Origin of the sequence: Halorubrum rubrum (genome assembly GCF_024494685.1) — an archaeon.
GTDB lineage: Archaea > Halobacteriota > Halobacteria > Halobacteriales > Haloferacaceae > Halorubrum > Halorubrum rubrum.
The window spans coordinates 109,608-204,396 of the sequence record NZ_JANHDM010000005.1; the positions used below are offsets into that span (position 1 = coordinate 109,608).

The window sequence follows — 94,789 nt, forward strand, 5'->3', positions numbered from 1 at the left end:
TTTTTGCGGGAGTAGCCGCAACATTTGGGCATGGCCAGGGGAGAGTCCCGGCGGATCGTACACGGGCTGATGAGCGAGCCCCATATCCGGGGGCGTCGAATCAGCGTCCGCCAGGTGTACGCCCTCGTCGAAGAACGCGGTGAAGATCCCGAAGCTGTTGCCGACCGGTACGATCTCGACATGGCTGACGTGTACCACGCGCTGGCATACTATCACGACCACCCACGGGAGATGCGTGCGGCCGAACGAGAGCGCGAAGACGCGATAGTGGACTTCCACGACTCGATCGATCGCCCCGAAGGTGTCGATCCCGACGCTTCCTGAAATGGATGGATGGATGGCGTTTCCTTCTCGACGAGAACATCGATCCAAAGACGGCGACGTATCTGGAGAAAGAAGGAATCCACGCCGAGCACGTCCGCGATGCGCTCTGGCAGGGAGCCGATGACGAGGCGGATGTCCTACCGTACGCGCGGGAACACCAACTGATCACCGTAACGAGTGACGTGAAAGACTTCGGTGGACTACCGCCAGATGCCCACGCAGGCATCGTTCTCCTCTACGACGATACGATACCGGCGTATCAGGTTGCGGCTGGTCTTATTACGATGGTCGATACGTATCCGACCCGAGATGCGTTCGGTGGACGAGAAGAACTCGATCCATGGGTTTGAGCAGGTTATCTGTTTCACGGGTTTGAGGCCTTCAAAACAGGTACTACACTTTCACCGAGCCTACTAGTAGATATTCGTCCGGTAGTGTTTCGGGCGTACATTTTCTGCATACTATTAGAATTATTTGTGAATAATATTAATTACTTCTACTGAAATTTACTGTTGGGACAGATCATCCCACTACGAGCTTTTTCTCGTTGTATTTTCCGAAAATAGCCGATGATGACGAGCGTGGAATGATGTCTGCCGGGAACACTGTATATTCGACCAGATGGTTAAGTATCACAGGCCGTGTTTAGACACCTCTGAGTGACCTGCAGGTGACATCCTCTCCGCCGTAAACGGCGGAGCTTCCCACAAGCGAAAGCTTGCTAGTTTGGGAGATTTACGGTTTAACATTCCCGAGGGAATGCTGGCAGTGCCACGCTACCGTTACCCCTATCCTCGGCGGTGAGGCGGGGATTCGGGGGTATCTTGGGCTTCTTACACCCTGTTCGTCTGATGGAAGGGTGCCTTCCACGACGAAAGGGCGAATCCCGATACTGTCTCATTGGGATAGGGCGAGTAGACCGCCTCGGTTAGCATTCAACACGTCGTAGAATCCCTTAAAACCACATGCGGGCGCTGTATCCCCGCGCTGAAGCGCGAGGTTTTAGCGCCCTATCCCGCTAGATAACTGTCAGCTCCGGTCACGACAATGTGCGATCCGAACGATTGAGAAGATAATTCTCAAACAGTCGGTTCGATGTTCTGGTTCATCCGAAACAGGTTCTCCGGGTCCCACTCGCTTTTGAGCTGAACCAATTCGTCGTGGTTTCCGCGGTACGCGAGTTGCTCCTCGCCCGTTTCCTCTGTGATGAAGTTTACATAGGTACCACCTGTTGCGTACTGAGTCATCTCGTCGTAGAGATTGCGAGCCCACGCGATACACTCCTCGTCGAGTTCGGGATCCTCCCACCGTGTGTGGAGATTCATCAGGAACTCGGCGTCCCGATGCGGATAGGCCGTCCCGTCGGTCGGCACCTCGTTTATAACTCCACCCAACTGGGCGATGGCGATTTCGCTGTGATTCGTCGGCATTCGCTCCATGTACTCGACGAATTTCTCGATCATGCCGTCGGTGATCGTCTCGAAATTGTGGGACTTCCAGTAGTTGCGGGCACCGGGCTCAAGCAATCCATCGAAGGCCTGCTGCCAGCCGACGTACGTGTGTGGTGAGATGACGTCCACGATGGGCTCGCCGATCGCACGGAGCGGTTGCAGAGCTTCTTCGCCTTCGTCTATGTCTCCCGCGTAGAACGCCGCGAGGATGAGTACCTTCTTCCCATGCCACTCCTCGGGAAGGAACGGGAGCGGTGGTGCGTGCCGAAGTACCGCCCAGACCGTCACGTCGTCAGCGACGTCGGACACGAACTCCCGATACGCGTGGAGAATTTCGCTCGCGTCTTCGAACGGATAGACCAGCAAGCCGGAGAGAACCTCTGGACCGACCTCGTGGAGTTGGAATTCGAACGAGGTTACGATTCCGAAGTTTCCACCACCGCCGCGGATGCCCCAGAAGAGGTCCTCGTTTTCGTTCTCACTAGCGTGAACGAGGTCGCCGTCGGTGGTAACGACGTCGGCCGACAGGAGGTTGTCGGCAGTCAGACCGTACTTGCGTGAGAGCCACCCGAATCCACCACCCAGAGTGAGCCCGGCAATACCGGTCGTCGAGTTGTAACCGACGGGCGTGGCCAGTCCGAATGTCTGCGCCTCGTGATCGAACTCGGCCAGGGTCGCGCCGGGTCCGACGCGCGCGGTCTTCGCGTCGGGATCGACGCGGACCGAGTTCATCGGCGAGCAGTCGATCACGATGCCGTCGTCACAGACGGCGTTGCCCGCGACGTTGTGGCCACCCCCCTTTACCGAGACGAGCAGGTCGTGTTCCCGGGCGAAGTTCACGGCCGAGATCACGTCAGCGGCTCCCTCACATCGAGCGATAACTGCCGGCTCCCGGTCGATCATCGCGTTCCATATCGTCCTGGCATCCTCGTAGCCCGACTGGCCCGGACGGAGGACCGTCCCGCGGAATCCTTCTCCAAGCGCTTCGACCGCTGCTTTGTCTAAGAGGTCTGAGTCACCCATGAGTAGAACCAGGGGACGAAGTGACGTCATGATTCCTTGAGAAATTTTTTCACGCCGTGAAATTGAACCCGACGGTGGGCGGTATCGTCCTATACCACCCTTCCACGAGTCATCTAGGCTATCAGAAGGGCGTCGTGGAACGATTCACGATGGCCTGATTTCACAGCGTTTGCCGGTGAATTGGATGGTACCTTGCGATGCGTCAGTATCAAAGGCAGTAAATACTCAGCGAGTATTGAAATAACTCTGATCTGTGTAAGAGACCACGGATACATGGAGACTGCCGCGGTCAAATTCTTTGTATGTTGGTAACGATAGTCACATCCATGATCAAAGACACCCATCCTCCCCGCGACCTGCTCATCGAGGTCGTCAGAAGGGCGCCGATGATCGGGGTCTTACGAGAGGAGCCATTGGATCGGCGTGATCTCGAACGGCGCCTGGAGATTTCGAAGTCGACCGCTCATCGAAACACCACCTCACTCGCCGAGCGTGGTCTCGTCGAACGAACGGAGGGGAGGTACACCCTCACCGAACTCGGTGCGGCGGTCGCAGACGTCGTCGCAACGTTCGAGGCGGACATGCGAACGGTCATGCGACTCGCCCCGTTGTTCGACGCTGTCGCCGGTCTCCGACCTCGGTGCCCGATCAACGCCTTCTCGGACGCGACCGTCACGACGGCGGATCAGGGCGATCCGTTCGGTCCGCTGGCTCGGTTCGTTTCTCTCGTTACGGAAACGGACACGCTGCGGATGTTCGATTCCTACGCTGTCGCCCCGACCTACATCGACGAGGTCCACGGTCGGGTGCTCGACGGTCTGGAGACGAAGGTCATCGAACGCCCGGAGGTTGCCGAAGACATCATCGAGAACTATCCACAGAAGTGTGTCGAGCTCTGCGCGAGCGAGTTTCTCACGATGCGGTTACACGACGAACTTCCCTTCGGACTCGTTATCCTGGACGCCCGAATCGGCGTCGGTGTCCGCGACCCGGATACGGGAACCCCTCGTGCATTCGTCGATACCGAGGACCCGGAAGCCCGTGCGTGGGCAGAGACGCTCTTCGAATCCTACTGGTCCGATGCGACGCGACTGCGGCGTTTCAATCCGAAGGCACTCCGGGAAGCGATCGAGCCCGGCGCGTAAAAATTGACTAACGCGAAACGGGTCCCTACCGATCCGGGCCTTCGACGGGCTCCCCCCGGTGGAAGATGCGCGACACCGGAAGACCGGCACAGTCGGCGTGCTCGTAAAGCGTCTCCTCCGACTCGGCCCTGAAGTGACAGAGAGTTGCCGTCACCATGTCCTCCTCGTTCGTCATGATCTGTGATTCGACCCAGTCGATACCCTCGCCCTGGTCCCGCACCGTCTCCACCGCGGCGATCGACCGTTCGCTGGCTCGTTCGCGCTCGGCGTGTGTCACTGGCGGGTCGATCTCGCGGAGGATGAGATAATCCTCCAGCTCCTTGTCGCTCATCAGTCGTCCCTCCGCTGGCGTCTTCGGGTCGATTCGTTACGGTTCGTCGGCGTTGGCATGTCTCGATGAGACATAGCAGACGGTACGGGGCGTCGGATTTTGTAGTTAATCGGTGGAATTTTCCCCCCATACGGGACGCTCCAATGAAGTGGAACGACTCAGTCTTGCCGGATGAACGAGTGGTGCGACTCGGGACGGTATCGTTGCGAGGTACTGCATCTCGCCTCCCGACGATACGATTCGAATGTGGATTCGGCCCGGTTTCGGGTGCGTCGGTGTCCACGTACACCTGTACGACACCGCTATCGGCGTCTTAGCCACCGATTCACGCGTGGTCGTCGAATATGAATGCGCCGTAGAGATTCACAGGTCCTGAACGACCCCGAGTTGCTGAAGTATCCCCAGCATATCGACGTTGATCCACGCTTCCGTGATCACCCCGTCGTCGAGGCGGTACATCTCCATGGCCGTCGTCTCCATCTGTTCGCCCGTCGGCTGGATCCCCAGGAACTCTCCCTCGTGCGTTCCGACCCCCACCAAACGAGCGACCACCGTGTCACCGTCGCCGACGAGGTGAATTTCGGGATGTCTCAGGTCCGGAAACCCCGTCCGGAACGCACGGACGACCCCTTCGAAGCCCTCCGGACCGTGCAGCTCTCCCGGGACGGGTGGAACGTGGCCGACGAAGTCTTCAGCGAACAATTCGTCCACCAGACCGACGTCCCCGTCGTCGAAGATTTCAGTCGGAATTCGACGGACGATCGCTTGGTTCGTTTCGACCGTGCTGTCGTATACTGTCATGGTTTGTCAGCATTCGAAGACACGCTCGCAGGAAACGTCATGATCCCGGACGAAAGAATTTCGATCGGTGAAACCGGTTCGCTGCTGGATCGCTGTTCGGAAGAGAGCGTCAGCCGAGATGGGCCTCAGGCGGTCGCGTCGTCGGGAAGCAGGTCCGTGTTCTCCGCCGGGGAGAACTGACGGGCGTCGGCCCGGTGACGGTCGAATACCGAGATGGCCCATTCTCGGGCGTTTGGATCGTCAGTATCGATGACGGCTTCGAGCAACCCCGTTTCTTGGTTGTGACAGCAGATCCCGATGCGGTCGTCGAAGATACCCAGGCCACACCGTTCCTTGTCGGGGATGGCATCGTGCAGGAGTATGGTGCAGTTGTCGCACGACGCAGCTTGAGCGACCCGTTCCGGGTCCCATTCGATGGTCGCACGCAAGACTTCCGGCGGGTAGATGTACTCGTAGTCCATCCCATCCATCACGCACCGGCAGATGGTCTCGTTGTTGACTGATTTGAAGATGGTGGTTCCGAATCCGCGGAGCTTCGTGGTTCCTTCGACCAGTTGGCTGACGCGCTCGACCGGCTCGTATGGGTATCCCGGGCCTGGATACGAGACGACCGCATCGGCAAACAGATCGACTGAGAACCCCTCCATTTCTCGCGGAATATACTCCCACACGTCGCGGAGTTCCCGTTCCGTTTCCATCGCACGCTGCAGGTCCTGGAAGCGTTCTACCACGTACTCACCGAGCGGTGTCAACTCGTACGTCGAGCCGTCCCTGACGATCCATCGTCTGTCGTCGAAATCACCAAGGATTCGACCGATGGTCGGTGACGATGCGCCGGTCGACGAGCACAGCTCGTGACGTTTCTTGGGCTCCTCGGCCAACGTAGCGAGTACTCCTATTCGGTGCCCCGACCGCGCGAGATACGCGATGTCATCGATTGGTGACTCTGTCTCCTGGCGTGGTATGTCATCCCGGCCCATGACTGGATTACGTAATCCAACGTGAAAGCGATTGGCTCTCTGATGCGACGCTTAGTGGCTGATCAGTCGTATCGTCCGCAATCAGCGCCTGAGCAACGAATTCTGGAATTTGCGATGTGAATTCAACATTTCGCCAAGAAGATATCTAAAGCTTCCTACATTCCGTCTCCCATTCGATTCCCTGGCTAAACGGCACGAGACGCGCGATTTCACTTCCACTGAGCCTACTATAGATTCTCGGTCGGTAGTGTTGCGGGCGTACATTTTGAGTATGCTAGTAAAATTATCTGGGTATAATATACACGAATCAACATCAGTCGATTAGAGGGATCGATTATCCCGTAAGGAGCCCTTATCCAGTCGTATTCTCGGGAAACGCTTGATGATGGGAGCTTGGAATGAGGACCACCGGGAGTACTATTTCTTTCTCATCACCTGATGTCGGTGCTGAATAGAGGCCGTGAATTCGGCAAGAGTGGGGACAGGGATTCACTACGCACCCACACCGTCACTATTGGATTCAACGGTATTCGTCCGAGGAATGCCCCGTTCGGAGAGATCCAATCGTCGGTTGCGGGCTTCGGCTGGCAAGAGTCCCCCGACGGCACCAGGTTCGATGGGCTACATATTCCGATAGAACGTCTCGTAGTTGCCGTCCGTAACGACGTACAGTTCCGCCCAAAATCCGACTCCACCGCCAGCGTCGACTTTCTCGTTGTACCACTTCCACGCTGGAACGTGAAGGTCGTCAGTATTGTGCGCGAAGCGTTTCAGATCCTCAAGCGATCGCTAGTACTGAATGGCCGCACCCGAGCGGAGTCTTATGAATGCAGGTTGGTACCCCAGGAATCCGCTGTCGGGATCAGCCTCAAGACGATCGAACATTTTGTGAGCTTCCTGAGGGCTATGATCTACCTGAGGATCGCACGAAGTTTGTTGAGCCGCATTCCGTTGATGTAAATCACGATCTTCCCTCAACATCCGTAATTAGACGCTCGCCTTCAGCGTGTGCCATAAGTGAACACAGGTCACGAACTCGTCTTCCGCTTGAGGGGGCCGGTTACCCATTTAATCAAAAAGGCTCATCGTACTCAAAAGGTGTGGAGTAAAAGAGCGTCGGGCCCGATTCGCTTATATGAGTATCGAACACGAAGAGAGCCAGAACAAAAAATCTGAGACCGCTAATAATGGTCGTTGGCACCAAGTAAGCATTCTCGGTGAACTTGTCGGCGGAGCGCTCGTAGCAGTGTCGGGTCTTGCGCTGTTCACCGTACTGAACGAACGAGAATTTGAAATCGTCTCACCGTTTGCTGTCGCCGGGTTTTTTCTCCTCGTTGTTGGGTTGTGGGCGTACTATAGGTCTGAACGCACCTGGTTTGGTCGGCTTGGAAAGCTGAGTTACTGGACCATGTCCGGCGGCACTGTCGTAACTGCTATTTCGCTCCCGATCGCCGAATACGGCCCAGGGGTTGCCTTCATCGGGTTTTTGTTTGGGCTTCTCGTCACAATGATCGGTGCAATCGGCTTTGGGATTGCGATGCTCCGCGCCGACGTTACTCCACGGGTTGCCGCATGGCTCTTGATTTTGGCGCTCCCGATTGGCGTTCCACTCACTATCGCCTTTACCACGTATGTAATGGGAGAAGGTGCTGATCCGTGGGGCGGACCAATGGTATTCTACGGACTTGCTTGGGTAGTGTTAGGGCATCATCTTCGGACCGGTGAACAGAATGACTAATATGTTACCCAGACGTGCTGTGCTCACCGTTCTGCTGATTACACTCTTGTCAGACTACTAGGTTGAGGACGCCAATGCCAACTACTCAAACGAACGGAATCGAGACGTACTACGAACGACGGGGTGACGGACGCCCGGTCGTCTTCATTCACGGCGCGATCATGGACAACCGTATGTGGGCGACTCAGATGGACGTCCTCGACGACGAGTTCACGACAGTCGCCCATGATGTCCGGGGGCACGGTCGAACCGGTGGGTCGGACGTGCCGACCTACACGGTTGACCTCTACGTTGAGGATCTAGACGCGCTGCTCACGGCGCTCGACCTCGAACGGCCCGTGCTGTGTGGTCTCTCGCTGGGGGGATGCGTCGCGCAGGCGTACGCGGCAACGTATCCCGAGAAGGTCGCCGGCCTCGTGTTGGCCGACACGTTCACCCAGGCACCGCTCGGCCTCACTGGGCGGCTCCTCTTTACAAATCTCCGGGTCTTCGCCGCCCTCGACCGCGTCATCCGGTACAAGTCGCTCAACCGCTTCCAGATGCGCGTCGGCAATCTCATCAAACCCGGAGTTGTAGGCGAAGGGGGGACCGTCCAGGAACTAATCGACACAGGCCCGACGATTTCCCACGTGGAGTTCGTCAAGATCGTCAACTCGCTCGTTGCCTTCCCTCGTGGTGGCAACGTCGACCTCTCGCAAATCGACGTACCGGCGCTCATCCTCTACGGCGAGGACGAGCCGTCACTCATGCGCTACCATGCGGTACTGATGGGCGAGCTCATCCCGAATACGGCAGGAGTCACCGAAATCCCCGACGCTGGGCACGCCTCGAATATCGACAACCCGGCGTTCTTCACGGAAGCGTTACAGAAGTTCCTCAATGGGCGGGTCTACAACGACTAGTCCGGGGAACCTGCAAACTAGAGGGCAAGGCGAAATTAGATAGGTTGATACAGCTTCTGCCTATCCATTCTCTGTCGGAAACGGTATGCTGATCTCCGAGGGTAAGTCTCTCGCACCGTCAACTACGGACAACAGGTTCACCGGTAGAGGCTGCGGTATTTGACGAGTTCGGCGCTAATCTCCCGACTTTCCAGGAGCGCGAATCCAGCGATGATGATCCCGAAGCCGACGAGGGTCAGGGGCTGGATGCGCTCGCCCAGTAGTACCCACCCGATCGCCAATGCGACGATGGGGTGAGATACGTCGTCAGGTTTGCCTTCAACGGACCTACCTCACCCATCAACACGAGGTATATTACGAGTCCAAACACCCCGATGAAGATGCTGAGATAGACAACCATCGCCACTGCCAGCGGCGTCGGTTGGATGTGCGCAATCGATTCGCCGACTGCGAGTGCGAATACGACATGGACGGTCACCCCGACCACCATCGCCCAACCGGTGAGCGCTGGGATTGGCATGGAAGTCCGGCTTCGTCGGACCAATACGGCCCCAAGTTCAACAATGACCACACCGACGACGAAGAGCAATTTCCCGATGAGTTCCGGGTTGAGAAAGCCCGCCGGATCGGACGGATGACGACGGCGATTCCGACGAAGCCCAGGAAAACACCGACGTAGTCGCGGCCAGCGAGCCGCTCGGCCGGAAGGAGCGGCCACGCGAGCACCGCAGTGATTATGGGGGCGAGACTGAAGATGATCGCAGCGACGCCGGCGGTGATGAACTGCTGGGCGACGAAGCCGATCCCCGTTCCGCCGACCAGAAACAGCCCTCCGGCGAGCACCGCTGTCACGTCCGGTCGAGACCGGGGATACCAGTACTCCGTCGTTGCGCCGACGTAGACTAGCAGTAGAGCAGCGGCCAGGTAGCTCCGGGTCGCTGCAAAAAGCAGTGGTGGAATGAACGACAAGCCGGTCTTCACTGCCGGGAAGGCTGTCCCGAACAGGAGTGTGACGAGAAGGAACAAGCCGATAGTCCGGTTGCGAGACAAGGTGAGAGCTTATTTTTTTGCGGACGCACAAAATAAGACGGCCCGCTCTCTTCCGTTATGAGTGTCTCAGATCAGCCAATTCATTTCCTCCCGGCCTACTAGTAGAAATTCGTCCGGTAGTGTCGCGGGCGACATTTCAGGTACGCTCCCCGGACGACGCTCGTACGACCCGTTTGAGGACGAGGAGCCGAATGTTCACCCAGACACTGTCGGTGCGATCGTGCGGGAGTAGCAGCGACGCATCGACACGGCGGGGAGAGACGGCCGCGGCCGGCGGATCGGACGCGATCTGTCGAGCGAACATCATACTCGTGGCCGTCGAATCAGATCGGAAATTCTGAGAGAAAGAACCACACACGACCGCCCGAATGCGGTCGTATGGACGGAAACGGACCGGCGGATCCGCCTTCGTCGACGAACGCCGAACCGCAGGTCTCGCTTGAGGTCCTCCCGTTACACTCGACGACCCTCCTGACCGTCCTCGACGAAAACGGGACCGTTCGGTACGAGAGTCCCGCGATCGAACGGATCTACGGGTTCGACCAGGACGAACTGGTGGGCGAACAGGTCGCCGACTACGTCCATTCGGAGGATCGCGACGTGGTCGTCGCCGCGTTCCGGGCCGTCGTCACCGGCGACGACCACGTCGAGGCGGTCGAGTACCGACACGAACGGGCCGACGGAACGTACACGTGGGTCGAATCCGTCGCCTCGGCGAACCCCACGCCCGACGGGAACTACGTCATCAACACCCGCGACGTCTCCGCACAGAAGGAACGTGAACGGCAGCTGGAGGCCACGAACGAGCGCCTCGACGAGTTCGCGAGCGTCGTGAGCCACGACCTGCGCAACCCGCTGAACATCGCACAGGGCCGAGCGGCGTTCCTCGCCGACGACTGTGAGAGCGACCATCTCGAGGCGGTAGAGCGGGCACACGACCGAATAGACGCGCTGATAGACGACCTCCTGACGCTGTCTCGCGTGGGCGAACGGGCGTCGCAGACGGAGTCGATCGCGCTCGCAGCGCTCGCCGAGACCTGTTGGCGAACGGTCCCGACGGCCGACGCGACCCTCGTGACCGAGACCGACCGGAACCTCCCGGCCGACCGGCGTCGCCTGCGACAGCTCCTTGAGAACCTCTTTCGGAACAGTGTCGAGCACAGCTCGACTAGCAGCCGGGATCCGACGGAGCCCGGCGAGAGCGTGGAACGCGGTTCCACGAGTAGTCGGACTTCGCCCGACGACAGCGTCGAGCACGGCGGACGGAGCGTTACCGTGACGGTCGGCGGACTCGACGGCGGGTTCTACGTCGAGGACGACGGCTCCGGCATTCCGGAAGCCGACCGGGAGAACGTGTTCACCGTCGGCTACTCCACCGCCGATGAGGGCACCGGGTTCGGACTCCGTATCGTCAAGCAAGTGGCGGAAGCCCACGGCTGGGACGTCCGTGTGACCGACGGTACCGAGGGAGGAGCACGGTTCGAGTTCACCGGGGTTCCGACGACCGACGGATAGCATCGGCGCGCTCGACGATCGGCTTCAAACGAGACGTCGATAGGGAGTCGGCCCCTTCGGCTCGAATCCGCGCGGCCATCTCGATGTAACGGACTGTCGATCGTCGTTTCGAGGTAACAGCGATCGGTCGGGCCGAATTCGAACCGCGAGGTCTTCGTGCCGCTCGACCTCTGGGCTCGAACCGTCTGCTCCGCGTTCGCGTTTTGCTCCACTCCGTTCCGCAAAACTCTCATGGGTCGGGGCGGATTCGAACCGCCGACCTGCTCCGTGTGAAGGAGCCGTCATAACCGGACTAGACCACCGACCCGTGCGGTCAATCGTTCCCGACGTCGGGACTTAAGGGTTGCTTTGTCGCTCACGTTCGGGGCCCGCCGGACACGTACCTTCTTGCCCGCGCGGGCCCACGATCCTCTCATGTCCGTCCGACTGTACGCTCTCGAGGGATGTCCGTGGTGTGAGAAGGTTCACGACGCGCTCGCCGACGCCGGGATCGAGTACGAGACGACGTGGGTCGACGCGTTACACTCCGATCGAGACGAGGTCAAGCGGGTGAGCGGCCAGCGTGGGGTTCCCGTCCTCGTCGACGACGAGCGCGGCGTGACGATGGCCGAGAGCGCGAACGTTCTGGAGTACGTCGAGCGAACGCTCGCATGACGATCTACACCGGCCGCGGCGACGACGGCGAGACGGATCTGCGCGACATGAGCCGGGTGTCGAAGTCCAGCCACCGGATCGAGGCGTACGGCACCGTCGACGAGGCGAACGCGCTGGTCGGGACGATCCGCCCCACCGGCCACGACGACCTCGACGAGGTGCTCGAAGCGGTCCAGAACCACCTTCACGTGGTCCAAGCCGACCTCGCGAACCCCGATCCGGACCCCGACGACCCGTCGGTCGAACCGGACCACGTCGAGCGGCTGGAGGGGTGGATCGACGAGTTCGACGGGGAGTTGGATCCGCTGCGGTCGTTCGTGTTGCCCGGTGGCGGTCCCGCTGGCGCGGCGCTCCACCACGCCAGAACGGTGGTCCGCCGAGCCGAGCGGCGGACCGTCGAACTCGCGGCGTCAGAGCCGATAAACGAGACGACCGTCACCTACCTCAACCGGCTCTCGGACCTGTGTTTCACCCTCGGGCGGGTGGCGAACGCGCGCGACGGCGAATCCGAGGAGTCGCCGTCGTACTGAGCGAGCAGCGCCCAACGCGTTCCGATCGTCGGCTCGGGTCCCTAACGTGTGATTCCCTCGCACGCGATCTCCACAAAGCATATATCCGTCCTCGGACAAAGGACAGATATGAGCAAGCACTTCGAGGACGCGCGGTACTACCTGGGTCGAGCGGCAGAACACGCGAAGGCTGGCGTCAAAGAGGAGCTCGAACCGCTCCAGGATCGGGTTTCGAAGCTCGTCGGCGACGAGCCCGAGGAGGAGCCGGAGCCGTCGCGGCTGGAGAAGCTCCAGGCGGACCTCAAATCGCTCGAGGAGCGCGCCGAGGGTGAGGCCCGCGAGGCCGTGAAGTCGGCGCGCGAGCGCGTCGAGGCCTACCGCAAGCGCGACGAGCAGCCGTCCGAATAATCCGGAGCGGACGACCCCTCGTTTTCGATCGGTTGACCTCCTCTCTCAGCGTGGGCCCGTCCTCGTTTCGCTCAGTACAGGTGAAGAAGCGAGAGATTCGCGGTGCGGTGGCGCGCCGGTGAGCGCCCGACGGGCGCGAACCGCGCGCGAGGGATGCCGCGAGCGCTGAAAGCGCGAGCGGCGAGGCTGGGGAGGCGTGAGGTGCGGGTGCGTTCCCGCGAGTGGAACGAGCGGGAGCATGGAAGTCGCAGCCCGCGCAGCGAACGAAGTGAGCGCAGGACCGTCTTCCGGTGGTGCGGTCGGGCGGGGCTCAAAGGGGCAGTCGCGAGGGCGAAGTCCGACGAAGCACGCACTGAGGGAGCGAGCACCGCGAGCGACCGGAGCGCACAGCGAGTCGCACGAGTCCTCGCGACTAGGGCTTTAGAGATGTTCATCATCCCAATACCGATCCCATTCTCATCACCCCGATCTCTACTGAAACACCCGTACTACAAGCACGTCGACGCGCCCGATCGTTCCATCACGAACGTAAGATATCTCCCGTGAGCGATCCGGTGTCACCCCGGATCGGAACGGCCGTCTACAGGTCGTGATACGCCTCGATCGCCTCCCGGTACGCCGCCGGAATCGGACGGGAAGACCCGTCGTCGTCGACGGCGACCTGGACCGACTCCGCCTCGGCGACCACGTCCCCTTCCGCTCGGACCTCGTAGGTCATCGGCACGCTCGACTCGCCGAGTTCGGGCACGTCGACCTCGACGGCGACCGCACCGCTCTCCAGTTCGACCGGCCGCCGGAACTGGATGGACACCGACGCGAGGACGGTCGCGACGGCCGAGAGGTCCGCGTCGAGGACGTCCCGGAAGTAGTCCGTCCGCGCCTGTTCGAGGTACGTCGCGTACACGGCGTTGTTCACGTGTCCCATCGCGTCGATGTCGCGAAAGCGGACGGGAACGTCGGTGATGTACGTGCTCATGTCCACATCTCACCGGGCCGTAATATGTACGCGTCGGAAGCGCGACGAGCGGCCGGGAAGCGTCAGTACAGCAGTTCGTCGTCGTTCTCGATCATGTACAGCGCGCGGGCGGCGATGTTGACCGCGTGGTCGCCCACGCGCTCGAGGTCGCGGATCGTCAACAGCAGCCGGGAGACGTTCGCCATCGTCGCCTCCACGTCAGCGTCCTCGTCGAGGTGGTCCTGCTCTATCAGGTCGCGAACGACGAGGTCGCTCGCCGCCTCGCACGCCGCGTCGAGGTCGTCGTCCATCTCGGCGACCTCGTGACACCGGCTCGGGTCGGACTCGGCGTAGGCGGCCATCGCGACGTCGAGCATCTCCAGGGTGTCGTCGCCGATCCGCTGGACGTCGACGTCCGGGAACACCTCGCGTTCGGCCTCGTCGGCGTACTCGCCGAGGTTGGTCGCGAGATCGGCGATCCGCTCGAGGTCGGTGATGATCTTGAACGAGGCCGCGATGAAGCGAAGGTCGCCGGCGACCGGCTGTTGAAGCGCGATGAGGTCCGTACACTGCTGTTCCAGCTCCAAGTAGAGCTCGTTGACCTCGGCGTCGCCCGTGATCACGCGTTCGCCGAGTTCGGCGTCCTGCCGTTCGAGGGCGTCGAGGCCCATCCGGAGCCGGTCGGCGACGAGTTCGCTCATGTAGAGCACGTCGTCGCGAAGGTTCTCCAGTTTCGTCTGATACTGTTCCCGTGGCATCGTCTCGGTCGTAGACCACGCCGGACGGTTAAAAACACGTCGCCGATCGCCCGACGGCGATCACGCGGTCACCGCAGCGTCGGACCCAACGGGCGGTACCTCGCGCCCTCGGCGACGCTCGTAGTAACGTTTTGCCGAGAGCCCGAGGGAGACGCGATCGTCCGCCCGCCGTCGCCGGGCAGTCGGCGATCCGTCAGACCGATCGTGAAACACTTACTACCGGTGTTGTAACAGGCACCATTAATTATAAATAGTCACAAATAACACGATCTGCCATGGAGGACAGTCGTTCACACGACGCGAGTCGGATCGGATCGGGCGTCTCTCGCCGTAAGTTCATCAAGGCCACGGGGGCCGGAGGGGCGGCAGCGAGCCTCTCGGGATGTATCTACGGCGGCGACGGCGGCGGGGGCGGCGGCACGTCCGTGACGATCGCCATGGGATCGACCACCATCGAGGACATCAGAGAGGACATGCCGGGCCTCCTCCACGAGAACGGTCTCAGCGAGGAGATCGAGATCGAGTTCAGCGAACAGTCCAACGACACCGGCGAGCAGCGGGACCAGTACGTCTCGCTGCTCCAGGCCGAGGAGACCAGCCCGGACCTGTTCATGATGGACACCGGGTGGGCGAACGTCTTCATCCAGCGCGGCTACCTCGCGAACCTCACCGAGGAGTTGGACGACGAGACGCTCTCGACGATCAACGAGGACTACTTCCAGGCGTTCACCGACACCGTCCGAGACACGGAGAGCGGCGACCTCTTCGGCGTCCCGCTGTTCCCGGACTACGCGGTGATGCTGTACAACAAGAACTACGCCCGCGAGGCGGGCTACACCGACGAGGACTTCGCTCAATGGGAGAGCGAGCCCATGACGTGGCAGGAGTGGGGCGAGATGGCCCAGGAGATCGTCGAGGTCTCCGACGCCGAGTTCGGCTTCTCGACGCAGATGGACATCTACGAGGGAACCGCCTGCTGTAGCTTCAACGAGGTCATGACCTCCTTCGGCGGCGCGTACTTCGGCGGCGACGAGAACCTCCAGGGTCCCGTCGGCGACCGCCCGGTCACGATCGACGAGCCGGAGTTCATCGAGGCGCTACGCATGATGTACACGCTCGCGGCGTCCGAGGACGACGAGAACACCCTCGACGCGTACCCGACCGGCCTCGCCTCTTCGGACATCACGTCCTGGACGGAGAACCCCTCGCTCGCACCGTTCACCGAGGGACAGGCCGCCTTCCACCGGAACTGGCCGTACGCGATCGTCGAGGCGCTCACCGGCGACTACGAGAGCTTCGACGACGAGAGCGACCTCGGCACGATGCCCATGCCGTACGCGGTCGAGGACGGCGAGGGGGCGTATCCGGGCACCGGCGGCTCGACCTCCGCACAGGGTGGCTGGCACCTCACGATGAATCCGAACTCCGAGAACAAGGAGGCGGCACTGGAGGTGCTGCGGGCCACCACGCAGGACGACTTCAACATCGGCATGCTCGAGACCATCGCGTGGCTCCCGCCGAAACCCGCGCTCTTCGAGGCGGACACCGTGACCGACCCCGAAAGCGTCGGCGTGGTCGCGAACTACATGAGCACGCTCCAGGTGGCGGGGCAGGGCGCGATGCCGCGGCCGGTCACGACCGAGTGGCCGTCCCAGTCGACGACGATCGCAGAACAGGTCAACGCCGCCGTGGCCGGCGACACCAGTCCCGGTGACGCCGCATCGGCGCTTCAAGACGCGATAGAGGCCAGCGAGGAAAGCTGATCTAACGATGAGCACCGAAGCAGAGAGCGTCGGACGCGAACACGAGTCCAAGTGGCCGGGGCCGGTAGTCTCGCTCAGCCGGTGGCTCGAGAACCTCGGCGAGACCGCGTTCGCCTACCTGCTCTTGACCCCCGTCTTCGTCCTGCTCGGGGCGATCGCCTTCTACCCGCTGTTGCGGACGCTCGAGCTGTCGCTTTTCACGGGAGTGTTGGGCAGCGGAGAGCCGACGTTCGTCGGGCTCCAGAACTACGTCGACCTGTTCACCGGCGCGGCGAACCCGAGCCTCCCCGGATCGGTCACGTTCCTTCCCGACGTGACGACGTCTGGAGGCTTCCCGTTCGTCCACCTCGAGGGGTGGGTTCGCAGCACCCTGATCGTGACCCTGCTTTTCACGCTGGTGAGCGTCTCCTTCGAGACGATCATCGGCTTCGGGCAGGCGCTCATCCTCGACAAGGACTTCCGCGGACGGCGCTGGGTTCGCGCGGCGATCATCATTCCGTGGGCGATCCCGCTCGTCATCCAGGGGATGATCTTCTACCTGATGTTCCACCCGAGTACCGGCTTTCTGACCAGCTACCTCGCGCCGCTCGGGCTCGTGGCGGAGACGAACACGCTCAACGATCCGGCGAGCACGTTCCTGATCATCACGGTGGCCGACATCTGGAAGACGTCGGCGTTCATGGCGCTTCTCATCCTCGCGGGACTCCAGAGCATCGACCGCAACCTCTACGACGTGGCCAAGGTCGCCGGCGCGAGCCCCTGGCAGCAGTTCAAACTGATCACGTTCCCGCTCGTGTTACCCACGCTCATCATCGCCGTCCTCTTCCGGACGATCAATGCGATGCGGATCTACGGGCTGATCGACACGGTCTCGAGCTGTACGACCGTCCCGTCGCTGTCGTGTATGGTCGTCGAGACGTTCTACTCGAGCCGGGGGCTCTCCTCCGCGATCGCGTTCGTCACCGCGGGGATCGTCGGGATGATCGCCTCGGTCGTCATCTACCAGCGGTACAAGGAGGGGTTCTGAGATGGCAACCATCGACGGATCGAACGACTCGACGGAATCGGAGGGCGGACCGCTCGCGCGGTGGACGAAGAGCGTGATCGAAGACCAGGAGAAACGCGACCGGCTCTACCGGGCGCTGTTCATCGTCGCCGCCGGGTTCTTCCTGGTCACGACGCTGTTCCCGTTCTACTGGCTTCTCGTGTTGGCGCTGACGCCGACGAGCCAGATCCTCACGGGCGACTGGTCCCTCCCGATCATCGGGGTGGAGTTCCCGCACCCGCAGGGATTCAACGTGTACGCGTTCGTGGAGATGTTCGAGCAGGTCCCGTTCCACCTGTTCATGTTCAACAGCTTCGTGCTCGCGATCTCGACGACGGTGATCGTCCTCGCCGTCGCCACCCTCGCCGGGTACGTCTTCGGTCGGCTCGAGTTTCCGGGACGGGGCGTCCTCATGCTCGTCGTGTTGATGATCTCGTATTTCCCTCCGGCGGCGTTCCTCGTGCCACTTTTCGACGCGTTCCTCGGAAACGCCGTCGTGATCCCGTTCCTCGGGATCGAGCTCTTCGAGTCGCCGCGGCTGGTGAACACTCCCGCGAGCATGGTGTTGCCGTTCAGCGCGCTGTTCTTGCCGCTCGCGATCTTCATTCTCACGACCTTCTACGCACAGATCCCGGACGGGCTGGAGGACGCCGCGAGAGTCGAGGGAACGACCCGGCTCGGCGCGCTCGTCAGGGTCATCATGCCGCTTTCGGCGCCGGGGCTCGCGACCGCGGCCGTGTTGACGTTCATCACGGTCTACAACGAGTACTTCTTCAGTTCGATCATGGCGCTGGAGAACAGCCCCGAGAACTGGTCGCCGCTTCTCGGCGGTATCCTGAGCTACCAGACGCAGTACACGACGGAGTTCAACCTCATGGCGGCCGCGAGCATCGTCGGAGTGTTGCCGATCGTGATCATCGTCATCGTCGCACAGGAACGGATCGTCAGCGGACTGACTGCGGGCGGATTAAAGGAGTAAATCCATGGCCAACTTAACACTCGAACACGTCACGAAACGCTACGAGGACGTCACGGCGGTCGACGACATGAACCTCGACATCGACGACGGGGAGTTCATCTGTCTCGTCGGCCCGTCGGGGTGCGGGAAGTCGACCACGATGGAGACGATCGCCGGACTCACGAAGCCGACCGAGGGGACGATCACCATCGGAGACCGGGACGTCACGTCCCTGCCGCCGAAGGACCGCGGGGTCGCGATGGTGTTTCAAAACATCGCGCTGTTCCCGCACATGGACGTCTACGAGAACATCTCGTTCGGGCTCCGGCTCCGCGACTACGACCAGGAGGAGATCGACCGGCGCGTCGAACACGCCACCGACGTCGTCCAGCTCGAGGGGATGCTCGACCGGATGCCCGAGGAGATGTCGGGCGGCCAGCGCCAGCGGGTCGCGATCGCGCGGGCGATCGTCCGCGAGCCGGACGTCTTCCTCATGGACGAGCCGCTCGCGAACCTCGACGCCAAGCTGCGCGTCCACATGCGCACGGAGCTCCAGCGGCTCCACAAGGAGCTCGACACCACCATCATCTACGTCACCCACGACCAGGCGGAGGCGATGACGATGTCCGACCGGATCGCCGTGATCGACGGCGGCGAGCTCCAGCAGATCGATCCGCCGCTCGTCTGTTACAACGAGCCGGCGAACCTCTTCGTCGCCGGCTTCATCGGCTCGCCGTCGATGAACCTGCTTCGGGGGAAGCTGACCGCGAACGGGGTGGAGACCGACGACTTCTCGCTCGATATCGACGTCGACGGCGTTCCCGGCGCGTCCGCCGGCGACGACGTGACGGTCGGGATCCGCCCCGAGGACGTCTATCCCACCGACACGCAGGGGGCCATCTCGACGCCGTCGGACCCCATCGAGGTGACCACGGACGTGCTCGAGCCGATGGGCGATCAGATCTTCGTCTACCTCACCTTCGACGAGACGAGCTCACAGACGATGACGGGCGACGCGACCGGCTCCGACCAGCTGTTGATGAGCGTCGATCCGGACCGCGACATCGCGGAGGACGAGCAGATGGAGGTCGTCTTCGACCGAACGAAGGTCCACCTCTTCGATAACGCCTCGGGCGACGCGTTGGTCCACGGCGTCGAGGACCTCACGAGCTCGGGGTTCGAGACGCGGGTTCCGGAGAGCCACTCGGGTGAGGGCGATGAGTAACGTCGTCGCCTTAGTCTACTACGGCGGGATGACCGTCCTGTTCTTCTTTTGGGCCTACGGGATCGTCTCGTTCCTGCTCGACGTCAAGAACAAGCTGATTCCGGGGATCCGCGACTACCGGGCGGGCCGGAAACGGCTGAAGGAGGAGGCCGAAAAGGAGGAGGAGCGGGAGTCGCGGGAGCGACAGCTGTACTGACTCGGCTCCTCGATCCCCCCTTTTCACCCGTCCTCTCCCTTCACCCATCTCCTCTTTTCCCCGGCAACCGACTCGGGAAGTCGCCAGAGGGAAGTGCCGTCCGACGCTGTATCTAGCATGCCGATCCCTCGCGACCCGGTCGACGCCATCGGACGGTACCTCGATCGCTGGGGGATCATCGACGCCGAGCGGTTCCGCCCCACGCTCGATCTCGCCTGGCCGCGCGTGGTGACGGGGTTCGCGATCATGTCCAAACAGACCGCCGACCTGGCGATGGTCGGGATCGCCATCGGCACCGCCGGGACGGCCGGGCTGGCGTTCGCGCTCGGCTACTGGAGCATCGTCGTCCTGTTGGGGCTCGGGCTGGCCGGCGGGACGGTGAGCCTCGTCTCGCAGAACTACGGCGGCGGTCGGACGGAGCGCGCCTCGCGCGTGGTCACGCAGAGCGCGCTGCTCGCGGCGGCGATGTCGCTGCCGATCATGGGGATATTCGCGGCGTTCGCGCCCGAGCTGATCGGCGTCCTCGGTGCCGAGCCCGACTCGCTCCGGTACGGCACGGTGTACCTGCTGTACGTCACGCCGGCCGTGCTCTTCGAGACCCTGAACCTCATCGCCAGCCGGACGTACACCGGCGTGGGCGACACCTTCACCGAGATGGTCGCCCGGACGGGCGGCGCGGTGCTCAACGTCGTGCTCAGCGCGCTGTTCATCTTCGGGCTCGACATGGGCGTCGCCGGCGTCGCGCTGGGGACGACGCTCTCGACCGGCGCGGTGACGGTCGTCCTCGGGTGGGGGATGTTCGGACGCTCGTACGGGAGCCTGGGGATGGAGCCGAGCCCGGTCCCGATCGCCGTCACCGGCTCGGTCGTGGACGCGGCGATCGTCAGACAGCTGCTCGAGGTCTCCGCCCCGGAGATCGGCCGGCGGCTCGCACAGGGACTCGTGGTCTTCCCGCTTCTGTGGGTCGCCTCCTCGTTCGGGCCCGTCGTCGTCACGGCCTTCGAGGTCGCACGGCGGGTTCGCGCGATGATAAACAGCGTCAACTGGGGGATGTCGCTGGCGTCGAGCTCGCTCGTCGGCCAGCGGCTCGGGGCCGACGAGGAGGAAGAAGCCGGGGCCTACGGCGCGGAGATCATCCGGCTCGCGATGGTGATCTACGTGGCCCTCGCCGGCGTCGTGATCCTGCTCGCGTCGCCGCTCGCGGAGCTGTTCGTCTCCGGCCCCGAGGAGGTCGCCGCGACCGCGGCGTTCATCGGCGTCGCCGCCGTGAGCGCCGTGGGACTCGGCCTCGACGGGACCGCCTCGGGCGCGCTCGTGGGGGCGGGCGACACCCGGTGGCCCTTCGTCGCCTCGCTGCTCGGGCGGTACGCCTTCGCGCTCCCCGCGGCGCTCGTCGGGCTCGTCACGCCGCTCGGCGTCGTCGGACTCTACCTGGCGCTGATCTTGGAGCCGTTCGTTCCGGGACTGATCAACTACGGGCTGTTCCGGTCCGGCCGCTGGAAGGTCGTCAGCCGGCGCTACCGGTCGGGCGCGGGCGGCGACTGAGGAGCGGCGGCCGCGCGGTCCGACACGCTTCGACGGGAACGATCCCTACGACGAGAACGACGCCGCGACGGTCGAGACGTCGGCGAACGCCGTGTCGTCGAGGTCGGTCACGTCTTCCACGAACGCCTCGAGTTCGGCGACGAACGGGGCGCGACCGGCACACTGCGGGTGTAACAGCAGCGTCAGAACGCCCTCCTCGACGTGGTCGCGCATCCAGTCCAGCTCCGTCCGCCAGCGGTGGAACACGTCGGGTTCGTGGCCGTAGGAGACGAACTGCGGGTCGGACGCCACGGGAAAGAGCTGGAGCCAGTCGTCGCGGTGCCACGGGACCGGGACCGTCACGACGTCGGTCCGCTCGCCGCGCCGGTACGGCCGGTCGGGCTCGACGGTCCCCCGTTCGCGGAGATAGTACGGCCGGAGGTCGCGCTCGGTGCCGCTCGAGTCCCACTCGAAGCCGAACTCCCGGAGCAGGTCGACGGTGTGTTCCGAGAACCCCCCGGCGGGGTTGCGAAACCCGGTCGGCGTCTCGCCGGTCAACTCCTCTATCGCCTCGATCCCGCGGACGAAGTCGCGTCGCTCGGCCTCCCTGGAGCCGAAGGAGGGGAGGGGGTCGTGGCTCCAGCCGTGGTGTTGGATCTCGTGGCCGCGGTCATGGATCGCGCCGGCGGCCTCGGGAAAGCTCTCTATCGTGTGTCCCGGAACGAACCACGTCGAGGGGACGCCGGTCCGGTCGTGGAGGTCGAGTAGCCGCGGGACGCAGGTCTCGGCCCCGTAGACGCCCCACGAGCGGTACTCCGGCATCCCGGCGCTCGTCCAGCCGGCGACGGCGTCGAAGTCGTACGTGAGACAGACGCTGTGTGACATACCGCCTGGTCCTCGGCGGAGAGCATAAACCTTCGAGGATCGGTCGGCGGGGATCGGTGGGAGCGTCGGGTCGGCGGGGATCGGTGGGAGCGTCGGGTCGGCGGGTTCTCCGGGATGGGGGCTCGACCGGTCAGTTCACTCCTGTGCGTCGACGACCGCGACGCCGGCCAGGTTGACGATGTCTTTCACCTCGTCGCCGCGCTGGAGGACGTGGACCGGCTCGTCCATGCCGACCAGCATGGGGCCGATGGCCTCCGCACCGCCGAGCCGCTGGAGCAGCTTGTACCCGATGTTGCCGGCCTCGAGGTTCGGGAACACGAGCACGTTCGCGGCCTCGTCGAGCTCGGAGAACTCGTAGGTCCCGTTGAGGATCTCGTCGACGACGGCGGTGTCCGCCTGCATCTCCCCGTCGACCGGGAAGTCGACCTCGGGGTCGTCGTGGAGGAGTTCGACCGCCTCCCGAGGCTTTCGGGTGCCCTCGTTGTCGACGCTCCCGAAGTTCGAGTACGAGAGGACCGCCGCGCGCGGCTCGACGTTGAATCGCCGGGCGAGGTCGGCGGTGTGGCGGGTGATCTCCGCGAGCGTCTCCCGGTCCGGGTCCTGGTTGACGGTCGTGTCCGCGCAGAACACCACCCGGTTCTTGAACGTCAGCATGTAGACGCCGGCGACCGTGTCGGTGTCGGCGGCGGAGCCGATCACCTGAAGCGGCGGCCGGAGCGCCGACGGGTAGTGGTGGGTGAGCCCGGTCAGCATCGCGTCGGCGTCGCCCGCCTTCACCATGACGCTCCCGAGGTAGTTCGTGTCCCGCCGGACGAGCTCGTTCGCCTCGCGCCGGGTGATCCCCTTTCGCTTCCGGAGCTCGTGGAGCCGGTCGCCGTACGCCGTGACGTCCCGCTCGTCGGGGTCCACGATCTCCGGCCGGAACGAGAGCCCGAGCTCGTCGGCCGTGCGGGCGATCTCGTCGGCGTCGCCGAGCAACACCGGCTCGGCGATCCCCTGCTCGGAGAGCTGGTAGGCCGCGCGGATCATCTTCTCGTCGGTGCCCTCGGCGAGCGCGATCCGCTTCGGGTCGCTTTTCGCCTTGTTCAACACGACCCGCATCATCTCGCGGGACTTGCCGAGCCGCGCCTCGAGCCGCTCGCGGTACCGCTCGAGGTCGATCTCGGTCCGCGCGGAGCCGGAAACCATGGCCGCCTGCGCGACCGCGGGCGCGACCTCGAAGAGCACGCGCGGGTCGAGCGGCTTCGGGATGACGTAGTCGGGGCCGAACTGGAGCGGGTCGTCGCCGTACGCCTTCACGACCGCGTCGGGGACGTCCTTCCGGGCCAGCTCCGCGAGCGCCTCGGCGGCGGCGCGTTTCATCTCCTCGTTGATCTCCGTCGCGCGCACGTCGAGCGCGCCGCGGAACAGGAACGGGAACCCGAGCACGTTGTTCACCATGTTCGGGTAGTCGGACCGGCCCGTCGCCATGATCACGGTGTCGTCGCGGGCGGCCTTGGCGTCCTCGTAGGTGATCTCCGGGTCCGGGTTCGCCATCGCGAAGAGGATCGGGTCCGACGCCATCGACCGGACCATCTCCTGGGAGACGATCCCGCCGACCGAGAGGCCGACGAACACGTCCGCGCCCGCCATCGCGTCCGCGAGGTCGCCGCCCGCCGCGTCGCTAGCGAACTCCCGTTTGTACTCGTTTACCTCCCCCGCGTCCGCCCGCGCCTCCGTGATGATCCCCGAGGAGTCACACATCGTGATGTTCTCGCGTTTCGCGCCGAGCGAGACGTAAAAACGCGCGGTCGCGATGGCGGACGCGCCGGCACCCGAGAAGACGATCTCGAGGTCGGCGAGGTCCTTGTCGACGATGTCGGTCGCGTTCATCAACGCCGCGCCGGAGATGATCGCGGTCCCGTGCTGGTCGTCGTGGAAGACGGGAACGTCCATCTCCTCGCGGAGGCGCTCCTCGATCTCGAAGCACTCGGGCGCCTTGATGTCCTCGAGGTTGATCCCGCCGAAGGTCGGCTCCATCGCGGAGACGGCGGTACAGAACGGGTCGACCGCCTCGATGTCCAGCTCGATGTCGAAGACGTCGATGTCGGCGAACCGCTTGAACAGGACGCCTTTCCCCTCCATGACCGGCTTCGACGCGGCCGCGCCGATGTCGCCGAGCCCGAGCACGGCCGACCCGTTCGAGACGACCGCCACCATGTTCCCCTTCGCCGTGTACTCGAAGACCGACTCCGGGTCGGCCGCGATGTCCCGACACGGCGCGGCGACTCCCGGAGAGTACGCCAGCGAGAGGTCTCGCTGGGTGTTCGTGGGCTTCGTCGTCGAGATCTCGATCTTCCCCGGCGGGTCCCGCCGGTGGTACTCGCGTGCGTCGTCGTCCAATCCCATGGGTACCTCCTTTCGGGAACGGAGTAAAAAGCTATCCGTACCCGTCGAGAGTTACTTTCGACACGCGTCTAACCCCTCTCACGCCACCAGGCGACCGGATCCGCGAGATCGGGCCCGGATCGATGTCGGCCGTGTGTGCCGATCCGCTCGCGCCCCGCGTGCTCACCGATCCGATCCGAAGGGGTCGTCGGATCGGTCCTCGGGATCGCGGCCCTCGTCGGCGGACTCCCACGGGTCCGACTCGTCCCAACCCTCGGATCCCTCGGGGCTCCCGCCTCCGTCGGGACCACCCGAATCGACGGCGTCGTCGGATCGACTCGACCCGCCGTCACCGCCGCCATCGTCGCCGCCCGAACCGTCCGAATCGCCCGAACCGCCCGGCGCGTTCGGGTCGATCTCCCGGTCCAGCATCGCGAGGTCCGGGTCGATGCCGCCGAGCGTCGAGACCTCGTAGGCGATCAGGTAGGTCCGGGTGAGGAGCCGGACGGGGAGAAGCAGGATCAAGAGCGCGAGCAGCGCGACGACGACGACGACCGCGAGCACCGCGAGCCCGGCGGTCGTTCCGGTCACCGCCGGCAAGCCGCCCAGCAGCCCGCCGGCGATCAGCACGGCGACGCCGGCGAACACCGCGACGAGACCGCCGACGAAGAGGAAGACGAAGCTCTCCGCCACGGAGATGCCGACGCCCAGGAAGAAGTGGACGACGAGATACAGGAGGAACTCGACCCACGACCCGCGAAGCGTCGGGCGGAACCGCCCCCACCCCGCGAGGACGCCCTCGTCGCGGAGGACCATCACCGGAACGACGAACTCGTAGGTGAACCGGAGCACGAAGAGCACGACGACCGCGAGCAGGACCGCGAGCGCCACGAGCACCCCGATCCCCCAGGTCGGAAGGCCCGCCACGGCCGACCCCAGCGCGTCGGCGGGTCTCCAGCCGACGTCCACCTCGGTCAGCACGGCGACGACGACTGGGATCGCCAGCAGTAGACTGATCAGCGTCGAGAAGACGAACAACCCGAGCGCCTGTCGCAGGCGGTCGACGAACGGCCGCCAGAGCCGGACCTCGTTCGTGCGAAGCGCGTCGTAAAACACCAGCCGCAGCGAGAGCGACGCGATCGAGACCGCGACCGCGACGACGACGATGACCGCCGCGATCGCGACGAGGAGCGTCACGTCGACCGCCTCAAGTCCGACGTCGCCCCGGAGTCCGTTCGGGCCGAGGAGCGGTTCGCCGCTCGGTCCCGCCGTCGGCCCCCCGACCGGATCTCCGGGACCGGTCGTGAACTCGGAGTCCGGGAAGAACGGGACCGAGACGTTCGTCTGTACGCCACCTCCCATCAGGAGGACGAGGAGGGCGAGCTTCGCCCAGCGAACGGGGCTGAACGGGAACAGGAACCGGCGGGTGGCCTCGACCGCGTCGTCCACGGCGTCGACGGCGCTCCAACTCATGTCCGGCCGTTTCACGGGCCTGCCATATATATCATCTTCACGCGAGCCCGTCCGTGTCTCCGGGTCGCATCCCCGCGCCGATGGTCTCGGGCCACGCCGACGGGACCGATCCGCGGCCGAGACCCGCAGTACTTTACCCCGGAGGTGACCAAGGCCCGCGCATGAAGGTCCGCGGCGAACGCGAGTGTCGCGACTGCGGGAGCCGCTGGTCGTACTACGAGACCGGGAGCGTCGAGTGCCCCGACTGCGGGAGCCTCAGGAGCGTCGGGACCGCGGACCGCGCGCTCCACACCGACGCGCCCGTCTCCCTCGATCTGAGCGCCCACCGTGCCCGGTTCGGCGAGGCGCGGGGGACGCTCCCGGCGGAGGGCGTCGACGAGTTGAAACGTGACCTCCGCGAGTACGTCCGCAAGCGGGGATTCGTCCGCGGCGGCGACCTCCGGCGACTGGACGACACGTACCTCGCGGCGCGCGAACTGCTCGAGGCGGTCGACGTCCACGACCGCCTGCGCGACCCGACGGACGCGGACCGGGAGTACCTCCTCGCGCTGCTCGCCGGCGCGGCGGAGGGCGACCGGCCGGCGACGACCGACGTTCCGGAGACCGCGCGCGAGGCCCGAGGGATGGCCGCCGCTCGCGCCGTCGAGGAGTACCGCGAGGACCTCTCGACGTTCCTCGACGCGCTGGTGCGTGACGGGGCGGGCGACGACGAGCGGTCGGTGACGGTCTCCGACGCGAGCGGCGACCCGACGGGGCGCGTCGCGCCGGCGCGCGACGTCCTCGAACGCCTCCGCGATCGAACGAAACGCGTCGAGGCGCTCGGCGGCGACGTCGCGCCGGCAACCGCCGACGCCCTCGTCGAGGCGGCCAACGCCCTCGGCGACTACGTCCGGACCGGCGACGGCGCGTCCCTCGACCGCGCCCGCGATCGGATCGACGAGATCGGATCGTAGGGCCGGATCGGAGCCGGTCCGACGAGATCGGATCGTAGAGACGGAGCGGAGTCGGTCGGACCGGAGTCCGCCGCCGATCCGCTCCGCCGGCCGCCCTCTCAGGCCTGATACTCTCGGGCGTACGTTCAAGCGTCCGGACCCGAACCGCCGACCATGCCCGAGTTCGACGTCCACGAGCACCGACACGCGCTGAAACAGCTCCGTGATGCCGGCGACACGAGCCTCTGGGAGAACCGGAAGGCCGTGGCGTGTCCGGCCTGTGGGGAGCCGTTCGACCGGCTCTTCACGACTCGCCAGTCCGCGACGCGGTTCCCCGAGAACGACGGGGCGCGCTTCTGTCTCGTGCGCGAGGCGGACGCGATCCACGTGTTCCGGCACTGAGTTCGATCCGTGCCGGCACCGAGTTCGATCAGTCCTCGGCGACGGGATCGACATCCGGCGCTGGTTCCTCGATGTATCGGTTCGCCCACGTGCCGCGGGAGAACCACGCGACCCCGACGATCGCGCCGAGCACGTTTCCGAGCGCCATTCCGACCCAGACGCCGGTGGCGCCCCAGCCCGCGACGAACACGAGGTAGCCCACGCTGGCGACGCGGCCGACCCAGAGGGTGAGCACCGAGATCACCATCGCGGTCTTCGTGTTCCCCGCTCCGCGGAACGCCCCGAGGATCACCTGCGAGACGCCGATGAAGGCGAACTCCACGGACCGGATCCGGACGTACTCGACGGCGTTCGAGACGGTCGCCGGCGCGTCGGGCACGTCGCCCAAGAAGACGGAGACGATCGGCTCGGTGAACGCCACCGCGACCACGGCGACGAGGAACATCACGCCGGCCCCGGTCGTCGCGGCAACTCGCACGGCGCGGCCCGCGCGGTCGGCGCGGTCCGCGCCGAGGTTCTGTCCGACCATCGTGTCGATGGCGCGGCCGAGCCCCATCGCCGGGAGGAACACGAGCGAGATGAGCCGGTTTCCGAGCCCGTAGGCGGCGACGACTGGCGGCGAGAAGGTGACCACCATCGCGGTGAGCGTGATCATCGCCAGTGCGCTCGTCGTCTGCTCGACGCTGGAGGGCAACCCCAGTCGGAAGACGTCCTCGATGACGCCGAGGTCCGGCCGCAGGTCCGCGATCCCCACGTCGGGGCCGAGGTCGGTCGCGAACAGCGCCCAGATCCCGATCCCGGTGGCGACCCCGCGGGCGGCGATCGTCGCCAGCGCGGCACCCGCGACGCCGTACCCGGTGAACCCGGTCGCCGCGAGCAGCGACGTTTCGAGCCCGACCGGATCGAGCGCCGCGACCCCCGGCAGCGACGCGAGCCAATCGAAGAGCGGGTTGTTCGCGAACCCGAAGATCAGGAACGGGTCGAGGAGGACGTTCAGGAGCACGGAGACGAACATCACCGCCATCGGGGTCCGGGTGTCGCCGTACCCCCGCATCAGCGCCGAGAAGACGAAGAAGCCGAACATCAGCGGGATCCCGAGGAAGACGACCTCCATGTAGTCGGCCGCGAGCGGGATCACCGTCGCCGCGGTCTCGGCGTCGCTCGGAAGCAGCGCCAGCGCCGGGCGGGTGTAGAAGTAGCCGCCGATCCCGATGAACGCGGAGAGGACCGCCACCGTGAGGATCGTCTGTCCGGCGACGAGTCCCGCCGATTCGTCCCCCTCCGCGCCCGTGTACTGCGCGACGAGGATCGCGCCCGCGGTGGTGAACCCGCCCGCGACCGCGATGAGCAGGAATATCAGGGGGAATGCGAGGCTGATCGCGCCGACGGCCTCCGCCGAGAGTCGGCCGAGGTACAGCGTGTCGACGACGTTGTACGTCACCTGGAGCAGCTGGATGACGACGACGGGCCACGCGAGCCGGAACAGCGGCCGGAGCAGGCCGCCCTCGGTGATCGAGTCCTCGCCGGACCCGTCGCCGTCAGGGACGTCTCCGGAGGGGGTGGAGGGCTCGTCGGTCACTGTGTGATAACCGCTCAGTCGACGTATCAGGCTTCCGATCGCGGAACTCGGGGCCTGACGGGACTCCTCACGACCGTTCGTCCTCGTCGATCGATCCGGACTCGGGGGACGATTCGGACGCGGGCGTCACGTCGGAGTCGTCGGGCGGGTCGGGCTCGGTCGCGGACGCGGGGGAGCCGTCGGGATCGACAGCCGCGTCGGAGTCGTCGGCCGCGTCGGGCTCGCCGGCCGTCTCGCGGACGCCGACCTCGGCGACGCCGGAGGTGTCGTCGAAGACGAGGTGGCGGTGCGGGTACGCCATCTCCACGTCGGCGTCGGCGAGGCGCTCGCGGATGTTGATGTTCACGTCCGACTGGACCTTCCCGAGCTTGTACGGCTTCTTGACCCAGTAGCGGAGCCGCAACGACACGCCGTCGTCGCCGAACTCGTGGATCCGGCAGTCCGGGCTCGCCGTGTAGCGGGCTACCCCGATCCGGATGTCCGGGCCGCCGTCGATGACCGCCTCGCAGTCGCGGGCGGCGCGCTCGATGAGCCGACGCGCCTCCGTCACGTCGCACTCGTAGGTGACGAGCACGTCGATGCTGCGCCGGGTGCGCTCGTCCTCCGCGGAGTAGTTGGTCACGTCGCGCTCGCGCATCGCACCGTTCGGGACGACCCGGAACGTGTTGTCGAGGGTGAACACCTTCGTGTACCGGATGGTGATGTCCTCGACGAACCCCTGTGTTCCGTCGTCCAGTTCGATCATGTCGCCGATCTCGAACGGCTGGTCGGCGAGCACGAACACGCCGTTGATGAAGTTCCCGACCAGCGGCGCGAGGATGATACCCACCACCGCCGAGAGGACGGCGGTCCCGATCAGCAGGTCGGTGAACTGGAACCCCACCACCCAGAGCCCGGTGAGGAACGCGGCCACGATCGTGCCGACACGGACGCCGCGGACGACGGTCTGTGCGACGCTCTGCCGCGAGAACCGTCGCGCCACCGGCCGACCGATGACCCGAACGATGATCCGTGCGAGCGCCGCGCCTGCGACGACCGAGAGGACGACGACGAGCAGCCGCACCCCAGGGATCGCGGCGAGCCACGAGGACCACTCGACGATCGGGGCGGTGCCCGCCGATTGTGCCATACCTCCACCGCGTCGTCCACCCGAAAAAGCGTTTCCTCCGGGAGGCGGACGCCGGCGCTCGGCGGGCGTCGTTCGGTCCACCGATATCCACGCCGGCCGACGACGACGCTACCCGATCCACCGGTCTGAGGCGTACACTCCGCCGCCGACGACCACCAGGACGACCCCGACCGACGCGACGCCCAGGCCGACGACGAAGCCGGCGAATCCGGGACCGAAGTCGTCGACGTGGCCGGTGACGTACACGCTGTAGAGCGTGTCGCCCCGCCAGATCGGGGTCGGGAACCGGTCCACGTACGGATCGTTCACGCCGGGTCGATAGCCCGGATCCGCCTCCGTTGACCCGTTCACCACCTCGTCGACCGTCCGCCGCTCGGCCGCGGAGAGGTCCGCGTATCGGGGGGCCTCCTCGGCGACCGCGTCCGCGACCGGGACGAGCGAGACGGACTCGGCGCGGACGGTCGAGCCGTCCGCCGCGACGGTCAGTCGGTAGTATCCCTCGGTTCCGGCGTCGCTGTCGCGGACGAAGGCGTACTCGGCGTCGATCGCCTCGAGATCGGCGCGAGCGCCGGGGTCCGACACCGTCGCCGACCCGGTCGCCATCGCCGACTCCAGCGCCCGGCGGGTGGCGTTGACCGACCGGTACTCGTCGCCGTGACGGGCGGTGAGCCGGTAGTCGGCGAGCGCGACCGCGTCGCCGTGGCGGTCGACGAGCCGCTCCCGGTCCGACTCGTTTCCGAGGTCGATCGGTTCGGCCGCGTATACTTGGGAGGACTGTGCGGGCGGGGACGTGGCCTCCGCCGCCAGGCCGAGGTACTGCGGTGCCGGGAGACACAACAGCCCGACGGCGACGAGCAGGAGGGCTACTCGGCGGCGATCCATCGGTGGCGGAGTTCACGCCTCCGTTTCAAGTGTCTTGTGGGGACCGGACGTCCCGACGGGACCCTCGACGATCCCGCGGTGGGCGACCGGCGTCGGGGCACCTCATGGGAAACCATAACATCGGTCCGGTCGAAGTCGGACGCATGCCCGACCCGCACGACCGCGACGACGACACCGCCCTCGATGCGATCGACACCCCGCGCGACCGCGACGACGACGACGACGACACCCCGATCGGCCGCGGCCCGCCCGCCCCGAGCCGCGAGACCTTCGGTCGTCGGGCGACGTTCAGCGTCACTCACGAGTCGACGCCGAGCGAGACGCTCATCGCGGGCTTCTCCTCGTACGGTCTCGCCGGACTCACCGCCGTCGATTACCTGATCGAACACCTCGAATTGGAGGTCAAAGGCCACGTCACCGCCGAGGGGCTCCCCTCGATCACGCCCTTCAAGAAGGGCCGACCGCGCCACCCGACCCGGCTGTACTCCGCGGACGACGTCGACGTGACCGTCCTCGTCGCCGAGCAGTTCGTCCCCCCCTATCTGGGCGAGTCGCTCGCGGAATCGGTCCTCGAGTGGACGGCCGCGAACGACGTCGACGAGGTCGCCGTCCTCGCGGGCGTTCCGATCCCGCACGGCCCCGACGCCCACCGGACGTTCTACGTCGCAACGGACGACTACCGGGAGTCCCGACTTGCGGACGCGACGGTGCCGCCGATGGAGTCGGGCTTCCTCGACGGCGTGAACGCCGCGCTGCTCGAGCGAGGGATGGACTCCCCGCTCGGCGTCGGCCTGTTCGTCACGCCCGTCCACGCACAGGCCCCCGACGTTGAGGCGGCGGTCAGGCTCGTCGAGACGGCGACCGACCTCTACGACCTCGACGTCGACGCCGGCCCCCTCGAAGCGTTCGCGGCCGAGATCCGCCGCCACTACGAGGACCTCGCCGAGCGGATCGAGGAGCGCGAGCCGGAGGGTACCTACGACCGGATGTACATGTAAGCCGGCGTCCGCGCGGTCGTCGACGTATCCGTCTCCAGAATCGCGTACAACTCATCTCATAGTAAAAAGCTATACCGGATGCGGCCGACGGACCGAACATGGCAGACGACCTCCGGGCGACGCTCGATCACGTCGGGGACCGGTTCAACCTGGGAGAGTACGAGATCGACGCGTACCTCGCGGTGTTGGAACACGGCGAGTTGACCGCGAGCGACATCGCCGACCGGACCGACATCCCGCAGCCGCGGGTGTACGACACGGTGCGAAGCCTCGCGGACCGCGGATTCGTCGAGCTCCGCGAGTCACGTCCGATGAAGATCGTGGCGGTCGATCCGGACGACGCGTTCGACGAACTTCGTTCGTCGTTCACGGAGATGGTCGACGAGCTCGAGGCGCGCTACACCGCGCCGACCCGCGAGACGGAGGCGGTGTCGCTCGTGAAGTCCCGCTCGACCATCCTGCGTTACCTCGAGGAGGTGATACGCGGCGCGGAGTACGAACTCGCCGTCTCGCTCACGCCCGACCTCCTCCGTCGGTTCCGCGAGGAGCTGAAACTGAAGGTCGAAAACGGCATCAGCGTCGAGCTCCTCGTGACGCCGGCCTCCCGCGCGCCGGACCCCGAGGACTTCGACTACCTCGACGTCGCGACCATCGCTCGCGCACGCAGGGGGATCACCACGCCGGTCCTCGCGGTCGGCGACGGGGAGTACTCCGTGTACGCGACCCAGGACGCCCTCCGCGACGACCGCGAGCGGTACGGCGTCATCTTCAACCGCTCCGCGCTCGGCTTCCTCGTCTCCGGCTTCTTCGGGACGGTCCTGTGGACGACCGCGGAGACGCTCGCGGCCGACGGGAAGGCCCGACCCTTCCCGCGCCGATACGCCTCGATCCGGCGAGCGGTCAAGGACGTCCGGGAGTTCGACGGCGACGACTTCTACGCGACCGTCGAGGGTCGCGACATCGAGACGGGAAGGTCCGTCACGGTACGGGGCCGGGTCGTCGACGTCGCGTTCGAGGACACGGAGGAGGTCGCCTCGCTCGTGGTCGAGACCGACGACGGCCGCGTCGAGATCGGCGGCCGCGTCGCCGCGCTGGAGGACGTCGAGGGACAGGTGATCGTCATCGGCCGCGAGGAGCCCCCGGCGATCTGATCGGCGACGGTTCCGGATGCGCCGTAGTGGTCTCAGATCGAAAAGAGCCCGACCAGCACCGCCGAGAGCGCCTCGTCCGCGAGGTACACGGCCGCGTACCCCACTAGCGCCGCCGTGATCCCGGCGAGCGCGGAGAACGTCCCCCCGAACGCCGACGGCGCGGCGGCGGATAGACGGCGACGCGACGCGCTCGGCCGCGGAATCGGGCGGGCGGACCCGGTCGTCAGCGACGCCCCGCCGCAGACGACGCCGACCGCGAGGATCGAGAACACGAAGTGGTACGACACCTCGAGCGTCGGCGGCACCATGAGGACGGCGGCGACGCCGTAGGCCAGCCCGGCCGCGGCGCGCGGATCGATCGCGTCCCGCCACGACCGGCCGGTCACGGTCGCGACCGCGACCGCCGCGAGCCAGACGACGGCCAGCTCGAGCGCGAACGCGCCGAGGAGGTGGACGGTCGGGTCGCCGTGGAGCAGCACGCGACCGTCGAGGACACGGACGTCGAACGGGTACAACAGTCGCGGGGGCTCGCCCGTGACGAGGTCGCCCCACGGGTGCGAGCACAGCCCGAGGACGGCCGCGGCGGCGACGGCCCGCCCGGAGAGGTCGGTCCGCAGCCGACCGAGCGTCGTGACGACGAGCCCGCCGACCGCGAACGTCCCGAGGACGACCAGCCCGAGCGTGCCGTTCTGTGCCGACCCGACGCCGACGATCGCGGCTAAGACGCCGACCGCGAGGAGGGAGCCGGCCGCCCGGACGGCCGGTCGACGGTCCCACGCGACCGCCCAGAGGCCGAACGCGCCCCCGGCGAGCACCGACACGACGAGCGAGTGGGTCACCGCGCGGTGGACCTCGCGGGTGGCGTCCCAGAGCGTGCTGGGTCGCGTCAGCGACTCCGCGGTGAGGCTCCCGAAGTCGATGGCGATCGCCGCGTACGCCATGTCGACGTCGGGGAGCGCGGCGAACGCCCCGGCGACCGCGCCGAGCGCCAGCGCGCGCTCCGCGGGCCAGCCCAGCCGGTCCGCGAGGAGGGCCGCGAGGGCGAACGCGAGCAGCGCGTGGCCGACGAACACGTCGGCGCGTACGACCGCGAGAGAGATAAGCGCCTCGCAGGTGCCGTGCGATCGTGCCTCGACTTGGACGTGAGCACGTCGCATCCGGTATTCACTTACCGACGCGCGCGACATGGGGCGGTATGGACGTTCACGTCACTCGGTCCGCGGTCGGAGGGACGGCGCGCGCGCCGCCCTCGAAGAGCTACACGCACCGCGCGCTGCTCGCGGCGGGGTACAGCGACGGCGCGACGGTGGCCTCGCCGCTCGTCTCCGCGGACACGCGCGCGACCGCCCGTGCCGTGATCGCGTTCGGCGGCTCCGTCGATCCGGTCCCCGCGGAGTGGGACGCGGAGACCGACGCGGTCGACGTGGAGGGGTTCGACGGCCGACCCGCGGTCCCGGACGACGTCATCGACTGCGGGAACTCGGGGACGACGACCCGGCTCGTGACCGGCACCGCCGCGCTCGGCGACGGCGGGACCGTCCTCACCGGTGACGCCTCGCTCCGGTCGCGTCCGCAGGGGCCGCTGCTCGACGCCCTCACCGACCTCGGCGTCCGCGCCGAGTCGACCCGCGGGAACGGGCAGGCCCCGCTCGTCGTCTTCGGGCCGCTCTCGGGCGGCGAGGTGGCGATCCCCGGCGACGTCTCCTCGCAGTACGTCACCGCCCTGCTCATGGCCGGCGCGGTCACCGACGACGGGGTCGAGGTGTCGCTGACGACGGAGCTCAAGTCCGCGCCGTACGTCGACATCACGCTCGAACTCCTCGCCGACTTCGGGGTGACCGCCGACCCGGTCGGCAGCGAGACCGCCGACGGCGCGGCGGGCTTCGTCGTCCCCGGCGGCCAGACGTACGCCCCCGAGGGCGGCCGGTACGCGGTCCCCGGCGACTTCTCGTCGATCTCCTATCTCGTCGCCGCGGGCGCGGTCGCGGCCGCTCCCGACGGTGCCGTCCGGATCGAGGGGGCCCGCCCGAGCGCGCAGGGCGACGCCGCCATCGTCGACGTCGCGGACCGGATGGGCGCGTCGATCGAGTGGGACCGAGAGGCTGGCGTGATCACGGTCGAGCGGTCCGCGCTCTCGGGCGTCGAGGTCGACGTCGGCGACACGCCGGACCTGCTCCCGACGATCGCGGCGCTCGGCGCGGTCGCCGACGGCGACACGCGGATCACCAACTGCGAGCACGTCCGCTACAAGGAGACCGACCGGGTGGCCGCGATGGCCGAGGAGCTGGAGCGGCTCGGCGCGGCGACGACCGAGGAGCCCGACGTGCTCACGGTCCACGGCTCCGAGAGCGACCTCCGCGGCGCGACCGTCGACGGTCGGGCGGACCACCGGATCGTGATGGCGCTCGCGGTCGCCGCGCTCGCGGCGGAGGGCACGACGACGATCCGCGGCGGCGAACACGTCGACGTCTCGTTCCCGACGTTCTTCGAGACGATGGCCGACCTCGGCGCGACGGTCGACCGCGGGGCGTGAACGCGGTCAAACGGGTCTCGGAGGGGTCGTCGAGGTCGCCGGACGGTCGGAGCCGCCCTCGGGCGACGAGCCGATGACGACCACACCGGCGTGACGGTGCCGTCCCCGTTCCACGTCGCGCGTGATACGCGCGGGGCAACGGTCCGTGCGATCGAGGGGGAACCGAACGGTTCGGAGCCCCGGAACGGTCCCGAAAACGGGCCCTAGATCACGCGCTTGCCGAACGCGCTGGCGGCCAGCTCCGTCGCGAGCTCCGCCGTCTCGTTGTGCTGGTCGAGCGTCGGGTTCACCTCGACGAGCTCCATCGACCGGAGGCAGCCCGCGTCGTCGACGATCTCCATCGCGCTGTGGGCCTCCCGGTAGGTGACCCCGCCGCGGACCGGGGTCCCCACGCCCGGCGCCTCCTTGGGATCGAGCCAGTCGAGGTCGAGGCTGACGTGGACGCCGTCGACGCCGGCCGAGGCGGCCGCGAGGGCGTCCTCCGTCACGTCCGTGATCCCCCGCTCGTCGATGTCGGACATCGTGTAGGCGGAGAACCCGTGCTCGCGCAACAGCTCCACTTCCGGGTCGTCGACCGATCGGAGCCCGACGAGCGCGACGTTCTCCGGCTCGAGCCCCGTCGCGTTCGCCCACTCGGTGTCCGCGAACTCGCCGATCCCGAGCGCCGCGGCGAGGGGCATCCCGTGGACGTTACCTGAGGGCGTCGTCGACGGGGTGTTGAGGTCGGCGTGGGCGTCGAACCACACCGCGCCGACGTCGGTGTCGCGGGCGGTCCCCACGAGCGAGCCGATCGCGATCGAGTGGTCGCCGCCGAGCGCCAGCGGGACCGCCCCGTCGGCGAGCGTCCCGTCGACCTCGTCGGCGAGCCGACGACAGACGTCGGCGACCTCGTGGAGGAACTTCGCGTCGCCCGCCTTCGGGGCGTCGGTGTCCGGATCCCGTTCCTCGGCGCGCGGGACCGGGAGGTCACCCGCGTCGACGACCTCGGCGCCCGCGCACGACAGCTGGTCTGCGAGTCCGCCGTAGCGGATCGCCGACGGGCCCATGTCGACCCCGCGTCGGTTGGCTCCGTAGTCGGTCGGTGCGCCGATGATTCTGACTCTCGTCATATCGGTAGGGAGACCCCCCGCCGCTTGAAAGGAGTGGGTTCACGGAGAATCAAAGCCGTGGAGAACCGGCTCCGCGACCGGTCGGATTCGCCACCGTCGGATCCGCGGGAGGCCGGATCCGCCACGGTTTCCTCGTCGCCGCCGAACGAACGCGCATGGCCGGGGACGATGCGGACGGGAACGCTGTAGACGGGACCGACGCGAAGGGGAACGCCGTAGACGGGACCGACGCGAAGGGGACCGACGCGACCGGGAGCGACCGCGAGCCGGGACCGGTCGGTCCGGAGGAGATCGGCCCGGCCGGGGCGGTGATCACCGTCGCGTTCACGGGGTCGGTGATCGCGTTCGCCGGATTCGGGCTGTGGGTCCTCCTCGGCGAGGTCGGGGTAGTTCTCGCCGCGATCGGGCTCCTCGTCGTGTTCGCGAGCCCCGCGGCGTACCTCCGATACCGCCGGCTCTACGGGTGAACGCCGGCGGGGGGCGAACGGGTCGGTCCGCCACGGTCGATCAATTTATAAGTGACTTCCATCGCCTTTATGCGGGGTCGCCATCTACTCGAACCCATGTCATCGATCGAACTCACGTCGAGCCAGAAGAGCATCCTCTCGGCGCTCATCAACCTCTACGGGGAGGAGGAGGACGCCGTCAAGGGCGAAGCGATCGCGGAGGAGGTCGACCGCAATCCGGGGACCATCCGGAACCAGATGCAGAGCCTGAAGGCGCTCCAGCTCGTCGAGGGCGTCCCCGGCCCGAAGGGCGGCTACAAACCCACGTCGAACGCCTACGAGGCGCTCGACATCCAGCGGATGGACGAGCCCGCACACGTCCCGATCAAACACGAGGGCGAGACCGTCGCGGGCGTGAACGTCGACGGGATCGACCTCTCGAGCGTCCACCACCCCGAACTCTGTCGGGCGGAGATCCACGTCCAAGGGTCGGTACGCGACTTCCACGAGGGAGACTCGGTGACCGTCGGCCCCACGCCGCTCTCGAAGCTGCTCATCGAGGGCACCGTCGACGGCAAGGACGACACCGCGAACGTGCTCATCCTCCGCATCGACGACATGCACGCGCCCGCCGGCGACGCCGCACACTGACGCAGCGAGCGGAGCCACCGCGGAGCGCGACCGACACGGGTAGTCGTGGACTCGTTTCCGTACCCGCGATCCGAGAGCGACGCGGCTCGGCGTAGCGGAAGGGTTATGGGTCCGGTTCCGTCGAGATATGCTTTTCAGACAGGGTAAGGAGTGAATTTTACTGGTCGCTGAAGAGTGCTTGTAGAACGGGTGTTTCGGGGGAGCGTTGGATGGATAGGAGGGGATCGTTGCTGGGGCGGTGATGACCACCAAAGCCCCAGTCGCGAGGACTCGTGCGACTCGCTGTGCGCTTCGGTCGCTCGCGGTGCTCGCTCCCTCAGTGCGTGCTTCGTCGGACTTCGCCCTCGCGACTGCCCCTTTGAGTCCCACCCACACAGTCCCGCACCTCACGCCTCCCCAGCCTCGCTGCTCGCGGCTCGCGGCTTCGCCGCTCGCGTATCGAGGGACTCACTCCGTTCGTCCCTCGCACCGCTCGCAGCGTCCCTCGCGGTCGGGTTCGCGGGCCTTCGGCCCGCTCACCGGCGCAGCGAGGCGCTCCGCGCCTCTGGCAGCCGGCGGCTCCGCCGCCGGCGACGCCGCCGCGATCGCTCGTTGCTTCGCCTGTAGTGAGCATCCGCGAGCGAAGCGAGCGGTTCACCGACGGAGCCGTCGGAGACGGCGGAGTCGGCTTTTTCCCTCCAGGTTTTTCGAGGAGTGGTTCCCGAAGCGAACGCAGTGAGCGAGGGAACCCGACGAGAAAAAGGTGGTCTTACATGTCGCCGAACGCGCTCACGCCGCGTCCGGTCGAGGAGACCTTCGCGATCCACCGCGAGGCGATGGCCTTCTTCAACAGCTTCGCGGGGGTGCCGCCGAACGTCTTGATCGGCATGCCGACCACGTCGTGGGCGACCGCCTCCTCGCCGACGGAGATCACGGTCCCCTTGTCCTCGTGTTGCCACGACTGGAGCGGCGCGCCGCGGGCGGCCCGTGCGAGGTTCTCGCCGGCGACCGCCGCGGCCTGCCAGGCGGCCTGGGCCGTCGGCGGCGCCACGTCGTCGCCGCCCTGGTCGATCAGGGCGGTGTCGCCGATGGCGAAGACGCGGTCGTCGCTCGTGGTGAAGTCGGACTCCGCGAACACCCGGTTCGAGCGGTCGTCCTTCTCGATCTCGACCGCGTCGAGTTCCTCCTGGCCGGTGATGCCCCCGGTCCAGATCAACACGTCGTAGCCCAGCTCCTCCGGCTCCTCGTCGTCGCCGCCGCCGAGGTACACCGCGTCCTCGTCGGCCTTCGAGATGAAGTCGCCGGTGAGTATCTCCACGCCCGCGTCCTCGAGCCGCTGGCGGAGCGCCCCCTGGATCTGCGGGTCGTTGCCGGGGAACACCTCGTCCAACCCCTCGACGAGCGTGATGTCTATCGGGGCGCGGTGTTTGTCGCGGTACTCCGCGATCTCGCCGGCGGTCTGGATCCCCGAGAGGCCCGCGCCGCCGACGACGACGGTGGCGGGCTCGGAGCGGGTCGCGTTGCCGGCCGCCTCGCGGACGTCCTCGTGGATCGCGCGGGCGTCCTCGAGACTCTTGAGCTGGTGGGCGTGCTCCTTCAGGCCGTCGATGCCGAAGAAGGCGGTGGTGGAGCCGATCGCCAGAAGCAGGTAGTCGTACTCGATCGTCTCCTCGCCGTCGGTCTCGACGGTCCGCTCGTCGGTGTCGACGTCGACGACGCGACCCTGAACGAACTGGCTTTCGTCGGACATGATCTCGCCGACGGGGATGGTGATGCTGTCCTCGACGGCGGGGTTCCGGATCGCGCGGTGGACCTCGTGGAGGACGAGGTGGTAGTCGTGTTCGGAGATCCAGGTGAGCTCCGCTTCGCCCGCGCCGACCTCGTCTTCGAACGCCTTCACCGCCCCGGAACCGGCGTAGCCGGAGCCGACGACGACGACCTGAGTAGTCATGGATATCGATCCGCGGTCCGCGGGTAAAGACGCTTTGGAACCGCTCTCGCGGGGCGACCACGTGATCGCGACCGCCCCAGCCGCCCGCTCAGATCGACAGCCCGGCGTGCCAGCGGTCGGCGCCGGCCTCGCGTTTCACCTCGTCCATGCGCGCGAGCAGCTTCACGGCGAGGCTCGCGGTCTCCGCCGCTCGCGACTCTCCCTCGGTCCGGAACTCGCCGGTGACGCGGTTGGCGTACACCGAACAGACCGCGCCCGCTCGGAGGCCGTACACGTTCGCGATCGTCAGTATCGCCGACGCCTCCATCTCGATGTTCTTCACGTTCGCGTCCCGGAGCGCCGCGACCAGCTCGTCGGAGCCGGCCGCCTCGAACCCCTCGAATCCCGGCCGACCCTGTCCGGCGTAGAAGGAGTCGGCGCTCATCGTGATCCCGGCGTGGTAGTCGTAGCCGAGCCGCTCGGCGGCCGCGACGAGCGCGGAGACGACCTCGCCGTCGGCGGTCGCCGGGTAGTCCTCGCGGACGTACTCGTCGCTCGTTCCCTCCTGGCGGACCGCGCCGGTCGTGATCACCAGGTCGCCGACGTCCATGCCCGGCTGGATCGCGCCGCAGGAGCCGACCCGGACGAACGTGTCGACGCCGACGCGCGCGAGTTCCTCGACGGCGATGGCGGCCGACGGCGAGCCGATCCCGGTGGAAGTGACCGAGATCGGCACGCCCTCGTAGCGTCCGGTCGCGGTGCGGTACTCGCGGTGGGCGGCGACCGCCTCGTGGTCGTCCCACAGGGCGGTGATCTTGTCGACCCGCTCCGGGTTGCCGGGGAGGAGGACGGCGTCGGCGACGTCGCCCTCGCCGACCTCAAGGTGGTACTGGACCTCGTCGTTCGGGTCCTCGCTGTCGCCGGCGGCCGGCGCGTCGTACTCGTCGGTCATGTCCCCGACTTTCGGCGAGGCGTTTAAAAGGAGTTCCGGCTCGAGAGGACCGGTCCTCGTCTCAGAGGGCCCGTGCGTCGTCGAGCGTCCCCTGGTTTATCGTGTTCGGGAGCAGCTCGCCGAGGGTGTACGCGCTCGTCTCGCCGTCCCCCTCGTCACAGACCACGGTGAGGTCGTCGTCCGCGAACTCGGCGAGGCTCTGGCGGCACATCCCGCAGGGCGTGACGCCGTCGCGGACGCCGGAGGAGACGGCGAGGCGGTCGAACTCTCGGTGGCCGTTCTTCACCGCCTCGGCGAGCGCGACCTCCTCGGCGTGGAGGCTGTTGGAGTAGTTGGCGTTCTCGATGTTACAGCCGGTGTAGACGGTGCCGTCGGCGGTTCGGAGCGCCGCGCCGACGCGGTACTCGGAGTACGGGACGTGAGCGTCGGCGAGGGCGTCGCGCGCGGCCTCGATCAGGTCCATGTCCGACCCTCGGCCGGCGACCCGATAAGCGGTCGGGTCGACGGCGGAGCGGCGACGTCAGCGGCCGGTGTCGTACTTGTAGGTCGCCGTCTCCGGGTCGATCCCGAAGTCCTCGGCGGATTCGGTGGGCTCCTCCGGCCCTCCCTCGTCGTCGCCGTCGGATCCGTCGGCGTCGGCGTTCTTGAACGCCTCGCGGAGCCGGTCGGGCATCTCGAAGTCGTCGACGCCGACGCGGAGGCCGACCACACTGCCGCCGAGGAACTCGCGTTTCTCCTCGAGCCGGTCGGAGAGCGCCGCCGGGAGGTCGTCGGTGTCGACCGCCTCGAAGCCGAACTGCGTCAGGTAGTCGGGCTGGTCGGTGAGGACGTACACCGTCTCGAACCCCTCTGCGGCCGCGGTGTCGACGAGCCGCTCCACGACGTGCGCCCCGACGCCCCGTCCCCGCCACTCCGGGAGGACGCCGATCCCGGTGAGCTCGATCCGTTCCACGTCGTCCCCCCGGTGGAGCCGGAGCCGACCGAAGCCGGCCCGGTCGCCGGTCTCCTCGTCGACCGCGATCACGTAGTCCCGTGACCGGAAGGCGACGTCGTCGAGCCCAAGTCGCTCGATCGCGTCCAGTAACCACGCCTCGTCACGGTTCTTGGCGTCGCGGACGTACATACGCCGACCTACGAGGCCGAGGATAAAAACGGTTCGCCGACCCCGGCCTCACTGCCGTACGGAGCGCTCGTCGAGCGCGACCGGGATCGATCGGGAGGCGACGTCGCCGGCGAACGCCTCCCCGTCAGCCTCCAGGTCGTCGAAGGTGTCGTAGTGGATCGGCACGACGAGGTCGGGAGCCATGCGTTCGGCCATATCGGCGGCGGCGTGGCGGTCGGAGACGATCCCGCCGCCGCCGATGTTCGCGAGGAGGACGCCCACGTCGAGTTCGGCGAGCCCGTCGAGCGCGTCGCCGTCGCCGGGCCAGAGCACGGTCCGGTCCCCGACGGAGAACAGGAAGCCGCAGCCGAACCCCTCCGGGTGCGGGACCGTCCCGTCGTCGTTCGCGCAGGGGCCGTCCGGCTCGTTGTGCGCGGCCACCGTCCAGACGGGGACCGTCCCGTCGGCGGTCTCGACGTCGACGCGGGTCTCGTCGTCGACGCGGACCACGTCGTAGTCGGCGGCGAGCGCCTCGACCGACTCCACGTCGCGGCCGATCCGGTCGGGCTCGACGCCCTCGTAGATCACGAGCGTCGCGTCCGCGTCGGCGACCGAGCGGATCCCTGCGGGGTCGTAGTGGTGATCGTGGGTGACGACGACGACGTCGCCGTCGCGGGCCCAGTAGTCGTCGAGGACGCCGTATCGACCGGGATCCGTGTACACCACCGGCCCCCCGTCGGCGGAGACGCGGGCGGTCGCGTAGCCGAGCCACTCGACGGCGAGGTCGTCGTACCTGACGGTCATGTCGCGTGATCCGTTCGGTTTCCCCTTGAGCGTGGCTATCCGTCCACGTCCGAGTCCCGGACGACGACGAGGTCCCACGCGTCGTCGACGTCGACCCCCGAACCGAGGACGTGCTCCGGGACGAGCGGCATCGGGACCGGGACGAACCCGGCGGCGCGCATCGCCGCGAAGCCGCTCGCGGTCTCGACGACCGTCCCGTCGTCGCCACGACGCACGCGGAACCGCTTGTCCGTCGGGTCGCGTCGGTAGACGTACGGGAACGCCCCGGCGGATGGCGTTCGGAGGCCGTCGACGCCGCCGAGGACCGCCACCACCCGATCGTCGACCTCACAGACCAACCGCGGGGTCGTGGGGCGGCCGTCCGGTCCGGTCGCGGCCGCGTCGACGCCGTCGGCGGACGGAACCGGACCCGCCGGCGTGTCCGTCTCGCGCCAGCGGAAGGTCGGATCGGCGTCCGTTCCTCGCGAGACGCCGGCGAGATCGTCGACGCGGACGCAGGCGTAGCCGCCGGCGTTTCCGGGGTGTGACGCGGTGTCGACCGGGACCCGGTCGGGGCCCTCGTGGAACGTCCGGCGGCCGTTCGCCTCGTCGACGAGGAGCGGCGGGTCCGTGAGGAGCGACCGAACCGCGGACGCGACGCCGTCGTCCGCGACGACGAACAGGGCGCGACGGTCGCGTTCGAGCGCGTGTCCGATCCGGGAGACGACCGTCGTCGGCGTCGCGTCCGCCTCGGTGAGGGGCTCGATCCCGAGCGCCTTCCCGTCCCGCGCGGCGACCGCCGGCGGCTCCGCTCGGGTCTCCGGACGGGTCACGTCGTACCCGCGCGCCGCGAGCCGGCTCGTCGCCGCCTCCGCGAGTCGCCGTCGCGCAGCGTCGCCGAGAGGGTCGGGCATGGAGACCGGTACGGGGCCGAGCGGGAAGCGACTTTCGCGCGTGTCACGCTCAACGCGAGTCGAGGGACGCGTCGTCGGCCGGGCCGGCTCCGTTCTCGGCGAGCCTCGCGACCCGTTCGAGGGCGTCGACGTCCTCGGCCGACTTGTCCTCGCGGACGCCGACGAACCGGGGGAACCGGAGGGCGTACCCGGAGCCGTACGTCGGGGACGTCTGGATCTCCTCGTAGCCGACCTCGAGGACGACCTCGGGCCGGATACGGAGCTCCGTCCCCGACTCGGCGACGACGTGCGGCTCCAGTCGCTCCGTGAGGTCCGCGAGCTCCTCGTCGGTCAGCCCGGTCGCGACCTTCCCGATCGGCTCGTAGCCGTCGCCGTCGCGGACCGCGAGCAGGAACGTCCCGAACAGCTCCGCGCGGCGACCTTCCCCCCACTCCGCGCCGACGACGACCGCGTCGAGCGTCTCGACGTCAGGCTTCCGTTTCAGCCAGTCGCGACCGCGGTCGCCGGGCGTGTACGCCGACGTCGGGTCTTTCAACATGACGCCCTCGTGGCCCTCCTCGAGGGCCGCCGACTCGATCCTCTCGACCGCCTCCACGTCGTCGACGACTCGAAGGTCAGCCGCCGCCTCCGGGAGGACGTCGACGAGCCGGTCGTGGCGGGCGCGGAGGGGCTCCCGGAGGAGGTCGTCGGGGGCGCCGTCGCCGTCCTCCCCTCCTCCGTCGCTGTCACCGCCCGCGAGCAGGCAGTCGAACGCGTGGATCCGACAGGTCACCGCCTCGCGCATCCGGTCCACGTCGTGTTTCCGTCGGAAGCGTCGGAGTACCTCCTGAAACGGGAGCGGCGAGCCGTCGTCGTCGACGGCGACGATCTCCCCGTCGAGGACGACCGGGACGTCCACGCGGTCCGCCACGAACTCGACGATCTCCGGGAGCGCGTCGGTCACGTCGTCCATGTTCCGGGAGTAGAGCCGCGGTCCGAACCCGTCGGGACCCGGCGCGTAGTGGACCTGGACGCGCGCGCCGTCGAACTTCGCCTCGACGGCGACCTCCCCGAACGACTCGACCGCGTCGGCGGCGCTCCCCGCCTGCGCCAGCATCGCCTGGACCGGCCTGCCGATCCGGATCCGCTCGGCGTCCAGTCCCTCCATTCCCTCCTCGCGGGCGAGGCGCGCGACCCGGCCGTAATCGTTCGTCACCTGGAGGGCGCGCTCGACGGCCGCGTACGCCCCATCGCTCGCGCGGTTCGCGTCCCCGTTCTCGTCGCTCTCGTCGTCGACCGCCGCCTCCTCGCTGCCGTCGCTCTCGTCGTCGACCGCCGCCTCCTCGCTGCCGTCGCTCTCGTCGTCGACCGCCGCCTCCTCGCTGCCGTCGCTCTCGTCGTCGACCGCCGCGAGGAACGCCTCGGCGACCGCGTCCCGGACGGTTCCCTCGCCGACGCCGATCCGCATCTCGCCGAGCACCAGCCGCGCGAGCGTCCTCGCCTCCGCCGGGTCACACCGGTTGAACAGCCCGAACAGCGCGTCGACCTTCCGGGACTCGCTCCCCTCGCCCGCCGCGGCCGCGAGCTCCCGGAGCGTGTCGTCCACCTCGGCTATCGAGAGGGGGTCGCTCCCGTCGCCGAACGCCGAGAGCCCTCGCTGGCCGCCGAAGTCGAAGTCGGCGGCGACCGCGCCGATCTCCCCGCGCTCGGCGAGCCGCGCCTCCACGTCGTCGGCGGTGACGTTCGGACCGGCGGCGCGGGCGATCGCCTCCCGGCACGACGCGGGGCCGACGTCGAGGGTCCGGTCGTCGTGTGCGGGGTACGTCCGGCCGAGCAGGAAGCGGGTCGCCGTCTCGAGGTCGTCGCCGGCGGCGACGAGCAGGTCCGCGACGATCGCCGTCGTCTCGAGGTCGGCCGGCTCGGCCTCCAGTCGCTCCACCCGCTCGGCGAACGCGGCGAACTCCATGTCCCGACTCGGCGATCGCCGGGCAAAAACGCGCCGATACGGGACGGAGAGCGTGCGGTCCGGGTCCGGATCGCTTCCGATCCCGGATCGATCCGGGTCGGGGCTCTTTTATAACCGGGGTCCCTCGGGCCATCGCATGAGCACCGAGTCGGCCCTCGCCGACGGCGTCCGGGAGGCGCTCGCCGTCGACGCGGAGGAGTTCGCCGCGCGCGCCGAGGAGGAGGCGGAGGTCGTCAAACAGGGGCTACGTGACGGAGCGTTCGACAACCACCAGTCGATCGTCGGCTTCGAGTACGAGTTCTACGCGGTCGCCGACGGCCGCTGGAGCGAGGAGTCCCGCGCGGGCGAGTACGCCCTGATGCGCGTGCCCCGTAGACTCCTGGAACTGATGGGATTCGAGAAGGAACTCGGACTCCACAACGCGGAGATGTCGACGAGCCCGCAACCCCTCTCCGACCACGGCCTTCGCGCGCAGCTCGCGGAGGTCCGCGCCCGGCTGGAGGCCGCGGAGAACACCGCCGGGGTCGAGGGGATGCGGCTCGTCTCGGACGGCGTCTGGACGATCCCGCCGGCGGGCGAGACGGCCCGCGGCTATCTCACCGACAGCGTCGACCTCGACGGCGTGACCGTCGCCGCGAACATGAGCGACGCCGTCCGCTACCACGCGATGGCGAACGCCGGCGACGACGCCGGGGTCACGCTGGAGGCACCGGGCGTCACGCTGGAGGCCGACACGGTGATGCCGGAGAGCCTCATCACCTCGATCCAGCCGCACTACCAGGTCGCACAGGCCGACACGCTGCCGGTCCACTTCCGGTACGCGCTCCGGATCGCGGGACCGCTTTTAGCGCTCGGCGTGAACTCGCCGCTGCTCCCGCCGGACCTCTACGACGACGACTGGGACGCGGAGCGGGTCCTCGAGGAGGGCGCGACGGAGAACCGGGTCCACGTGTTCGAGTCCGTGCTCAACGCCCGGACCGACGCGGAGAAGGTGCGATTCCCCCGCGACGTGTCCGACGTCGAGACCGCCGTCGACCGGATCGCGGGCGACGAGACGCTGGTCCCCATGCCCGAACCGACCGGCATCGACCGGTTCGACGACGACTTCGCCACGTTCCGGACGAAACACGGCACCTACTGGCGGTGGGTCCGTCCGGTGTTCGAGGGAGCGAGCCGCTCGAGCGCGAACGCCCGGATCGAGTTCCGTCCGGTGCCCGCACAGCCCACCGTCCGGGACTCGATCGCGTTCCAGGCCGCGTTCGCGGGGCTGATGGGCGCGCTGCCGCGGCGTGAACACCCCGTCATCGGGCTCGGGTGGGAGACGGCGCGGGACAACTTCTACGCCGCGGTCGCCGACGGTCTCGACGCCGACATGGAGTGGATCGGCTACGACGGCGAGCACACGACGGACGCCGAAACGATGTACGACGATCTCCTCGACCACGCGGCCGCCGGCCTCCGGACTGCCGGCTGTTCGGAGGCGGAGGCGGAGTCGTGGCTCGCCCCCCTCAGGTATCGAGTCGATCACGGCGTCACCCCGGCCGACTGGAAGCGCGCCGGCGTCCGGGAGCGGCTCGAGAGTGGCGCGTCGTTCGCCGACGCGGTCCACGACACCCAGCGAGCGTACATCGACCGCCAGACCGAGACCCTCATCGACGGTGGGTTCTCCGAGTGGTGACCGGACGCGGGCGGGCTCGAGGACGCGGTTGGCGGCGACGCGGCCGCGCGGTCGACCTTTTTTAAGTGTTGACGACTGAGGATACGAACACATGCCGTGGCAGTCGACCCCGTACGTTCTCCTGCTCTTTCTGTCGGCACTCGTGACGTCGTTGTGGGCGGGGTACGCGATCGCCACGGTTCCCGCGGAGCGACGGGACTACACGGTCGCCGCGTTCGTCGTTCTCTGTCTCTCGGTGACGGTGTGGGCCGCGACGTACGCGATCCAGGTCGCGAGCACCACGCTCGAAGCGAAGCTGCTCGCCTACCGGCTGTTACACGTCGGTGGGGGCGCGACGCCGTTCGCGTGGCTGGCGTTCGCGTTGGCGTACACCGGTCGGGACGACTGGCTCACGCCGCCCGTCGTCGCGACGCTGGCGACGATCCCCGCCGCGCTGCTCGCGTTGCTGGTCACGAACCCGTACTCGCTGGTCCTGATCGACGCCCGGCTCGTCTCGACGGGATCGCTGGCGCGGCTGGAGACGACGCTCGGCCCGGCGTACCACCTCCATCTCGCGGTCTCCTACGTCGCCGTCGTCGCCGGGGCGTCGCTCATCGTGTCGCACGCGCTCCGCTCCGGTGGACTGATCAGACGGCAGGCGGTGCTGCTCATCGGCGGGGCGCTGATCCCGCTCGCGTTGAACGTGTTCGAGATCCTCTCGCTGCCGCCGTTCGGGACGGCCGCCGTGAACCTGACTCCCGTCTCGCTGTCGCTCTCGACGGCGTGTTTCGGGGTGGCCGTATTCCGCTACCGGCTCTTCGATCTGACGCCCATCGCGTCGCGGGTCGTCCTCGCGGAGATGGACGACGGCGTGGTCGTCCTCGACGCCGACGGGACGATAGTCGACGTCAACCCGGCGGCGGAGACCGTCGTCGGCGACCGAGAGGCGGCGGTCGGCGCGCCGATCTCGACGCGGCTCCCGGAGTACGACCGGCTCGAGACCGCCGCGGACGACGCCGTCCTCGTGACCCGCGAGGGTCCGGGCGGGGAGCGGTTCCTCCGGTTGAGCCGGTCGCCGCTGGAGCGGGGCGGCGAGACGTACGGCCGGGTCGTCCTGATCGGCGACGTGACCACGATCGAGGAGCAGCGGCGAGCCCTCGAGGAGCGGAACGAGCGGCTGGACGCCTTCGCGGGGATCGTCTCACACGACCTCCGGAACCCGCTTTCGGTCATCTCCGGGTACGCGGAGCTCGCGAGCGAGACGGGCGAACGGGAGCACTTCGAGCGGATCCACGACACCGTCGACCGCATGAACGAGTTCCTCGAGGACCTGTTACGGCTCTCGAGACGGGGCGAGACCGTGACCGAGTTCGAGCCGGTCCCGCTACGGACGCTCCTCGAGTCGGTCGAAGCCGACGTCGCGGACGACGACCTCGCGGTGGCCGTCGAGGACGCGGTCGCCGACGCGGTCGTGCTCGCCGACCGCGCCCGGCTTCGACAGGTCCTCGACAACCTCCTCCGGAACGCCCGCGACCACGCCAGCGGGCCGGTGACCGTGACCGTCGGCGGGCTGCCGGACGGGTTCTTTCTCGCCGACGACGGCCCCGGAATCCCCGAGGACGAGCGCGAGAGCGTCTTCGACGCCGGGTTCACGACGCGCGAGTCGGGGACGGGATTCGGGTTGACGATCGTCCGCGACGTCGTCGAGGCCCACGGCTGGTCGATCGAGGCGACGGAGAGCGAGGACGGCGGCGCGCGGTTCGAGATCACCGGCGTCGAGTTCGCCGAATCCGGAGAACGCGACGAAGCGCCCGAGGCGGCTCCCGAACCGTCCTGACCGTCGGTTCGGACGGGCGAGAGCGGTCGCCCCGCTATCCGCGGAACGTCAGTCCGTCGCGAAGCTCCCGCGCCCGCGACAACAGCGCGTCGCGGGCGGTCGACTCGGGATCCGCCGTCCCGTCGGTCAGCGTCAGGTGACCCATCTTCCGGAGCGGACGCGCCTCGTCCTTGCCGTACCAGTGGAGGTCGGCGTCGGGCGCGTCGAGGACCGCCTCGACGCCGCGGAGGGTCGCCGGCCGGCTCCCCTCGGTGTCCCCGAGGACGTTCGCGGCCACCGCGGGTGCGACGAGGTCGGTCGGGCCGAGCGGCCAGCCGAGGACGGCGCGAACGTGGTTCTCGAACTGCGAGGTCCGCGTCCCCTCGATCGTCCAGTGGCCGGAGTTGTGCGGGCGCGGCGCGATCTCGTTGACGAGCACGTCGCCCGCGCGGGTCTCGAACAGCTCGATCCCGTAGACGCCGCGGCCGTCGAGGAACTCGAGGACGTCCTCGGCGACCGCCTCGGCGCGGGCGATAACGTCGTCGTCCGCGCGGGCGGGGGCGACGCTCTCGCGGAGGATCTCCTCCCGGTGGACCGTCTCCGTCACGGGATACGTCCGGGTCACGCCGTCGGCTCCCTTCAGTCCCATCACGGCGATCTCGCGCTCGAAGTCGACGAACCGCTCGGCCATCGCGTCGCCGCCGACCGCCGCGAGCGCGTCGGCCGCCTCCTCGGGCTCGCGGACCGGGACGTTCCCGCGGCCGTCGTAGCCGCCGCGACGGGCCTTGAGCATGACGCCGTCGAACTCCTCGACGACGCGCTCGAGCCCCTCGGCGGTCGCGACCGCGGCGAACTCCGGCACGGGGATCCCGGCGTCCGCGAGCGCCTCCGTCTGGACCAGCTTGTCCTGGATCGTCTCGAGGGTCTCCGGATCCGGCTGGACGGGCACGTCGTGTTCCGCGCCCGCCGCCGCCAGCACGTCGGGGTCGGCGAGTTCGATCTCGAAGGTGAGCGCGTCGACGCGCGCGGCGAGTTCGCGGATCCCGTCGGAGTCGTCGAAGTCGGCGACGATCTGGTCGCGGGCGACGCCCGAGGCGGGACACTCCGGCGTGGGGTCCAAGACGACCACGTCGACGCCGAGCGGCGAGGCCGCCTCCGCGAGCATCCGTCCGAGCTGTCCGCCGCCGACGACGCCCAGGGTCGGGCCGGGCAGGGTGATCGACATCTACCCGGAATATCGCACGTCGACGAATAAATATTCCTGAATCCGCCGATCGATGCCCACGTTCGTGGATCCTACTCGGCGACCGTCAGTCGGGGCCGTCGACTCGCGCCTGCTCGCCCGCCAGCATCTCGAGGACCTGCATCACGCCCGAGTTGTCGTCGCGGCCCATGTCGTTCTGGACCATGGACTTGTACAGCTCGTGGGCGAGTTCGGTCTGGGGCATCGGCGAGCCGAACGCCTCGCCGGCGTCCGTCGCGATCCGGAGGTCCTTGTACTGGTACTCGGCGAAGAAGCCCGGATCGAACTCGCCGCGGATCATCGACTCGGCGCGGTTGTCGAGCGTCCAACAGCCCGCCGCGCCGCCGCTGATCGCGTCCACGACCGCCTCGAGGTCCGCGCCGGCGTTGTGCGCGAACACCAGCGCCTCGCTCACCGCGACCATCTGGGCGGAGACGACGATCTGGTTACACGCCTTCGTCGTCTGTCCGGCCCCGCTCGGCCCGCAGTGTGTCACCGTCTCGCCCATGACCTCGAGGGCGTCCACGTGCTCCGCGAGGACGTCCTCGTCGCCGCCGACCATGATCGAGAGGGTGCCCTCGATCGCGCCCGACTCGCCGCCCGAGATCGGCGCGTCGAGCGCGTCCACGCCCTCGTCGGCGAGCCGCTCGGCGACCGCCTCCGCGACCGTCGGCGAGATGGTCGAGTGGTCGACGAGGGTCATCCCGTCGCTCACGCCGTCGATCACCGGGTCGGGCTCGCCGCCCTCGCCGAGCACCACGTCCTCGACCGCGGGCGAATCGGGCAGACAGAGGAAGACGACGTCGCTTCGCTCGGCGACGCCGGCGGGCGACCCGCCGTCCTCGCCGCCGTGTGCCACGAGTTCCTCGACCGGCTCGGCCGAGCGGTTGTGTCCGACGACGTCGTACCCCGCGTCGAGGAGGTTCTTCGCCATCGGCAGGCCCATGATCCCGAGTCCGACGAATCCGGCGGTCGCTGTCGACATACTCCCTGTGTCGGAGAGGAGGGCATAAACCTGATCCCGGCGGTCGCGGTCGCCGGAAGTGTCCATTGCGGTTGCGTCGACCGTTCGCGGCTCGGCCGCCGGTCGCGGCTACACCGAGACGGTCGCGAGGTCGCTCTCCAGCCCCTCGACGAACTCGTTGTACGCCTCGACGAACCCCGCGAACGGCTCGGCGTACTCGCGAACGTCGGCCGCGGAGGGAGCCTCGTACTGCGAGAGGAGGTAGAGCCCGCCGGAGCCGCCGACGCGGAGGTACGACACCGACCCCTCCTCCCACTTGAGCTCCCACCGGTCCCCGCCGACGCGGGCGGTGAACGTCCCGTACTCGTCGCCCTCGTACCGGTACACCTCGCCCGCGATGACGCCGCAGGTCTCGCGGACCGAGTCGAGCACCCGATCGCGCTCGGCGACGACGCCGTCCGTCGAGGCGGGTTCCGGGAACTCCGCTGAGACCCCGTCGAGCACGCCCGACAGCGAGTCGACGTAGGCGTTCCAGGCGGCGACCATGTCCGGATAGTCCTCGAGGGCGGTCGAAAGCCCCGAGGGGTCCGGTGGCTGTTTCGTCGAGACGACGTAGGTGTCCGACCCGCGCTTGGGCGAGAACAACAGGAACTCCAGCTCGCCGGCCTCGTGTTTGACGGTCCACTCGCCGGCGTCGGTCTCCAGCGTCGTTCGGCCGTAGTCGCCGCCCTGGAGCTTCGCGAGCCGGTAGGCGATCCCGCCGGCGTGGTCGCGGACGGCGGCGACCAGCTCGTCGCGCCGGTCGGCTACCGCCTCCGCGTCGCGCACGTCGAGGTCGATGCCGAGCCCGGCGGTCTCGGAAGGGGAACTCACGACCGGAACGGGGCAACGAACGGGGTTAACCGGTTCGGTCGGAGACTACTCGGTCCGGTCCGGGATCGACGCGCGGATCTCGCGGACCCGCTCCGGCTCGTCGATCCCCGACCGCAACACGATCGCGAACACCGCCTCGCCGTCGGGGACCGGGGCGTCCCCGCTCAGGATCGCCCCGGAACCGGTCTCCTCGGCGAGCCACCGCCGCCCCTCCGCGATCGCCTCCCGGTTGAGCCAGGCGGGCGGCCCGCCGACGACGAGCAGGGTTCGGTCGGCGCGACCCTCGGGAACCTCGATCGTGTTCTTCCCGCGGGTCGCCTTCCGGATGGCCGTCTCGACGGCCGACACCGCGGCGCTCGTGTCCACCTTCTCCGGCTCCGAGGAGCCGAACAGCCCGAGCCCGAACCGCGACTCCGCCTTCGGGGGCTCGACCTCCTGGCTCGCATAGCCCAGCGCCGCGATCTCCCCGTCGTCGCCGACCGCGCGGGCGACGTCGCTGGCGTCGAGCACCTGCTGGGGGGTGACGGTACTCTCGTCGGTCTCGCCGGCACCGAACAGCGCCGCGATCCGGTCGGCGACGATCCCGTTCACCCGGTCTCGGGCGTCGGCGATCGTCTCGCCACGGCGCAGCCACGCGTCCGTGTCGAACGGGAGGACGGCGGCCGTCCGCTCCGAGAGCGCCCCCAGCGTCCGGGCCGCGTTGCGCTCCGCGAGGGGTCGTCGCGGGCCTGACCCGTCGTCGGCTTCACCCGGCGGAGACGCGTCCGCCTCCGCGTCCGGATCGCTCTCGGCGGACGTCGGGAGGACGGCGAAAGAGTACACCGGCGCGTCGTAGAGGGTCTCGAGCTCCGCGGCGAGCGCCGGGGCGACCCCGCCGCCGGCCGCGCCGCCGACGCCGACGACGAGGACGAACGCCTCCGCGAGCGACGGGCGCTGGTCGTCGAGCGCGCGACCGAGCTCGCTCGCGTGGACCTCGCCGAGCTCCCGACCGGCGTGGAGGTCGCCGTCGAGCCCGTCGCCGCCCGCGGCGTCCCCGAACCGGTACCGCCGCTCCTCGCCGAGCGCCCCGAGCGAGTCGAGCGCCGCCATGTCCGTGTCGAACGCGGAGACGCCGTGAAGGAAGGGCTCCCCGTCGTGGTCGGCCGCGAGCCGGTCCGCGATCCGGCCGCCCGCGCCGCCGAGGCCGATGACGTGTACGCGCATACCTTGCGGTCGGCGAACGGGGATTTATGACCTTCGGCCGCCCGCGGGGCGGTCGCGGTCGCCGGGGACGCCCGGCCAGTCGTCGTCGTCCCGGCGGGGACCCGACCCGCCGGAGGCCGCGGACGCGTCGCTGCCGGAGACCGTCCACTCGAACTCGTCGAGGCGGCGCTGGCCGTCCGGGAGCCGCTCCGCGGGGTCCTCCGGCTCCACGCCGAGCAGGCGAGGCAGCGCGGTGTCCCCGAACGTCAACACGAGCACCAACACGATCGGCGCGAGAAAGAGGCCGTGGAAGCCGAACACGACCGGGCCGAAGATGTACGCGAGCATCAACAGTCCGACGTGGGTCGTCTTCCCGCTGAAGTACGGCCGCAACACGATGTCCGGGATCGTGTCCACGACGACCACCACCACGACGAGGAACCCGACGACGTACGCCAACAGTCCGGTGTCGTTCCCCATGATCGCCGGAACCGCGGTCGCCGCGGCCAACGGCAGGTAGACGATCTTCATGCCGATGACCGGGATCAGGCTCGCGATGCCCGTGAGCGCCCCCGCCAGCGTCGGGTACGGAACGGCGACGGGCTCGGGGGCGACGACGTTGTAGCCGGTGTACGTCGCGATCGCGATGATCGATATCGCGATGACGTTGAGCAGGTTCCCGTACAACACCGCCTCCAGCTCCGCGTCGGCCGCCTCGAAGTACTCTCGGACGATCGCGTCGTCGTCGAACCGGAGCACCCACTCGTGGAACTTCGAGCCGTCGAGGAGCAGGTAGTAGGTGACCACGACGGTGATGAGCAGGTTTAACAGCAGCCCCGAGACCGTGTTCGTCAACAGCGTGGCGTTGTCGAGGAGGAAGTCGATCAGCGGGTCGAACTGGCCGGACCGATACGCCTCGACGACGTTTCCGAGCGAGAGGTTCGACAGCTCCGTCAGCCGCTGTACCCACTGGTTGCCCGACCCGAGCGTCTCGGCGAGCGGGAACTCCTCGAGGAACCGCCGCGTCTCCACGACCAACAACACCACCGCGGCGCTCAAAAGCAGGATGAGCGGGACGGCGATCACCGAGAGCGCCGTCACCGCCCGGACCCGCGGAGGGAGCCGGAGCCGCTCGAGGTCGTGATAGAACCGGCGGGTGGAGTAGTAGAGGAAGACGGCGACCGTGAGGGCGGCGACGAAGCGGTAGGCGATGTAGCCGGCGATGAGCGCGACCGTGAGACCGAAGAGGGCGACGACGAAACGCTTCTCGTCCATGCGTGGACGTGTTCGACCCGGAACATAAACGATGTGGACGGTTCGAGATCCGCTTCAGTTTCCCGGAGGCTCCGTCGCGAGGCCGTCGGTCGTCCCGTCCGGCCGATCGCCGGTCGCTCCGTCGGGTCGGTCGTTTTTCGCTCCGTCGGGTCGGTCGTTTTTCGCTCCGTCGGGTCGGTCGTCGGCCGTCGATCCGGGGGCCGCTCCTCGCGCGCCCCTGCCGCCGTGTGACGCCAGTCGCTCCTCGACGACGCGGTCCTGTCTGTCCAGCTGCTCGCGGTGGAGGGAGAGGATCATGTCGGCGAGCACGCCGAACACGAGCAGCTGCATCCCGAGGATGATCGCGCCGGTCGCGGCCACCGCGATTATCTCGTGGCCGACCTCGAAGACGATCCAGCGGTAGAGGACGAACGCGGCCATGAGCACCCCGGCGGCGGTCGAGACCGTTCCGACGCTCCCGAAGTAGAAGAGCGGGTTGTTGGTCTTCGCCTTCCGGTACAACTCGAGGAAGATCACGCCGCCGTCGCGGACCGGGTGGAGGTTCGTCGAGGAGCCGTCGGGACGCGGCCGGTAGGTGACGGGGACGACCGCCACGGTCACCCGCTGTTTCACGCACTCGACGGCCATCTCGGTCTCTACGCCGAACCCGTCGGCGGTGAGGTTGAGCCGGCCGAACGACTCGCGGGTGAACGCCCGATACCCCGAGAGGATGTCCCGGTAGTCCTCGCCGTGGATCGCGCGGAACGCCCCGTTGATGATGCGGTTTCCGAGCCGATTCAGCCGCGTCATCGCGCCGGGACGCATGTCGGCGAAGCGGTTCCCGATGACGTGGTCGGCCTCCCCCTCGAAGAGCGGCGTCAACATCGCCTCGGCGTCCGCCGCGTCGTAGGTGTCGTCGGCGTCGGCCATCAGGACGTAGGGCGCGTCGACGTGGTCGCGGACGGCCTCGCGTATCGCCTGACCCTTGCCCTCGGCGGACTGGACGACGACGCGTGCGCCGGCCTCGCGGGCGAGCTCGCGGGTGCCGTCCGTCGACCCGCCGTCGATAACGAGGACCTCCCGGAGTCCCGCCTCCCGGAACGAGGAGACCACGGTGCCGACCGTCTCGGCCTCCTCGAAGGTGGGCAACAGGACGCAGACGTCGTCGAAGTCGCTCATCGTCCGGGCGATGTCGGCCGAGTCGCTAAACTCTGTCCCTCCGATCGCGAACCCCGGACGGGTCCGCGGTCGCAAAACGCGGGGTGACCCATACGCTCATGTATCCCTTGTACATACGTGGTAGCATGCCACAGGCGCTCGAAGAACACACCGAGGAACTGCTCAGCGCGGCCCGGACGGCGACGGGGGACGAGCTCCGGAGCCTCACGTACTTCACCGAGGAGGACGTCGAGCAGCTCTACCTGCGGAGCGATCTGAGCCGGACCGCCGACCTCGTCGGGTTCGCCGAGAGCGAGCGACACGGCTTCCACGCCCAATCGCTGTACGCCAACACGCAGCTCGGCGACTACTTCTTCACCGTCCGGGTGTTCGAGAACGGCTACCTCACCCGCGTCATCGCCAACGACCACGGGGTCTGGGTGACGACCGACTCGATGGAGATCGACCGCTTCGAGGAACTCGCCAGCGCGCTCGCGGAGATCCTGCGCTCGTTCGACCCGGTTTGAGTTTTCCGCTCGTTCGACCCGGTTTGAGTTTTCCGCTCGTTCGACCCGGTTTGAGTTTTCCGCTCGTTCGACCCGGTTTGAGTTTTCCGCTCGTTCGACCCGGTTTGAGTTTTCCGCTCGTTCGACCCGGTTCGATCGGCTTTCGGACGCGACGACTCAAAGCACCGTGAAGAGCCCGCCGACGAACGCGACGGTGACGACGAGCCGGCCGAGGCTCCCGAGGAACGTCGCCACGGCGAACCGGGTGTAGTCGCGCTCGAGGACCGCGAACGCGTAGATGGAGATGGTGTCGGGGAAGAACGGAACCGACAGCGCCATCGCGAGGCCGCCGTAACCGTACCGCTGGGCGATCTCGACCGACCGCTTCTCCGACCACTCCATGACGTTCCACCGCGAACGCCGGAGCCACCGGACGACCGGACCGGACCGTTTGACCTCCTGGCCGATGTGGAACGCGAACAGGCTGCCGACCGCCTTCCCGGTCGCGCTGACGAGCATGATGCTCCCGAGGTGCGCCCACGGCGGAAGCCCGAGGTCGATCGGCGCGACGAGGACGACCTCGCTCGGGCCGGGGAGCGCGAACGCGATCAGAAACGAGTACACGAAGATGACGCCCATGCCGGGCCAGCCCGTCGCCGACTCGACGAGCGACTCGAAGCCCCCAGCGAAAGCCGAGAGTACGCCGTCGACGGCGAGCGGGACGAGCGAGACGAGCGGGACGAGCGGCGTCACGGAGCTCACGTGTCACCCCACGTCCAGCGAGCGTCAAGGACGTATCGGTAGAGCCCGCTGAGGAAGATCGCGACCGCGTTCGCGACGAGGTACATGACCTCCCCCCACTCGACGAGCGCGAAGAGGATGGCGAGCTGGATCGGGATCGCGGTGCCGCGAACCAGGTTGGTCTTGAGCAGCCCCGAGAGGTACCCGATCCAGCCCGTGTTTCGCGAGGCGCGGAAGGTCCAGGCGTTGTTGAGGACGTACGAGAACACGATCGTGATCTCGATGGCGATCGTCGCACCGAGCAGGTAGTTCATCCCAGCCACGTCGACGAACAGCCACAGGAGCACCATCTGGATCGCCGACGCGACGAGCCCGACCGTGACGAAGCGCCGGAGCTGGACGGCGAGCGGCCCGTAGACGAGGCCGCGAAGGAACGACCGAACCATCTATCGGTATCCCAGCGCCTCCAGACGAGCGTTGAGGTCCTCGTCCACGGATCCCTCTCCGTCGTCGCCGTCCCCCCCGCGCCCGCCGGCGCGAACCGACTCGGCGTGCGCCTCGGCGATGGGGGCGAACCGGCCGATGACCGTCCGGTCGTCCTCGGTCGGATCCGCCGAGCGATCGGTCGCTTGAAGCGGATCCGAGGGGCGATGGTACAGCTCCGTCGTCCCGGCGTCGACGTTCTCGATGTAGGTCCACTCGCGGTCGCGGACGCTCACGTACAGCTCCCCGTCCTCGAGCGACCGGGGGATCGGCTGTGCGGTCACCTCCTCGTCGCGGACGGTGACCGAGACCACGGGCTCGTCGGGCGGTTCCTCGCCGTCGATCACGGTCGGCGCGAGACTCGCCCCCTCCCACTCCGCCGGCGCGTCGACGCCGAGCAGGTCGGTCACGGTCGGCGGGATGGCGTCGAGGGCGATCTGTCCGTCGACCCGTCCTCCCGGCGATCCGGGGACGTCGACGACGAACGGGACCCGGATCAGCTCGTCGTAGAGCTTCGGGTAGTGCGCGAGGTGGCCGTGCTCCTGGAACTCCTCGCCGTGGTCGCCCGCGAGGACGACCGCGGTGTCGTCGTCGATCCCTGCCGCCGAGAGCGCCTCGAGGACCCGACCGACGCTGGCGTCGACCTGGCGGACGGCCGCCTGATACAGCGTGCGGAGCTCCTCGAGGGTCCGGTCGTCGACGTCCAACCCGAGCCCCGTGCGGGTGTGTGCGTGGAGCATCCGGTGGGTCCCGAGCCAGTTCGAGGACACCTCGCGGATGTACCTGGGTGCCGGGACGTACGGTGTGTGCGCGTCCATGTAGTGGATCCAGAGGAAGAAGGGTGCGTCGGTCTCCTCGATGAAGGCCGTCGCGGCGTGTTCCACGTCGAACATCCGGGACGTGTCGAGGAACGGTCGGTCGTCGGTCTCGCCGCGGATCAACGACCCCACACGTCTGAGCGGCGACGCCGCGAGCTGGATCCACGCCTCGACGGTCGGGTGGGTGGCGAGGTACCGGCTGTAGATGCTCGACCCGACGCTGGCGACGAACGGCTCGAACTCGTCGAAGCCGTCGTCGTACCCCCAGTGGGAGGTGAGAAAGCCGTTGGCGGCGTTGAATCCGGCGGTCGACACGTCGGCGTCCGAGAGCGTCCCCGCGAGCGTCGAGGTCCCCTCGACGCCGATGTCGCCGGTTCCGGTGAACACGTCCTTCGATGCCAGGATAGACGGGAACGAGAAGGGCGTCCAGTTGCCCGTCGCGAAGGCGTGACCGAAGACGGTCCCCCGATCGGCGAGCGAGTCGATGACCGGCGTGTGTCGCGTCTCGTCGTACGCCCCGACCGCGTCCGCCCGGAGCGAGTCGACCGTGACGAGGACGACGTTCGAGACGTCGGCGTCACCCACGGGTCGATGACACCCCGGTCGATGACACCCCGGTCGAGGTTCCGGTCGAGAACGCGGTCACGATGGCTGTATTATGGTCAGTTCCGGCTTTTACCCTTTCGGTACCGCGGGCGACTCGGCGAGACGATCGGGGGCGACGAGCGTCGGACGGGAGAACGGGAGCCGAGCGGTCGCCACCTCCTCTCGGCTCGTCCGGCGGGACAGCGACGCCCGCGGACTCGCCGACGCGCCGCGGAGCGACCTCCCGGATCCGGGGAGCCATCGGGCGTTCGCGCGTCCGTCGACGGCGGGTTTTTGTTCCCGACCGACGGACGTCGGGTATGCCCGATCTCCACCCGATCGCGAAGCGGATCCACAACGTCCAGCCCGACCCGATCCGCCTCGAGCTCGACTCCGGCGAGAGCGGCGTCTTCGCGTTCTCCTCGACGGAGTTCTTCCAGCGGGAGTTCCGCGGCGAGGGCGTCCGGACCGACGCGGACGCCGACGCCGCCTTCCGGCTCGTCACCTCCGAGGACCACGACCGGGTCCTCCTCGGCCGGTCCGGTCCCGACGAGGACGGCTGGTCGATGCTCGGCGCGGTCGTCGCCGCGGAACGCGCCGGCGATGGGGAGAACGTCGACGACGGGGACGGAGATGGGGGAAGCGCCGACGACGGGGACGCGGAGCCGGACGGCTCGGCGTAGCTCACCGCACGACCGTCACCGGCACCTGCGCGCGGCGAACGACGCCTTCGGCGACGCTGCCGAGGACGACCCGCGAGAGCCCGGTCCGTCCGCGGCTCGCGAGCACGACGTGATCGAAGGGTTGGACGTCCTCGTCGCTCTCCTCGCTCTCGTCACTCGCCTTCTCGCCCTCGGCGACGTCGAGGATCGTCGTGGTGGGCCGACCGACCTCCATCCGCGTCTCGACTTCCCGATCGACGGCCTCGGTCGCGTCCGCGAGGATCCGCTCACCCCGCGTTCTCGCGCTGTCGTACCACTGGTCGACCGCGCCGGGGAACCCGCCGTCGACGCCCGTCGTCGAGTCGGCCGGATTGATCACGTGAAGCGCCGTCAGATCGGCGTCCGGCCACTCCTCGGCCGCGAACCGGAGCGCCTCGGCCGCCTCCTCCGAGCCGTCGATCGCCACCAGGATCCGTTTGGTCATGTTCGACGGTTCTCACGGTCGGGTCAAAAGCGCGTCGGCGGTTCTTCGGGGGCGGAAACGCGCCCCGCGTCCCCGGTTCGCGCTCCGCTCGCGCCCCGCGTCCCCGCTCGATCCCGGTTCGCGCCCCGCTCACTCTCCGTGGCGAGTCACGCACGTCGACAGCCCGATCAGCTCGACGGGCTCGGAGTTGTCGGGAGAGTAGACCACCATCTGCCCCTTCTCCATGTACGGCACCTTCCCCGCGAGGTTCGAGGGGATGTTCACGCTCTGGATCGCGTCCTCGTCGCCGAGGTTCAACACGATCTTGGTGTTCACCTGCTTGAACACCGACTCGGCCACGTCCTGGGGGTCCTGCGTGATGAGGAAGAGCCCGAGCCGCTCCTTGCGGCCCTGCTTTGCCGCCTCGGTGAACGTGTCGACCACCTTCCGCGCCTGGACGTTGTCGGCGTCCGCGAGGAAGTTGTGCGCCTCGTCCATCCCGATCAGAAGCGGCGTCTCCTTCACCCGGTCGCTCCGCGGGTCGTTCGAGAGCTTGTCACCGACGAGCATCGCCGACACCGCGAGCACGACGATCTCCTTCTGTCTCGAGGTCGGCAGGTGGTAGGTCGGCACGACGCTGAGCCCGCCGGGGCGGACGAGGGTGTGATCGAGGTCGGTGATCGGTCTCGCGTCGCCGTCGAAGACGCCGCCGGGGACGCCCCGGACCCGACGCATGACCGCCTCGAACGTCTTCTCGTGGATCCGTCCGGACTCGTCGAGTTCCTCCTTGAGCGCGGGGTCGTCGAGGTACGAGAGGAACTCGCGGTAGGTTCCGGAGTCGCCGTAGTCGGAGAAGAATCGGTTCAGCAGGGTCAAAAGCGCCGGGTACTGGTTCTCGTTGAGCCCGGAGCCGGCGACGAGCCACGGCATGTCGTACTCGTTCACCATCGAGAACGGGATCGTGAACTCCACCCGCTCGGCGCGGTGGCCCTCGCCGGGGTACGTCGCGTTCGGGACGCTCGGCACCAGCGCGACCGTGTCGTCGTGGCCGCCGTGGGCGATTCCCTCGCGCTCGAACCGCCGGGCGGTCTCGGGGTCCATCGCGGGGTTGTCGTCGTGCATCTGGGCGTACTCGTCCTGCGGGTCGAACTGGACCACGGCCATCCGCGCCTCCCGGCCGTCGTCCATCGGGTACCTCCGGTCGGGATCGAGGTACTGCCGGAGCACGTTCTTCGAGGCGTGGGTCTTTCCCGACCCGGTCCCGCCGGCGACGAGCGTGTGTCTGAACGCGAGCGGATCGCCGTCGGCGTAGTCGTCCGTGATCCGGTAGTCGACCGTCGGGGGCTCGGCCGCGGTCCTGACCTTCTCGCCGCCGACGGAGAGGTGGCCGAGGAAGACGCCCTCCTCGGGGATCTTCAGCCCGGTCTTGATCTCCGCGTCGTCCGCGGCCTCCTCGACGACCGCACCCGGCTTCGGAACCCGGTCCGTCATCCGTCGGCTCAAGCCGTCGGCGTCGTCGTAGACGACCGACATCGGCTCGAGTTCGGCCATGAACTTGTAGTCGCGCTCGGCGAAGCCGTCGCGGCGCATCTGCCGGCGGGCGTGTATCTCGGTGGCGTCGTCCGACTGGAACTCCTGGGCGTACTCCAAGGCCGTGATCCGCGAGAAGAGCCGCTCGCCGTCGGGGTACGGCACGAGGAGGTACTTCCCCAGCCGCACCGAGTCGCGGTTGCCGGTCGTGACGAACGCCTTGAGCGCCGTGTCGTCGTCCTCCTCGGAGACGCGGAGTCCCTGCGAGACCGAGACGACCCCGAGGCCGGCGTCGCTGCCGGCGGGGTCGACGTCGTAGGCTGCGAAGTCGCCGCTCGCGGCGTCCTCGGTGCCTCCGGCGTCGGGGGCGACCCCGGCGGCGGTGTCCCCGGCGTCGGGGGCGTCCGCGACGTCCGAGGTACCGGCCGCCGACCCCCCGCCGGATCCGGCGCCGTCCCCTCGGTCTGCCTCCGTCGCGTCGGCGTCGCGTCCGTCGGATCCCGTCGCGTCGCCGCCGTCGTCGGTGTACTCGGTGAAGTCCTCGAGGGTCATGTCCGAGTCACCGTCGCCCACGCCGAAAGCGTTTCCCCCGCGCGTCGACCGCGTGCCCGAGCGGCCGCGGTCGCGGTGAGCGATGTTCGAGGAGTGACGAATGTTCGAGGCGTGACGAACTGCGGCCACGGACGGCTTTTACCGGTGGGGCCCCTATCGGGGACATGATATTCGTTCGCGGCAGCGGCGGCGGGACCGACCTCACCGGGACGGTGTTCGAGCGCGGCGAGGACCCGCCGACGTACAAGGGCGCGCCGGACGATGACGCCGCGTACGTCTGGGTGTGCGACTCCTTCTATCAGGTCGAAAGCGGTGGGTCGGCGCTCCTCGTCGACGGCTCGGAGATCCGCGTCGCGTTCGAGGAGCCGATGCCTCGGGGCTTCGACACCCGCGACCGGGCGGTGGCCGCGGCCCGCGAACACGTCCGGACCCAGTTCGCGCGGATCGGCGTCGACCCCGCCGACGTCGAGATCGCGGTGACGAAGGCGGACCCCGCCTGAGTCCCTCCCACCCCGCCGATCCCGCCCCACTGCCGCTTGCGCTTCGACCGCCGATCCCGCCGACATCGCCGTCTCCTCCCTACGTCGCTTCGTGTGCCTCCCGGAGCGACCGGACCTCGGACCGCGTCGGGAGCGCCGTCATCGCCCCCTTCGCGGTCGTCGACCGGGCCGCCACCGCGTTCGCGAACGCCAGCGCCTCCGAGAGGGGGTCGCCCGCCGAGAGCGCCGCGAGCGCGCCCGCGGTGAACGCGTCGCCCGCGCCGGTCGTGTCGACGGGATCGACGGGGTAGCCCCCGTGTTCGGCCACGAGCGGCTCGTCGGTCGGGTTCCACGGCGCGTCGGGCGTCGCCCGCGCGAGCGCGCCGTCCGGGCCGCGCGTGAGCAGCGCGGTGTGGGGGCCTCGGTCGCAGACGGCGCGGGCGAGTTCGGCGGCGTCGCCGTCGTCCGCGCCCGGCCCCGCGATCCCCGCCGCGACGAGGTCCTCCGCGGTCGCTTTCACCACGTCCGACAGCGCGAACGCGCGCCGGCAGACGTCGGCGAAGTCGGTCCCCTCGAACAGCTCCGGGCGGGCGTTCGGATCGAAGGAGACGACCGCGTCGGCGGCGTTCGCGCGCGAGAGCAGGTCGAACGTCGCCGTCCGGCTCGGCTCGTCCGCGAGGACGACGCCGCCGGCGTGGACCCACTCCGTCCCCGCGAGGGTGTCGTCGTCGACGGCTCCCGGACGCATCCGCGTGTCCGCGGTCCCGTTCCGGTGGAAGCTGAACGCCCGGTCGGCGTCGGGATCGAGGCTCACGAAGACGAGGGTCGTGTCGGCGTCGGGGTCGCGCTCGATCAGGCCCTCGCGGACGCCCTCGTCGGCGAGCGTCCGGGCGAGGTAGTCGCCGAACGGGCCCTCGCCGAGGCGGGTCCAGAACAGCGGGGGCTCCCCCAGGCGCGCGAGCCCGACCGCGACGTTGGCGGGCGCGCCGCCGGCCCGGCGGTGGAACGTCTCGACGGCGTCGAGCGCGCCGTGCCCCTCCGGAACGAAGTCGATGAGCGTCTCGCCGGCGACGAGGAGTCGCGTCATGTCCCCCCGTCCGGCCGGCCGGGCAAAGTCGGTTCGGGTTCGGACGATCGGGTCGAGTTCCGACGGCCGACCCGCCGCTCCCGACTACGGCCCCCCGATCACGTCCTCGGCGAACGTCGTCATCGCGGCGGCGGGGTCGTCGGCCTCGAGACCGACGATGACGTGGTCGAGGCCGTACTCCTCGAGGTCGCGGAAGTACTCGCGGAACCAGCGGACGCCCGCGCGGTACCCCAAATGGAGCTGCTCCGGCTCGGCGTCCGGGTCGTCCGCGATCGCGACCCTGACGGCGATGACGAACGGTTTCTCTCCCGCGAGCTCGCGCCAGCGGTCGAGGTACGACCGGAGCGTCTTCTCGGGGAGGTGATAGAAGAGCCAGCCGTCGCCGTGGTCGGCGATCCACTCGGTCGACTGGCGGGCGTTCCCCGTCGGCAGAAGCGGGAGCGCGTCGGTCGTCGGCTTCGGCAACACGTCGAGGTCGCCCTCGAGTTCCCCCCACTCGCCGGCGACGGCGGGGAACTCCTCGCGCCAGATCGCCCGGATCGCCTCGACGCGGTCGCGGAACGCGGCCCCGCGTTCCTCGGCGTCGACGCCGAACGCCGGGTACTCCGGGTCGCGATCGCCGGAGGCGACCCCGAGGACCAACCGCCCGTCTGAGAGCCGGTCGATGGTCGCCGCCGACTTCGCCACGTGGATCGGGTGTCGCAGCGGGAGGACGATACTCGACGTGCCGAGCGCGACCGACTCCGTGTGCGCGGCGACGTGCGAGAGCAGGGGCCACGCGTCGAACGCGCCGCCGGCGTCGCCGAACCGCGGCCAGTAGGTCGGCACATCCCGCGCCCAGAGCCCGTCGAAGCCGACGGACTCCGCGTGGCTCGCGAGCCGTACTTCCTCCTTCACCGCCGGCGTCGACTCCCTCGTCCCGGTGAGCGGAAAGCCGATCCCGAAGGTCAGCCCGTCGGGGTCGAACAGCCGCCGGTACCCCCGGTTCTCGTGGTCCGTCCCGGTCATCGACGGGGGTTCGCCGCGGGGACGTATCTGCCCTCCGGAGGCGGAAGCCGTCGACTGAGGGGTGTCGGAGCCAACGATGCCGGATCGAGAACGGGCGAGAAGCCGCAGGAAGCGTGACCGAAGGAACCGAAGCGTTACGCCTCGAGGACGTCGTCGTACTCGCCGGCGTCGACGCGGTCGTCGAACGTCCGGGCGTCCTCCCCCTCGATGGTGACGCCGAGGGATGCGCAGGTGCCGCCGACCTCCTTGGCGGCGTTCTTCGTGTCGTACGCCAGCAGGTCGCTCGACTTCTGTTCGGCGACCTTCTTCACCTGTTCGACGGACATGTCGGCGACGAAATCCGTCTGGGGCTCGCCGGAGCCCGTCTCGAAGCCGGCCTCGTCCTTGATCAGCTCCGCGGTCGGCGGAACGCCGACGTCGATCGTGAAGGAGCCGTCGTCCTCGTACTCGACGGTGACGGGAACCTCCATCCCGTCGAAGGCGGCGGTCTCCTCGTTGATCCGGCTCACGACCTCTTGCACGTCCACCGGCGTCGGGCCGAGCTCCGGGCCGAGCGGCGGACCGGGGTTGGCCTGCCCGCCGGGGACGAGCGCTTCGATGGTTCCAGCCATGTCCGTACGAACCCGCCGATGACTTTTAACGGTTGTTCTTTGAACCAGCGGGCGCGAGCGGTTCGCATACGGCGGTCCGACGGTGTCCGGTCACGCCTCGCTCGGCGCGGCCTCCCCGCCGGTCGACTCGCCCGCGTCGCGACCGGGAACGAACGTCCCCGTCTCCCGCCGGACGCCGACGAGCAGCGCGATCCCGGCGGCGAGCGGCACGGCCGCACACGCCGCGTAGATGGGCGCGAACCCCACCGTCTCGACGAGCGGGAGCGACACCATCGGTCCCAGCCCGCCGCCGATGTCGCCGAAGACGTTGTTGGTGCCGGAGGCCCGTCCCATCCGCTCGTCCGGCGTCAGATCGGCGAGAAGCGCCATCATCGGACCGCTCGTCCCTCCCTGTCCCGCCCCGATGGCGACGCAGGCCACCCCGAGTTCGAGCGACGAGCCGGCCCGCGCCAGAAGGAGGAAGCCGACGAACGAGACGACGAGGAACGCCAGGAGGATCGGCGTCCGCGACTCGCGGGAGTCCGAGACCCGCCCGCCGGCGAACATGAACACCGCCGCGGAGACCACGGTTCCGGCCATGAACAGCCCCGAGGTGCCCTGCGGGGCGAGTCCCAGAAGCGAGATGTCCGTCTCGCCGAGGAACAACACGAGGGTGGCGAACAGCGCCCCGATGTACGCGAACATGAGTCCGAAGTTGACGAGCCCGACCGTCACCGCGGGCGTCGAGGTGTCGATCTCCCACGGTTTGATCGACCGCTTCTCGCCGTCGGCCGTCACGTGCGTCTCGGGGACGAGCCGGTAGGCGACGACGCTCGCGAGCAGCGCGAACGCGGCGGCGACGACGAACGCCGCGACGTTGCCCGCGACCGAGGAGACGACGCCGCCGAGGACGAGTCCCGCCGGAAACCCCATCGTGATGCCGCCGCGCACGACGCCCATGTTCGTCCCCCGCGAGCCGCTGTCGGAGACGTCCGCGGCGATGGTGTAGGCGGTCGCGAACACCGCGGCGGACCCGACGCCCCAGAGGACGCGCGCGAGCAGGAACCACGCCTCGGGCGCGACCGCGACCGAGAGGGCCGCGAACCACTCGCTCGGGCCGACGACGAGCGGCCCGACAGACCCCGTCGGGAGTCCCGCCACGGCCGGGCGGAGCGACGCCGCCGACGGCAACGCGATCGCGACGACGTACCCGAGGGTGGCGATCCCCTCGATGAACAGCCCGAGGACGAAGGGCTTGCGGGTGCCGTAGCGGTCGACGAGCGCGCCAGCGGGCGCGTTCGCGACGAGCCGGACCCAGCGGTTCGCGGAGAGGATCACCCCGACCATGAACGCGGAGATGCCGAGGACCGCGCCGAGGTTCGGGAGGATGGGGAAGACGACGCCCCCGCCGAACCCGACGAAGAACGTGCTGGCGATCACCGCGAGCAGCACGGGCGGAAGCCGCGGGAGACCGATCGAGGGGAGCCGAGTCATCTCACGGACCCGCGGGGCGTGTCGAACGCGCCGGGTGCGTCCGGATCATTCTCGCGTCTCACCCTCCGAGTCGGGGCCGGCGGTGGGATTCTCGCCAGTCCGGGCCGTGAGTTGCTCGAGCGTCTCGTCGAGCGACGGAAGCGCCACCCCTTCGACGAGCAGTGGCTCGACGATCCGCCGAAGCGTCGCCTCCGCGACCGTCCGCGTGTACGCGATGTCGGCTTCGGGGGCGTCGACGTCGCCGAGTTCGCCGTCGGTGGTCCTCCAGTCGCCGGGCGTGCCGTAGGCGACCTCGTCGCCGTTCCCAGTGGCCTCGGACGCGATCTCGTCATCGCCGGTGACCCCGGACGCGGTCTCGCCGCCGAGACCGGTCCCGAGCGTGATCTGTCTGGTCCGCGCGCCGTCCAGCGTCGCCACGAGGAGCGCGGCCGTCTCGTCGACGTCGACCTCGCGAAAGACGCCGTCGTCGATCCCGTCCGAGAGGACGTCCGCGGCGGTCTCGCGCAGGAGCCGGTCGCTCCGGAGCAGCTGCTCGCGGATCCGGTCGTTGAACGGTCCCTGCGAGCGCATCTCGAGGAGCCCGATGTGGAACGACTCGCGCTCGGTCTCGGCCGGCTCGAAGACGAACCAGCCGACGAACGCGACGAGCCGCTCCACCGGCGGCGCGTCCGCGCTGCGGGACATCCGACGCTCGAAGTCGGAGATGACCCGCGAGAGGAACGCCACGAGGAGGTCCTCCTTCGTGTCGTAGTGGTAGTGGAGAAGCGACTTGCTCTTCGAGCACTCGTCGGCGATGTCCTGCATCGTCAGCCCCGCGTAGCCGTGTTTACACAGCGCCCGGTAGACGCCGTTCATGATCTCGTCGGCCGCGCCCGGCTGCTCGCTCATTGACTGACCGGTCAGTCAGCAAGGCCCAAAGCCCTGTCGGTGAGCGTCGCGTCTCGCCGGAACCCGTCGGTAGCGGACGGTCTTGCTGGATTCCACGGCCGGCGAACGCCGGCACGGCGCGGTCGCTAACGGGTGTAGGACGGTCGAAAAGCCGATACAACAGAACGTCCTGACGCCTTACAGACGGGTGACGTTCGTCGCGCGCGGACCCTTGTCCGCCTCCTCGATGTCGAACTCGACTTCCTGACCCTCCTCCAGGTCCGGGCCGCCGACGTCCTCCATGTGGAAGAACACGTCCTCGTCCGCGTCGTCAGTCTCGATGAATCCGTAGCCGCCAGTGTCGTTGAAGAAATCAACTTCGCCTTTCGCCATTGCGTCCGTACAGGCGAGAGGGGCACATAAAAGGCTTCCGCGACCGATCCGTGCGCGGTAACGACTGGCATCGGGGCTCGCCACGCGGGCGACACGCGAGGCCACCGTGTGCGGCGCGCGGAACGGGAACGCCGGTCGGTCGTGCGATCGACGCCCGCCGATCGTCGCGAGATCCGTCGCGGGATCGACGGCGGCGATCACCCCGGTGACCGGCCGTGGTAGTAACTACTATACGACCCCGGTACCGAGTCCCCACGTATGAGTCAGTCGTACAATCGAGGCCTCATCGAGGACTTCAGCCGGTGGCGGGAGTTCGAGGCCGGCATGTGGGCGTGGATATTTCATAAGTTTACGGGGTGGGTGCTCATCGGGTACCTCTTCACCCACATCGCCGTCCTGAGCACGGCGATCCCCGCGTCGGGCGCGGAGACGGCCGTGCTCCAGGCGGGCAACGACGTGTACACGCAGACCATCGTCTCGCTCGAGGGCCTGCTGCTGGTTCGGGTCCTCGAGGTCGGGCTGCTCGCCGTCGCCGTGTTCCACATGCTCAACGGCGCGCGCCTGCTGCTCGTCGACCTCGGCGTCGGACTGGAGTCACAGGACAAGAGCTTCTACGCGTCGCTGGTGCTGACGGGGGCCATCACGGTCGCGTCGGTGCCGACGTTCATCGCGGGGGCCTTCTGAGATGGCACAGCGCTACTCCTCGTTCGACAAGGGCGGGCGGATGTGGCTGCTCCAGCGGGTCACGGCCGCGTTCCTGCTCGTCGTGTTGGCGTTCCACTTCTTCCTCCTCCACTTCGTCCACCACGCGGACGAGGTGTCCTTCCTGATGAGCGCCGGCCGGATGGAGACCATGAGCTACTACTCGCTCATGGTGTTGTTCCTCCTGACGGCGACGTTCCACGGCGTCAACGGCGTCTACAACGCCCTCGTCAACCAGGGACTCACGGGAACGAAACGCACCGTGATCAAGTGGACGCTCGTCGCGGCGAGCGTCGTGTTGATCCTCCAGGGGATCCGGACCGCGAACGCGTGGGCGGGGATCCCGCTTTACTGATCGAACCATGAGCACGCAGATACCCAAACAGACCGAGAACGCGGAGGAGACGGCGTCCGAAACCGAGACGGAAGCCCCTTCGAAGGGGGACGAGCGCCGCGCGGAGAAGCGCCGACGGGCCGACGAGCGGCGTCGCCAGCGCGAGGCCGAGGAGGCCGAGAGGGCGGCGGCCGACGAGAACACCGTCGAGCTGCGCGTGTTCCGGTACGACCCCGACGTCGAGGGGAAACAGGAGCCGCGCTTCGACACCTTCCACGTCCCGTTCACGAAGGGGATGACCGTCCTCGACGCGCTGATGTACGCGCGCGACACGTACGACTCCTCGCTCACCTTCCGCCACTCCTGCCGGCAGGCGGTGTGCGGCTCGGACGCGATGTTCGTCAACGGCGGACAGAAGCTCGCCTGTAAGACACAGATCGACGAGCTCGAGGAGCCGATCCGGGTGGAACCGCTGCCGCACGCCGAGGTGACGAAGGACCTCGTCGTCGACATGGAGCACTTCTACGACCAGATGGAGGCGGTCGAGCCGTACTTCCAGACGAACGAGTACCCGGACGGCGAACTGGAGGAGCAGCGCCAGACCAGGGAGAACCGCGAGAAGGTCAAGATGTCCACGCGGTGTATCTGGTGTGCCGCGTGTATGTCCTCGTGTAACATCGCCGCCGGCGACAACGAGTACCTCGGCCCGGCCGCGATCAACAAGGCGTACCGGTTCGCGATGGACGAGCGGGAGGGCGAGGACCTCAAACAGAAGCGCCTTGAGATAATCGAGCAGGAACACGGTGTCTGGCGGTGTCAGACCCAGTTCTCCTGTACTGAGGTGTGCCCGAAGGACATCCCCCTGACCGAGCACATCCAGGAGCTGAAACGCGAGGCGGTCAAGAACAACCTGAAGTTCTGGTAGGGATCGGGAACACCGTCAAGAGACTTCACCACTAACAACACACCATATCACAAATCATGTACGAACACGACGTCGTCGTCGTCGGCGCGGGCGGGGCGGGCCTCCGCGCGGCGATAGCGGCACAGGAGGAGGGAGCCGACGTGGCGATCGTCTCGAAGCTACACCCGGTGCGATCGCACACGGGCGCGGCCGAGGGCGGAATAAACGCGGCGCTCCGGGACGCGGACTCCTGGGAGGACCACGCGTACGACACGATGAAGGGATCGGACTACCTCGGGGACGCCCCCGCGGTGGAGGCGCTCTGTAAGGAGAGCCCCGAGGAGGTCATCCAACTCGAACACTGGGGGATGCCGTTCTCGCGGGAGGAGGACGGGCGCGTCTCCCAACGCCCCTTCGGCGGGCTCTCGTTCCCACGGACGACGTACGCGGGCGCGGAGACGGGCCACCAGATGCTCCACACGATGTACGAGCAGGTGGTCAAACGCGGGATCACGGTGTACGACGAGTGGCACGTGATGGACCTCGTCGTCACCAACGAGGAGGATCCCGCCGACCGGAGCTGTCACGGCGTCGTCGCCTACGACATCCAGCGCGGCGAGGTCGACGGGTTCCGAGCGAACGGCGGCGTCATCCTAGCCACCGGCGGGATGGGCCAGGTGTTCGATCACACCACGAACGCGGTCGCGAACACCGGCGACGGCGTCGCGATGGCCTACCGCGCGGGCGTCCCGATGGAGGACATGGAGTTCATCCAGTTCCACCCGACGACGCTCCCGTCGACGGGCGTTCTCATCTCGGAGGGCGTCCGCGGCGAGGGGGGGATCCTCTACAACGAGAAGGGCGAGCGGTTCATGTTCGAACACGGCTACGCGAACAACGACGGGGAACTCGCCTCCCGCGACGTGGTCTCGCGCGCGGAACTGACCGAGGTCAACGAGGGCCGCGGCATCGAGGACGAGTACGTCCACCTCGACATGCGGCACCTCGGCGAGGAGCGCATCCTCGATCGACTGGAGAACATCCTCCACCTCGCGGAGGACTTCGAGGGTGCCGACGGACTGACGGAGCCGATGCCCGTCAAGCCCGGCCAGCACTACGCGATGGGCGGCATCGAGACGAACGAGCACGGCGAGACCGTCATCGAGGGGCTGTACGCCGCCGGCGAGTGCGCGTGTGCGTCCGTCCACGGCGCGAACCGCCTCGGCGGGAACGCCCTGCCGGAACTCATCGTCTTCGGCAAGCGCGCCGGCCACCACGCGGCGGGCAAGGAGATGGGCGAGGCGGAGATCCCGACCGGCCGGACCGGCGACTGGGAGCCCGCGGAGTACGAGTTCGAGGTCGACGTGGGGGCGGTCGGCGACCGCGGCCCGGCGGCGGCCGACGGCGGCGCGGTGGCGGCGGACGCCGAGGGACTGCTCGAGGCGGAGATCGAGCGCGCCCGCGAGCGCGTCGAGGACCTGCTCGCGCGCAAGGGCCGCAACCACGCGGAGATCCGTTCGGCGGTCCAGGAGACGATGACGGCCAACGTCAACGTCTTCCGTGAGGAAGAGGGCCTCAAGGAGTCGCTCGCGGACCTCCGCGAGGCGCGCGAGGCGTACGCGGAGGTCGCCGTGTCGGACCCGTCGCGGACGTTCAACACCGACCTCATCCACACGATGGAGACGCGGAACATCCTCGACATCGCGGAGGCGCTGGCGATGGGCGCGCTCGCGCGTCGGGAGTTCCGCGGCGCGCACTGGCGCAAGGAGCGCCAGGAGCGCGACGACGAGAACTGGCTGAAACACACGCTCGTCTCCTGGAACGACGGCGAGCCCGAACTCTGGTACAAGCCCGCGATCCTCGAGGGCGAGGCCAAGACGTACGAGCCGAAGGTCCGATCGTACTGACCCCTGCGTCGGGGGCCGCCCCGCGTCGCGAATCGTTCACGGTTCTCTATGCGTCGACGGTCGAAAGTACCGGCCGGGTCCGACCGATCCAGCCGCGCTCCGGAGGCTCCGGTGTCGACGTGAAACGCATCGGTGAGGGCCGTATCGGCGGTCGTCTACAGTTCGACGATCGTTGAACTGGGGATTTATTATCGTCGAATACGTGGCCCAGAGTAAGATGTTAGAGACGGAGACGGCGTACGCGGCGGCACCCGCGCTCCCGCCGGAGCTACAGTCGCCGCGCGCGAAGCTGGTGTACCTCTATCTGACGACCAACGGGCACGCGACGGTCGCGGAGATGGGCGACTCGCTCGGCATGAAGAAGATGTCGCTGTACAGCATCCTGAAGACGCTGCGCAAACAGGACATGGTCGCCCGCGACGGCGACGCCTACACGCCGGCCTGAGTCGGCGCGGACCGCCGGCGGTCGCGATCCGCTCGCGACATCCCAGACTTTAGGTCGTCGAGCGCCCCAGCACGGCCGTGGACGCAACCCAGGAGGAGTTCGCGAACCCGTTCGGGATGGACCCCGACTGCGAGAACTGTCCCGAGCTGTGTGACCGCCGCGACCGGGTGGTCCACGGCTACGGCGACGTGGGCGCGGAGTTCCTCGTCGTCGGCGAACGGCCCACGGCGGCCGCAGAGCGGAACGGGATCCCCTTGACCGGCGAGGGCGGCGGCGAGCGCGTCCAGTCGATCTTCGCCGACCTCGGCTTCGTCAGATCGCCGGCGGACGCGGCCGAGCCGGACGTACAGAACGTCTTCTTCACGAACCTCACGCGCTGTCGGCATCCGGAGCGGGAGCCGACCGACGAGGAGGTGGCGACCTGCGAGCCCTTCCTCAACGCGGAGATACGGATGATCAACCCGCAGATCATCGTGGCCGTCGGCGACCGGGCGCTCCGCGAGCTGGCGGTCGCGTACACGACCCGGCGGCCCGACTCCTTCGACGTCGAGGCCGAGCACGCGACGACGATCCGCGGCCGCGGCTTCGAGATCGTCCCGATGCGCGAGCCGGACTCGATGTCCGACGAGGAGGCGGCCGCGTTCGTGGAACACATGCGCGAGAACGTGTTGAGCCGGGACTACCGCCAGACGAAGGGTCGGCGGAGCCGCTGAGCCGCTACTCTCCTTCCGAGTCGAACGCGTCGTCCGCTATCCGCCCGATCGAGTCGCCGTTCTCGCCGAACGCGCAGTCGATGAGGATGTGTCCGCCGAGCGTCGCCGGCGAGATGACCTGGTCCGCGCCGGCCCGCCGGAGCTTGTCGATGTTCTCCCGCTGGGTCGCGGCCGCGACGATCCGGACGTCGGGGTTGAGCTGGCGGGCGGTGAGGATCGCGAGCGCGTCGCGGGCGTCGTCGTCGGTCGCGACCACGACGGCGCGGGCGTCCTCGACGTGGGCGCGGTGGAGCGGCTCCACGTCGCTCGGGTCCGCGGTGAGCACCGGTATCGAGCGCTCGTCGAGCCGCCGCGCGACCGTCTCGTCGGTCGTCACGACGGCGTGTTCGACGCCGCCCCGCTTCGCGAGTTCTTCGAGTATCGGTTCCGTCAGGTCCCCGGTTCCCAACACGAGGACGTGGCCGTCGAGGAGGTCGAACTGTTTCTCTGTCATCTTTCCGAGCGCCTTGGAGAGCTGCGCCTCGATGGCGGGCGTGAGGAGGACCCCGAGCGCGACCGCGAAGGCGGCGACGTTCATGACGAGCGCGGAGAGCACGAACAGCTTGGCGATCCCGGTGTCCGGCGTCACGTCGCCGTAGCCGACCGTCGAGGCGGTGACGACGGTGAAGTAGAACGCGTCGACGATGGTGTCGACGCCGGCGAACTCGTCGCGGAGCGCGTAGGAGCCGACGGTCCCGTACGAGATGGCGGCCGCGAGTGCCGCCGCCGCGGCGAGCTGCGTCGGCGAGGGAGTGAACTCGCGGTCGAACCGTCCCCGGTTCATCACGAGCGCGGGGACGGAGACGAGCGAGAGCACGACGAGCGGCAGCGAGAAGACGGACACCTGGAGCAGCCCCTGAACCGCGGTCAGCGGGAGCAGGACCGCGGTGGAGTGCCAGCCGACGCGGTATCCCCGCCTGAGCGCGAACCCGCTCCCGAGCATCGCGAAGCCGGTGATCGTCCCGGTGAAGCCGACGGTCCGCCGGACGAGTTCGGGAATGTACGGCGATAGGGGGCCTTGAACGCTGAAGCCGCTGATGTGGAGCAGCCCGACGACGATGGATAACAGCGCCACGGCGAACGTCAGGACCACCGAGGCCCGCACCGAGGCCCACTCGCGAGTCCGCTCCATAGGCACCCGGTGGCCGACACCGAACTTAAACCCCCCGTGGACGGCGGGAGGGACCGGCATCGATCGAAGCGGCCGGCGGCGGCCGTGCCGCCGGCGGTACTGGTTTAACCGCTCCGGGAATTGTCCGGGTATGACGCTGCCCGTCGAGATCCTGTTCGGCATCTACCTGGGGGTCCTCACGGGGATCATCCCCGCGCTGATCGCCGGCGTGTTGGGGTTCATCTTCAAGTACTTCACCGGCGTGACGATCCCCGGACTCGGGGTCGTGGCGCTCGCGCTGGCGATCGCGGGGGTGAACGGCGGGCTGCTCGCGTTGAACGACGAGACGATCCGCAGCTCCGACCGCGCGCCGGCGATCCTCACGGCGATCCTCGTCGTGTTGATGCTCTCGCTGTACGCGCACGCGCAGGGCGACAAGCTCGGCGCTGACGTTCCCAAGCGCGTCTCCTTCCGGAAGCTCCGCGAGCGCACCCTCTCGAGCGACGTCGTCGAGCTCGTCGGCGGACGGGGGCAGGTCCGCGTCGCCGTCGCCGGCGAGGTCGGCGACATGGAGGGATACCCGCCGCTGCCCGCGGAGACCCGGCGGGCGATCGCCGAGGGCGAGTGGACGTTCCCCGCGGACGTGCCGCTCGGGGAGCTGGAGACGCGGTTCGCCGAGCGGCTGAAGACGGAGCTCGAGCTCGTCGACGTGAGCGTCCGGATCGACGAGGAGGCGCGGGCGACGGTGGCGGCGGCCCCGCCGACCGGCGGGCTCTCAAAGCGCGTCCCGAAGGGGAAACGGGCCGTATCGGTCCCGGCGCTCGTGCCGACCGGGCTCGCCCGCGGCGACGTCGTGAGGGTCGTCACGTCCGACCTCACGGTCGAGGGAACGCTCTTGGCGGCGAAGTCGGGCGGGAAACCCGCCGAGGGGAGCGGCGTCGGATCGACCGCGTCCGCGGCGGGGGGCGACGACCCTGACGCGGACCCGCCCCCCGAGAACGGGCGGGGAGGGGATCCCCGAACGGACGGCGGCGAGCCGGCGGCGACGCCGGCTGCCCCCCCGACGACGGGGACCACGACCGGCGGCGAGGGTCGCGTGACCGTCGCGGTCGACCGCTCGGAGGCGGGCCCGCTGTTGCGGGCCGGTCGCGGGCGGGTCCTCGTGTGTTCGCGGGGGACGCGCCGGGAGTTCGAGCTGACGACGCTGTTGCGCCGAGCTGGCAAGCGGTTCCGGAAGGTGACGGTCGTCGCCGGCGGGGCGCTGGACGGCCACACCATCGGCGAGATCGGCGTCCGAGAGGCGTACGACGTCGCGGTGCTCGCGGCGCGGCACGACGCGGAGTGGACCGTCGCGCCGGGCGGGAACCAGCCGCTCTCCGCGGGCGACGAGCTGTTCGTCGTCGGTACCCGCGAGGCGCTCGACCGGTTCGGGGAGGTGGCGGCGTGACGGCGACCGTCTCCGGTCTCTTCGGCGTTTTCGGCGTCTCGGGGGCGGCGGCCGCGACCGGGGTGAACTTCGCGGACCCGCGCGTGGCGGCGATCACGCTCGTCACGTTCGCGGTCCTCGCCGTGGTCGTCTCGGCGTCGGGCGCGCTCGTCTATCGGTGGTACTTCCGGTCGCCGATCCCGGAGGGCGTCGCGGTCCTGCTCGGCGTCTCGATCGTCGCGCTGTACCTCAACACCACGTCGCTCGGGGCGCTCGTCAGCGCGGAGACCGCGGAGCTGCTCACCGTCGAGACCGTCGTCTTCAACGTGGCCGCGCTCGCGCTCGCGGCCGTCGTCGCCCCGGCGGGCAGGTACGCGGGAGACCGGCTCGCCGTCGACGTCTTCGCGCTGTCGGGCATGAAGGGGATCGAGGGGGAGATGAGCCGGTTCGTCAGGAGCGTTGGCCGGATGACGCCCGTGACGCTGCCGGCCGCCGACGAGATCGAGGACATGGACACCTACGAGCCGGTCACCGCAGAAAAGAAGGCCGAGATGGCCGAGCGGACGCTGATATTCGCCCGCGGCCTCACGGTCGAACAGCTCCGCGAGCGGCTCGTCGAGCGGGTGAAGACGGACTACGGGGTCGGCTACGTCGACGTCGACGTCGACCAGGACGGCGCGCTCGAGTACTTCGCGGTCGGCTCGCGGGTGACCGGGATCGGCCCAACGCTCGCGCCCGGCCGGGTCGCGGTCGCGCTCTCCGCGGACCCGCCGAACAACGCGACCGCCGGCGACATGGTCCAGATATGGCGGACGGAGCCCGAGGCGGAGCGCGTCGCGACCGGGGAGCTTCGGGGCGTCGCCGGCGACGCCGCCACGGTCGCGCTCGACGAGTCGGACGCGGAGACGCTCTCCCCCGAGGGCGGCTACCGGCTGGTGACGCTCCCGGCGGAGCCGCAGGCGGACCGCGAGTTCGCCTCGCTGCTCCGCAACGCCGACGAGACGATGGCGACGGTCACCGTCGAGGACGGCGGCGAACTCGTCGGCACGACCGTCGGCGAGGTGAGCGCGGTCGTCGCCGCGGTCCGCCCCGTCGAGGGATCGGTCCAGCCGATCCCCCGACGTGCGTACGTGTTCGCGGCCGGCGACACCGCGTTCCTCGTCGGTCGGCCCGACGCGATCCGGCGGTTCGAGGCGGAGGCGAAACGCGTCGAGGGGGAGAGTGACGGGGAGGGCGGCGACGGCGGCGGGCCGGACTCCACCGCCGACGCCGGCGACGCGGTGGACGCCGAGAGCGGCTCGACGGGCGGGGACGTGACACAACGCTAATGACGCGTCCCCGCGGGGATGGCGTATGGAGTGGAAGCTGTTCGCGGACCTCGCGGAGATCGCTGGCGACCGCGTCGTCGCGGTCGACGCCGAACCGGGCGACACGGTCGGAGACGCGTTCGAGGCCCTCCTCGAGGCGCATCCGGGGCTTCGCGACCGCGTGCTCGAGGACGGCGAGGTGGCGGACCACATCAACGTGCTCCGCAACGGGAGCAACGTCCACCACGAGGAGGGGATGGAGACGGTCCTCGACGCCGACGACGAGCTCGCGTTGTTCCCGCCGGTGAGCGGCGGGTAGGGCGATCCTCGGCTGATGGCGAACCCCGATCGGTCGCGCTCGCGGCGGACCGATCGGTCGTTTCAAACGGTCGCGCGTCGCAGTGGCGGACATGAGCGACGACCCCGAGGCGGACGTGGACGACCACGGTGGCGACGCGGACGGTCACGAGGCGGGCGTCGACGGCCACGACGACCATCCCCACCGCGAGGAGTTCGACGACGACCCGGTCGGGCACGCGCGCGTCGGCGCGGGGATGACCGTCGGGGAGCTCCTCGAGACGTACGGCGAGGCCGGGATCGGCGCGGCCGACGTCCACGAGGCGGGCGACGTGCTCGCGGAGATGTTCGGGAACGACGACTGTACGGTCTTCCTCTCGCTCGCGGGCGCGATGGTCCCCGCCGGGATGCGCCGGATCGTCTCGGAACTGATCCGCGACGGCTACGTCGACGCGCTGGTGACGACGGGCGCGAACCTCACCCACGACGCGATCGAGGCGATCGGCGGGAAACACCACCACGGCCGCACGCACGACCCCGAGAAGAGCCTCCGCGAGCACGACGAGACCCTCCGCGAGGAGGGCGTCGACCGCATCTACAACGTCTATCTGCCACAGGAGCACTTCGCCGAGTTCGAGGGGCACCTCCGCGAGGAGGTGTTTCCGGCGCTCGAGGGCGAGGGTGCGGCGTCGATCGCGGATCTCTGTGCCGAACTCGGCCGGGCGAACGCCGAAGTGAACGAGCGCGAGGGCGTCGCCGAGGACGCGGGCGTCGCCGCCGCCGCCTACGAGTCGGACGTGCCAGTCTACTGTCCGGCGGTTCAAGACTCCGTGTTGGGCCTTCAGGCGTGGATGTACGCCCAGACGGCCGACTTCACCCTCGACGCGCTCGCCGACATGACCGACCTGACCGACCTCGCGTTCGACGCCGACGACGCGGGCTGCCTGCTCGTCGGCGGCGGGGTCCCGAAGAACTTCACCCTCCAGACGATGCTCGTCACGCCGCGGGCGTACGACTACGCGGTCCAGGTCACGATAGACCCGGAGGCGACCGGCGGGCTCTCGGGGGCGACCTTAGAGGAGGCGCGCTCGTGGGGGAAACTCGAGACGGACGCGCGAAACGCCTCCGTCTACGGCGACGCGACGGTGATGCTGCCGCTGCTCGTCGCTGCCGCCCGCGAGCGCGTGGAGTAGCGGGCCGCGGCCGCGATGCGTACTACGTCCTATTTATAAATCGATCTGCCGTGGCGCGTGCCCGTGAGCGGCCGCCGGGGGCGGCCGCGAACGGCACCGCGCGAGGGACGCGGTGAGCGCTCGAAGAGCGCGAACCGCGAGGCTGGGGAGGCGTGAGGTGCCGTGCGGTGTCGTGCGGGGCGGGACTCAAAGGGGCAGCCGCGAGGAGACCGTAGGCGACGCAAGTACCGCAGGAACGAGCGGAGCGAGTGACGAGGAGCGCAGCGAGCGTACGGTCTCCTCGCGGCTGGGGCTTTGGAAGTTCGTCACCGATCCGTTCTCGACAGCTTCTCGAAGAGCGTTCGCGGGGTCGAGAGCAGCTACCTCGCCGGAGTCGATCTATGCCCGCGAGTCCAGATCCGTCGCCTCGGCGAGCAGCGCGTGCGACTCCAGGGCGTCCCCGTGGTCCGGCACCGTGTGCTGGATCATGACCTCGTCGACGCCGACGCGGTCGGCTAACTGCTCGAGGACCCCCGCGATCGTCTCCGGCCCGCCCGAGATCGACCGCGGCCACTCGTCGGGATCGAGCGTCGCGGGCGTCGGGTCCGGCGCGCCGCCGAGCTCGGCGATCGCCTCCTCGACGGTCGGCGTCTCGTCTCCGAGTTCGCCGCGTCGCATCCGGCGGAACGTCGCCTCCGCGGGGGCGCGCCGCCGGGCCGCCGCCTCGTCCGTCTCGGCCGCGACCGCGTTGACCGCGACGGTCCCCCGCGGCTCGTCGAGACTCGCGGGCGATCCATCCGGGTCGAACGACTCGCGGTACTCGGCGAACGCGCGCTCGGCGAACCCCGGACGGATGAACCCCGCGAAACAGTAGCGGAGCCCCAACTCTCCAGCGATCGCGCCGCTCGCCGGGCTCGACCCCAGCACCCACGGGGTCGCGGGGCCGGCGTCGGAGCCCGGCACCGAGAGGTCCGAATAGGGATGGTCGGCGGGGTAGGCGTCGCGGAGGTGGTTCACGACCGCGGTGATCCGCTCGCGGTGGTTCTCGTCGGGGTTCTCGACGCCGCGGTCGGTGCCGAGCGCGCGATCGGCCGCCGGCGAGCCGTTCGCGCGCCCCATCCCGAGGTCGACGCGGCCGGGTGCCAGCCCGTCGAGGACGCCGAACGACTCGGCCACCTTGAACGGCGAGTAGTGGTTGAGCAGCACCGCCCCGCTCCCGATCCGGATCGACTCGGTCGCGCCCGCGAGCCGTCCGAGGAGCACCTCCGGCGTCGTTCCCGCGAGGCGGTCGCCCATCCCGTGGTGTTCGGCGACCCAGAACCGCGAGTAGCCGAGCCGTTCGGCCCGTACCGCGGCCTCGACGGTGTTCGCGTAGGCGTCGGCGGCGGTCCCGCCGCGCGGGACCGGCGAGAGGTCGACGATGGAGAGGTCCATGTCCGGGCTCGGTGGGTCCCGCCGTTAACGGTTGGGCTCGCGGCGGATTCGTCTGGCGATCCCGGACGGAACCCGATCCCGGACGATGTCGGTGGACGATCGGGGACGGCGGCGGAGGTCGAGACCGAGCGGCGGCTGTCAGCTCGGGATCGAGACGGAGAAACCGCGAGACGTCAGTTGTCGCCGGCCTTCGACTGCCAGGCGTAGTCGCGGCGCTTCGCGGACTTCCCGAAGCCGCACGAGGAGCACCGCTCCTTCGTGAGGTGGTAGGACTTCTCGCCACAGCGGCGGCACTTCACGTGAACCGTCTTGTTCTTTTTGCCTTGAGAGGGCGTACCGGAGCCGGTCATGCTTTGATGGAAACGACGTTATCGCCGCGTATAATCGTTGTGTCTTCGATCGCGACGGCGAACTCTCCGTCGAGATCGTCGTCGACGCGGTCGCTCACGCCCGCCTCGGGTTCGATGACGACGTTCATGTGCTGGTCGTAGCCGGCCAGGATGCCGTAGTACGTCGTGCCGTCCTTGAGGTGTACCGTCACGGGGTCCTCGAGCGACGCTTCGAGCACGTCGAGGGGTCGTCCACTCATTGTCCCTACCGCCTCCCGTCGCACTATTAAAAATATCGGGAGGCGGCCACCTTCGAGGCAACGCGAGGGGATGACAGCCACACGCCCGCTTCGTTCCCGCGTCACGCCGTCGAACCCGGACGTTTTTAACACGCCACGGTGTATCGGCGAACACCACACTCCCGCGGGACACGGTGAGCCGACGGCGGCTCGGCCGTAGCGGGGCCTTCACCGACACGCGGTTAGACGCCGGGGCTGACGGCTCCTTTGCGGGGAATCAGTGATAGGGCGCCGGAGGACGGCGCTCGAAGACACACACCATGGAAATCGAAATCGCGACAATCGGCGGATACGAAGAGGTCGGTCGACAGATGACGGCGGTCCGTGCGGGCGAGGACATCGTCATCTTCGACATGGGCCTGAACCTCAGTAAGGTCCTCATCCACGACAACGTGGAGACCGAGAAGATGCACAGCCTCGACCTGATCGACATGGGCGCGATCCCGGACGACCGGATCATGAGCGACCTGGAGGGCGACGTCCAGGCGATCGTCCCGACGCACGGCCACCTCGACCACATCGCGGCGATCCCGAAGCTCGCCCACCGGTATGACGCGCCGGTCGTCGGCTCCCCGTACACGATCGAACTCGTCAAACAGCAGATCTCCGACGAGGGGAAGTTCCAGGTCGACAACGACCTCGTGAAGATGGAGGCGGGCGGCACGATGGCCATCGGCGACTCCGAGCAGGTCGAGATGGAGTTCGTTAACGTCACCCACTCGATCATCGACGCGATCAACCCGGTCCTCCACACGCCCGAGGGCGCGATCGTCTACGGGCTCGACAAGCGGATGGACCACACACCGGTCATCGGCGACCCGATCGACATGGACCGATTCGCCGAGATCGGCCGCCAAGACGGGGGCGTCCTCTGTTACATCGAGGACTGTACGAACGCGGGCCGAAAGGGCCGCACGCCATCCGAGTCGGTCGCGCGGAAACACCTCCACGACACCCTCAACTCGGTCGAGGACTACTCCGGCGGGATCGTCGCCACGACGTTCTCCTCGCACATCGCCCGCGTGAAGTCGCTCGTCGAGTTCGCCCGCGAGATCGGTCGCCAGCCCGTGCTGCTCGGTCGCTCGATGGAGAAGTACTCCGGCACCGCCGAACGGCTCGACTTCGTCGACTTCCAGGGCGACGTCGGCATGTACGGCCACCGGAAGTCCGTCGACCGCGCGTTCAAGCGCATCATGAAGGAGGGGAAGGGCAACTTCCTCCCCATCGTGACGGGCCACCAGGGCGAGCCGCGCGCGATGTTGACCCGGATGGGCCGCGGCGAGACGCCCTACGAGCTGGAGGACGGCGACAAGGTCGTCTTCAGCGCGGGGATCATCCCCGAGCCGACCAACGAGGGCCAGCGCTACCAGTCCGAGCAGCTGCTCCGGATGCAGGGCGCGCGCATCTTCGACGACATCCACGTCTCCGGCCACCTCCGCGAGGAGGGCCACTACGAGATGCTGGACACCCTCCAGCCGCAGAACGTCATTCCCGGCCACCAGGACCTCAAGGGTCGCTCGCCGTACGTCGACCTCGCGAAGTCGCAGGGGTACAAGCTCGGTCGTGACCTCCACGTCACGCAGAACGGCAACACCGTCCAGCTCGTCGAATGACGACCGAGACGACGGAGGCGCGGGTGCTCGACGCCATCCGCGAGCGGCGCGATCTGGTCAACGCCGCTATCGACGAGGAGTTACCCGTACAGCGCCCGGAACGGCTCTACGAGGCGTCCCGATACATCCTCGAGGCGGGCGGCAAGCGGCTCCGACCGACGGTGACGACGCTGGCGGCCGAGGCCGTCACGGGCGTCGAGCCGATGAGCGCCGACTTTCGCGCGTTCGACGCGCTCGACGGCGAGCCCGTCGACGTCATGCGCGCGGCCGTCTCGATCGAGGTGATCCAGTCGTTCACGCTGATCCACGACGACATCATGGACGAGGACGACCTTCGCCGCGGCGTCCCCGCCGTCCACGAGCAGTACGACGTGTCGACGGCGATCCTCGCCGGCGACACGCTGTACTCGAAGGCGTTCGAGATCATGAGCGAGACGGGAGCGGACCCGGCCGACGGGCTCGAGGCGATGCGGCTGCTCGCGTCGACGTGTACGGAGATCTGCGAGGGACAGGCCCTCGACGTCGCCTTCGAGTCCCGCGACGACATCCTTCCCGAGGAGTACCTCGAGATGGTCGAGCTGAAGACAGCCGTGTTGTACGGGGCCGCGGCCTCGACCGCGGCGGTCCTGCTCGGCGCGGACGACGAGGTCGCCGACGCGCTCTACCGGTACGGGATCGACTCCGGTCGAGCGTTCCAGATCCAGGACGACGTGCTCGATCTCACGGTCCCCTCCGAGGACCTGGGCAAGCAGCGCGGCTCGGACCTCGTCGAGGGCAAGGAGACGCTCATCACGCTTCACGCCCGTCAGGAAGGCGTCGACGTCGACGGCCTCGTCGACGCCGAGACGCCGGCCGAGGTGACCGAGGCGGAGGTCGACGAGGCGGTGGCCGTCCTCGAGGAGGCCGGCTCGATCGAGTACGCCCGCGGGACCGCCGAGGACCTCACCGCCCGCTCGAAGGAGCACCTCCAGGTGTTACCCGAAAGCGAGTCGCGGGCGCTGTTGGAGGACCTCGCGGACTACCTCATCACCCGCGGCTACTGAGACGACCGGTCGGGGTCGGTGTCGTTCCGTCGCCCGCGTACCGGTCAGCCCGCCCCTGCTCCGATCGGTTGCCGACGAACCGTCGGTGAATTACTCCTCGATATCGGACACCACGGATGTACTCTCGAAACCACGCGCTCGTCTCCGCCGCGGTCGGGATTCCCCTTGCGTTCGTCGCTCCCGACCCGTTTCACCCGCTACTGGTCTGGTCGTACGTTGTCGTTCTCGGCGTCGCGATCGACATCGATCACTTCCTGATCGCCCGGCTCAACCTGGGCGATTGGAGGAACGTCCGTCGGTGTCTGCGTCGCCCGGCTCGAATGCTCGTCGACCAGAAGGCGATATTCGCGCCGGGAGACCTGTGGCGCGATCAGCGACTGTTCAGTCACATGCTCCTTTTCGCTACGCTGACCGTCCTCGTGTGGTCCGTCGACGCGTACCTGGCGTTCGTGACCGCCGCGTCGGGCTACGTTCACGTGGTTTCGGACCTCTACGCCGACATGCGAACGCGTGAGGAGTACGTTCGAAACGCGAGCGAATCGATGCCGGACGACTGAGCGTCTCCGTCGATACGTCGGGTGAGATCGATCGGGACGGGAGACGACTCATCCCACGATCGATAGGTCGACGAGAGCGATCAGGACGGCGATCACGGCCAACCCGAAGTAGTAGGACTGTAGCATGATCTCCTTGAGCCCAAAGCGGCCTCGTCGCTTCGTCCAGAAGTCCTGGCGTTGATCGCCCGGGTCGGGGAAGTATCTCTCAGGCGACGCGATCCCACCTAGCGTTCGGTTCTCTTGATTCAGAGCCGTCAGTACCTCGTTGATCTTCTCCTCGTTCACCCTTCGGTTGATGTAGGTTCTCGTCCACAAGAGGAGGGCCAAGAAAACCCCCACCGAAAACCCGTACAGTCCCACCCGAGAGGGTTGGGTTTCGATCGTAGGGATCACTCCCACCATCGCGCCAAAGAAGACGACGCTGATGTAGAACGTCGTGTGGATGATCTGGTTGTTCTGCATCTGGTTTTCGCTCAGTTGTTGGTATCTCTCGGATAGGAACTGTAGCTCGTCGCCGTCGGCCCCATCGTCACCCATGAACGGGGATCGTAATGGATCGTTCAAACGTATTCTGCTGTCTTGACCTCGCTGGAAGGTTCAACAGATAACGGGTTTCAACAGTCTCGCTGATTAGAGGGCGCGACTTCACGAAGAGCCACCTCGGAGCCGGACCGGTCGGGCCGATCGACGGAGCGGCGCCACGGAGCCGTCGGGAGGAAGGAACGTCGCGTTTTCGTAACTAAAGAAAGTTACTCGCTAGGATTATGTAGCCGTATCCGACAACGTCAGGCATGCGCCGTCGACGGTACATGCAGGTGCTCGGTCTCGGCGGTGCCTCCTCGGTGGTTGGGTGTACGAGTCGGACCGAGGAGAGCGGGCCCGACACTGACACGGTAACGATTGCCACAGCCACGACGGCGTACGATAGCGGCCTGCTGGATGTCCTGAACCGTCAGTTTGCCGAACGGTTCGGGACGGCCGTCGAGGTGGTCGTACGCGGGACGGGTGCCTCGCTCCGCATCGCCAGGGACGGCGACTGCGACGTAGTGCTCGTCCACGCCCGCCCGCTGGAGGACGAGTTCCTCACGGACGGGTACGGGATCAACCGACGGAGGGTGATGGTCAACGACTTCTTGATCGTCGGCCCGTCGACTGACCCGGCAGGCGCGGCCGGAAGGGATCCGGTCTCGGTGTTTCGGGCGATCGCGGAGACGGAAGCGACGTTCGTTTCGCGGGGTGATCGGTCGGGAACACACGTTCGGGAGCGGCACATCTGGGAGGAGGCAGGCATCAATCCATCCGGCGAGTGGTATCTCGAAACCGGGCAGGGAATGGGCGATACGCTGATCGCCGCCGAGCGAACGAACGCCTACACGCTTACTGACCGTGGAACCTTCCTCGCCGTGAGTATCGACGGCGACCTCGCTCGTCACGTCGACTCCGGAATCGACGACCCGCCACCACTGCTCCGGAACGAGTACGCCGTCATTCCGGTCAACCCCGCCCGTCACGACGTCGCGTACCCGCTCGCGATGTCCTACGTCGGGTATCTCACCGGTCCGGGACAGTCACGAATCGAGACCTTCCGGGTGGCCGGCGAACGCGCGTTCCGTCCGCTCGCGCGCTCGTCCGACCCGGCGTTCGGGCAGTACGTCCCGAGCGATTGGCGCGGATAGCGGTCCCGCGGGACCGAGCGGTCCACGATCTCCCCCGATCGGCGGGTCGACGAGACCGATCGGGACGGACGGCGTCGGCGGCGGGGGTGGCGTTCGAACGTGGAACACAAGAGAGTTGAGCGTCCCCCGGCGAGGGGACGTATGACCGACCACTTCGAGGTCCTCGAACGCGACGGTGCGGCCCGGATCGGGGAGCTTCGGCTCGCCGATCCGGTGACCACGCCGGCGACCGCGGATCCCTTCCTCGTCGACGCGGGCAGCCTCTGGACCGCCGACCGCGAGGTGCCGGAGGGCGACGAGGCGTCACTCACCGTGTTGCCGCACCGATCGTTCCCGGCGGGGACCCGCGAGGAGGTTCGCGAGTCGTTCCGGGTCGATCACCCCGCGGTCGACGCGCCGACCGCGGCGGTCGTCGACGGGACGGCCCCGCGCGACGTGGGAGCGGACGCGTACGTCCTCGCGGACGCCCCCGGCTTCGTCGGCCACGGCGAGGCGTTCCGCGACGCGATCCTGTCGGCGAGGGCGGCGCTGCCGGCCGACACCGCCCTCCTCCTCTCGGGCGTCGCCACGCCGCTGAACGTCGCCCTCCTCGCGTACGCCGGCGTCGACCTCGTCGACGGCTCGCTCGCGCGGACGAAGGGGACACAGGGGATGTACCTCACCGCCGACGCGGAACACTTCCTCGAGGACCTCGAGGAGCTTCCCTGTGCCTGTCCGGCCTGCGCGACGCCCCGCGGGGAGTTCACCCGCGCGGACTGCGCCGAGCACAACGTGAACGCCCTCGAGGCCGAACTGCGCCGCGTCCGCGAGCGGATCCGGGCTGGACGGCTCCGCGACTACGTCGAGGGTCAGGCGCGCCACGAGCAGTGGCTCACCGCCGCGTTCCGCGAGTTCGACGACCAGTGGGCGTACCTCGAGGAGCGGACGCCGCTGATGCGCGACGCCGAGGTGACGGCCGCGAGCGCCGAGACGCTCGACCGCGTCGAAATCCGGCGGTTCGCCGACCGGGTCACGAGCCGCTACCGCAATCGATTCGTCGACCAGCCGCTGGTGTTGGTCCCCTGCTCGGCGACGAAGCCGTACAGCGACTCCCAGAGCCACCGCCAGTTCCACGACGCGGTGAAGTGGCGCGGCCACACCGTCTCGATGACCTCGCCGATCGGCGTCGTTCCCCAGGAGCTGGAGACGACCTACCCCGCCCAACACTACGACGCCGTCGTGACCGGCGACTGGAGCGAGGACGAGATCGGCTTCGTCGCCGAGGTGCTCCGCCGGTATCTGACTCGAAACGACTACTCGCGGGTCGTCGCCCACGTCCCCGCCGACGGCTACCGCGAGGTCTGTGAGCGCGTCGAGGCCGGCCCCGAGATCGACGCCGCTTTCGAGTACACCTGCGTCGACCACCCGACGACCGACGAGTCGCTCGGGGAGCTGAACGCGGCGCTTTCGGGTGAACCCGCATACAGCAAACGCGAGCGGGAGCACAACACGGTGCGGGCGATCGCCGACTACCTGCTCGGCGACGGCGCGGGCGACGACCTCTTCGGCTCCGGCGGGAGCGCCGGAGGAGCCGGCATCCGCACGACGGGCCGCTATCCCAAACTCCAGGTGTGGGGGAACGACCCCGACGCCGGCCGCGAGGGCGAGCCCGGCGAGCAGCTCGCGACGATGGTCCCGCAGTACGGCACCCTCTCGTTCACCCTCGCCGGCGCGCGCCGGTGGGTCGAGAGCGACGCCCCGACGAAACGGGTCGAGATCGACGCCTTCGTGCCGCACGGCTCCGTGCTCGCGCCGGGCGTCGTCGACGCCGACGACGGGATCCGAGTCGGCGACGAGGTCGTGATCGAGGGGCCGAGGGCGTTCGCGGTCGGCCGCGCGGAGATGTCCGGCCCGGAGATGGTCGAATCGACCCGCGGCGTCGCCAGCGCGGTGCGTCACGTCGACGAAAAGTAGGCGACTGCGCCGCGGTCGGACGAGAGTTCGGGCACTACCCGTCCGTCCGGACGTACGTCCGCAGCGCGGTCAGCCGCCCGTCCTCGACGTCGAAGACGTCGACGAACGCGAACAGCTCGTCGCCGTCCGCGTCGAGGAGTCTCCCTTGGACGGCCACGCCGGTGGACCCGGCGGGCTCCGAACCGTCGCCGCTGCTGAGATCGCTCTCGTAGATCGCGTCGACGACGTGTTCGGTGTCGGTCATCGGCCGCTCGTCGCGCATGAACGCGACGAACCGGTCGCGTCCCGCGAGCGTGCGATCGGGTCGATCGTGGACGAACTCCGGGTCGAGGAAGGCGGCGAGCCGGTCGTAGTCGCCGGCGTCTATCGCCTCGTAGTAGCCCCGGACGGGACGGATCGCCGAGGTCACGTCGCCAGCTCCGCGAACTCCGCGGCGGAGGTTCGCGTCCCCTTCGCGATGATCACGTCGCCGGCGCGGACGGTCGTGTCGAGGTCGGGGCCGACGAGCCACCCCTCGTCCGGGCGGCGGATCGCGAGCACGCTCGTGGCGATCTCGGTCGCGGGGACGCCGGACTCGATCCGCGTGCCGGCGAGCTCGCTCCCGCGCTCGACCCGCGTGCGGGTGATGATCTCGTCGGACTCCTTGACCGCCATCTCGACGACGGGGTGGACGCCGATGTCGCGCATCACTCCCTCGGTGATCTCGAGGGCGGCGTCGGAGATCTCCTCGGTCGCGACCCCGAGGTGGATGAGTCCCCGGAGCGTGACGGGATCCTCGGCCGCCTTCGCCGCCCGCAGCGTCCACGCCTCGAATCGCGACTGGAGCGCGTCGACCTCGATCTCCAGGTTGTACACCTCCTCGGCGAGCTCCTCGTTGTCGAAGAGCACGGAGCCGTAGGCCAGATCGACCGCGAGCTCGGAGAGGTTCTTCATCAACACGATCGAGTCGACCGCGCGCTCGAGGTCGTCGATCGCGGGCTCGACGGGCTCGTCCGCCTCGAACGCCTCGCCGGTCAGTCTCGGATACGCCTCCGCGACGCCGGTTTCGGGCCCACGGAGCAGCGTCACGTCGCCGCGGTTCAACCGGGTCCTCGGACCGGGATTGAGTATCCAGTCGTCGTCCCGGCGGATGGCGATGACCCGAACGCCCGTCTCGGACTCCAGGTCGATCTCCTTCAGCGTCCGACCCTCGTAGGGCGAGTCGTCGGCGACGGTGCCGCGGACGAGCGTCTCGACGCCCTCGGTGAGCGCGCCGCGCATCGCGTCCGGGAGCCCGATCTCCTCGATCACGATCCTCGCGATGTCGCCGGCGGCGTCGGACACCTTGTCGGCGGCGGCGACGACCCCGAGCACGGGCGCGAGCGTCTCCGCCTCGCTCGGCTTGCGCGCCGCGAGCATGAGGCTCATCCGGGCGCGCATCTGGAGGACGTCCATCCGGTGTTCGAGCTCGACGACCTCGCGTGCGACCGACGGGCTGGCGTGAAGCACCGCCGAGTACGACAGGTCGATGAGGAGCTCCGCCGTGTCCTTCATCTCCACGAGGAGATCCTTCACGCTCGCGGGCCGGTAGGACACCGCCTCCCGCGACCGCCGCCCGTCGAATCGTCCCATACCGATCCCGTCTCCGGCTCCGGGCAAAAGGCTTGTTACGCGTCCACGAGGGCGTCGCCGGCGACGTATCCCCGCTCGGCCTCGTCGTCCACGGCCCCCGAGTCGTCCGCCTCGACCGGCGCGGCCAGATCGACGAGCGCGAGCCACCGGAGGAGCCGGCCGGCGCGGTCGCGCCAGGACCGCTCCCACTCCGGGTCACGCGCGCGGTCGTGCCGCGGGACCGACCCGCGGGTCGCCGAAAGGAGCGTCCCCGCGGTCACCGGCTCCGTCGGCGACGCCGCCCGCAACAGCGAGAGCGCCTCGGGGACGAACAGGACGCCCTCGCGAAGCCCGTTCCGAACCGACTCCGGCGTCGGCTCCGCGTCGGTGCGAACGAACCCTCGCGGCGTCTCGCGTGCGAGACCGAGCGTTCGGAGGAACGCGAGCCAGTCGTTCGCGCGCTGGCGGTTCGGGAGGTCGCGGCGGTCGCGCAGACGCGCACAGCAGTCGTCGGTGCTGCCCGGAACGAGCGGGACCGCCCGCTGGAACGCGGCGAGTTCGGCGAGGTCCGCGGGCGGCTCGGGGACCGGCTTGATCCGCATCAGCGGTAGCCGAACGACTCCGCGAGCAGCGTCTCGTCGGTCTCGCCGACCGCGTAGACGGGGCCGTCGACCACGTCGACGGTGACCTTCGCCGGCGCGAAGACGCTCTCCGGCACCTCGTAGAAGTCCCAGTCGGCGTCCTCGAACACCTCCACGAAGGGGGTGCCGTAGTCGTCGCGAACGGTGGAGACGATCTCGCCGAACCGGTCGTCGTCGCGCGCGACCTGGAGGTGGACCTCCCCGCCGTACGCTAACGCGTCGTTCGTGCGCCCCATCGCGAGGTCCTCGTCGCGGGTGACGGGCGCGATCGGCGCGGTCCCCGAGGCGTGGAGCACGTCGGTCGGCTCGTAGCCGATCTCGAGCAGCCTGAAGACGGCGAGCTCGGCCGCGCGAGCCGCGGTCGCGACCGATCCGGCCGTCGAGCCGGTGGCGTACGTCGGAAGGAAGACGCCCTCGGGGTCGACCTCGGCGAGGTCGGCGACGTGTTCGGCGACCTCCTCGTCGGGCAGCGTCGTCGACTCGATCGCGAGGGTGGCGAACTCCGAGGAGTCGTAGTAGCCGACGCGCTCGAACTCCGTCTCCTGCCCGACGAGCGCGCGAGCGGGCCCGGAGCCGAGCCCCTCGAACCCGCTTTCGAACGCCAGCTCCCAGCCCGCCTTCTGTGAACACAGCAGCGCGACCGCGGGGTGGTCCGTCGACAGCTCGACGTACCCGCGGGGCGCGTCGGCGACCTCGCCCATCCGGGTGTTCACGCTCGCCAGCCCGGCGGTCTGGATCTCGGCCAGAAGCAGGCCGGCCTCGACCCCGCCGTTGGCGTCGACGCCGAAGTCGACGACGGTCGCCCCGTTCTCCAACTCGTACCCCGCCACGTCGAGCTCGCCCGCGAAGTCGAGCGCCTCGTCGACGAGCTCGATCGCGGTCCGGTTGATGCTCTCCATACGTTCCCTTTCGGGCCCCCGCCTAAGGGGCTTGCCGGTCGCGGCCGCGAGACCGGGGCGGGAACGTCACCGGGACCCGCCCGGCCCGCCCGGTCCCGCCGGCCCGGAGGGTCGCCGGCGCGGGTCGATCGTCACGAACTCGCTTTCGGCGCGCGGGTCGATCTCTTCTCCCCCCTCGTAGCGGACGAACGAGAGGTAGAAGGGCTCGCCGCAGCCGTCGGCCGCCGGCGACGAGTCGGCGTCGTCATCGCTCGCGCTCTCGACCCCGTCCCCGTGCGGGTCCCAGACGACCCCGTCGCTCTCGCCGCAGACGAACCGGACGCCGTCGGCGGCGTCGCCCTCGAACGGCTCGTCGGGGTCGGCGTACTCCCACCCTTCGAAGGGGTACGGCCGCACCGCCTTGTCCGCGAGGTAGCCCTCGCGTTCGATCTCGACGATCGTCTCACAGCGCGGGCAGTGGTAGGTGACGGGGTAGCCCATACGTCGAGTACGGTCGGAGCCGGTAAACACCCGTCGACGGCGGATAACAGAGCGGAGCGTCAGTCGTCGGACGCCTCGACCGCCGGCAGCGCCGCCCGCGTCGCCCGCGCGAGCGCCGCGATCCCGTCCTCGATCTCCTCGGGGGTGACGTAGCTGAACGAGAGCCGCGCGTACCGGCTCCCCCGGTCGTCGTGGAAGAAGTACGAGCCGGGGAGGTACGTGACGCCCTCCTCGGCCGCCGTCTCGAGCAGCTCCTCGGCGTCGATCCCCTCGGGGAACTCGACCCAGAGGAAGAAGCCGCCCGCGGGCTCGCTCCACTCCACGCCCGCCGGCATCCGCGAGTCGAGCGCGTCGAGCATGCGGTCGCGGCGCTCACGGTAGCCCGCGCGCAGGTCCTCGAGGTCCGCCTCGAAGTCGGTCGCCTCGCAGTAGCGGGCGATCAGCCCGAGCGTGAACACGTTCTCGCCGCCCGCGTTGATCCGGTCGAGCTCCCGGACGATCGCCTCGTCGGCGACGACCCAGCCCGTCCGGATGCCGGGCGCGATCGTCTTCGAGAAGGTGTCGACCCGGACGACGCGGCCGTCCTCGTCGAGCGACTTGAGCGGCTCCGGGGTGGTGCCGTCGTACCGGAGCTGTCCGTACGGGTCGTCCTCGACGATCAGGAAGTCGTACGTCTCGGCCAACTCGAGGAGTCGCTCCCGGCGGTCCGTCGACAGCGTCACCCCGGTCGGGTTCTGGAAGTCGGGGACCGTGTACAGGAACTTCGGCAGCGGGTCGCCCGCCTCCTCGCGGGCCGCGAGGTCGGCCGCGAACGCGTCGACGTCGAGGCCGTTCTCGTCCATGGCGTACCCCTCGACGTCGACGCCGTAGTTGCGAAACAGCCGCAGCGCGCCCATGTACGTCGGCGCTTCGACCGCGATGGTGTCGCCGGGGTCGAGGAAGGTCTGTGCGACCGTGTCGAGCGCGTGCGTCGCGCCGTTCGTCACGTGAACCTCCGCCTCGGTACACTCGATCCCGCGGGCGTGCGTCCGTTCGACCACGGTCTCCGTTATCGCGTCCGCGTAGTCGCCGCCCGCGTACTGGAGCGCGTCCTCGTGATCGATCTCGAGAAGGGCGTCGACCGCCTCGTTGACCTTCCCGTTCGGCAGCGCGTCGGGATACGGGAACCCGAACGCGAGCGACACCGCGTCGGGGGCCGTGATCGCTCGCCACGTCCCGTAGGCGGCACCGTCCATCGTTTCTCGGACGGGATCGGCGAAGAGTCGCTCGTACCCGTCGGATTCGTCGCTCTCGCTCATGATCGATCACACGTCCGCTCACCGATATAAGCCTGCTGGCGGAGGAACGAAACCCCGCAATCCCTTTTAACCGCGGCGTCGACTCTCCGGACATGATCGACGAGACGGTCGCCGAGATCCGGGCGATGCGGACCCACAGCACCTCCGCGGTGGCCGTGAAGGCGACGGAGTCGCTCGCGGAACTGCTCGACCGCGAGTACGTCACCGTCGACGAGTTCGAGCGCGACCTCGAACACAACGCGGGCGTGTTACGGCGGTCGAATCCCTCCCACGCCGCGCTCCACAACGCGATGCGCGAGGTCGAGCGGTCGATCGTCGGCGAGCCGACCACGGTCGAGGGCGCGAAACAGCTCTTGGAGGACGTGATCGACCGCGTCGTCGAGGACGTCGAGACCTCGAAGGCGGCCGCCGCGGCCAACGCCGCGGAGCGGATCGTCGACGGCGACACGCTTCTCGTCCACGACTACTCCACGACCGTCCTCGAGTCCATCGAGACCGCCGCGAGCGACGGCGCGCACCTGACGGTGTACGTGACCGAGGCGCGCCCGCGGACGCTCGGCCGGAAGACCGCGCGCGCGCTCGCCGGGATGGACCGCGTCGACGCGCGGATGGTCGTCGACGGCGCGATGGGCTACGCCCTCCGCGACTGCGACCGCGTCCTGCTCGGGATCACGTGTATCACCGGCGGCACCTACTACAACCGGGTCGGGACCTTCCCGCTCGTCGTGACCGCCCGCGAGCTCGGCGTCCCCGTCACCGCGGTCGGTTCCGGCGCCAAGACGATCGAGGAGTTCCGGTTCGAGAACGAGTTCCGCGACGCCGTGGAGGTGATGCGCGAGCCGGTCGAGGACGTCGAGATCGAGAACCCCAGCTACGACGCGACCCCCGTCGGAATGATCGACACCGTGATCACCGACGACGGCGTCAGGGAGTGAGCGCGTCGATCCGGTCACCGATCCGCCCGATCGTCGCCTCCGAGAGCCCGTGACCCGATCCGGGACCGATCCGAACGTCGACGGCCGCGCCGCCCGCTCCGAGGACCCGAGCCGTCTCGCGGACCCGAGCCGGCGGGACGTGCGGATCCGCCTCGCTCGAGTCGAGCGACACCGGCGTTTCGGCGAGCGGGGTGCTGGCGTCGCGGTCGCCGTCGACCCCCGCGACCCGCCGCGTCTCGAGGTCCTCGCCCGGCAACGCCGCCGAGGCGACGACGGCCCCGCCGAACCGCCGCGGTCGGCGACACAGGAACGCCGCGAGGACGCACCCGCCCTGCGAGACGCCGACGAGGAGCGTCCGCTCGGGAGGGATCCCCACGTCGCCCGCGGCCGCGACCGCGCCGGCGACGCAGTCGACCGCCGAGGACAGAGCGGGCTCGTTGGCGGCGACCGGGGCGTCGTGGCCCGCCGGGAACCAGGTCGACCGGCGGGCCGCGGGCGCGAGAAGGGTCACGCCCGGCCGGTAGAACTCGTCCGCCAGCCGCACGATCCCCTCGGCGGTCCCCCCGCGGCCGTGGAGGAGGACGACCGCGACTTCCGCCGCCGCGGCGGGCGCGCCCCCGACGACGAGCCGGGCGTCGGCGTGCGGGCCCTCGACGTCGGGTAGCGTCCGGGTCATGCCGACGACGCTCGGGTCACCGCCGACTCGGCGACTCGATCCGCGGCAGCTGCCCCTCGATCAGGTCCCGATCCTCGGCGAACCGGTCCGGGAGGTAGAGGTCGGTCGCGTGGCCGTCCGCCTCGGGGTCGGCGAGGCCCGGTCCGCGCGGGCCGTCCGGGGTCGGCTCCTCGGTCGCGAGCTCCACGAGGAGCCCGCCGGGGCCGCGGACGTACAGCGAGTGGAAGAAGTGCCGGTCCTTCACGCGGGAGACCTCGTATCCCCGCTCGCGAAACAGGTCGTGCCAGCCGAGGAGCGCCTCGCGGTCCGGCATCCGCACCGCGACGTGGTGGAGCGTTCCGGGACCCTCGCGGAGGTACGGCGCGTCCCGGACGAGGAGGTCGACGGCGGTCGCCCGACCGCCCGGCGCGCGGTACCGGATCCGGTCGTCCGTCTCCGCCTCGTACTCGAAGCCGAGCGTCTCGAGGACGCCCGCGGCACCGTACGGGTCCGTCGGCGTCGCGGCCGCGCCGTAGACGCCCCGGATCGCGGCCCGCTCCGGAACCGGTCCCCCGGTCCACGGGTCGCCCGCGTCGCCGCTCGCGACGAGTTCGACCGTCGTCCCCGCAGGGTCCGAGAGACGGAGTCCGCGGTCGCCGAAGCGCTCGTCGGGGCGGAGTCGGTCCGCGTCGATTCCGCGATCCGCCAGCCGATCGCGCCAGTGGTCGAGCGATCCGGAGGGGATCGCGAGCGAGACCGACTCGTATCCCGGCTTGCCGGGGCGCCCCGGCGCGCCCGTCGGGTCGGGAAAGACGGTGAGGACCGATCCGGGGCGTCCCTCGCCGGTCCCGAAGTAGAGGTGGTGCTGGAGGCGGTCCTCGTAGTTCACCGTCGTCCGGAGCAGCCGGAGTCCGAGCGTCCCCGCGTAGAAGTCGACGCTCGCCCCGGCGTCGCCGACGATCCCCGTCACGTGGTGGATGCCCGGCGTCTGTGTGGTCACGCTCGACGGTTCGACGCGAGGGATCATATCGGTGTCGCCCGCCGGACCGCACGTCCCGGCCGCGAGGGAGTTCGGTTCCGGAACCGGGAGCCGATGTTCACCGCCTGACAAAGGGTGTCAACCTTAGCGTGAAGAATGCGGCCGAGCATGGTTGAATTGGTGATTCGAAGATGCTCGACCGCGTGGTTGCGAAAGCACGCGATCAAGAAGTATTTTCGCGTGAAGATA

Annotated in this window: 97 protein-coding genes, 1 tRNA gene and 1 pseudogene; 43 read left to right on the forward strand and 56 right to left on the reverse strand. The window is 68.5% G+C overall.

What is annotated here, in order from left to right; all coding sequences use genetic code 11:
• The first annotated feature begins 30 nt into the window (after nt 1-30).
• A complete protein-coding gene (locus tag NO889_RS07290; protein ID WP_256411629.1) occupies nt 31-324 on the forward strand; it encodes a DUF433 domain-containing protein in 294 nt (97 codons plus the stop codon).
• A 5-nt stretch (nt 325-329) separates the two neighbouring features.
• Nucleotides 330-674 (forward strand): DUF5615 family PIN-like protein, encoded by a 345-nt coding sequence (locus NO889_RS07295; RefSeq protein WP_256411630.1) that lies wholly within the window; start codon nt 330-332, stop codon nt 672-674.
• Nucleotides 675-1,403: 729 nt separating this feature from the next.
• Here NO889_RS07295 and NO889_RS07300 read toward each other — a convergent pair.
• Nucleotides 1,404-2,798: an FAD-binding oxidoreductase gene (locus tag NO889_RS07300; RefSeq protein ID WP_256411631.1), complete on the reverse strand. Its 1,395-nt coding sequence runs from the start codon at nt 2,796-2,798 to the stop codon at nt 1,404-1,406.
• 326 nt (nt 2,799-3,124) lie between these two features.
• Between NO889_RS07300 and NO889_RS07305 the strand changes: the two genes are divergently transcribed.
• Nucleotides 3,125-3,943 carry a helix-turn-helix transcriptional regulator gene (locus NO889_RS07305; protein WP_256411632.1) on the forward strand — a complete coding sequence of 273 codons (819 nt, stop codon included), beginning with the start codon at nt 3,125-3,127 and terminating at the stop codon, nt 3,941-3,943.
• 25 nt (nt 3,944-3,968) lie between these two features.
• On the opposite strand, the gene NO889_RS07310 is transcribed toward NO889_RS07305, so the two are convergent.
• The 4 genes from NO889_RS07310 to NO889_RS16535 all read right to left on the reverse strand — a co-directional run bounded on the left by NO889_RS07310 (nt 3,969) and on the right by NO889_RS16535 (nt 6,829).
• Entirely contained in the window at nt 3,969-4,274 is a 306-nt protein-coding gene (locus NO889_RS07310; protein ID WP_256411633.1) for a nickel-binding protein, read from the reverse strand.
• 363 nt (nt 4,275-4,637) lie between these two features.
• Entirely contained in the window at nt 4,638-5,075 is a 438-nt protein-coding gene (locus NO889_RS07315) for an ester cyclase (RefSeq protein ID WP_256411634.1), read from the reverse strand.
• A gap of 125 nt (nt 5,076-5,200) precedes the next feature.
• On the reverse strand, nt 5,201-6,055 hold the full coding sequence (locus NO889_RS07320; protein WP_256411635.1) for a helix-turn-helix transcriptional regulator: 855 nt from the start codon (nt 6,053-6,055) through the stop codon (nt 5,201-5,203).
• A gap of 621 nt (nt 6,056-6,676) precedes the next feature.
• On the reverse strand, nt 6,677-6,829 hold the full coding sequence (locus tag NO889_RS16535) for a monooxygenase family protein (RefSeq protein WP_379787514.1): 153 nt from the start codon (nt 6,827-6,829) through the stop codon (nt 6,677-6,679).
• Nucleotides 6,830-7,190: 361 nt separating this feature from the next.
• Between NO889_RS16535 and NO889_RS07325 the strand changes: the two genes are divergently transcribed.
• Entirely contained in the window at nt 7,191-7,793 is a 603-nt protein-coding gene (locus NO889_RS07325; protein WP_256411636.1) for a hypothetical protein, read from the forward strand.
• A gap of 74 nt (nt 7,794-7,867) precedes the next feature.
• On the forward strand, nt 7,868-8,695 hold the full coding sequence (locus tag NO889_RS07330; RefSeq protein WP_256411637.1) for an alpha/beta fold hydrolase: 828 nt from the start codon (nt 7,868-7,870) through the stop codon (nt 8,693-8,695).
• 235 nt (nt 8,696-8,930) lie between these two features.
• Here NO889_RS07330 and NO889_RS07335 read toward each other — a convergent pair whose 3' ends face one another.
• Together NO889_RS07335 and NO889_RS07340 are read right to left on the reverse strand one after the other, a co-directional pair.
• Complete coding sequence (locus NO889_RS07335; RefSeq protein WP_256411638.1) at nt 8,931-9,215, reverse strand: hypothetical protein; 285 nt, start codon at nt 9,213-9,215, stop codon at nt 8,931-8,933.
• A complete protein-coding gene (locus tag NO889_RS07340) occupies nt 9,170-9,721 on the reverse strand; it encodes a DMT family transporter (RefSeq protein WP_256411639.1) in 552 nt (183 codons plus the stop codon). Before NO889_RS07340 ends, NO889_RS07335 begins: the two co-directional genes overlap by 46 nt.
• A gap of 402 nt (nt 9,722-10,123) precedes the next feature.
• Between NO889_RS07340 and NO889_RS07345 the strand changes: the two genes are divergently transcribed.
• The gene (locus tag NO889_RS07345) at nt 10,124-11,260 is read left to right on the forward strand and encodes a sensor histidine kinase (protein WP_256411640.1); all 1,137 of its coding nucleotides are present in this window, start codon (nt 10,124-10,126) and stop codon (nt 11,258-11,260) included.
• Between the two features lie 232 nt (nt 11,261-11,492).
• Here the strand turns inward: NO889_RS07345 and NO889_RS07350 are convergent.
• Nucleotides 11,493-11,567 (reverse strand) — tRNA-Val (locus tag NO889_RS07350).
• A 107-nt stretch (nt 11,568-11,674) separates the two neighbouring features.
• On the opposite strand from NO889_RS07350, the gene NO889_RS07355 reads away from it, so the two are divergent.
• The 3 genes from NO889_RS07355 to NO889_RS07365 all read left to right on the forward strand — a co-directional run bounded on the left by NO889_RS07355 (nt 11,675) and on the right by NO889_RS07365 (nt 12,831).
• Complete coding sequence (locus NO889_RS07355; RefSeq protein ID WP_256411641.1) at nt 11,675-11,914, forward strand: glutaredoxin family protein; 240 nt, start codon at nt 11,675-11,677, stop codon at nt 11,912-11,914.
• Nucleotides 11,911-12,444: a cob(I)yrinic acid a,c-diamide adenosyltransferase gene (locus NO889_RS07360; protein WP_256411642.1), complete on the forward strand. Its 534-nt coding sequence runs from the start codon at nt 11,911-11,913 to the stop codon at nt 12,442-12,444. The genes NO889_RS07355 and NO889_RS07360 overlap by 4 nt, the downstream gene beginning before the upstream one ends.
• Nucleotides 12,445-12,552: 108 nt before the next feature.
• Nucleotides 12,553-12,831 (forward strand): DUF7553 family protein, encoded by a 279-nt coding sequence (locus NO889_RS07365; protein WP_256411643.1) that lies wholly within the window; start codon nt 12,553-12,555, stop codon nt 12,829-12,831.
• A gap of 580 nt (nt 12,832-13,411) precedes the next feature.
• On the opposite strand, the gene NO889_RS07370 is transcribed toward NO889_RS07365, so the two are convergent.
• Nucleotides 13,412-13,807 (reverse strand): acyl-CoA thioesterase, encoded by a 396-nt coding sequence (locus NO889_RS07370; RefSeq protein WP_256411644.1) that lies wholly within the window; start codon nt 13,805-13,807, stop codon nt 13,412-13,414.
• 62 nt (nt 13,808-13,869) lie between these two features.
• Nucleotides 13,870-14,544, reverse strand: coding sequence for a phosphate signaling complex protein PhoU (gene phoU / locus NO889_RS07375; RefSeq protein ID WP_256411645.1), 675 nt, complete (start codon nt 14,542-14,544; stop codon nt 13,870-13,872).
• A gap of 275 nt (nt 14,545-14,819) precedes the next feature.
• Between phoU and NO889_RS07380 the strand changes: the two genes are divergently transcribed.
• The 6 genes from NO889_RS07380 to NO889_RS07405 all read left to right on the forward strand — a co-directional run bounded on the left by NO889_RS07380 (nt 14,820) and on the right by NO889_RS07405 (nt 21,276).
• A complete protein-coding gene (locus tag NO889_RS07380; protein ID WP_256411646.1) occupies nt 14,820-16,307 on the forward strand; it encodes an extracellular solute-binding protein in 1,488 nt (495 codons plus the stop codon).
• Nucleotides 16,308-16,314: 7 nt separating this feature from the next.
• The gene (locus NO889_RS07385) at nt 16,315-17,334 is read left to right on the forward strand and encodes a carbohydrate ABC transporter permease (RefSeq protein WP_256411647.1); all 1,020 of its coding nucleotides are present in this window, start codon (nt 16,315-16,317) and stop codon (nt 17,332-17,334) included.
• A 1-nt stretch (nt 17,335) separates the two neighbouring features.
• The gene (locus NO889_RS07390; RefSeq protein ID WP_256411648.1) at nt 17,336-18,331 is read left to right on the forward strand and encodes a carbohydrate ABC transporter permease; all 996 of its coding nucleotides are present in this window, start codon (nt 17,336-17,338) and stop codon (nt 18,329-18,331) included.
• A 4-nt stretch (nt 18,332-18,335) separates the two neighbouring features.
• A complete protein-coding gene (locus tag NO889_RS07395; RefSeq protein ID WP_256411649.1) occupies nt 18,336-19,535 on the forward strand; it encodes an ABC transporter ATP-binding protein in 1,200 nt (399 codons plus the stop codon).
• Nucleotides 19,528-19,731 (forward strand): DUF8005 family protein, encoded by a 204-nt coding sequence (locus NO889_RS07400; RefSeq protein ID WP_256411650.1) that lies wholly within the window; start codon nt 19,528-19,530, stop codon nt 19,729-19,731. The genes NO889_RS07395 and NO889_RS07400 overlap by 8 nt, the downstream gene beginning before the upstream one ends.
• Nucleotides 19,732-19,848: 117 nt before the next feature.
• The gene (locus NO889_RS07405) at nt 19,849-21,276 is read left to right on the forward strand and encodes an MATE family efflux transporter (RefSeq protein ID WP_256411651.1); all 1,428 of its coding nucleotides are present in this window, start codon (nt 19,849-19,851) and stop codon (nt 21,274-21,276) included.
• 45 nt (nt 21,277-21,321) lie between these two features.
• Here NO889_RS07405 and NO889_RS07410 read toward each other — a convergent pair whose 3' ends face one another.
• The 3 genes from NO889_RS07410 to NO889_RS07420 form a co-directional block, all read right to left on the reverse strand.
• Nucleotides 21,322-22,140: a polysaccharide deacetylase family protein gene (locus NO889_RS07410; RefSeq protein WP_256411652.1), complete on the reverse strand. Its 819-nt coding sequence runs from the start codon at nt 22,138-22,140 to the stop codon at nt 21,322-21,324.
• A gap of 135 nt (nt 22,141-22,275) precedes the next feature.
• Nucleotides 22,276-24,528, reverse strand: a complete 2,253-nt coding sequence (locus tag NO889_RS07415) for an NADP-dependent malic enzyme (protein WP_256411653.1) — start codon at nt 24,526-24,528, stop codon at nt 22,276-22,278.
• Between the two features lie 162 nt (nt 24,529-24,690).
• On the reverse strand, nt 24,691-25,980 hold the full coding sequence (locus NO889_RS07420; protein ID WP_256411654.1) for a DUF7544 domain-containing protein: 1,290 nt from the start codon (nt 25,978-25,980) through the stop codon (nt 24,691-24,693).
• A 161-nt stretch (nt 25,981-26,141) separates the two neighbouring features.
• Here NO889_RS07420 and NO889_RS07425 point away from each other — a divergent pair, with 161 nt between their 5' ends.
• Entirely contained in the window at nt 26,142-26,933 is a 792-nt protein-coding gene (locus NO889_RS07425; RefSeq protein WP_256411655.1) for a DUF7117 family protein, read from the forward strand.
• Nucleotides 26,934-27,086: 153 nt separating this feature from the next.
• The gene (locus tag NO889_RS07430) at nt 27,087-27,314 is read left to right on the forward strand and encodes a DUF7385 family protein (protein ID WP_256411656.1); all 228 of its coding nucleotides are present in this window, start codon (nt 27,087-27,089) and stop codon (nt 27,312-27,314) included.
• 28 nt (nt 27,315-27,342) lie between these two features.
• On the opposite strand, the gene NO889_RS07435 is transcribed toward NO889_RS07430, so the two are convergent.
• The 3 genes from NO889_RS07435 to NO889_RS07445 form a co-directional block, all read right to left on the reverse strand.
• A complete protein-coding gene (locus NO889_RS07435) occupies nt 27,343-28,893 on the reverse strand; it encodes an MATE family efflux transporter (RefSeq protein ID WP_256411657.1) in 1,551 nt (516 codons plus the stop codon).
• 67 nt (nt 28,894-28,960) lie between these two features.
• A complete protein-coding gene (locus NO889_RS07440; RefSeq protein ID WP_256411658.1) occupies nt 28,961-30,022 on the reverse strand; it encodes a mechanosensitive ion channel family protein in 1,062 nt (353 codons plus the stop codon).
• 108 nt (nt 30,023-30,130) lie between these two features.
• Nucleotides 30,131-30,904 (reverse strand): hypothetical protein, encoded by a 774-nt coding sequence (locus tag NO889_RS07445; RefSeq protein ID WP_256411659.1) that lies wholly within the window; start codon nt 30,902-30,904, stop codon nt 30,131-30,133.
• Nucleotides 30,905-31,047: 143 nt separating this feature from the next.
• On the opposite strand from NO889_RS07445, the gene NO889_RS07450 reads away from it, so the two are divergent.
• Both NO889_RS07450 and trmB read left to right on the forward strand, forming a co-directional pair.
• Complete coding sequence (locus tag NO889_RS07450) at nt 31,048-31,902, forward strand: proteasome assembly chaperone family protein (protein ID WP_256411660.1); 855 nt, start codon at nt 31,048-31,050, stop codon at nt 31,900-31,902.
• 98 nt (nt 31,903-32,000) lie between these two features.
• Nucleotides 32,001-33,053, forward strand: coding sequence for an HTH-type sugar sensing transcriptional regulator TrmB (trmB, locus tag NO889_RS07455; protein WP_256411661.1), 1,053 nt, complete (start codon nt 32,001-32,003; stop codon nt 33,051-33,053).
• A gap of 32 nt (nt 33,054-33,085) precedes the next feature.
• Here the strand turns inward: trmB and NO889_RS07460 are convergent, their stop codons facing one another.
• A complete protein-coding gene (locus tag NO889_RS07460) occupies nt 33,086-34,126 on the reverse strand; it encodes a metal-dependent hydrolase (protein ID WP_256411662.1) in 1,041 nt (346 codons plus the stop codon).
• Between the two features lie 122 nt (nt 34,127-34,248).
• Between NO889_RS07460 and aroA the strand changes: the two genes are divergently transcribed.
• Entirely contained in the window at nt 34,249-35,586 is a 1,338-nt protein-coding gene (gene aroA / locus NO889_RS07465; protein ID WP_256411663.1) for a 3-phosphoshikimate 1-carboxyvinyltransferase, read from the forward strand.
• 203 nt (nt 35,587-35,789) lie between these two features.
• On the opposite strand, the gene rocF is transcribed toward aroA, so the two are convergent.
• Nucleotides 35,790-36,695: an arginase gene (gene rocF, locus NO889_RS07470; RefSeq protein WP_256411664.1), complete on the reverse strand. Its 906-nt coding sequence runs from the start codon at nt 36,693-36,695 to the stop codon at nt 35,790-35,792.
• Between the two features lie 155 nt (nt 36,696-36,850).
• Here rocF and NO889_RS07475 point away from each other — a divergent pair, with 155 nt between their 5' ends.
• On the forward strand, nt 36,851-37,162 hold the full coding sequence (locus NO889_RS07475; RefSeq protein WP_256411665.1) for a hypothetical protein: 312 nt from the start codon (nt 36,851-36,853) through the stop codon (nt 37,160-37,162).
• Nucleotides 37,163-37,258: 96 nt separating this feature from the next.
• Entirely contained in the window at nt 37,259-37,792 is a 534-nt protein-coding gene (locus NO889_RS07480) for an Rrf2 family transcriptional regulator (protein WP_256411666.1), read from the forward strand.
• 748 nt (nt 37,793-38,540) lie between these two features.
• Here the strand turns inward: NO889_RS07480 and NO889_RS07485 are convergent.
• The 7 genes from NO889_RS07485 to ligA form a co-directional block, all read right to left on the reverse strand.
• Nucleotides 38,541-39,722 carry an NAD(P)/FAD-dependent oxidoreductase gene (locus tag NO889_RS07485; protein WP_256411667.1) on the reverse strand — a complete coding sequence of 394 codons (1,182 nt, stop codon included), beginning with the start codon at nt 39,720-39,722 and terminating at the stop codon, nt 38,541-38,543.
• A gap of 88 nt (nt 39,723-39,810) precedes the next feature.
• The gene (locus NO889_RS07490) at nt 39,811-40,653 is read right to left on the reverse strand and encodes a nucleoside phosphorylase (protein WP_256411668.1); all 843 of its coding nucleotides are present in this window, start codon (nt 40,651-40,653) and stop codon (nt 39,811-39,813) included.
• A 61-nt stretch (nt 40,654-40,714) separates the two neighbouring features.
• Nucleotides 40,715-41,116, reverse strand: coding sequence for a cytidine deaminase (gene cdd, locus NO889_RS07495; protein ID WP_256411669.1), 402 nt, complete (start codon nt 41,114-41,116; stop codon nt 40,715-40,717).
• Between the two features lie 57 nt (nt 41,117-41,173).
• Complete coding sequence (locus tag NO889_RS07500; RefSeq protein ID WP_256411670.1) at nt 41,174-41,776, reverse strand: GNAT family N-acetyltransferase; 603 nt, start codon at nt 41,774-41,776, stop codon at nt 41,174-41,176.
• A 48-nt stretch (nt 41,777-41,824) separates the two neighbouring features.
• Nucleotides 41,825-42,559, reverse strand: coding sequence for an MBL fold metallo-hydrolase (locus NO889_RS07505; protein WP_256411671.1), 735 nt, complete (start codon nt 42,557-42,559; stop codon nt 41,825-41,827).
• Between the two features lie 35 nt (nt 42,560-42,594).
• Complete coding sequence (locus NO889_RS07510; protein WP_256411672.1) at nt 42,595-43,452, reverse strand: hypothetical protein; 858 nt, start codon at nt 43,450-43,452, stop codon at nt 42,595-42,597.
• Between the two features lie 49 nt (nt 43,453-43,501).
• Nucleotides 43,502-45,397 carry an ATP-dependent DNA ligase LigA gene (gene ligA, locus NO889_RS07515; protein ID WP_256411673.1) on the reverse strand — a complete coding sequence of 632 codons (1,896 nt, stop codon included), beginning with the start codon at nt 45,395-45,397 and terminating at the stop codon, nt 43,502-43,504.
• 136 nt (nt 45,398-45,533) lie between these two features.
• Between ligA and NO889_RS07520 the strand changes: the two genes are divergently transcribed.
• Both NO889_RS07520 and NO889_RS07525 read left to right on the forward strand, forming a co-directional pair.
• Nucleotides 45,534-47,075 (forward strand): glutamate-cysteine ligase family protein, encoded by a 1,542-nt coding sequence (locus NO889_RS07520; protein WP_256411674.1) that lies wholly within the window; start codon nt 45,534-45,536, stop codon nt 47,073-47,075.
• Nucleotides 47,076-47,166: 91 nt separating this feature from the next.
• Complete coding sequence (locus tag NO889_RS07525) at nt 47,167-48,891, forward strand: histidine kinase N-terminal 7TM domain-containing protein (RefSeq protein ID WP_256411675.1); 1,725 nt, start codon at nt 47,167-47,169, stop codon at nt 48,889-48,891.
• Between the two features lie 34 nt (nt 48,892-48,925).
• Here NO889_RS07525 and purK read toward each other — a convergent pair whose 3' ends face one another.
• From purK to aglJ, 6 genes are all read right to left on the reverse strand, one after another.
• The gene (gene purK / locus NO889_RS07530; RefSeq protein WP_256411676.1) at nt 48,926-50,095 is read right to left on the reverse strand and encodes a 5-(carboxyamino)imidazole ribonucleotide synthase; all 1,170 of its coding nucleotides are present in this window, start codon (nt 50,093-50,095) and stop codon (nt 48,926-48,928) included.
• Between the two features lie 85 nt (nt 50,096-50,180).
• The gene (locus NO889_RS07535; RefSeq protein ID WP_256411677.1) at nt 50,181-51,098 is read right to left on the reverse strand and encodes an NAD(P)-dependent oxidoreductase; all 918 of its coding nucleotides are present in this window, start codon (nt 51,096-51,098) and stop codon (nt 50,181-50,183) included.
• A 108-nt stretch (nt 51,099-51,206) separates the two neighbouring features.
• Nucleotides 51,207-51,950 carry a profilin-fold protein gene (locus NO889_RS07540; RefSeq protein ID WP_256411678.1) on the reverse strand — a complete coding sequence of 248 codons (744 nt, stop codon included), beginning with the start codon at nt 51,948-51,950 and terminating at the stop codon, nt 51,207-51,209.
• A 45-nt stretch (nt 51,951-51,995) separates the two neighbouring features.
• A complete protein-coding gene (locus tag NO889_RS07545; RefSeq protein WP_256411679.1) occupies nt 51,996-53,153 on the reverse strand; it encodes an FtsZ/tubulin family protein in 1,158 nt (385 codons plus the stop codon).
• Between the two features lie 24 nt (nt 53,154-53,177).
• Nucleotides 53,178-54,407 carry an AI-2E family transporter gene (locus NO889_RS07550; RefSeq protein WP_256411680.1) on the reverse strand — a complete coding sequence of 410 codons (1,230 nt, stop codon included), beginning with the start codon at nt 54,405-54,407 and terminating at the stop codon, nt 53,178-53,180.
• Nucleotides 54,408-54,461: 54 nt separating this feature from the next.
• Nucleotides 54,462-55,565 carry an S-layer glycoprotein N-glycosyltransferase AglJ gene (gene aglJ, locus NO889_RS07555; protein WP_256411681.1) on the reverse strand — a complete coding sequence of 368 codons (1,104 nt, stop codon included), beginning with the start codon at nt 55,563-55,565 and terminating at the stop codon, nt 54,462-54,464.
• 125 nt (nt 55,566-55,690) lie between these two features.
• On the opposite strand from aglJ, the gene NO889_RS07560 reads away from it, so the two are divergent.
• Nucleotides 55,691-56,071: a DUF7522 family protein gene (locus NO889_RS07560; RefSeq protein ID WP_256411682.1), complete on the forward strand. Its 381-nt coding sequence runs from the start codon at nt 55,691-55,693 to the stop codon at nt 56,069-56,071.
• Nucleotides 56,072-56,227: 156 nt separating this feature from the next.
• Here the strand turns inward: NO889_RS07560 and NO889_RS07565 are convergent, their stop codons facing one another.
• The 3 genes from NO889_RS07565 to NO889_RS07575 are packed head-to-tail and all read right to left on the reverse strand — an operon-like array spanning nt 56,228 to nt 58,677.
• A complete protein-coding gene (locus NO889_RS07565; protein WP_379787512.1) occupies nt 56,228-56,803 on the reverse strand; it encodes a YqaA family protein in 576 nt (191 codons plus the stop codon).
• 5 nt (nt 56,804-56,808) lie between these two features.
• Nucleotides 56,809-57,237, reverse strand: a complete 429-nt coding sequence (locus tag NO889_RS07570; RefSeq protein ID WP_256411684.1) for a GtrA family protein — start codon at nt 57,235-57,237, stop codon at nt 56,809-56,811.
• The gene (locus tag NO889_RS07575; protein WP_256411685.1) at nt 57,238-58,677 is read right to left on the reverse strand and encodes a sulfatase; all 1,440 of its coding nucleotides are present in this window, start codon (nt 58,675-58,677) and stop codon (nt 57,238-57,240) included. It lies immediately after the preceding gene.
• A gap of 320 nt (nt 58,678-58,997) precedes the next feature.
• Here NO889_RS07575 and NO889_RS07580 point away from each other — a divergent pair.
• A pseudogene (locus NO889_RS07580) lies at nt 58,998-59,276 on the forward strand (DUF8072 family protein); the annotation flags it as partial.
• Nucleotides 59,277-59,361: 85 nt separating this feature from the next.
• Here the strand turns inward: NO889_RS07580 and NO889_RS07585 are convergent.
• A complete protein-coding gene (locus tag NO889_RS07585; protein WP_256411686.1) occupies nt 59,362-59,823 on the reverse strand; it encodes a universal stress protein in 462 nt (153 codons plus the stop codon).
• A gap of 129 nt (nt 59,824-59,952) precedes the next feature.
• Nucleotides 59,953-61,884 (reverse strand): ATP-binding protein, encoded by a 1,932-nt coding sequence (locus NO889_RS07590; protein WP_256411687.1) that lies wholly within the window; start codon nt 61,882-61,884, stop codon nt 59,953-59,955.
• A gap of 164 nt (nt 61,885-62,048) precedes the next feature.
• Here NO889_RS07590 and NO889_RS07595 point away from each other — a divergent pair, with 164 nt between their 5' ends.
• Nucleotides 62,049-62,384 carry a DUF7113 family protein gene (locus tag NO889_RS07595; RefSeq protein ID WP_256411688.1) on the forward strand — a complete coding sequence of 112 codons (336 nt, stop codon included), beginning with the start codon at nt 62,049-62,051 and terminating at the stop codon, nt 62,382-62,384.
• Nucleotides 62,385-62,463: 79 nt separating this feature from the next.
• Here the strand turns inward: NO889_RS07595 and NO889_RS07600 are convergent, their stop codons facing one another.
• The 6 genes from NO889_RS07600 to NO889_RS07625 all read right to left on the reverse strand — a co-directional run bounded on the left by NO889_RS07600 (nt 62,464) and on the right by NO889_RS07625 (nt 67,802).
• The gene (locus NO889_RS07600) at nt 62,464-63,450 is read right to left on the reverse strand and encodes a carbohydrate kinase family protein (RefSeq protein ID WP_256411689.1); all 987 of its coding nucleotides are present in this window, start codon (nt 63,448-63,450) and stop codon (nt 62,464-62,466) included.
• A gap of 84 nt (nt 63,451-63,534) precedes the next feature.
• Entirely contained in the window at nt 63,535-64,458 is a 924-nt protein-coding gene (locus NO889_RS07605) for an LLM class oxidoreductase (RefSeq protein ID WP_256411690.1), read from the reverse strand.
• Nucleotides 64,459-64,592: 134 nt separating this feature from the next.
• Entirely contained in the window at nt 64,593-65,069 is a 477-nt protein-coding gene (locus tag NO889_RS07610; RefSeq protein ID WP_256411691.1) for a 50S ribosomal protein L11, read from the reverse strand.
• Nucleotides 65,070-65,159: 90 nt separating this feature from the next.
• Nucleotides 65,160-66,542: an MFS transporter gene (locus NO889_RS07615; RefSeq protein ID WP_256411692.1), complete on the reverse strand. Its 1,383-nt coding sequence runs from the start codon at nt 66,540-66,542 to the stop codon at nt 65,160-65,162.
• A 45-nt stretch (nt 66,543-66,587) separates the two neighbouring features.
• Nucleotides 66,588-67,430, reverse strand: coding sequence for a TetR/AcrR family transcriptional regulator (locus NO889_RS07620; protein WP_256411693.1), 843 nt, complete (start codon nt 67,428-67,430; stop codon nt 66,588-66,590).
• A gap of 177 nt (nt 67,431-67,607) precedes the next feature.
• Nucleotides 67,608-67,802 (reverse strand): cold-shock protein, encoded by a 195-nt coding sequence (locus NO889_RS07625; RefSeq protein ID WP_004046659.1) that lies wholly within the window; start codon nt 67,800-67,802, stop codon nt 67,608-67,610.
• 258 nt (nt 67,803-68,060) lie between these two features.
• Here NO889_RS07625 and sdhC point away from each other — a divergent pair, with 258 nt between their 5' ends.
• The 6 genes from sdhC (at nt 68,061) to NO889_RS07655 (ending at nt 72,807) form a co-directional block, all read left to right on the forward strand.
• Complete coding sequence (gene sdhC, locus NO889_RS07630) at nt 68,061-68,486, forward strand: succinate dehydrogenase, cytochrome b556 subunit (RefSeq protein ID WP_066417885.1); 426 nt, start codon at nt 68,061-68,063, stop codon at nt 68,484-68,486.
• 1 nt (nt 68,487) lies between these two features.
• Nucleotides 68,488-68,859: a succinate dehydrogenase/fumarate reductase transmembrane subunit gene (locus tag NO889_RS07635; protein ID WP_256411694.1), complete on the forward strand. Its 372-nt coding sequence runs from the start codon at nt 68,488-68,490 to the stop codon at nt 68,857-68,859.
• A 7-nt stretch (nt 68,860-68,866) separates the two neighbouring features.
• The gene (locus NO889_RS07640; RefSeq protein WP_256411695.1) at nt 68,867-69,763 is read left to right on the forward strand and encodes a succinate dehydrogenase/fumarate reductase iron-sulfur subunit; all 897 of its coding nucleotides are present in this window, start codon (nt 68,867-68,869) and stop codon (nt 69,761-69,763) included.
• A gap of 56 nt (nt 69,764-69,819) precedes the next feature.
• Nucleotides 69,820-71,649 carry an FAD-binding protein gene (locus NO889_RS07645; protein WP_256411696.1) on the forward strand — a complete coding sequence of 610 codons (1,830 nt, stop codon included), beginning with the start codon at nt 69,820-69,822 and terminating at the stop codon, nt 71,647-71,649.
• Nucleotides 71,650-71,866: 217 nt separating this feature from the next.
• Nucleotides 71,867-72,094 carry a helix-turn-helix domain-containing protein gene (locus NO889_RS07650; protein WP_256411697.1) on the forward strand — a complete coding sequence of 76 codons (228 nt, stop codon included), beginning with the start codon at nt 71,867-71,869 and terminating at the stop codon, nt 72,092-72,094.
• A gap of 77 nt (nt 72,095-72,171) precedes the next feature.
• A complete protein-coding gene (locus NO889_RS07655) occupies nt 72,172-72,807 on the forward strand; it encodes a uracil-DNA glycosylase (protein WP_256411698.1) in 636 nt (211 codons plus the stop codon).
• A 4-nt stretch (nt 72,808-72,811) separates the two neighbouring features.
• Here the strand turns inward: NO889_RS07655 and NO889_RS07660 are convergent, their stop codons facing one another.
• On the reverse strand, nt 72,812-73,978 hold the full coding sequence (locus NO889_RS07660) for an NAD-binding protein (protein ID WP_256411699.1): 1,167 nt from the start codon (nt 73,976-73,978) through the stop codon (nt 72,812-72,814).
• Between the two features lie 130 nt (nt 73,979-74,108).
• Here NO889_RS07660 and NO889_RS07665 point away from each other — a divergent pair, with 130 nt between their 5' ends.
• From NO889_RS07665 to NO889_RS07680, 4 genes are all read left to right on the forward strand, one after another.
• Nucleotides 74,109-75,404 carry a potassium channel family protein gene (locus NO889_RS07665; protein WP_256411700.1) on the forward strand — a complete coding sequence of 432 codons (1,296 nt, stop codon included), beginning with the start codon at nt 74,109-74,111 and terminating at the stop codon, nt 75,402-75,404.
• A complete protein-coding gene (locus NO889_RS07670; RefSeq protein WP_256411701.1) occupies nt 75,401-76,711 on the forward strand; it encodes a cation:proton antiporter regulatory subunit in 1,311 nt (436 codons plus the stop codon). Before NO889_RS07665 ends, NO889_RS07670 begins: the two co-directional genes overlap by 4 nt.
• A 25-nt stretch (nt 76,712-76,736) precedes the next feature.
• Nucleotides 76,737-77,009, forward strand: a complete 273-nt coding sequence (locus NO889_RS07675) for a ubiquitin-like small modifier protein 1 (RefSeq protein ID WP_256411702.1) — start codon at nt 76,737-76,739, stop codon at nt 77,007-77,009.
• A 91-nt stretch (nt 77,010-77,100) separates the two neighbouring features.
• Nucleotides 77,101-78,180 carry a deoxyhypusine synthase gene (locus tag NO889_RS07680; RefSeq protein ID WP_256411703.1) on the forward strand — a complete coding sequence of 360 codons (1,080 nt, stop codon included), beginning with the start codon at nt 77,101-77,103 and terminating at the stop codon, nt 78,178-78,180.
• A gap of 378 nt (nt 78,181-78,558) precedes the next feature.
• Here the strand turns inward: NO889_RS07680 and NO889_RS07685 are convergent, their stop codons facing one another.
• The 3 genes from NO889_RS07685 to NO889_RS07695 form a co-directional block, all read right to left on the reverse strand.
• Entirely contained in the window at nt 78,559-79,593 is a 1,035-nt protein-coding gene (locus NO889_RS07685; RefSeq protein WP_256411704.1) for an LLM class flavin-dependent oxidoreductase, read from the reverse strand.
• Between the two features lie 173 nt (nt 79,594-79,766).
• Entirely contained in the window at nt 79,767-79,943 is a 177-nt protein-coding gene (locus NO889_RS07690) for a 50S ribosomal protein L37e (protein WP_080505266.1), read from the reverse strand.
• Complete coding sequence (locus NO889_RS07695) at nt 79,940-80,182, reverse strand: LSM domain-containing protein (RefSeq protein ID WP_256411705.1); 243 nt, start codon at nt 80,180-80,182, stop codon at nt 79,940-79,942. The genes NO889_RS07690 and NO889_RS07695 overlap by 4 nt, the downstream gene beginning before the upstream one ends.
• Before the next feature lie 299 nt (nt 80,183-80,481).
• On the opposite strand from NO889_RS07695, the gene NO889_RS07700 reads away from it, so the two are divergent.
• The 3 genes from NO889_RS07700 (at nt 80,482) to NO889_RS07710 (ending at nt 83,434) form a co-directional block, all read left to right on the forward strand.
• Nucleotides 80,482-81,834, forward strand: a complete 1,353-nt coding sequence (locus tag NO889_RS07700) for a ribonuclease J (protein WP_256411706.1) — start codon at nt 80,482-80,484, stop codon at nt 81,832-81,834.
• A complete protein-coding gene (gene idsA3, locus NO889_RS07705; protein ID WP_256411707.1) occupies nt 81,831-82,877 on the forward strand; it encodes a geranylfarnesyl diphosphate synthase in 1,047 nt (348 codons plus the stop codon). The genes NO889_RS07700 and idsA3 overlap by 4 nt, the downstream gene beginning before the upstream one ends.
• A gap of 116 nt (nt 82,878-82,993) precedes the next feature.
• Nucleotides 82,994-83,434 (forward strand): hypothetical protein, encoded by a 441-nt coding sequence (locus NO889_RS07710; protein WP_256411708.1) that lies wholly within the window; start codon nt 82,994-82,996, stop codon nt 83,432-83,434.
• A gap of 48 nt (nt 83,435-83,482) precedes the next feature.
• On the opposite strand, the gene NO889_RS07715 is transcribed toward NO889_RS07710, so the two are convergent.
• On the reverse strand, nt 83,483-83,971 hold the full coding sequence (locus NO889_RS07715) for a hypothetical protein (protein WP_256411709.1): 489 nt from the start codon (nt 83,969-83,971) through the stop codon (nt 83,483-83,485).
• Between the two features lie 254 nt (nt 83,972-84,225).
• On the opposite strand from NO889_RS07715, the gene NO889_RS07720 reads away from it, so the two are divergent.
• Together NO889_RS07720 and arcS are read left to right on the forward strand one after the other, a co-directional pair.
• Nucleotides 84,226-85,110: an ABC transporter substrate-binding protein gene (locus tag NO889_RS07720; RefSeq protein WP_256411710.1), complete on the forward strand. Its 885-nt coding sequence runs from the start codon at nt 84,226-84,228 to the stop codon at nt 85,108-85,110.
• A gap of 141 nt (nt 85,111-85,251) precedes the next feature.
• Entirely contained in the window at nt 85,252-87,063 is a 1,812-nt protein-coding gene (arcS, locus tag NO889_RS07725; protein ID WP_256411711.1) for an archaeosine synthase subunit alpha, read from the forward strand.
• A 34-nt stretch (nt 87,064-87,097) separates the two neighbouring features.
• Here arcS and NO889_RS07730 read toward each other — a convergent pair whose 3' ends face one another.
• The 6 genes from NO889_RS07730 to NO889_RS07755 all read right to left on the reverse strand — a co-directional run bounded on the left by NO889_RS07730 (nt 87,098) and on the right by NO889_RS07755 (nt 91,971).
• Nucleotides 87,098-87,472, reverse strand: coding sequence for a nuclear transport factor 2 family protein (locus tag NO889_RS07730; RefSeq protein ID WP_256411712.1), 375 nt, complete (start codon nt 87,470-87,472; stop codon nt 87,098-87,100).
• The gene (locus tag NO889_RS07735; RefSeq protein ID WP_256411713.1) at nt 87,469-88,674 is read right to left on the reverse strand and encodes a potassium channel family protein; all 1,206 of its coding nucleotides are present in this window, start codon (nt 88,672-88,674) and stop codon (nt 87,469-87,471) included. The genes NO889_RS07730 and NO889_RS07735 overlap by 4 nt, the downstream gene beginning before the upstream one ends.
• A gap of 35 nt (nt 88,675-88,709) precedes the next feature.
• Complete coding sequence (locus NO889_RS07740) at nt 88,710-89,255, reverse strand: double winged helix-containing putative transcriptional regulator (RefSeq protein ID WP_256411714.1); 546 nt, start codon at nt 89,253-89,255, stop codon at nt 88,710-88,712.
• Nucleotides 89,255-90,193, reverse strand: coding sequence for a methenyltetrahydromethanopterin cyclohydrolase (gene mch / locus NO889_RS07745; protein ID WP_256411715.1), 939 nt, complete (start codon nt 90,191-90,193; stop codon nt 89,255-89,257). Before mch ends, NO889_RS07740 begins: the two co-directional genes overlap by 1 nt.
• Before the next feature lie 66 nt (nt 90,194-90,259).
• Nucleotides 90,260-90,673: a DUF7969 family protein gene (locus tag NO889_RS07750; protein ID WP_256411716.1), complete on the reverse strand. Its 414-nt coding sequence runs from the start codon at nt 90,671-90,673 to the stop codon at nt 90,260-90,262.
• 59 nt (nt 90,674-90,732) lie between these two features.
• Nucleotides 90,733-91,971, reverse strand: coding sequence for an aminotransferase-like domain-containing protein (locus NO889_RS07755; protein ID WP_256411717.1), 1,239 nt, complete (start codon nt 91,969-91,971; stop codon nt 90,733-90,735).
• 92 nt (nt 91,972-92,063) lie between these two features.
• Between NO889_RS07755 and NO889_RS07760 the strand changes: the two genes are divergently transcribed.
• On the forward strand, nt 92,064-92,906 hold the full coding sequence (locus NO889_RS07760) for an eIF2B alpha/beta/delta subunit family protein (RefSeq protein WP_256411718.1): 843 nt from the start codon (nt 92,064-92,066) through the stop codon (nt 92,904-92,906).
• Here the strand turns inward: NO889_RS07760 and NO889_RS07765 are convergent.
• The 3 genes from NO889_RS07765 to NO889_RS07775 all read right to left on the reverse strand — a co-directional run.
• A complete protein-coding gene (locus NO889_RS07765) occupies nt 92,896-93,582 on the reverse strand; it encodes an alpha/beta hydrolase (RefSeq protein WP_256411719.1) in 687 nt (228 codons plus the stop codon). The genes NO889_RS07760 and NO889_RS07765 overlap by 11 nt on opposite strands.
• Nucleotides 93,583-93,598: 16 nt before the next feature.
• Nucleotides 93,599-94,561 carry a VOC family protein gene (locus NO889_RS07770; RefSeq protein ID WP_256411720.1) on the reverse strand — a complete coding sequence of 321 codons (963 nt, stop codon included), beginning with the start codon at nt 94,559-94,561 and terminating at the stop codon, nt 93,599-93,601.
• Between the two features lie 23 nt (nt 94,562-94,584).
• The coding region (locus NO889_RS07775; protein WP_256411721.1) for a hypothetical protein at nt 94,585-94,789 on the reverse strand (205 nt) is incomplete at its 5' end.

Bases quoted from the DNA above. Each gene is read 5' to 3' on its own strand.
- rocF (WP_256411664.1), bottom strand. From the start codon at position 36,695: ATGACGAGAGTCAGAATCATCGGCGCACCGACCGACTACGGAGCCAAC.
- NO889_RS07385 (WP_256411647.1), top strand. From the start codon at position 16,315: ATGAGCACCGAAGCAGAGAGCGTCGGACGCGAACACGAGTCCAAGTGG.
- NO889_RS07505 (WP_256411671.1), bottom strand. From the start codon at position 42,559: ATGACCGTCAGGTACGACGACCTCGCCGTCGAGTGGCTCGGCTACGCG.
- NO889_RS07445 (WP_256411659.1), bottom strand. From the start codon at position 30,904: ATGGATCGCCGCCGAGTAGCCCTCCTGCTCGTCGCCGTCGGGCTGTTG.
- NO889_RS07625 (WP_004046659.1), bottom strand. From the start codon at position 67,802: ATGGCGAAAGGCGAAGTTGATTTCTTCAACGACACTGGCGGCTACGGA.
- NO889_RS07590 (WP_256411687.1), bottom strand. From the start codon at position 61,884: ATGACCCTCGAGGACTTCACCGAGTACACCGACGACGGCGGCGACGCG.
- NO889_RS07480 (WP_256411666.1), top strand. From the start codon at position 37,259: ATGTCATCGATCGAACTCACGTCGAGCCAGAAGAGCATCCTCTCGGCG.
- sdhC (WP_066417885.1), top strand. From the start codon at position 68,061: ATGAGTCAGTCGTACAATCGAGGCCTCATCGAGGACTTCAGCCGGTGG.
- NO889_RS07740 (WP_256411714.1), bottom strand. From the start codon at position 89,255: ATGCGGATCAAGCCGGTCCCCGAGCCGCCCGCGGACCTCGCCGAACTC.
- aroA (WP_256411663.1), top strand. From the start codon at position 34,249: ATGGACGTTCACGTCACTCGGTCCGCGGTCGGAGGGACGGCGCGCGCG.
- NO889_RS07490 (WP_256411668.1), bottom strand. From the start codon at position 40,653: ATGACCGACGAGTACGACGCGCCGGCCGCCGGCGACAGCGAGGACCCG.
- NO889_RS07355 (WP_256411641.1), top strand. From the start codon at position 11,675: ATGTCCGTCCGACTGTACGCTCTCGAGGGATGTCCGTGGTGTGAGAAG.
- NO889_RS07525 (WP_256411675.1), top strand. From the start codon at position 47,167: ATGCCGTGGCAGTCGACCCCGTACGTTCTCCTGCTCTTTCTGTCGGCA.
- NO889_RS07300 (WP_256411631.1), bottom strand. From the start codon at position 2,798: ATGGGTGACTCAGACCTCTTAGACAAAGCAGCGGTCGAAGCGCTTGGA.
- NO889_RS07765 (WP_256411719.1), bottom strand. From the start codon at position 93,582: ATGACCCGGACGCTACCCGACGTCGAGGGCCCGCACGCCGACGCCCGG.
- NO889_RS07735 (WP_256411713.1), bottom strand. From the start codon at position 88,674: ATGGGACGATTCGACGGGCGGCGGTCGCGGGAGGCGGTGTCCTACCGG.
- NO889_RS07710 (WP_256411708.1), top strand. From the start codon at position 82,994: ATGTACTCTCGAAACCACGCGCTCGTCTCCGCCGCGGTCGGGATTCCC.
- NO889_RS07320 (WP_256411635.1), bottom strand. From the start codon at position 6,055: ATGGGCCGGGATGACATACCACGCCAGGAGACAGAGTCACCAATCGAT.
- trmB (WP_256411661.1), top strand. From the start codon at position 32,001: ATGGCAGACGACCTCCGGGCGACGCTCGATCACGTCGGGGACCGGTTC.
- NO889_RS07330 (WP_256411637.1), top strand. From the start codon at position 7,868: ATGCCAACTACTCAAACGAACGGAATCGAGACGTACTACGAACGACGG.
- NO889_RS07715 (WP_256411709.1), bottom strand. From the start codon at position 83,971: ATGGGTGACGATGGGGCCGACGGCGACGAGCTACAGTTCCTATCCGAG.
- NO889_RS07405 (WP_256411651.1), top strand. From the start codon at position 19,849: ATGCCGATCCCTCGCGACCCGGTCGACGCCATCGGACGGTACCTCGAT.
- NO889_RS07520 (WP_256411674.1), top strand. From the start codon at position 45,534: ATGAGCACCGAGTCGGCCCTCGCCGACGGCGTCCGGGAGGCGCTCGCC.
- NO889_RS07395 (WP_256411649.1), top strand. From the start codon at position 18,336: ATGGCCAACTTAACACTCGAACACGTCACGAAACGCTACGAGGACGTC.
- NO889_RS07680 (WP_256411703.1), top strand. From the start codon at position 77,101: ATGAGCGACGACCCCGAGGCGGACGTGGACGACCACGGTGGCGACGCG.
- NO889_RS07600 (WP_256411689.1), bottom strand. From the start codon at position 63,450: ATGACGCGACTCCTCGTCGCCGGCGAGACGCTCATCGACTTCGTTCCG.
- NO889_RS07420 (WP_256411654.1), bottom strand. From the start codon at position 25,980: ATGAGTTGGAGCGCCGTCGACGCCGTGGACGACGCGGTCGAGGCCACC.
- cdd (WP_256411669.1), bottom strand. From the start codon at position 41,116: ATGGACCTGATCGAGGCCGCGCGCGACGCCCTCGCCGACGCTCACGTC.
- NO889_RS07485 (WP_256411667.1), bottom strand. From the start codon at position 39,722: ATGACTACTCAGGTCGTCGTCGTCGGCTCCGGCTACGCCGGTTCCGGG.
- mch (WP_256411715.1), bottom strand. From the start codon at position 90,193: ATGGAGAGCATCAACCGGACCGCGATCGAGCTCGTCGACGAGGCGCTC.
- aglJ (WP_256411681.1), bottom strand. From the start codon at position 55,565: ATGAGCGACTTCGACGACGTCTGCGTCCTGTTGCCCACCTTCGAGGAG.
- NO889_RS07335 (WP_256411638.1), bottom strand. From the start codon at position 9,215: ATGCCAATCCCAGCGCTCACCGGTTGGGCGATGGTGGTCGGGGTGACC.
- NO889_RS07310 (WP_256411633.1), bottom strand. From the start codon at position 4,274: ATGAGCGACAAGGAGCTGGAGGATTATCTCATCCTCCGCGAGATCGAC.
- NO889_RS07570 (WP_256411684.1), bottom strand. From the start codon at position 57,237: ATGGTTCGGTCGTTCCTTCGCGGCCTCGTCTACGGGCCGCTCGCCGTC.
- NO889_RS07500 (WP_256411670.1), bottom strand. From the start codon at position 41,776: ATGTACGTCCGCGACGCCAAGAACCGTGACGAGGCGTGGTTACTGGAC.
- NO889_RS07685 (WP_256411704.1), bottom strand. From the start codon at position 79,593: ATGGACCTCTCCATCGTCGACCTCTCGCCGGTCCCGCGCGGCGGGACC.
- NO889_RS07720 (WP_256411710.1), top strand. From the start codon at position 84,226: ATGCGCCGTCGACGGTACATGCAGGTGCTCGGTCTCGGCGGTGCCTCC.
- NO889_RS07585 (WP_256411686.1), bottom strand. From the start codon at position 59,823: ATGACCAAACGGATCCTGGTGGCGATCGACGGCTCGGAGGAGGCGGCC.
- NO889_RS07560 (WP_256411682.1), top strand. From the start codon at position 55,691: ATGCCACAGGCGCTCGAAGAACACACCGAGGAACTGCTCAGCGCGGCC.
- NO889_RS07295 (WP_256411630.1), top strand. From the start codon at position 330: ATGGATGGATGGCGTTTCCTTCTCGACGAGAACATCGATCCAAAGACG.
- NO889_RS07610 (WP_256411691.1), bottom strand. From the start codon at position 65,069: ATGGCTGGAACCATCGAAGCGCTCGTCCCCGGCGGGCAGGCCAACCCC.
- NO889_RS07750 (WP_256411716.1), bottom strand. From the start codon at position 90,673: ATGGGCTACCCCGTCACCTACCACTGCCCGCGCTGTGAGACGATCGTC.
- NO889_RS07425 (WP_256411655.1), top strand. From the start codon at position 26,142: ATGAAGGTCCGCGGCGAACGCGAGTGTCGCGACTGCGGGAGCCGCTGG.
- NO889_RS07695 (WP_256411705.1), bottom strand. From the start codon at position 80,182: ATGAGTGGACGACCCCTCGACGTGCTCGAAGCGTCGCTCGAGGACCCC.
- NO889_RS07380 (WP_256411646.1), top strand. From the start codon at position 14,820: ATGGAGGACAGTCGTTCACACGACGCGAGTCGGATCGGATCGGGCGTC.
- NO889_RS07755 (WP_256411717.1), bottom strand. From the start codon at position 91,971: ATGAGCGAGAGCGACGAATCCGACGGGTACGAGCGACTCTTCGCCGAT.
- NO889_RS07760 (WP_256411718.1), top strand. From the start codon at position 92,064: ATGATCGACGAGACGGTCGCCGAGATCCGGGCGATGCGGACCCACAGC.
- NO889_RS07450 (WP_256411660.1), top strand. From the start codon at position 31,048: ATGCCCGACCCGCACGACCGCGACGACGACACCGCCCTCGATGCGATC.
- NO889_RS07640 (WP_256411695.1), top strand. From the start codon at position 68,867: ATGAGCACGCAGATACCCAAACAGACCGAGAACGCGGAGGAGACGGCG.
- NO889_RS07545 (WP_256411679.1), bottom strand. From the start codon at position 53,153: ATGCGCGTACACGTCATCGGCCTCGGCGGCGCGGGCGGCCGGATCGCG.
- arcS (WP_256411711.1), top strand. From the start codon at position 85,252: ATGACCGACCACTTCGAGGTCCTCGAACGCGACGGTGCGGCCCGGATC.
- NO889_RS07635 (WP_256411694.1), top strand. From the start codon at position 68,488: ATGGCACAGCGCTACTCCTCGTTCGACAAGGGCGGGCGGATGTGGCTG.
- NO889_RS07510 (WP_256411672.1), bottom strand. From the start codon at position 43,452: ATGCCCGACCCTCTCGGCGACGCTGCGCGACGGCGACTCGCGGAGGCG.
- NO889_RS07620 (WP_256411693.1), bottom strand. From the start codon at position 67,430: ATGAGCGAGCAGCCGGGCGCGGCCGACGAGATCATGAACGGCGTCTAC.
- NO889_RS07595 (WP_256411688.1), top strand. From the start codon at position 62,049: ATGATATTCGTTCGCGGCAGCGGCGGCGGGACCGACCTCACCGGGACG.
- NO889_RS07390 (WP_256411648.1), top strand. From the start codon at position 17,336: ATGGCAACCATCGACGGATCGAACGACTCGACGGAATCGGAGGGCGGA.
- NO889_RS07370 (WP_256411644.1), bottom strand. From the start codon at position 13,807: ATGAGCACGTACATCACCGACGTTCCCGTCCGCTTTCGCGACATCGAC.
- NO889_RS07645 (WP_256411696.1), top strand. From the start codon at position 69,820: ATGTACGAACACGACGTCGTCGTCGTCGGCGCGGGCGGGGCGGGCCTC.
- phoU (WP_256411645.1), bottom strand. From the start codon at position 14,544: ATGCCACGGGAACAGTATCAGACGAAACTGGAGAACCTTCGCGACGAC.
- NO889_RS07315 (WP_256411634.1), bottom strand. From the start codon at position 5,075: ATGACAGTATACGACAGCACGGTCGAAACGAACCAAGCGATCGTCCGT.
- NO889_RS07535 (WP_256411677.1), bottom strand. From the start codon at position 51,098: ATGTCGACAGCGACCGCCGGATTCGTCGGACTCGGGATCATGGGCCTG.
- NO889_RS07475 (WP_256411665.1), top strand. From the start codon at position 36,851: ATGGCCGGGGACGATGCGGACGGGAACGCTGTAGACGGGACCGACGCG.
- NO889_RS07360 (WP_256411642.1), top strand. From the start codon at position 11,911: ATGACGATCTACACCGGCCGCGGCGACGACGGCGAGACGGATCTGCGC.
- NO889_RS07290 (WP_256411629.1), top strand. From the start codon at position 31: ATGGCCAGGGGAGAGTCCCGGCGGATCGTACACGGGCTGATGAGCGAG.
- ligA (WP_256411673.1), bottom strand. From the start codon at position 45,397: ATGGAGTTCGCCGCGTTCGCCGAGCGGGTGGAGCGACTGGAGGCCGAG.
- NO889_RS07305 (WP_256411632.1), top strand. From the start codon at position 3,125: ATGATCAAAGACACCCATCCTCCCCGCGACCTGCTCATCGAGGTCGTC.
- NO889_RS07550 (WP_256411680.1), bottom strand. From the start codon at position 54,407: ATGGACGAGAAGCGTTTCGTCGTCGCCCTCTTCGGTCTCACGGTCGCG.
- NO889_RS07675 (WP_256411702.1), top strand. From the start codon at position 76,737: ATGGAGTGGAAGCTGTTCGCGGACCTCGCGGAGATCGCTGGCGACCGC.
- idsA3 (WP_256411707.1), top strand. From the start codon at position 81,831: ATGACGACCGAGACGACGGAGGCGCGGGTGCTCGACGCCATCCGCGAG.
- NO889_RS07605 (WP_256411690.1), bottom strand. From the start codon at position 64,458: ATGACCGGGACGGACCACGAGAACCGGGGGTACCGGCGGCTGTTCGAC.
- purK (WP_256411676.1), bottom strand. From the start codon at position 50,095: ATGTCGATCACCCTGCCCGGCCCGACCCTGGGCGTCGTCGGCGGCGGA.
- NO889_RS07430 (WP_256411656.1), top strand. From the start codon at position 27,087: ATGCCCGAGTTCGACGTCCACGAGCACCGACACGCGCTGAAACAGCTC.
- NO889_RS07660 (WP_256411699.1), bottom strand. From the start codon at position 73,978: ATGGAGCGGACTCGCGAGTGGGCCTCGGTGCGGGCCTCGGTGGTCCTG.
- NO889_RS07650 (WP_256411697.1), top strand. From the start codon at position 71,867: ATGTTAGAGACGGAGACGGCGTACGCGGCGGCACCCGCGCTCCCGCCG.
- NO889_RS07700 (WP_256411706.1), top strand. From the start codon at position 80,482: ATGGAAATCGAAATCGCGACAATCGGCGGATACGAAGAGGTCGGTCGA.
- NO889_RS07690 (WP_080505266.1), bottom strand. From the start codon at position 79,943: ATGACCGGCTCCGGTACGCCCTCTCAAGGCAAAAAGAACAAGACGGTT.
- NO889_RS07325 (WP_256411636.1), top strand. From the start codon at position 7,191: ATGAGTATCGAACACGAAGAGAGCCAGAACAAAAAATCTGAGACCGCT.
- NO889_RS07615 (WP_256411692.1), bottom strand. From the start codon at position 66,542: ATGACTCGGCTCCCCTCGATCGGTCTCCCGCGGCTTCCGCCCGTGCTG.
- NO889_RS07400 (WP_256411650.1), top strand. From the start codon at position 19,528: ATGAGTAACGTCGTCGCCTTAGTCTACTACGGCGGGATGACCGTCCTG.
- NO889_RS07410 (WP_256411652.1), bottom strand. From the start codon at position 22,140: ATGTCACACAGCGTCTGTCTCACGTACGACTTCGACGCCGTCGCCGGC.
- NO889_RS07665 (WP_256411700.1), top strand. From the start codon at position 74,109: ATGACGCTGCCCGTCGAGATCCTGTTCGGCATCTACCTGGGGGTCCTC.
- NO889_RS07345 (WP_256411640.1), top strand. From the start codon at position 10,124: ATGGACGGAAACGGACCGGCGGATCCGCCTTCGTCGACGAACGCCGAA.
- NO889_RS07415 (WP_256411653.1), bottom strand. From the start codon at position 24,528: ATGGGATTGGACGACGACGCACGCGAGTACCACCGGCGGGACCCGCCG.
- NO889_RS07440 (WP_256411658.1), bottom strand. From the start codon at position 30,022: ATGGCACAATCGGCGGGCACCGCCCCGATCGTCGAGTGGTCCTCGTGG.
- NO889_RS07365 (WP_256411643.1), top strand. From the start codon at position 12,553: ATGAGCAAGCACTTCGAGGACGCGCGGTACTACCTGGGTCGAGCGGCA.